Source organism: Sporolituus thermophilus DSM 23256, assembly GCF_900102435.1.
Lineage (GTDB): Bacteria > Bacillota > Negativicutes > Sporomusales > Thermosinaceae > Thermosinus > Thermosinus thermophilus.
Genome location: NZ_FNBU01000006.1, coordinates 1 through 115,343 on the forward strand (window position 1 = coordinate 1; position 115,343 = coordinate 115,343).

105 protein-coding genes, 1 tRNA gene, 2 pseudogenes, 3 riboswitches and 1 other annotated feature (1 of these 112 running past the window's edge) are annotated in these 115,343 nt (G+C 53.7%); of the genes and pseudogenes, 90 read left to right on the plus strand and 18 right to left on the minus strand.

Going from position 1 to position 115,343, the window contains the following annotated elements; genetic code table 11:
• A partial coding sequence (locus BLQ99_RS04960; protein ID WP_171904597.1) for a helix-turn-helix domain-containing protein occupies positions 1 to 275 on the minus strand: 275 nt, incomplete at its 3' end.
• Between the two features lie 185 nt (positions 276 to 460).
• Here BLQ99_RS04960 and BLQ99_RS04965 point away from each other — a divergent pair.
• The 9 genes and pseudogenes from BLQ99_RS04965 to BLQ99_RS05005 all read left to right on the plus strand — a co-directional run bounded on the left by BLQ99_RS04965 (position 461) and on the right by BLQ99_RS05005 (position 12,250).
• Positions 461 to 1,918, plus strand: a complete 1,458-nt coding sequence (locus BLQ99_RS04965) for a recombinase family protein (RefSeq protein ID WP_093688740.1) — start codon at positions 461 to 463, stop codon at positions 1,916 to 1,918.
• 36 nt (positions 1,919 to 1,954) lie between these two features.
• A pseudogene (locus tag BLQ99_RS04970) lies at positions 1,955 to 2,371 on the plus strand (manganese catalase family protein); the annotation flags it as partial.
• Positions 2,372 to 2,651: 280 nt separating this feature from the next.
• Positions 2,652 to 2,924, plus strand: a complete 273-nt coding sequence (locus BLQ99_RS04975) for a phospholipase D-like domain-containing protein (protein ID WP_093688742.1) — start codon at positions 2,652 to 2,654, stop codon at positions 2,922 to 2,924.
• Between the two features lie 62 nt (positions 2,925 to 2,986).
• Positions 2,987 to 4,687 (plus strand): C-terminal helicase domain-containing protein, encoded by a 1,701-nt coding sequence (locus tag BLQ99_RS04980; RefSeq protein ID WP_093688744.1) that lies wholly within the window; start codon positions 2,987 to 2,989, stop codon positions 4,685 to 4,687.
• Positions 4,680 to 5,333, plus strand: coding sequence for a DUF4391 domain-containing protein (locus BLQ99_RS04985; RefSeq protein ID WP_093688746.1), 654 nt, complete (start codon positions 4,680 to 4,682; stop codon positions 5,331 to 5,333). The genes BLQ99_RS04980 and BLQ99_RS04985 overlap by 8 nt, the downstream gene beginning before the upstream one ends.
• An 18-nt stretch (positions 5,334 to 5,351) precedes the next feature.
• On the plus strand, positions 5,352 to 7,283 hold the full coding sequence (locus BLQ99_RS04990; protein WP_093688748.1) for a site-specific DNA-methyltransferase: 1,932 nt from the start codon (positions 5,352 to 5,354) through the stop codon (positions 7,281 to 7,283).
• A gap of 15 nt (positions 7,284 to 7,298) precedes the next feature.
• Positions 7,299 to 10,379, plus strand: a complete 3,081-nt coding sequence (locus BLQ99_RS04995) for a type III restriction-modification system endonuclease (protein ID WP_093688750.1) — start codon at positions 7,299 to 7,301, stop codon at positions 10,377 to 10,379.
• A gap of 88 nt (positions 10,380 to 10,467) precedes the next feature.
• Entirely contained in the window at positions 10,468 to 11,604 is a 1,137-nt protein-coding gene (locus tag BLQ99_RS05000; RefSeq protein WP_093688752.1) for an AAA family ATPase, read from the plus strand.
• Positions 11,605 to 11,626: 22 nt separating this feature from the next.
• Complete coding sequence (locus BLQ99_RS05005; protein ID WP_093688754.1) at positions 11,627 to 12,250, plus strand: DUF4276 family protein; 624 nt, start codon at positions 11,627 to 11,629, stop codon at positions 12,248 to 12,250.
• A 289-nt stretch (positions 12,251 to 12,539) separates the two neighbouring features.
• Here BLQ99_RS05005 and BLQ99_RS05010 read toward each other — a convergent pair whose 3' ends face one another.
• Positions 12,540 to 13,715, minus strand: coding sequence for an ABC transporter substrate-binding protein (locus BLQ99_RS05010; protein WP_093688756.1), 1,176 nt, complete (start codon positions 13,713 to 13,715; stop codon positions 12,540 to 12,542).
• Positions 13,716 to 14,015: 300 nt separating this feature from the next.
• On the opposite strand from BLQ99_RS05010, the gene BLQ99_RS05015 reads away from it, so the two are divergent.
• From BLQ99_RS05015 to hpdA, 4 genes are all read left to right on the plus strand, one after another.
• Positions 14,016 to 14,771, plus strand: coding sequence for a macro domain-containing protein (locus BLQ99_RS05015; RefSeq protein ID WP_245690274.1), 756 nt, complete (start codon positions 14,016 to 14,018; stop codon positions 14,769 to 14,771).
• A 189-nt stretch (positions 14,772 to 14,960) separates the two neighbouring features.
• Entirely contained in the window at positions 14,961 to 17,675 is a 2,715-nt protein-coding gene (gene hpdB / locus BLQ99_RS05020; RefSeq protein ID WP_093688758.1) for a 4-hydroxyphenylacetate decarboxylase large subunit, read from the plus strand.
• A 4-nt stretch (positions 17,676 to 17,679) separates the two neighbouring features.
• The gene (hpdC, locus tag BLQ99_RS05025; RefSeq protein ID WP_093688760.1) at positions 17,680 to 17,946 is read left to right on the plus strand and encodes a 4-hydroxyphenylacetate decarboxylase small subunit; all 267 of its coding nucleotides are present in this window, start codon (positions 17,680 to 17,682) and stop codon (positions 17,944 to 17,946) included.
• A gap of 48 nt (positions 17,947 to 17,994) precedes the next feature.
• Positions 17,995 to 18,942 carry a 4-hydroxyphenylacetate decarboxylase activase gene (gene hpdA, locus BLQ99_RS05030; RefSeq protein WP_093688762.1) on the plus strand — a complete coding sequence of 316 codons (948 nt, stop codon included), beginning with the start codon at positions 17,995 to 17,997 and terminating at the stop codon, positions 18,940 to 18,942.
• A gap of 148 nt (positions 18,943 to 19,090) precedes the next feature.
• On the opposite strand, the gene BLQ99_RS05035 is transcribed toward hpdA, so the two are convergent.
• The gene (locus BLQ99_RS05035) at positions 19,091 to 21,139 is read right to left on the minus strand and encodes a methyl-accepting chemotaxis protein (protein WP_245690275.1); all 2,049 of its coding nucleotides are present in this window, start codon (positions 21,137 to 21,139) and stop codon (positions 19,091 to 19,093) included.
• Between the two features lie 203 nt (positions 21,140 to 21,342).
• Positions 21,343 to 21,431: riboswitch (cyclic di-GMP riboswitch) on the minus strand.
• A 152-nt stretch (positions 21,432 to 21,583) separates the two neighbouring features.
• A complete protein-coding gene (locus BLQ99_RS05040) occupies positions 21,584 to 21,805 on the minus strand; it encodes a helix-turn-helix domain-containing protein (protein WP_093688764.1) in 222 nt (73 codons plus the stop codon).
• 263 nt (positions 21,806 to 22,068) lie between these two features.
• Positions 22,069 to 22,156: riboswitch (cyclic di-GMP riboswitch) on the plus strand.
• A 136-nt stretch (positions 22,157 to 22,292) separates the two neighbouring features.
• Between BLQ99_RS05040 and BLQ99_RS05045 the strand changes: the two genes are divergently transcribed.
• The 13 genes from BLQ99_RS05045 (at position 22,293) to BLQ99_RS05105 (ending at position 36,401) form a co-directional block, all read left to right on the plus strand.
• Entirely contained in the window at positions 22,293 to 23,000 is a 708-nt protein-coding gene (locus tag BLQ99_RS05045; protein ID WP_093688766.1) for an HD-GYP domain-containing protein, read from the plus strand.
• A gap of 7 nt (positions 23,001 to 23,007) precedes the next feature.
• Positions 23,008 to 23,373, plus strand: a complete 366-nt coding sequence (locus BLQ99_RS05050) for a response regulator (RefSeq protein WP_093688768.1) — start codon at positions 23,008 to 23,010, stop codon at positions 23,371 to 23,373.
• Between the two features lie 29 nt (positions 23,374 to 23,402).
• Positions 23,403 to 23,891 carry a chemotaxis protein CheX gene (locus BLQ99_RS05055; protein ID WP_093688770.1) on the plus strand — a complete coding sequence of 163 codons (489 nt, stop codon included), beginning with the start codon at positions 23,403 to 23,405 and terminating at the stop codon, positions 23,889 to 23,891.
• Positions 23,882 to 24,343, plus strand: coding sequence for a chemotaxis protein CheX (locus BLQ99_RS05060; protein WP_093688772.1), 462 nt, complete (start codon positions 23,882 to 23,884; stop codon positions 24,341 to 24,343). Before BLQ99_RS05055 ends, BLQ99_RS05060 begins: the two co-directional genes overlap by 10 nt.
• 30 nt (positions 24,344 to 24,373) lie before the next feature.
• Positions 24,374 to 25,720, plus strand: a complete 1,347-nt coding sequence (locus BLQ99_RS05065) for a tetratricopeptide repeat protein (RefSeq protein WP_093688774.1) — start codon at positions 24,374 to 24,376, stop codon at positions 25,718 to 25,720.
• Between the two features lie 9 nt (positions 25,721 to 25,729).
• Positions 25,730 to 26,515, plus strand: a complete 786-nt coding sequence (locus BLQ99_RS05070; RefSeq protein WP_093688776.1) for a ParA family protein — start codon at positions 25,730 to 25,732, stop codon at positions 26,513 to 26,515.
• Positions 26,512 to 27,309, plus strand: a complete 798-nt coding sequence (locus tag BLQ99_RS05075) for a chemotaxis protein CheW (RefSeq protein WP_093688778.1) — start codon at positions 26,512 to 26,514, stop codon at positions 27,307 to 27,309. Before BLQ99_RS05070 ends, BLQ99_RS05075 begins: the two co-directional genes overlap by 4 nt.
• A gap of 22 nt (positions 27,310 to 27,331) precedes the next feature.
• Entirely contained in the window at positions 27,332 to 29,275 is a 1,944-nt protein-coding gene (locus BLQ99_RS05080; RefSeq protein ID WP_093688780.1) for a methyl-accepting chemotaxis protein, read from the plus strand.
• Between the two features lie 21 nt (positions 29,276 to 29,296).
• On the plus strand, positions 29,297 to 30,844 hold the full coding sequence (locus BLQ99_RS05085) for a chemotaxis protein CheW (RefSeq protein ID WP_093688782.1): 1,548 nt from the start codon (positions 29,297 to 29,299) through the stop codon (positions 30,842 to 30,844).
• Positions 30,845 to 30,867: 23 nt separating this feature from the next.
• Complete coding sequence (locus BLQ99_RS05090; RefSeq protein WP_093688784.1) at positions 30,868 to 31,965, plus strand: protein-glutamate methylesterase/protein-glutamine glutaminase; 1,098 nt, start codon at positions 30,868 to 30,870, stop codon at positions 31,963 to 31,965.
• A 33-nt stretch (positions 31,966 to 31,998) separates the two neighbouring features.
• The gene (locus tag BLQ99_RS05095) at positions 31,999 to 32,823 is read left to right on the plus strand and encodes a CheR family methyltransferase (RefSeq protein WP_093688786.1); all 825 of its coding nucleotides are present in this window, start codon (positions 31,999 to 32,001) and stop codon (positions 32,821 to 32,823) included.
• Positions 32,824 to 32,844: 21 nt separating this feature from the next.
• On the plus strand, positions 32,845 to 35,082 hold the full coding sequence (locus tag BLQ99_RS05100; RefSeq protein ID WP_093688788.1) for a chemotaxis protein CheA: 2,238 nt from the start codon (positions 32,845 to 32,847) through the stop codon (positions 35,080 to 35,082).
• Between the two features lie 374 nt (positions 35,083 to 35,456).
• The gene (locus BLQ99_RS05105) at positions 35,457 to 36,401 is read left to right on the plus strand and encodes a DinB/UmuC family translesion DNA polymerase (RefSeq protein ID WP_342721893.1); all 945 of its coding nucleotides are present in this window, start codon (positions 35,457 to 35,459) and stop codon (positions 36,399 to 36,401) included.
• Positions 36,402 to 36,600: 199 nt separating this feature from the next.
• Here the strand turns inward: BLQ99_RS05105 and BLQ99_RS05110 are convergent, their stop codons facing one another.
• Positions 36,601 to 37,386: a response regulator transcription factor gene (locus BLQ99_RS05110; RefSeq protein ID WP_171904598.1), complete on the minus strand. Its 786-nt coding sequence runs from the start codon at positions 37,384 to 37,386 to the stop codon at positions 36,601 to 36,603.
• Between the two features lie 64 nt (positions 37,387 to 37,450).
• On the opposite strand from BLQ99_RS05110, the gene BLQ99_RS14740 reads away from it, so the two are divergent.
• The 3 genes from BLQ99_RS14740 (at position 37,451) to BLQ99_RS05120 (ending at position 39,848) form a co-directional block, all read left to right on the plus strand.
• Positions 37,451 to 37,639: a hypothetical protein gene (locus BLQ99_RS14740; RefSeq protein WP_143005871.1), complete on the plus strand. Its 189-nt coding sequence runs from the start codon at positions 37,451 to 37,453 to the stop codon at positions 37,637 to 37,639.
• Positions 37,640 to 38,012: 373 nt separating this feature from the next.
• Positions 38,013 to 39,551 (plus strand): putative bifunctional diguanylate cyclase/phosphodiesterase, encoded by a 1,539-nt coding sequence (locus tag BLQ99_RS05115; RefSeq protein WP_143005872.1) that lies wholly within the window; start codon positions 38,013 to 38,015, stop codon positions 39,549 to 39,551.
• Between the two features lie 93 nt (positions 39,552 to 39,644).
• Entirely contained in the window at positions 39,645 to 39,848 is a 204-nt protein-coding gene (locus BLQ99_RS05120; protein WP_143005873.1) for a hypothetical protein, read from the plus strand.
• A gap of 214 nt (positions 39,849 to 40,062) precedes the next feature.
• On the opposite strand, the gene BLQ99_RS15255 is transcribed toward BLQ99_RS05120, so the two are convergent.
• Positions 40,063 to 40,911, minus strand: a complete 849-nt coding sequence (locus BLQ99_RS15255; protein WP_093688796.1) for a methyl-accepting chemotaxis protein — start codon at positions 40,909 to 40,911, stop codon at positions 40,063 to 40,065.
• Positions 40,912 to 41,277: 366 nt separating this feature from the next.
• Between BLQ99_RS15255 and BLQ99_RS05130 the strand changes: the two genes are divergently transcribed.
• Positions 41,278 to 44,658 carry a Swt1 family HEPN domain-containing protein gene (locus BLQ99_RS05130; RefSeq protein ID WP_093688798.1) on the plus strand — a complete coding sequence of 1,127 codons (3,381 nt, stop codon included), beginning with the start codon at positions 41,278 to 41,280 and terminating at the stop codon, positions 44,656 to 44,658.
• A gap of 7 nt (positions 44,659 to 44,665) precedes the next feature.
• Positions 44,666 to 45,586, plus strand: a complete 921-nt coding sequence (locus BLQ99_RS05135) for a gamma-glutamylcyclotransferase family protein (RefSeq protein ID WP_093688800.1) — start codon at positions 44,666 to 44,668, stop codon at positions 45,584 to 45,586.
• 57 nt (positions 45,587 to 45,643) lie between these two features.
• Here the strand turns inward: BLQ99_RS05135 and BLQ99_RS05140 are convergent, their stop codons facing one another.
• Entirely contained in the window at positions 45,644 to 46,045 is a 402-nt protein-coding gene (locus tag BLQ99_RS05140) for a helix-turn-helix domain-containing protein (RefSeq protein WP_093688802.1), read from the minus strand.
• 364 nt (positions 46,046 to 46,409) lie between these two features.
• Here BLQ99_RS05140 and BLQ99_RS05145 point away from each other — a divergent pair, with 364 nt between their 5' ends.
• The 14 genes and pseudogenes from BLQ99_RS05145 to BLQ99_RS15145 form a co-directional block, all read left to right on the plus strand.
• The gene (locus BLQ99_RS05145) at positions 46,410 to 46,580 is read left to right on the plus strand and encodes an aspartyl-phosphate phosphatase Spo0E family protein (RefSeq protein ID WP_093688804.1); all 171 of its coding nucleotides are present in this window, start codon (positions 46,410 to 46,412) and stop codon (positions 46,578 to 46,580) included.
• Between the two features lie 187 nt (positions 46,581 to 46,767).
• Positions 46,768 to 48,171 carry an SLC13 family permease gene (locus tag BLQ99_RS05150; protein ID WP_093688806.1) on the plus strand — a complete coding sequence of 468 codons (1,404 nt, stop codon included), beginning with the start codon at positions 46,768 to 46,770 and terminating at the stop codon, positions 48,169 to 48,171.
• Between the two features lie 539 nt (positions 48,172 to 48,710).
• A complete protein-coding gene (gene recJ / locus BLQ99_RS05155) occupies positions 48,711 to 50,423 on the plus strand; it encodes a single-stranded-DNA-specific exonuclease RecJ (protein WP_093688808.1) in 1,713 nt (570 codons plus the stop codon).
• Positions 50,424 to 50,465: 42 nt separating this feature from the next.
• Entirely contained in the window at positions 50,466 to 51,926 is a 1,461-nt protein-coding gene (locus tag BLQ99_RS05160) for a CCA tRNA nucleotidyltransferase (protein WP_093688810.1), read from the plus strand.
• 46 nt (positions 51,927 to 51,972) lie between these two features.
• Positions 51,973 to 52,203: a hypothetical protein gene (locus BLQ99_RS05165; protein ID WP_093688812.1), complete on the plus strand. Its 231-nt coding sequence runs from the start codon at positions 51,973 to 51,975 to the stop codon at positions 52,201 to 52,203.
• Between the two features lie 292 nt (positions 52,204 to 52,495).
• A complete protein-coding gene (locus BLQ99_RS05170) occupies positions 52,496 to 53,224 on the plus strand; it encodes a ferredoxin family protein (protein WP_093688814.1) in 729 nt (242 codons plus the stop codon).
• Positions 53,225 to 53,247: 23 nt separating this feature from the next.
• Positions 53,248 to 53,895 (plus strand): hypothetical protein, encoded by a 648-nt coding sequence (locus tag BLQ99_RS05175; RefSeq protein WP_093688816.1) that lies wholly within the window; start codon positions 53,248 to 53,250, stop codon positions 53,893 to 53,895.
• The gene (locus tag BLQ99_RS05180) at positions 53,892 to 54,965 is read left to right on the plus strand and encodes an Ldh family oxidoreductase (RefSeq protein WP_093688818.1); all 1,074 of its coding nucleotides are present in this window, start codon (positions 53,892 to 53,894) and stop codon (positions 54,963 to 54,965) included. The genes BLQ99_RS05175 and BLQ99_RS05180 overlap by 4 nt, the downstream gene beginning before the upstream one ends.
• A gap of 13 nt (positions 54,966 to 54,978) precedes the next feature.
• Entirely contained in the window at positions 54,979 to 55,734 is a 756-nt protein-coding gene (locus BLQ99_RS05185; protein WP_093688820.1) for a 4Fe-4S binding protein, read from the plus strand.
• Positions 55,731 to 56,384, plus strand: coding sequence for a hypothetical protein (locus BLQ99_RS05190; protein WP_093688822.1), 654 nt, complete (start codon positions 55,731 to 55,733; stop codon positions 56,382 to 56,384). The genes BLQ99_RS05185 and BLQ99_RS05190 overlap by 4 nt, the downstream gene beginning before the upstream one ends.
• A gap of 118 nt (positions 56,385 to 56,502) precedes the next feature.
• The gene (locus BLQ99_RS05195) at positions 56,503 to 57,495 is read left to right on the plus strand and encodes a tripartite tricarboxylate transporter substrate binding protein (protein WP_093688824.1); all 993 of its coding nucleotides are present in this window, start codon (positions 56,503 to 56,505) and stop codon (positions 57,493 to 57,495) included.
• Between the two features lie 60 nt (positions 57,496 to 57,555).
• Positions 57,556 to 58,017, plus strand: a complete 462-nt coding sequence (locus BLQ99_RS05200) for a tripartite tricarboxylate transporter TctB family protein (RefSeq protein WP_216093631.1) — start codon at positions 57,556 to 57,558, stop codon at positions 58,015 to 58,017.
• A 12-nt stretch (positions 58,018 to 58,029) separates the two neighbouring features.
• Complete coding sequence (locus BLQ99_RS05205) at positions 58,030 to 59,553, plus strand: tripartite tricarboxylate transporter permease (RefSeq protein WP_093688828.1); 1,524 nt, start codon at positions 58,030 to 58,032, stop codon at positions 59,551 to 59,553.
• Between the two features lie 33 nt (positions 59,554 to 59,586).
• Positions 59,587 to 60,243, plus strand: a pseudogene (locus BLQ99_RS15145) (FadR/GntR family transcriptional regulator); the annotation flags it as partial.
• A gap of 36 nt (positions 60,244 to 60,279) precedes the next feature.
• Here BLQ99_RS15145 and BLQ99_RS15150 read toward each other — a convergent pair.
• Entirely contained in the window at positions 60,280 to 61,491 is a 1,212-nt protein-coding gene (locus tag BLQ99_RS15150; protein WP_093688832.1) for an MFS transporter, read from the minus strand.
• Positions 61,492 to 61,748: 257 nt separating this feature from the next.
• Here BLQ99_RS15150 and BLQ99_RS05220 point away from each other — a divergent pair, with 257 nt between their 5' ends.
• The 4 genes from BLQ99_RS05220 to polX all read left to right on the plus strand — a co-directional run bounded on the left by BLQ99_RS05220 (position 61,749) and on the right by polX (position 67,075).
• A complete protein-coding gene (locus BLQ99_RS05220) occupies positions 61,749 to 62,426 on the plus strand; it encodes a TerC family protein (protein ID WP_093688834.1) in 678 nt (225 codons plus the stop codon).
• 325 nt (positions 62,427 to 62,751) lie between these two features.
• The gene (locus tag BLQ99_RS05225; protein ID WP_093688836.1) at positions 62,752 to 63,267 is read left to right on the plus strand and encodes a DcrB-related protein; all 516 of its coding nucleotides are present in this window, start codon (positions 62,752 to 62,754) and stop codon (positions 63,265 to 63,267) included.
• A 73-nt stretch (positions 63,268 to 63,340) separates the two neighbouring features.
• The gene (locus BLQ99_RS05230; RefSeq protein ID WP_093688956.1) at positions 63,341 to 65,326 is read left to right on the plus strand and encodes a penicillin-binding protein; all 1,986 of its coding nucleotides are present in this window, start codon (positions 63,341 to 63,343) and stop codon (positions 65,324 to 65,326) included.
• 12 nt (positions 65,327 to 65,338) lie between these two features.
• Positions 65,339 to 67,075, plus strand: a complete 1,737-nt coding sequence (gene polX / locus BLQ99_RS05235) for a DNA polymerase/3'-5' exonuclease PolX (protein ID WP_093688838.1) — start codon at positions 65,339 to 65,341, stop codon at positions 67,073 to 67,075.
• 45 nt (positions 67,076 to 67,120) lie between these two features.
• Here polX and BLQ99_RS05240 read toward each other — a convergent pair whose 3' ends face one another.
• On the minus strand, positions 67,121 to 67,402 hold the full coding sequence (locus tag BLQ99_RS05240; RefSeq protein ID WP_093688840.1) for an alpha/beta-type small acid-soluble spore protein: 282 nt from the start codon (positions 67,400 to 67,402) through the stop codon (positions 67,121 to 67,123).
• Positions 67,403 to 67,601: 199 nt separating this feature from the next.
• On the opposite strand from BLQ99_RS05240, the gene BLQ99_RS05245 reads away from it, so the two are divergent.
• The 9 genes from BLQ99_RS05245 (at position 67,602) to BLQ99_RS05285 (ending at position 74,710) form a co-directional block, all read left to right on the plus strand.
• On the plus strand, positions 67,602 to 69,272 hold the full coding sequence (locus tag BLQ99_RS05245) for a formate--tetrahydrofolate ligase (RefSeq protein WP_093688842.1): 1,671 nt from the start codon (positions 67,602 to 67,604) through the stop codon (positions 69,270 to 69,272).
• 22 nt (positions 69,273 to 69,294) lie between these two features.
• Positions 69,295 to 70,134 carry a bifunctional 5,10-methylenetetrahydrofolate dehydrogenase/5,10-methenyltetrahydrofolate cyclohydrolase gene (locus BLQ99_RS05250; protein WP_093688844.1) on the plus strand — a complete coding sequence of 280 codons (840 nt, stop codon included), beginning with the start codon at positions 69,295 to 69,297 and terminating at the stop codon, positions 70,132 to 70,134.
• Positions 70,131 to 70,595: a hydrogenase maturation protease gene (locus tag BLQ99_RS05255; RefSeq protein WP_093688846.1), complete on the plus strand. Its 465-nt coding sequence runs from the start codon at positions 70,131 to 70,133 to the stop codon at positions 70,593 to 70,595. The genes BLQ99_RS05250 and BLQ99_RS05255 overlap by 4 nt, the downstream gene beginning before the upstream one ends.
• Positions 70,588 to 70,929, plus strand: coding sequence for a hydrogenase maturation nickel metallochaperone HypA (hypA, locus tag BLQ99_RS05260; protein WP_093688848.1), 342 nt, complete (start codon positions 70,588 to 70,590; stop codon positions 70,927 to 70,929). The genes BLQ99_RS05255 and hypA overlap by 8 nt, the downstream gene beginning before the upstream one ends.
• Positions 70,930 to 71,592, plus strand: a complete 663-nt coding sequence (gene hypB, locus BLQ99_RS05265) for a hydrogenase nickel incorporation protein HypB (protein WP_093688850.1) — start codon at positions 70,930 to 70,932, stop codon at positions 71,590 to 71,592.
• 8 nt (positions 71,593 to 71,600) lie between these two features.
• Positions 71,601 to 71,780: an aspartyl-phosphate phosphatase Spo0E family protein gene (locus BLQ99_RS05270; RefSeq protein ID WP_093688852.1), complete on the plus strand. Its 180-nt coding sequence runs from the start codon at positions 71,601 to 71,603 to the stop codon at positions 71,778 to 71,780.
• Positions 71,781 to 71,793: 13 nt separating this feature from the next.
• Positions 71,794 to 72,981 carry an amidohydrolase gene (locus BLQ99_RS05275; RefSeq protein WP_093688854.1) on the plus strand — a complete coding sequence of 396 codons (1,188 nt, stop codon included), beginning with the start codon at positions 71,794 to 71,796 and terminating at the stop codon, positions 72,979 to 72,981.
• A gap of 143 nt (positions 72,982 to 73,124) precedes the next feature.
• Positions 73,125 to 73,898, plus strand: a complete 774-nt coding sequence (locus BLQ99_RS05280) for an OmpA/MotB family protein (RefSeq protein WP_216093632.1) — start codon at positions 73,125 to 73,127, stop codon at positions 73,896 to 73,898.
• Between the two features lie 26 nt (positions 73,899 to 73,924).
• A complete protein-coding gene (locus BLQ99_RS05285) occupies positions 73,925 to 74,710 on the plus strand; it encodes a CheR family methyltransferase (RefSeq protein WP_093688856.1) in 786 nt (261 codons plus the stop codon).
• On the opposite strand, the gene BLQ99_RS05290 is transcribed toward BLQ99_RS05285, so the two are convergent.
• On the minus strand, positions 74,705 to 75,859 hold the full coding sequence (locus BLQ99_RS05290) for a D-alanyl-D-alanine carboxypeptidase family protein (RefSeq protein ID WP_093688858.1): 1,155 nt from the start codon (positions 75,857 to 75,859) through the stop codon (positions 74,705 to 74,707). The genes BLQ99_RS05285 and BLQ99_RS05290 overlap by 6 nt on opposite strands.
• A 248-nt stretch (positions 75,860 to 76,107) precedes the next feature.
• Between BLQ99_RS05290 and BLQ99_RS05295 the strand changes: the two genes are divergently transcribed.
• A complete protein-coding gene (locus tag BLQ99_RS05295) occupies positions 76,108 to 77,286 on the plus strand; it encodes a pyridoxal-phosphate-dependent aminotransferase family protein (protein WP_093688860.1) in 1,179 nt (392 codons plus the stop codon).
• A 48-nt stretch (positions 77,287 to 77,334) separates the two neighbouring features.
• On the opposite strand, the gene BLQ99_RS05300 is transcribed toward BLQ99_RS05295, so the two are convergent.
• Positions 77,335 to 77,748 (minus strand): hypothetical protein, encoded by a 414-nt coding sequence (locus BLQ99_RS05300; protein WP_093688862.1) that lies wholly within the window; start codon positions 77,746 to 77,748, stop codon positions 77,335 to 77,337.
• Between the two features lie 134 nt (positions 77,749 to 77,882).
• Positions 77,883 to 78,139 (plus strand) — a binding site (T-box leader).
• Between the two features lie 57 nt (positions 78,140 to 78,196).
• Between BLQ99_RS05300 and BLQ99_RS05305 the strand changes: the two genes are divergently transcribed.
• The 8 genes from BLQ99_RS05305 to BLQ99_RS05340 all read left to right on the plus strand — a co-directional run bounded on the left by BLQ99_RS05305 (position 78,197) and on the right by BLQ99_RS05340 (position 83,040).
• On the plus strand, positions 78,197 to 78,760 hold the full coding sequence (locus tag BLQ99_RS05305; RefSeq protein ID WP_093688864.1) for a tryptophan transporter: 564 nt from the start codon (positions 78,197 to 78,199) through the stop codon (positions 78,758 to 78,760).
• Complete coding sequence (locus tag BLQ99_RS05310) at positions 78,761 to 79,633, plus strand: energy-coupling factor ABC transporter ATP-binding protein (protein WP_093688866.1); 873 nt, start codon at positions 78,761 to 78,763, stop codon at positions 79,631 to 79,633.
• The gene (locus tag BLQ99_RS05315) at positions 79,626 to 80,468 is read left to right on the plus strand and encodes an energy-coupling factor ABC transporter ATP-binding protein (RefSeq protein WP_093688868.1); all 843 of its coding nucleotides are present in this window, start codon (positions 79,626 to 79,628) and stop codon (positions 80,466 to 80,468) included. Before BLQ99_RS05310 ends, BLQ99_RS05315 begins: the two co-directional genes overlap by 8 nt.
• Positions 80,443 to 81,120, plus strand: a complete 678-nt coding sequence (locus tag BLQ99_RS05320; protein WP_093688870.1) for an energy-coupling factor transporter transmembrane component T family protein — start codon at positions 80,443 to 80,445, stop codon at positions 81,118 to 81,120. The genes BLQ99_RS05315 and BLQ99_RS05320 overlap by 26 nt, the downstream gene beginning before the upstream one ends.
• A 156-nt stretch (positions 81,121 to 81,276) precedes the next feature.
• Positions 81,277 to 81,351: transfer RNA gene (locus tag BLQ99_RS05325), tRNA-Val, on the plus strand.
• Between the two features lie 183 nt (positions 81,352 to 81,534).
• Entirely contained in the window at positions 81,535 to 81,735 is a 201-nt protein-coding gene (locus BLQ99_RS05330) for a hypothetical protein (RefSeq protein WP_093688872.1), read from the plus strand.
• Complete coding sequence (locus BLQ99_RS05335; protein WP_171904599.1) at positions 81,722 to 81,991, plus strand: type II toxin-antitoxin system RelE family toxin; 270 nt, start codon at positions 81,722 to 81,724, stop codon at positions 81,989 to 81,991. Before BLQ99_RS05330 ends, BLQ99_RS05335 begins: the two co-directional genes overlap by 14 nt.
• 296 nt (positions 81,992 to 82,287) lie before the next feature.
• Positions 82,288 to 83,040, plus strand: coding sequence for a DUF6904 family protein (locus BLQ99_RS05340; RefSeq protein WP_093688876.1), 753 nt, complete (start codon positions 82,288 to 82,290; stop codon positions 83,038 to 83,040).
• Between the two features lie 19 nt (positions 83,041 to 83,059).
• Here the strand turns inward: BLQ99_RS05340 and dinB are convergent, their stop codons facing one another.
• Positions 83,060 to 84,301, minus strand: coding sequence for a DNA polymerase IV (dinB, locus tag BLQ99_RS05345; protein WP_093688878.1), 1,242 nt, complete (start codon positions 84,299 to 84,301; stop codon positions 83,060 to 83,062).
• A gap of 19 nt (positions 84,302 to 84,320) precedes the next feature.
• Positions 84,321 to 84,551, minus strand: a complete 231-nt coding sequence (locus BLQ99_RS05350; protein ID WP_093688880.1) for a hypothetical protein — start codon at positions 84,549 to 84,551, stop codon at positions 84,321 to 84,323.
• A gap of 418 nt (positions 84,552 to 84,969) precedes the next feature.
• On the opposite strand from BLQ99_RS05350, the gene relB reads away from it, so the two are divergent.
• From relB to BLQ99_RS05420, 15 genes are all read left to right on the plus strand, one after another.
• Complete coding sequence (relB, locus tag BLQ99_RS05355; protein ID WP_093688882.1) at positions 84,970 to 85,215, plus strand: type II toxin-antitoxin system RelB family antitoxin; 246 nt, start codon at positions 84,970 to 84,972, stop codon at positions 85,213 to 85,215.
• Positions 85,187 to 85,510 (plus strand): type II toxin-antitoxin system RelE family toxin, encoded by a 324-nt coding sequence (locus BLQ99_RS05360; RefSeq protein ID WP_245690280.1) that lies wholly within the window; start codon positions 85,187 to 85,189, stop codon positions 85,508 to 85,510. Before relB ends, BLQ99_RS05360 begins: the two co-directional genes overlap by 29 nt.
• Positions 85,511 to 85,674: 164 nt before the next feature.
• Positions 85,675 to 85,911 (plus strand): hypothetical protein, encoded by a 237-nt coding sequence (locus BLQ99_RS14750; protein ID WP_143005874.1) that lies wholly within the window; start codon positions 85,675 to 85,677, stop codon positions 85,909 to 85,911.
• The gene (locus tag BLQ99_RS05365; protein ID WP_093688886.1) at positions 85,890 to 86,474 is read left to right on the plus strand and encodes a DUF6036 family nucleotidyltransferase; all 585 of its coding nucleotides are present in this window, start codon (positions 85,890 to 85,892) and stop codon (positions 86,472 to 86,474) included. The genes BLQ99_RS14750 and BLQ99_RS05365 overlap by 22 nt, the downstream gene beginning before the upstream one ends.
• A gap of 186 nt (positions 86,475 to 86,660) precedes the next feature.
• The gene (locus BLQ99_RS05370; RefSeq protein ID WP_093688888.1) at positions 86,661 to 87,893 is read left to right on the plus strand and encodes an exonuclease SbcCD subunit D; all 1,233 of its coding nucleotides are present in this window, start codon (positions 86,661 to 86,663) and stop codon (positions 87,891 to 87,893) included.
• Entirely contained in the window at positions 87,890 to 91,516 is a 3,627-nt protein-coding gene (locus BLQ99_RS05375) for an AAA family ATPase (RefSeq protein WP_093688890.1), read from the plus strand. Before BLQ99_RS05370 ends, BLQ99_RS05375 begins: the two co-directional genes overlap by 4 nt.
• A 213-nt stretch (positions 91,517 to 91,729) precedes the next feature.
• Entirely contained in the window at positions 91,730 to 92,986 is a 1,257-nt protein-coding gene (locus BLQ99_RS05380) for a glycosyltransferase family 39 protein (RefSeq protein ID WP_093688892.1), read from the plus strand.
• Positions 92,965 to 93,675, plus strand: a complete 711-nt coding sequence (locus BLQ99_RS05385) for a glycosyltransferase family 2 protein (protein ID WP_093688894.1) — start codon at positions 92,965 to 92,967, stop codon at positions 93,673 to 93,675. The genes BLQ99_RS05380 and BLQ99_RS05385 overlap by 22 nt, the downstream gene beginning before the upstream one ends.
• Before the next feature lie 3 nt (positions 93,676 to 93,678).
• Positions 93,679 to 94,059 carry a DUF2304 domain-containing protein gene (locus tag BLQ99_RS05390; protein WP_093688896.1) on the plus strand — a complete coding sequence of 127 codons (381 nt, stop codon included), beginning with the start codon at positions 93,679 to 93,681 and terminating at the stop codon, positions 94,057 to 94,059.
• Entirely contained in the window at positions 94,056 to 94,409 is a 354-nt protein-coding gene (locus BLQ99_RS05395; protein WP_093688898.1) for a DMT family transporter, read from the plus strand. The genes BLQ99_RS05390 and BLQ99_RS05395 overlap by 4 nt, the downstream gene beginning before the upstream one ends.
• A 6-nt stretch (positions 94,410 to 94,415) precedes the next feature.
• Positions 94,416 to 95,459: a GNAT family N-acetyltransferase gene (locus BLQ99_RS05400; RefSeq protein ID WP_093688900.1), complete on the plus strand. Its 1,044-nt coding sequence runs from the start codon at positions 94,416 to 94,418 to the stop codon at positions 95,457 to 95,459.
• A 33-nt stretch (positions 95,460 to 95,492) separates the two neighbouring features.
• Positions 95,493 to 96,152 carry a class I SAM-dependent methyltransferase gene (locus tag BLQ99_RS05405; protein ID WP_171904600.1) on the plus strand — a complete coding sequence of 220 codons (660 nt, stop codon included), beginning with the start codon at positions 95,493 to 95,495 and terminating at the stop codon, positions 96,150 to 96,152.
• A complete protein-coding gene (locus BLQ99_RS05410; RefSeq protein WP_093688904.1) occupies positions 96,145 to 97,062 on the plus strand; it encodes a DUF3473 domain-containing protein in 918 nt (305 codons plus the stop codon). The genes BLQ99_RS05405 and BLQ99_RS05410 overlap by 8 nt, the downstream gene beginning before the upstream one ends.
• 103 nt (positions 97,063 to 97,165) lie before the next feature.
• Positions 97,166 to 98,173, plus strand: a complete 1,008-nt coding sequence (locus BLQ99_RS05415) for an aldo/keto reductase (protein WP_093688906.1) — start codon at positions 97,166 to 97,168, stop codon at positions 98,171 to 98,173.
• A gap of 196 nt (positions 98,174 to 98,369) precedes the next feature.
• On the plus strand, positions 98,370 to 99,146 hold the full coding sequence (locus BLQ99_RS05420) for a histidinol phosphate phosphatase (RefSeq protein WP_093688908.1): 777 nt from the start codon (positions 98,370 to 98,372) through the stop codon (positions 99,144 to 99,146).
• 75 nt (positions 99,147 to 99,221) lie between these two features.
• On the opposite strand, the gene metF is transcribed toward BLQ99_RS05420, so the two are convergent.
• The 4 genes from metF to BLQ99_RS05440 all read right to left on the minus strand — a co-directional run bounded on the left by metF (position 99,222) and on the right by BLQ99_RS05440 (position 103,034).
• Positions 99,222 to 100,079, minus strand: coding sequence for a methylenetetrahydrofolate reductase [NAD(P)H] (gene metF / locus BLQ99_RS05425; protein WP_093688910.1), 858 nt, complete (start codon positions 100,077 to 100,079; stop codon positions 99,222 to 99,224).
• Between the two features lie 162 nt (positions 100,080 to 100,241).
• A riboswitch (SAM riboswitch) is annotated at positions 100,242 to 100,348 on the minus strand.
• A 122-nt stretch (positions 100,349 to 100,470) separates the two neighbouring features.
• The gene (locus tag BLQ99_RS05430) at positions 100,471 to 100,821 is read right to left on the minus strand and encodes a cupin domain-containing protein (RefSeq protein WP_093688912.1); all 351 of its coding nucleotides are present in this window, start codon (positions 100,819 to 100,821) and stop codon (positions 100,471 to 100,473) included.
• Positions 100,822 to 100,984: 163 nt separating this feature from the next.
• A complete protein-coding gene (locus BLQ99_RS05435; RefSeq protein ID WP_093688914.1) occupies positions 100,985 to 102,010 on the minus strand; it encodes a patatin-like phospholipase family protein in 1,026 nt (341 codons plus the stop codon).
• 184 nt (positions 102,011 to 102,194) lie between these two features.
• A complete protein-coding gene (locus tag BLQ99_RS05440; protein WP_093688916.1) occupies positions 102,195 to 103,034 on the minus strand; it encodes a DUF2935 domain-containing protein in 840 nt (279 codons plus the stop codon).
• Positions 103,035 to 103,385: 351 nt separating this feature from the next.
• Here BLQ99_RS05440 and BLQ99_RS05445 point away from each other — a divergent pair, with 351 nt between their 5' ends.
• The 5 genes from BLQ99_RS05445 (at position 103,386) to BLQ99_RS05460 (ending at position 109,040) form a co-directional block, all read left to right on the plus strand.
• Positions 103,386 to 105,263 carry a spore germination protein gene (locus BLQ99_RS05445; RefSeq protein WP_093688918.1) on the plus strand — a complete coding sequence of 626 codons (1,878 nt, stop codon included), beginning with the start codon at positions 103,386 to 103,388 and terminating at the stop codon, positions 105,261 to 105,263.
• Positions 105,260 to 106,369 carry a GerAB/ArcD/ProY family transporter gene (locus BLQ99_RS05450; RefSeq protein WP_093688920.1) on the plus strand — a complete coding sequence of 370 codons (1,110 nt, stop codon included), beginning with the start codon at positions 105,260 to 105,262 and terminating at the stop codon, positions 106,367 to 106,369. Before BLQ99_RS05445 ends, BLQ99_RS05450 begins: the two co-directional genes overlap by 4 nt.
• Entirely contained in the window at positions 106,357 to 107,610 is a 1,254-nt protein-coding gene (locus BLQ99_RS05455; RefSeq protein ID WP_093688922.1) for a Ger(x)C family spore germination protein, read from the plus strand. Before BLQ99_RS05450 ends, BLQ99_RS05455 begins: the two co-directional genes overlap by 13 nt.
• A gap of 19 nt (positions 107,611 to 107,629) precedes the next feature.
• Positions 107,630 to 107,788, plus strand: coding sequence for a hypothetical protein (locus BLQ99_RS14900; RefSeq protein ID WP_171904601.1), 159 nt, complete (start codon positions 107,630 to 107,632; stop codon positions 107,786 to 107,788).
• A gap of 70 nt (positions 107,789 to 107,858) precedes the next feature.
• Positions 107,859 to 109,040 (plus strand): DNA adenine methylase, encoded by a 1,182-nt coding sequence (locus BLQ99_RS05460; protein ID WP_171904602.1) that lies wholly within the window; start codon positions 107,859 to 107,861, stop codon positions 109,038 to 109,040.
• A gap of 78 nt (positions 109,041 to 109,118) precedes the next feature.
• On the opposite strand, the gene putP is transcribed toward BLQ99_RS05460, so the two are convergent.
• Entirely contained in the window at positions 109,119 to 110,600 is a 1,482-nt protein-coding gene (gene putP / locus BLQ99_RS05465; RefSeq protein ID WP_093688926.1) for a sodium/proline symporter PutP, read from the minus strand.
• Positions 110,601 to 110,727: 127 nt separating this feature from the next.
• On the opposite strand from putP, the gene BLQ99_RS05470 reads away from it, so the two are divergent.
• From BLQ99_RS05470 to addA, 3 genes are all read left to right on the plus strand, one after another.
• Positions 110,728 to 111,555, plus strand: a complete 828-nt coding sequence (locus tag BLQ99_RS05470) for an RMD1 family protein (protein ID WP_093688928.1) — start codon at positions 110,728 to 110,730, stop codon at positions 111,553 to 111,555.
• A gap of 301 nt (positions 111,556 to 111,856) precedes the next feature.
• Positions 111,857 to 115,339 (plus strand): helicase-exonuclease AddAB subunit AddB, encoded by a 3,483-nt coding sequence (gene addB / locus BLQ99_RS05475; RefSeq protein WP_093688930.1) that lies wholly within the window; start codon positions 111,857 to 111,859, stop codon positions 115,337 to 115,339.
• Positions 115,336 to 115,343, plus strand: partial view of a helicase-exonuclease AddAB subunit AddA gene (gene addA, locus BLQ99_RS05480; RefSeq protein WP_093688932.1) — the 5' portion only. It continues 3,709 nt past the right edge of the window; the window shows 8 of its 3,717 coding nt (coding positions 1–8); the start codon lies at positions 115,336 to 115,338; the stop codon falls past the right edge of the window. Before addB ends, addA begins: the two co-directional genes overlap by 4 nt.

The window sequence follows — 115,343 nt, forward strand, 5'->3', positions numbered from 1 at the left end:
AATTCTGTTAGATGGGAGTCATTAGCCTCACAAAACACTGGCTGACGAATAATAGCAAGAACTTGTTCCCTAAGTTCGTCTGAAATTGCATGAGCTGGTTTGCGGCCACGGTTACCGTGAGCCAGAAACCCAAAACCTTCTTTGATAACACCTGCCTTCAATCGTTTGACTTGACGTTCACTTAGGGAAAGAGCTTCAGCCGCTTCTGCAATAGTACAAACCCCTTGAATTACTTTGTCGATTACGATTGCTCTGCGAACCTCTTTGTCACTCAAGAAAATTTTCTCCTTCTCCATGAGTGACATTTTCTCAGATCACTTTTAAGGTGACAATATCATAGAACGATCACACAGGTGAATTGGTGAATATTGCAAATTTTGCGGCGACATGATATACTGTTTTCGGGGTACAGAGGGTCGCCGCAGTCGCGGCGGCCTTTCTTTTTTCCGGGGGGAATGAGATGAAAAAAATTCACATATACGCGCGCGTCAGCACCGATGCCCAGGCGGAAAAAGGCTACTCGATTCAAACACAACTCGACGCCTGCCGGGCGAAAGCGGCCGAGCTGGGGGTGACCACCATCGTCGAGCATGTGGACGACGGCTACAGCGGCGCGACACTGGACCGTCCCGGCCTGGCCGACCTGCGGGCGGCCGTGGCAGAAAAGCAGGTGGACGTCATAGTCTGCTATGATCCTGACCGGCTTAGTCGAAACCACCTCCACCAGCTGCTGCTCATCGACGAATTCGAGCAGGCGGGTGTAGAGATGGTATTCGTGACCGTCACATACGAAAGAAACGCCGAGGGGAAACTCCTGTACAGCATTCGTAGCGCGGTGGCCGAATTTGAGCGGGCAAAAATCAGAGAACGGTCCATCCGCGGGAAGCGCGGGAAAGCCCTGGCGGGGAAAGTGGTCATGAACACGCACCCTTACGGCTACGCGTACGACCGCGGGACGTATGTCCCTGACGAAAAAGCCGATACAGTCCGACGCATTTTTAAAGAGGTAATTTCTGGAAAATCAATATATGAAGTAATGAAACAGCTAAACATGGAAAAAATACCCAGCCCAAAAGGTGGTAGGTGGTATGTGGCCACTATTTCTCGCATTCTTCGAAACCCCCTCTACACCGGCGAAGTCCGGCAGTTTCGCGAAACGAAAAAAAAAATAAACGGCAAATGGAAAACGGAACGGAAAAACGAATATATCACCGTTCCCTGCGAGCCAATCGTGACTCGCGAGGAATTTACAGCCGCGGCCCAAGCCGTGGCGCGGCAAAAGCAGTGGAATCGTCGAAATACCCGCCACGAATATCTGCTCCAAAATATCGCTTTTTGCGGTTTCTGCGGCCGGCGGCTGGACATCGTCCAGCGTGGCAGAGGGAAATACTATTATTTGTGCGCCAGCCACCGGCGGAAAGCACAGACCGGCCAACCGCACTGTGGCGCAAGAGGAATCGCCGTGGATATTCTCGAAGATGCTGTCGCAGATCGTTTCCAACGCCTGTTGGACCATCCCCAACTGGTCCGGGAATATTTGGCCGACGCAGACGACGACACGCCGGAACGCCTGGCCGAGCTGCGGAAAGCGGAAACAGAGCTTCTAGCCCGCCAGCAGACCGTCATGCGGTTTTTCGCAGAGGGGAAGGTGGATGAAAAACTGGCCGACGAAACACTGGCGAAAATACAGGCCCAACTGGGCCAAACCAGGCAGGAAATTGCTGCCCTGACAACCCAAGCGGGGCAGCGCAAAACAATCGAAAAACGGGTGGCCGACTTCATGGCGGCCGTGCAGCAGGCCAGCACGCTGCGGGAAATCCTACTTACTACAGTGAAAAAAATCACAGTAAAGCGGACCGACAAAAATCAGGGCCGCTGGGCCGAAACTGAACTTGAAATTTGCATAGAATTGTGGTAATTTTAAATATAGTTTTATAAAACTTCTTTCGGTACCGAAGAACTCGCTCATATGGAAATGATCGCCGCTTTGGTCTATAAACTGACCGACGGCGCTTCGCCCGAAGAATTCAAGGAGGCCGGCTGGGAAGGGCAATGGGTGCAGCACGACCACGCCCTCTTCTGGACGGACGTCAACGGTGTACCCTGGTCGGCAAAATACATCGCCGCCCTCGGCGACCCCATCACCGACCTGGTGGAAGACATGGCCGCCGAGCAAAAGGCCCGTACCACCTATGAGCATTTAATCGCCGCTACCGACGACGAGCTGGCCAAAGACACCTTACGCTTTTTGTGGCAGCGCGAGGTCGTCCACTTCCAGCGGTTCGGCGAAATGCTCAATACCGTGCAGGAGTGGATGGCTAATAGTAAACACGTCTGGACGGGTCACGATTTTAAGAAGCGGGAGGAATAGAATTATAGACGCCAGACCAAGCCCCCGGCCATTCAGGCCGGGGGCTGTGGTGTGTCAGGGGGACAGCACTGAGTCATAAGAACAGCCCTTTGAAATGTTCCTTGACACTCCCCATTATGCTTTTTTGTAAAAAATATACATGTTGTGTTGTCATCGATAACTTATAATGATACCCTTAATATAGGTAAAAAATTCTAGAAATTTGCTCTATTTATTACTATTTACCGTATAACTTGCCAATTTAGGCAATGCATTTTCACGCACGACGGAGAGTGGTCATGTGAAAGTTATTAATAATATTGATCAGGCGTTGGGTGATGACCTAAAAGCGACTCTCAAACGTGGCGCTAAGGTTTCAATTGCTGCCTCGTATTTCTCTATTTACGCTTATCAGGCGTTAAAACAAGAATTGGAAAATATTAAAGAGCTGCGCTTCATTTTTACTTCGCCGACCTTTATCGCTGACATTTTAAAAAAGAAAAGCGTGAGTTCTATATCCCGAAACGCAATCGCGAAAGAAGTCTTTATGGGACGGAGTTTGAGATTAAATTAAAAAACGAAAAGCGCCTCAAGCCGAAATCCAAGTTTTGCGCTTTGACCGAACGACAGGATGTTATGAGCTATAGTGACATCTTTAAAGAATTATGTCGGATTAACCTGGGAATTTACGCTCCTTTTAAGTACATACTTCCAAGCCGTTTGCGCGTATATGAGCAGCGCTATGATACGGTAGTTAAAAGCGGCAGCCTTAAGCAGTCCGACCGTGAGCGCAACTTGCAGGTGCTTATGCGCATAAATTTGCTAAAACGGCTGGAAAGCTCGGTTGAAGCTTTCCGCATAACCTTGCAGAAAATCATTGACAAACTAGACGAGGCGCTAAAGCAAATCGAGGAATATGAACAGCATGGGAAGCAAAAGACGGTTGACTATATTGAAATAGAAAACGTCAATTTAGATGATGATAACTGGCTTGACGATGAATTTGCCTTAGGCGGCAGTATAAAAATTAATTTGGCGGACATGGACATTATCAGCTGGCGGGAAGATTTAAGCAGCGACCGGGAAATCCTAAGCAAATTGTTGCAGGATATGCTTAAGGTGACGCCGGAATACGACTTAAAACTTCAAACGTTACAAGAATTAATTGTCAATAAACTATGCAACCCGATTAACCCCGGCAATAAAAAAATTATTATTTTTTCGGCCTTTACCGATACCGCCGATTATCTGTACCGACACATAGCTGATTTTGCTAAAAAATATCAACTGCATACCGCCAAAATAGTCGGCAGTGATGAAAACAAAAATACTGCCGGGCTAAAAAATGATTTGGCTACGCTTTTAACTTGCTTTTCGCCGCGCTCTAAAGAAAAGCAGCTTATAATGCCGGACATTGCGGAAGAAATTGATATCCTTATTGCCACAGACTGTATTTCCGAAGGGCAAAACCTGCAGGATTGCGATTATCTCATCAACTATGACATTCATTGGAATCCTGTGCGCATTATTCAGCGTTTTGGCCGCATTGACCGCATCGGCTCGCCCAATGCCGTTATTCAGCTCGTAAACTTTTGGCCCAATATGTCGTTGGATGAGTATATCAATTTAAAAGAACGAGTGGAGAACCGCATGGTTATCATGGATATGACGGCGACCGGCGAGGATAATGTATTATCCAATGAGTCAAGCGATTTAGAGTACCGCAAAGAACAGCTCAAGCGGCTGCAGGAAGAAGTAATTGATTTGGACGACATGAACAGTGGTATTTCCATTACTGACCTAGGCCTTAACGATTTTCGGATGGATCTGGTCAACTATGTTAATGAGCACGGCAGTTTGGACGCCGTGCCTAACGGTATGCACGCCGTTACGTTTGCAAGCAGCGACATCGGCGCTGAGCCAGGCGTGATTTTTATCTTGCGCAACATAAACAATGGTGTCAATATTAATAATCAGAACCGTCTGCATCCTTTTTACCTGCTGTATATAAGACAAGATGGCGAGGTATTGGTAAATCATCTGGAAGTCAAAAAAACCCTGGATATTTTGCGGTCTTTATGCCGCGGCCAGGCCGAACCGATAAAAGAAGCTTGCCGGGCCTTTAATCAAGAGACCAAAGACGGCCGCCGCATGGAAAAATATTCACGGCTGCTTGAAACTGCAATTCGCGCTATTGTTGAGGTAAAAGAAGAAAGCGATATTGACAGTTTGTTCAGCGCTGGAGGAACTACCGCTTTGCTCGACAATATCCGTGGCCTGGAGGACTTCGAGCTTATCGCCTTTGTTGTAGTCAAGGACGGTGGGCAGCGTGTTTGACGTGCCTGATCGGACGCTTGTCAATCGCAAAATACCGAAAAACAAATTTTATGAAAAACTGGACGCAAATACCAAGCTAAAAGAATTATTTGCCGAGCAAATTGAAACAATCGTATGGAAACATAAGCTGGCGCAGTCAACAATGAATTTGGATCCTGTGGACGAGGTACAGGAAATACAGATTTTTGAACTTTTTTTGCGCCAGCGCGGAATATCGAGAGAAATACTGGAAAGTATTGATAAATCTATTCCGTATCCCATATTGCATGTGTTACGCTATCAAAACGAAGTTAAATTGGTCATTGCCTATAAACAGCCGAACCAGAATAATGAGAACCGGGCGGTTGTGCACAGTTACTTTGAATCCGACTGGCAGCCTCAAGACAGTTTCCGGTTTCCTATTACGGGCTGCCTTACGCTGGGGGCGGTATATGAAAGCATCATCCGTCGGTTACTGCCGGTGCCGGCAAAGCCGGAAGAAAAACTGGCAGAGGTTGTTACCAGGCAGTGTGAAATCGAGCGATTAAGGCGGGAATATGCGCGGCTGGAAGCAAAACTGCGCAGTGAAAAGCAGTTTAATAAAAAAGTCGAGATTAATATTGAGCTGCAAAAGCTAAGACAAAAACTGCAGCAATTGGCAGAATAGCGATAGGGGGAAACTCTGTTGGAAAAATTAACGATGCGGACAAAGGACTTCAGCCAAGAAAATATCGCCAAATTGGCAAAGCTGTTTCCTAATGTAGTGACCGAAATATCGATAGGCAAAGACAGAGACGGCAAGGATATACTGAAAAGAGCCATTGATTTTGATCTGCTAAAACAGGAACTATCCGATGTGCTGGTCGAAGGCGACAAAGAACGCTATCAGCTTACCTGGCCGGGCAAAAAACAGGCTATCCTTCATGCTAATGCGCCTACCAATAAGACGCTGCGCCCAGTAAAGGAAGACAGCGTGGACTGGGAAACAACGCAAAACCTGTATATCGAAGGCGACAACCTGGAAGTTTTAAAGCTTTTACAGGAAGCGTATTTGAATAAAGTAAAGCTTATTTATATTGATCCTCCTTATAATACGGGCAAAGACTTTATTTACAAAGACGATTTCAAACAATCAAGTGAGCAGTATTTGCGCGAGTCCGGGCAAATGGACGAGCAGGGCAACCGACTGGTGCAGAACACCGAGGCTAACGGGCGTTTCCACAGCGACTGGCTGAGCATGATGTATCCGCGGCTTAAATTGGCGAGAAATTTGCTGCGGGATGATGGGGTAATATTCATTAGCATTGATGATAATGAAGTAGCTAATTTAAAAAAGATTTGTGATGAAATATTTGGATCTGAAGCCTTTGTTGCTATTTTCCCCTGGAGAAAAAGAACAGCAAAAACAGATGTTCCTTTCGGGGTATCGCAGGACTTTGAATGGATTATATGTTATGCTAAGCCTAATTTTCTTGCAGGTGTTCCTACTGAACGGAAATATTATACTTCTCCTGATTTTAAAGAACGGTGGCGATTATCGGATTTGACGACGCAGAGGAGTGCGGAGGAAAGACCAAATTCATTTTTTACTTTAGTTAACCCTAGAACTCTTGAGGAGTACCCTGCAAATCCTAATCGTGTATGGGGAGTGACTAAAGAAACTTTTCAAGAGTACTATGCTAAAGGGAAAATAGTATTTCCTGGTGATTACGAATTTTTAAATATATCTACTCCATATTGGCGAGTTTTTGAAAGTGAAGATAAAGAAAAAAACCTTAAAAAATTTGGAACGGTTGAACATAGAAAAGCAATTTCTACAATGCTACCGACGACAATTGGGAGAACTGAAGATGGTACAGAGGAAATAAACGAGTTGTTTGGAGCTAAAGTATTTTCTTTTCCTAAACCAACTTCTTTGATTGAGTTTTTTATTTCTGTAATTTCGAGTGACGATTGTATAATTGTGGACTTTTTTGCTGGATCTTCAAGTTGTGCTGAGGCGGTATTAAGGTTAAATGCTAAGGATGGCGGGAAGCGGAGATTTATGTGTGTACAGTACCCCGAATTGTTAGATCCTAATAATAAAGACCAAAAAACAGGGTATGATTTTTGTATTGCTAACGGACTGAATCCTAATATCTGTGAAATCGGCAAAGAGCGCATTCGCCGCGCCGCCAAGAAGATCAAGGAAGAAACAGGCGCCGATATTGACTACGGATTTCGCGTGTTTCGTCTGGACTCAAGCAATATGAAAGATGTTTATTATGCGCCGCAAGATCTAACCCAAGAAATGGTTTTGGCGCTTGAGTCCAATATCAAAGAGGACCGCACGGGCGAAGACCTGCTCATCCAGGTCATGCTGGAGTGGGGGCTTGAACTGTCGCTGCCGATGGAAAAGCGAGTTATTGCCGGCAAGGATGTGCACTTTGTCGCCGGCAATTCCTTGATAGCTTGTTTTGACGATAAGGTATCCGATGAGGTGGTACGGGCTATTGCCCAGGAGAAACCGCTCAGGGTTGTTTTTCGCGACAGCTCGTTTGCGTCTGATGCCGACCGGATTAACGTGGAAGAGATTTTTAAGATGCTGTCCCCGGATACGGAGATCAAGGTCATATAGGATGAGGGCGAGACTATGAAATTTAAATTTAAACGGCAAGCTTTTCAGGATGAAGCTGTACGGGCGGTCGTGGACTGTTTTACCGGGCAGACTTACGACGTGTCGCGCTTTATGCTTGAACAAGCGGTGCGGGCGGAAGATAAGCAGACGGTTTTAGCATTAGAGGAAGAAGATTTCCGCGCTGATATCGGCTTTAAAAATAAAGAAATTAAACTGGTCGAAAGCGAAGTTTTGGCCAATATCCAAGCGGTACAGCGGCGCAACGGCTTGACGGTTTCGGATAAATTGGAAGGCAAGTATAACTTGACCGTTGAAATGGAAACAGGCACAGGCAAGACCTATACCTATATTAAAACCATGTTTGAACTGAATAAGCAGTATGGTTGGAGCAAATTTATCGTTGTCGTTCCCTCCGTGGCTATTCGCGAAGGGGTTTATAAAGCTTTTCAGATAACCGAAGAGCATTTCATGGAAGAATACGGCAGAAAGGCCAGGTACTTTATCTATAATTCTAAGCAGCTACATGAATTAAACAGCTTCGCCGCGGACGCAGGAATTAATGTTATGATTATTAATTCTCAAGCCTTCAATGCTCGCGGCAAGGATGCCCGGCGTATTTATATGGAGCTGGACGAGTTTCAATCCCGCATGCCAATTGAAGTCATTGCGCGCACTAATCCCATCGTTATCATTGATGAACCGCAGTCGGTCGAAGGCGCGAAAACCAAAGAAGCGCTTAAACTGTTTAATCCTCTCTTTACGCTAAGGTACTCGGCCACTCATCGCCCCGGGCAGGAGTTCAACAAAGTGTACCGACTTGATGCGCTGGATGCTTATAACCGAAAACTGGTAAAAAAAATCAGCGTTAAAGGCATTACAGTTAAGGGAACGACAAGCACGGAAGGCTATTTATACTTGGAAGGCATTGAAATTAATGAAAAGCAGGCGCCAGTCGCAAAACTGGAGTACGAAGTGAAAACGCCAAGCGGCATTAAGCGGGTAACGTGCAAACGGCGTGTCAATGACGACCTTTATCAGCTTTCCGGCAATTTGGAGCAGTACCATGGCTATAAAATAGCGGAAATTAATGCATATAAAAATATTGTGGAGTTTACTAACGGAGTTGTAATCGCCGCCGGCGAACTGCAGGGCGACGTAACGGAGCAAAATTACCGGCGTATACAGATTAGGGAAACAATATTATCGCACCTGGAAAAAGAACGGACGTTATTCAGTCAGGGTATTAAGGTATTGTCGCTGTTCTTTATTGACAAAGTAGCCAAGTACCGTCAATATGATAAGGACGGTAACGCGCTTAATGGTGAATATGCCACGATGTTCGAGGAAGAATACCTGGCGGCCTGTAACAAATATATTACGTTATTCCAAGATGATCCTTACGTCAAATATTTGCAGGGCATTGCTGTCCGCGATACGCATAAAGGCTATTTTTCGATTGATAAGAAAAGCAAACAGTTTATCGACCCCAAAGATGGGGGGGTTAAGGAGTCGGATGATGTAGACGCCTATAATTTGATTATGCGGGATAAAGAAACGCTTCTGAGCTTTGCCGAACCAACACGGTTTATATTTTCCCATTCGGCGCTTCGTGAAGGATGGGACAACCCTAATGTATTCCAGATTTGCACGCTCAAACACAGCGATTCGGCCATTAAAAAGCGGCAAGAAGTCGGCAGGGGGCTCAGGCTGTGCGTTGACCAGCATGGCAACCGCATGGATGAACAGGCTTTGGGAGATGCGGTTCATGAGATAAACATTCTTACTGTTGTGGCAAGTGAGTCTTACGAGGATTTTGTTCGCGCTCTGCAAAGCGAGATTGCGGATGCCTTGTCTGAGCGTCCGAAACAGGCCGACGTTGCTTTCTTCCTAAATAAGGCGCTGGTAAGTGTGCAGGGAGAGCGGCGGCTCATTGATGAGTCGTTGGCTAAGAAACTGAATAAAGCCCTATATAAAGCTGGTTATATCGATGAGGTGGATAACCTGACTCCGGCCTATTTTGAGGCGGTTGCCAGCGGCAATTTTTCTTTACCGGGAGAGCTTACGGATTATACGATATCTGTGGTCAAGCTGCTTGAAACTATGTATTCGCCGCATAAACCGATGGCAGACAATGAACGGAAGCGAAACATCCCGGCATTAGTGCCCAACCATAATTTTTACCGGCAGGAATTTCAGGAACTGTGGAAAGAGATTAATAAGAAAACCGCCTATACGGTGCAGTTTTCGTCGGATGAGCTTATTGCCAAATGTATTAAAGCTCTGGATGCAGAACTTACTCTACCGGATATTCAGTATACGGTAACAGCCGGTACGCTTGAGGCCTTTCAATCTAAGGAGCAGCTTGCCCAAGGCGAAGCTTTTCAAACGGAAAAAAGCGCGACTAAGTCGCTGGTTGCTGTAGCAAGCTCGCGGGTTCGCTATGATTTAATCGGCAAGCTCATGGAAGAAACTAAATTGACGAGAAGAACGATAGCGGCTATTTTAAGCGGCATAAGCCCGATAACATTTGCCCTGTTCAGGAAAAACCCTGAGGCTTTTATCCAGCGGGCCGGCAAAATTATCAATGAGCAGAAAGCAGCGACCGTAATTCAGGGGATTTCTTACGATATTATTGATGGCTCGTTTGATACCAGCATATTTACAATTAACAGCTTGCAGGCCGTACTGGGCGAAAACGCTCATCCGCTGAAAAAACATATTTATGACTACTTATTGACCGATTCCAAAGGCGAGCGTAATTTTGCCAATAAACTTGACATTAGCGAAGAAGTATGTGTGTTCGCCAAACTGCCGCGTGGCTTTTATATCCCGACGCCAATCGGCAAGTATAATCCAGACTGGGCAATTGTCTTTAAAGATTCTGATGTTAAATATGTCTATTTCATTGCCGAAACGAAGGGCAGTTTGGCCTCGCTTGAACTGCGCGATATTGAAAAGGCTAAAATTCATTGCGCACGACAGCATTTTGCGCGAATTAGCAGCAGCAAGCTCAAATATGACGTTGTTGATAGCTATGAAAAACTGCTGGAGATCGTAAAGGGCAACCATGTTGGACAGCATTTGGCGGCTAATTAATATGGACCATTATTAGGATACTAATAGATATTAAACGGTATTTCGAGGTCAGAAAGCTATAACTTTTCAATAGGGGGCGGCTGTTTTTATGATTATTACGCGCGTGGTTTTGCAAAACTGGCGCAATTTCCGTTCGGTCGATGTATGTTTGGGCGATCGGGTTTTTCTTATTGGGCCAAATGCATCAGGTAAGTCTAATTTTTTAGATGTTTTTCGCTTTTTACGCGATATTGTTAAAGGAGGGGGACTACAGCAGGCCATAGCTATGCGTGGCGGGATGTCCAAAATCCGCTGTCTGGCTGCTCGTACTCCTTCCACAGTAGTGATAGACATAACGTGGGCCGAAGAAGCTGGGGAAAAAGAGCTTTGGCGTTATAAATTAGGGATCAAACAGGAACAGCGCGGAAGACATCAGCCGATCGTTGACTCAGAAGAAGTATGGTGCAATGGGGAGAAAATTTTGGACCGGCCTGATAAAGATGATAAAATTGATAATTTGCGATTGACCCAGACCCACCTTGAACAGATTAATGCCAACAAGGAGTTCCGGACAATAGCTGAGTTTTTTAAGAACGTACAATATCTGCATTTAGTACCGCAAATAATACGCGCTCCTATCATTTTGGGCGGTTCGGGCATGACAGAAGACCCATTCGGCCAGGATTTTCTGCAAAAGCTCGCTTCTGCTACGGAAGCAACAAGAACGAAAAGATTGCGAAAAATTGAAGAGATATTGCGTATTGCTGTCCCCCAACTGAAGAATTTGGCGTTTGTACAAGACAGCGAAACAGGGAAGCCGCATTTAGAGGCTGTATATGAACACTGGCGCTCCCATGGCGCAAAACAGCGCGAAGACCAATTTTCCGATGGTACTATTAGACTAATTGGTTTATTATGGTCATTACTTGAAAAAGACTCGCTTTTATTATTAGAAGAGCCGGAGTTATCATTGCATTCTGCCATTATCCGCAAACTGCCAGGGATGATGGCAAGATTGCAGCGGCAAAATCGGCGACAGATCTTTATTAGTACGCATAGTTTTGAATTGCTGTCCGACCAGGGAATAGGAGCAGAAGAAATCCTTATATTGTCGCCTGATGTTGAAGGTACTACCGTAAGCGTTGCCTCAAGCCGGATAGATATATTAGCTTTGCTGGAAGAGGGTGTGCCGGCTGCTGAAGCTGTTTTACCGCTTACGGCGCCGCGTGATATTGACAAGATGTGATGAGGAGAAAAGCAATATTGATATGGAAAGAGTGCAAGTTCTCGCTCAACCAATCTATTTGCGAGTTTTTGTCGAAGATGAACTGGGTAGAGCATTGATTGACCGGATTCTTAGGGAATATGGCAATAAATTTGCGTGGGATATAAGTGTTGTAAATGGATTTGGCAATATAAAAAAACGAATAAAGCAGTATAATGCAGCTGCCCGAAGATGTCCAATGCTTATTTTGATTGATTTGGACAAAACGTCATGTGCTTGTTTGATAATCCAGGAATGGTTGCCGGAAGGTGCTCACCACAATTTGTTGTTTCGCATTGCTGTCAGGGAAGTAGAAAGTTGGGTAATGGCCGATCGGGAAACATTAGCCATTTATTTGTCTGTTGCCGAAACAATCATTCCTGCTGCCCCGGAAATGGTAGATGATCCTAAAAAGTGCATTATAGAAATAGCTCGTCGGTCAAAAAAGCGTAATATACGAGAAGCCCTACTTCCTAAACCTAATAGCATGGCGAGTGTAGGACGGGAGTATAACAGCGTATTAACACAATATGTTTATAATAATTGGCGGCCAGAGGTTGCCAGAATAAATTGTGAAAGTCTTGACAGAACGATGCGGCGATTGGAACAGTTTCAACCACAATACTAAATAAGCAGAAGTTAGCATTTTACAACTAGATCAGCTAATGGCATTAAACCATTTATTTTTCAGCCGTCGTACCGATACTGCCACTTTGGCTAAATTGATTTATCGGGACGAATTTTACGCTCGTTCCATTTTGGAGCGGCTTGTAGAACGCGGCTTGGTCGTAGCTAGCGGTCAGAAGAAGGTGGTAGTAAACACGTCTGGATGGGTCACGAATTTAAGAAGGAAGAATAATATTTAATACCAAGCCCCCGGCTTTGCGGCCGGGGGCTTTGGTGGTGTAAAACTGATCTTAAGGATTGACTTTTTCCCGGAAGGTCTGCTTGCCGTCTTTTAATTCGATGATGACCGCGCTCTTTACGGGGTCATGGGTGGCGTTGAGGGTAATGCTGCCGGATACGGCCGGGAAATCTTTGGTTTTGGCCAGTTCGTCCTTTATCTTAACCGGGTCGGCGCTGCCGGCCCGTTCGATAGCTTTGATGACCATCATGGTAGCGTCATACGACAAGGCGGCAAAGGCATCAGGAACCTGGCCGTATTCTTTTTTGTAATTTTCAACAAAGGTTTTAACCGCCGAGCTGGTATCGTCCGGCGAATAGTGGTTGCTGAAGAAGGTATTGTTCAGCGCCGCAGCACCGGCTATTTCCGGCAGTTTGGCCGAGTCCCAGCCGTCTCCGCCCAAAAATGGCACATTAATGCCCAGTTCGCGGGCCTGCTTAATGATCATACCGACTTCCTGATAATACCCGGGAACAAAGACCACATCCGGGTTTTTCGCTTTTATTTTGGTCAGTGTGGCTTTAAAGTCAGTGTCTTTTTGGAGGTAAGCCTCTTCGGCGACAATAGTGCCGCCGTTTTTAACAAAAGTTTCCTTGAAGTACTGGCCGAGTCCTTTGGCGTAGTCGCTAGAGTTATCGATGTACAGGGCAGCGGTTTTGGCTTTAAGGGACTTGGTGGCAAAGTTAGCCATTACCGCGCCCTGGAAGGGGTCGATAAACGCGGCACGGAACAAGAATTCCCGCACTTTGCCGGTAGCCGGGTCAACGGTGACTTTAGGGTTGGAGGCAGTCGGGCTGATGGCGAGGACCTTGTTGTCCTGATTGACCTGGGCAGCAGCGATTACGCTGGAAGAAGCAATTGGCGCCAGCACGGCCACTACCTTGTCCTGGGTGACCAGTTTCTGCATGGCGTTGGCAGCTTCAGCGGCTTCGCTTTTGTTGTCGGCGACAACTAATGTGAGCTGTTTGCCGAGGACACCGCCCTTGGCATTGACTTCTTTGATGGCTAATTTGGCGCCGTTGGCGGCCGACTGCCCGAAAGTGGCGTTGGAGCCGGTCATCTCAAAGTTGGCGCCAATTTTGATAACGTTGGCTGGCTGTGCCGTCTGCTGGGAACTGCCGCAGCCGGCGGCAACCAGTGCTAGTGATAGGAGAAAAACTAAGAAAATAGACCAGTGGCGCTTGGACATAGGGAAGCCCTCCTTTGTCTTTGCATTGCGTACACCAGGACGTGTTTATCCGTGGTGTACACATGTTTGTTACATACGTATAAATTATATTCTTCGTTGGCAAAGCCTGTCAATATTAGTCATAATAAGAATTTTCAAATCGGCGCTAGTCTGTTTTGGGTTCGCTCTTTCGCGGCGAGCTGTTTTGGGAGGCAAGGCGGGGATATTTTTGCGAGGCGGAAGGCATGGCCCACTATTACCCCAAAATAGTGTGCATGGGGGTATGTTCGGGATTATAATGAACTATAGGAGGGAGCAAAAGTGAACCGGGAAACGGCTTTAATAAATGCTATCAAACAAGTATATTCTTTGCTCGGGATGGCAACACCCGAAAGAGTTACGTCTGAATTATCATTAATAAGGTTAGAACAAGCTTTAGCGGTGCTGCACGATGTTGCCACAAAATATGATATCGACCTGCCAGGCAGAAGCGAGGCTGGGGTGACTAACGCCATAGCAGCGGCTAAGAAGGCCGCGCGGCGCATCATCATTAAGCAGGGTGACATTACCGAAGAAACGACAGACGCGATCGTTAATCCTGCCAACAGCCGCTTGGTCCACGGCGGCGGCGCCGCCCGCGCGATAGCGATGAAAGGCGGCGAGGAAATAGTAAGACAAAGCAACGAAATTATCCGCAAAATCGGCCACCTGCCGACCACTAAGGCGGTGATTACCGGGGCTGGCAATTTGCCATGCAAGTTTGTCATCCATGTCGTTGGCCCGCAAATGGGGGAAGGTGATGAGGACAGCAAGCTTAAGCGGGCTGTTTGGAACGTTTTGACGTTAGCGGAAAACTATAATTTGCGAACGATCGCCATGCCGGCGATAAGCTCCGGCATTTTTGGTTTTCCCAAGCCGCGCTGCGCCGAAGTGCTGCTTAGTACGGCCGCCCGCTTCCTTGACGGTTGCGCGGTTTCGCTGCAACAGATTGTGATGTGCAATCATGATGAAGAGACCTACCGGATCTTTTTGCATACGGCCGTGAGGCTGAAGCTGCTGGAGGCGAGTGAAAGTTAAGCGAAAGTTAGCCAAGCTTACCGGGAAAACGAATAAAGGGGCTTGACGAACGAGCGATCGAAAAGAGTTAGGGAAGGGACTGGTAAAAAGGATTAGACGGAGGAATCGCGAATATCAATTCGCCCGTGCTTTTTGCCCGGGGCTGTCGTGGGGCTTGCTTCAAATAGAGTAGTAAGCGGAGGAGTGTACATGGCGAAAAAATTGGTCGATATTCTTGAAGAAAAAGGGATGTCGCTGAATTTGCAGTATGGCGGCAACACACCGGCCGGGCTGGCGGAGCGTGAAATAAAAAAAGAACCGCATCCACGAGCGAAAAAACTGCGTGAGCTTTATTTTAACGCGCTGTCGTCGGTATCGGTGGAATTTCCTTATTGGTATACCCGCAAATACCAGGAACTCGAACATGAAATTCCCGTAGTGCGGCGAGCCGCGGCGCTGAAGCATGCGTTTTCCCATATTACCCCCGTAATCTGGCCCGGTGAAAAGCTGGTAGGGGGCAAGGCGGCGTATTACCGCGGCTCGTTCCCCATGCCGTGGCTGTCGGAAGGCTTTTTTATGGCCAAGGAAGATGAATTGTACCAGGCGGCATTGTCCAAAGGCGGCGCCAGCGCCGATGAAGTCAGCAAGTTTGGCGCCGGCGGCGGCAACGTGACCCAAAGTTTCGGCAATGTTGTCTCGATCGCCGGCAAGTTCGGCATTCGCGCCGAGGAAGTTCCGGCCCTGCTAAAATTGGCGCGCACCTGGGCGGGCAAATCGGTCGACGACCTTGGCCACAAGTACGAGCAAATGGTTCCGGAATATAGCGTTAAGGAACAGGTCATGCGCAGCGTCATCTGCATGTTTGACTCCGGGTACACGTTGCCGCAGGGCCGGGAAGTAATCAATTACTATTATCCGTTGCAGTACGGCTATGACGGGCTCATTGCTATGGCCAAAGAACGCAAGGCAAGAGTTGCCGGGCGCGCCGACGGCGACGGCCTTATCGGCATGGACCGGCTGTATTTTTATGAAAGCGTAATCCTGGTGCTCGAAGGCATTCAGGCCTGGCATCTTAATTACGCCCAAGAAGCCCGGCGGCTGGCCTCAGCATGCTCTGACCCGGTACAAAAGGCAGAATATGAGGAAATTGCCGAATGTATGGAATGGATTGCCCATAAGCAGCCGCGCACTTTCCGGGAAGCCCTGCAAATGGTTTACATGATCCATATTGCCGTACTCAACGAAGACGCTATTTCCGGCCTGTCGCCCGGCCGCATCGGCCAAGTCTTGTATCCATGGTTTGAACAAGACATCGCCGCCGGACGGACGACGGAGGAGGAAGTGCTCGAGCTGTTAGAGTGCTATCGCGTTAAAATGACGTGTATTGACTGCTTTGCCTCCATGGGCGTAGTCGGCGGGGTGTTATCAGGCAATACCTTTAACAACGTCAGCCTCGGCGGTCTGACGCGTGACGGCCGGTCGGCCGCCAACCGCCTGGAAATGCTTATTTTGGAAGCGGGCATGAAATGTGAAACAACGCAGCCGACCTTGTCCGTGCTGTATGACGAAAAACTCCCCGAAGATTTTCTGCTGAAAGCCATTGAATGCAATAAGACCGGTACGGGTTATCCTGCCTGGATAAATAACCGCGGGGCCATGGAGTTTCTTATGAAGCAATACGGGCCGGAAGGCATGACGCTGGAGGACGCCCGCGCCGTCGCGATCGGCGGCTGCCTGGAAACTTCACCCTGCATATGGCTGGAATTAACCTTAAACGGCAAAAAGTATTGGGTGCCCGGCGGCGCCGGCCAGCCTACCAGCGTCGGCGTTCACTTTATCGCTAACCCCAAAGTCCTCGAGTTGGTTTTGTTTAACGGTTTTGACCACCGGACTGGTGAACAAGTGTTGCCGCCGCACAACAAGAAGCTTGAGACTTATGAAGAACTTTGGGAAACATTCAAGGAATACTATGAGCTTGTTGTCGACTGTCTGGTGAAAACAAACAATATCCAGCACGATATCTGGCGCAAGCAGAATATGGCCGTATTTAACTCCCTGCTCAAGCCTGACTGCCTCGACAAGGGGCAGCATATCGGCAATCTCGGCTACCGGTATAACGCCACCTTCAACATTGAATCGTGCGGCCAGATTAATATGGTTAACTCGCTGGCGGCGCTCAAAAAATTGGTTTATGACGAAAAAAAGTATACGCTTGAGGACATGCGGGAGGCCGTTCTTAACAACTTCGGCTTTAAGACGGCAGCCGAAGCGGGCAGCTTCTCCCTCGCGGCGCAGGAAAAACGGGATGATGCCGACACGCGCTTTGACGAGATCCACAGCGACTGCCTGAAAGCGCCTAAATACGGCAATGATGACCCCTATGCCGACAGTATCCTGCAAGAATACGAAGAATGGTTCTGCGCAATGTGCCGTAAATTTGAATCGCTCTACGGCCGACCGATGTATTCTTGTCAGATTTCGGTTTCCACCCACGGCGCCCAGGGAGCAGTCACGCTGGCGTCGCCTGACGGCCGCCTGGCCGGAACGACTTATGCCGATGCGTCCATGTCAGCTTATCCGGGTACTGACCGGAACGGGCCGTATGCGCTGTTTGAGTCGGCGTGCTGCTGGGACCATTCCCAGTCGCAGAACTCGCAAATGAACCTGAAAATCCATCCCAATGCGGTGCGCGGCATCAGCGGCTCACGCAAGCTGCTCGAGCTGACCCGGGCATATCTGCGCCGCGGGGGCTTTCATATCCAGTACAATATTGTCGATTCGAACGTCCTTAAAGATGCCCAGCAAAACCCGGATAAATACCGCGACCTGATGGTCCGCGTCGCCGGCTTTACCCAATACTGGGTGGAAATTGGCAAACCGATCCAGGACGAGGTCATTGCCAGAACCGAATATGAAGGGGTGTAAAGTGATGGACAAAGCAGCACTCAACCATAACGACTGCCGCAATTTTATCCCCATTGACGTAGCAAAGGGAATATGCAATGTCCACCAAAAGGAAATATTAACCGACGGGCAAATATGCCCCAAGTTTGATGCGATGCCCAAGTGCAAGCACTGCGCTAACTTTACCGAGCCTGATGAAAAACTTATCGGCCGTTGCCTTGGTTTTGGCGATAACTACTGGACGTTCGGCGAGCTTAAGGCTGCTGTCTGTGAACATTTTCGGGGCAAGTGAGCCGACGGCCGGCGGGGCGCAAAGCCCTATAAGCGAGGGTGATTGGTTTTGCCAAACAGCAAAGGCCTGATTTTCGATATTCAAAGCTATTCGGTTCATGATGGGCCCGGATGTCGGACGCTGGTCTTCATGATGGGCTGTCCCCTGCGGTGCGGTTGGTGCGCCAATCCGGAAGGGTGGGAAGCTCGTCGGCGACTAATGTTCCGGGCGACTAAGTGCGTCCGTCCGCAGCGCAAGTGCCGCCGGTGCGCGCCTGTCTGTCCAGAGCAGGCGGTTGACGGCGGTGAAAAGCACGAACGGATAAAAATTAACTGGGATAAGTGCCGCCATTGTGCGAGCTTTGCCTGTGCGGCGGCCTGTCTTAACGAGGCGCTCACCGTCTGCGGCCGGGAAATAACCGTTGAAGAACTGACGCGGATCTTAAACCGCGACCGGCATTATTGGGGTTCGGACGGCGGGGTCACTTTCAGCGGCGGTGAGCCGCTCGTGCAGCAGGATTTTTTGCTGGCAGCTTTAAAAAGGTGCCGGGAAAGTTATATCCACACTGCCATCGAGACCAGCGCTTATGCGCCGTGGCCGGTTTTCAGCGATGTCATGGCCAATATTGATTTTGCATTTATCGATATAAAACATATGGATCCGGATCAACACAAAAATAAAACCGGGGTATCGAACGAATTAATATTGAACAATATCCGCGCGCTCAAGGCGAATGGCTGGCCGGGGCGGCTGATAATCCGCATGCCGGTGATTGCCGATTTTAATGATAGTGAAGATAACATTAACGCTATGATTGCCTTTTTCAGAGAGATCGGCCAGAACGAAATCAATATTTTGCCGTTTCACCGCCTGGGCGACTCAAAATGGACGCAGTGCGGCATGGTTTATCCCTACCGCGACTATGAAGCGACGCCGGAGCATGTGCTCGACCATATTCAGGAGCTGTTTCTGGCCAATGACATATTGTGTTATGTAGGGCACGAGACGCCCTTTTAGCGGCGCAGCAGTGGGAACTGCGCTGTGTATACCAACGGGACGGCAATTATACGGCCATAATATATGACGCCAATTGGCGGGTTGACTGCCAGTAAGTTAAAAAGGCCCTGGTCTTGTGCCAGGGCCTTAATATTTATATATCCAGGCGTTACACTTTGAAGTGCTCGACTTGCTCGTCCAGCCGTTTGGCCACGTTCAGCACCTGCTGGGCGCCGGCGGCGATTTCTTCGGTCGAGGCAGTAAGCTCTTCGGCCGAAGCGGCAATCTCTTCGGAAGCGGCCGACGTCTCTTCCGACACGGCGCTGACGCTCTGGACGCGGTCCAGTACCGCGTCTTTGGATTTAACCGTTTTGTCCATTTCCTGGTACGCGGCCGCGATCATGGGAGCAATAGCCGCTACCGAAGCGAGGATGTGGTCAAACGACCTGACGGTATTCTTGACATTTTCGATTTGATTTGTCACTTGGTCTTGCGTTATTCGGGCAGTCTCCACTACTTCGCCGGTTTCAGCGCCGACGGTGTCCAGCAGGGCTTTGATTTTGTCGGCTGAAGCGCGCGACTGCTCGGCCAGCTTGCGCACTTCTTCGGCTACCACGGCAAAGCCGCGGCCGGCTTCGCCCGCCCGCGCCGCTTCGATGGCGGCATTGAGAGCCAATAGGTTGGTTTGGTCGGCTATGCCGGTAATTACGCCCATGATTTCCCCAATTTGGCCGACCGATTTGTCCAGGTTAGCAAGTTTTTCCGTAACCAGCTGAAAAGCCTGTCTGACATTGTCGATCGATGCGGTGAGCAAATCCAGTTCCTGTCTGCCTTTGCCGGCCAGTTCGGTTGTTTCTTCACTATTGGCTTTAACGTTATTAAGTGCGGTATAGACTTTTTCGAGCTGGGCGGAAATAGCGCCAATAAGGGCGACGATGTCCTGCAGGCTGGAGGCCTGGTTTGACGCGCCGGCAGCCACTTCCTGAATGGCTTTGGCCACTTCGTTAGAGGATGACGCTACTTCCTGGGAGGCGGCGCTCAAGCTTTCCGAGCTTGTCGACAATATCTTGGCGTCGCTACGAATGCTGCCAATAAGGGGGCGCAGGTCATGCTGCAGTTTGTCAAGCGCCCTGGTTAATTGGCCGATCTCGTCCTCACGGCGGAGGAACTTTTCCGGTACTGCCCTGGTGAAGTCGCCGTCGGCAATGACGCTTAAGTGGTCGACCGCCAGCTTCAGCGGGACAGCAATGCTCCGGGCGATGAAGACCGTCAGGGCCAGGGCGATGGCGAGCACCAGCGCGGAAACCACCAGCAGCACCCGGTTTAGACCGGCTACCTTATCCAGCACTTCATCTTCCGGGGCGTTAATGGCGACTGACCAGCCGGTGCTCTTGACCGGGGCAAAGGCAACATATTTCTTTTGTCCTTGATAGGTGTAGACACCTACGCCTTCCTCGCCTTTGGCCATCCGGGAGATGATAGCCGCCAGTCCGGCCAGCTCTTGATTAGTCTTGGCCTCTTCGATGAAATTTACCTGTTTAAGAACAAGTTCTTGATCTTTATGGCCGATCGTTTTACCGGTACTATCGACCGCGAAGGCATAGCCAGTTTGGGCATAGGAAAGGCTGCCCACGGTCTTGGCAAAATGGGCGCCGTCAACGATGCCGAAGACCACACCGGTTATCTCGCCGCTAGCATAGTGGCGGACCGGGGCGGCCACGCCAAACATGACCGAGTTGTCTACTTTGCTGACCAATGTACTGGATATATATGTTTTGCCGGCCAGCGCCTGCTTGAAGTAGTCCCGGTCGGCAAGGTCGGCGGTCCTGCCGTCCGGATAAAAGGCCTTGCCGGACTTGTCGATGAGACCCATGCGTTTAAAGCCCAGTTTTTCTGCCTGTTGCAGTTCCGCAGCCAAAACAGCGAGTTTTTCTTCTAAAGTAGCTTCCCGGTCGCCGGCTTTGCCGCGGACGACATTGCGCGCCGCCACGTTTTCCACTATATATTTGAGGGTATCAATGCGATTGTCCTGCATGGCCGTATATTGTTTGACCACTTTCAGCATGCCATCTTCGGCTTCGGCTTTTACCGCCTCGCCGGCGCGGTTGGTACTGACCAACCAGAGCGCCAGACACCCTGCCAGCACGACCAGGCCAAAAAACAGGGTCATCTTTGTCAGTAGGCTTTTCATGTTTATGCGCAAGAATTTCATAAACATATCCTTTCCCCTAACCGCGGCCGCTCCCCGGGCGGCGGCCAGGATAACGCCTCCTTCGCTGAATTTGTTGGCTTTGAATAGTTTACCATCCGTTTGCTAGCTAGGTCCCCAAAAGACATAGTATGTTTTACTTTTATCACCGCCCCTTTTTCAAAATAAAAAATCCTTCTATACGGCTAAAGGTATAGAAGGACCCGCCGCAATCATGCAACCGGCTGCCATAGAATAACTGCTATTCCTTAGGCCCGTGGCTTTGCGTCCCTGCCTTTCGACAGGTTTGCCTTTGGATAATTGCTTTAAGATAATCGCTATTAAAGTAATTGCCATAAATTAACTTAGACTATTATTAAATATGTTGTCAAGCCTTTTTAATACTTTTTTTAGATGGCTGGGTCGGCGGCACGAGCCCGTCTGTTTATTTCTGGAGGCTTGGTGCTAAAGTTATTATGGCATATTGTCGGTTCGCCCGGTGAGCCAGTCCAGAGAGACATCAAAATAGTCAGCAATAGCAACAACAACATCGAGCGGCGGAATACGGTCGCCTAGCTCCCACCGGCTTACGGTTTGTTTAGATACATTGAAGATTCTGCCGAACTGCTCAGCCGTCAGGTTGTGTTTTTGGCGCAGTTGCCGTAACCTGACACAAAAAATTTCGTGTAGAAACATAAAAACCCCCTTGCGAGTCACCGAAAAGGTGACTATAATTTAAGAAGGTAAAAAAATTGTAAAATGGTGCTGATTGGTGCGATTTGTAGGGCGGCGGTTTTGAAAAGACGGGCGACGTAGCCGCTGCTTGAATAATCAGATCAACTAAAATAAGTTCAATAACGTGGTTGGTAAAGTCCTTTTCGGAATTTGCCAGCCAAGTGCTTACCTGCACGAATTTAAAAGTTGGAAAATTATAAATTTTAAATCGAAATATCAATTGTCGTTGATAAAGGCAAACCCGGTGAAAGCCGGGGACGCAAAGCTACGGGCCTAAATTCGTGGTTAGAATATGGCAGCCGGGTTGCCAAGTCGACAGGTATTAGTATGACTATTTTGCGTGGTAATGGCTGCTTTGAGGCAGCCGTTTTTTTGTGTGCGCCCGGCATGGGCTTGTCTATAGGGTGAAAGGCAGGCAATATAGCGCCAGGCGAAGGGAGAGGGTAAATTGCTGGTAGGTAATGATGACAATAAGTTATGGTTGGGTTTAGACGATGCTGGCGCCTGGCTGGAGGACCTACTTGCTGACAAGACCCGGATAGGTCACGGTATTGACAGCCCGCGAGAAGTCTTTTTGTCTGCGGTTATAAAAGCATTGGTCAATGCCCTGGAAGCCCGAGATCGTTACATTTACCGTCATTCCGCCGGGGTGGCGGTTCTGGCCGGGAAAATTGCCAGCAAGCTTGTCTGGTCGGAGAAAGAAGCGTATTATATTGAGCTTGCCTCGCTTCTTCATGATATTGGCAAGATTGGCATGCCTGACGCGGTTTTGGGCAAGCCTGGCTCCCTGACGCCGGAAGAGTGGGAATTAATGAGGCGGCATCCGGATATTGGAGCAGATATTATCGCCGACATCCCGGGCATGGTGTCGGTAGCCGATATTGTCCGTCATCACCATGAGCGATGGGATGGCCGCGGCTATCCTGCCGGCCTGGCTGGAGCAGCCATTCCGCTGGGGGCGCGCATTGTGGCGGTGGCGGATAGTTTCCAGGCTATGGTTTCGGATCGGCCTTACCGGGCCAGGCGCTCAGCGATACAGGCGATGCAGGAAATCAAGGCTGCTGCCGGCAGCCAGTTCGATCCGGCAGTAGTAGAAGCATTTATCGATGTTTTTAATGAATATTGCGATCATAAAAAACAGGCAACAGGAGGTTAATCTGGATATGGACAAGGTTCGCGTTTTGGTGGTTGATGATTCGCCGTTTATTCACCGGGCTGTCGCCAGGGCCTTTAAGAACGAGGAAAAATTTGAACTTGTCGGGTCGGCTTACAATGGCAAGGAAGGCAGTGCAATGTATTTTGACCTTAAACCGGATGTGGTCATTATGGATATAACCATGCCGGTTATGGATGGGCTGGCGGCTGCCCAAGAAATTTTGGGCAAAGATAACCAGGCCAGGATTATCTTTCAGAGCGCCATGGGTGATGATGAACTGGTTAAAAAGGCCAGAGAAATGGGTGTCAAAGAGTTTATCCAAAAACCGTTCAAAGACGATGAGTTGAAAAATATTATCAGCGCGCTTGTGTAAAGTTGTTAGCCGGAAGGGAGTGGGGCTTTTTGGACCAGTTGGGAAAAAATATAGTGACGGGCTGGTTGCCGGCGGTACGGCGGGTGTTGTGCGAGATGGCAGGCCTGGACATAACGGCAGCCAATTGTTTGCCGCAAAATGATATATTTAGTTCGGCGGGGTTGGCGGTAATTATTGGGGTTACCGGGAAGGCCCCGGGGCGGATTATCCTGGATATGTCTGAGGCGACAGCACGCAAACTGAGTGCTGCTATTAACGGCGAAGATGACCTTGACGATGAGCTTATTATGGATACAGTTGCCGAACTGGGCAATATTTTGTCCGGGCATATCATTACTTGGTTAAACAATAGGCGGGCCGGGTTAGGCCTTATGCTGACTCCTCCGGGAGTGTTTGTCGGCAAGGACCTTAAGATTGTCACGCCTAAGCTGGAGGCGCAAATCATTGTTGTTGACACTCCGGCTGGGCACATTGTCTTGAGCATTGGTTTTGAAAGGGGGATTGAACAGTGGACGTGAAACTAGTCGCCCCCTTTGTCGAAGGCGTAGCGAATATTTTGCCGCAATTCGGGTTTACCCAGGTTCGCCGCGGAAAGTTGGCCTTGAAGGACAAGCTTATCGTTACCATGGACGTTAATGTGCTTATTGGCCTGAATATGGACTTGCATGGGAATGTCGCCTATGCGATGGATGAAGCGACCGCCAAAAAGGTAGCATCGCGCATGATGATGGGTATGCCGGTGGACGAATTAAATGAGTTGGCCCAGAGTGCCGTGGCTGAGCTGGCTAATATGGTTGCTGCCCAAGCTGTGACCATATTGGAAGGGATCGGTAAGCGGGTTAATATTTCGCCGCCGACGCTGGTTATGGGGAAGAATGTTACCGTTAGAATGAGCCGGGTAAAAACACTGGTTGTGGAAATGATTACCGAGGATGGAACAATCGAAATCAATATCGGGCTGGAGGTCTAAAAAGGCTCGCGGGGAAAGGAGGCTGTGGACTTGTCGGTACTTGACATACTGAGCAAAAAAGCGAGGCGGCGCCAGGTGGTGTCTCATCCCGTAAAATCCGAAAGTCCCGAAGTTCGTGCAGCTTATATTGAAGCCGTTACCTGGGCGTTTACGTTGACTTCCATATATGGGGATCGTATGATGGAACGTCTGGACGAACTGAGCGCTTACCTGCGCGAAACTGTCCCAGACAAGGTCAAAATCGGCAATTTTATCGTGCGGGAAGAAGACGTGGATAGTGTTATTAGCCGGCTGGGCGGCAGCGGCAACAGCAGGAAAGTAGCAGCCTTGCTCTTATTCGATTTGTATTTGCTCGCGTTTTCTTCTGGCAAAGCAGTACCGGCAATGCAGGAATTGGCAGACCTTTTGAGTGATGCACTGAATATGCCTGAAGACGGACGACGGTTGTTGGCTTATGCCGCAGCGCGAGCGGCAGACGGGGCGGATCCCAGGCCGGCCATCCTGCAAATAGCCTGCAGTGGTGCGGACTATTGGGATGGTAGCGGCGAAATATTGAACTATATCATCAACTATTATTCGCCGCGCACCGTTTTGCGCGAATATGCGGCAGCCATTTATGGAAGCCGGGCGTGGCATTGCCTGAAGAACGGCCTTTGGGAAAAAGCGCTGGCTGATTTTAATTCTGCTCTGGCGTTAGAACCACGCAACCGCCTGTGGCTGATGGGGCGGGGGTGCAGTTACGCCGAAGCCGGTCAATATCCCCAGGCAATCCTGGATTATTCGCAAGTTTTGCAGCATAATGCAACCGACGCGCTGGCCTATTATTACCGGGCTGGCGCTTATGAGCGGATGGGGGCTTTGGAAGAAGCGCTGTCCGATATTGATAAGGCTATACAATTAAGCGGCAAGGACTACAAGTTTTATCAGCTGGCCGGGGACATCCAGGCTCGGCGGGAGCACTATGCCGATGCTGCCCGTTTTTATGAGTTGGCGCTTGCTAGCGGGGGAGTTACCGGCGAAATTTATAATTCTCTGGCTTATGCTTACTTTCATCAGGGACAAGTCATTGAGGCGATAAGCAAGGTTAATAAAGCGATCGAGACTGAGCCGGATAATCCGGAATGGCTGGACAGCCGGGCCGAGTTTTATCTGAGCATGGAAGACTATGACCAGGTATTGGCCGACTGTGCAAGCGCGCTGCGGTTAGACCCGGAAATATGCCGGCCGTACTATTTGCAGGGTATTGCCTATGAAAAGCTGGGGAATGCGGATGAAGCAGTCCGGTGCTACCAAAAGTTTATTGAGCTGGCGGAGGAAGGACATCCCGACCTGGCTGCCGTGCAGGACAAACTGGCGGGATTGACTCAGAGTTTTTAAAGGGAGGGGTTGGCTACGGAAAAAGCTCTTGCCGCCAAGACGGTCGCCGTTATTAACCAAAAAGGAGGGGTAGGCAAGACTACCAGCACCGTGAATATTGGCGCTGGCTTAAGCAGGTTGGGGGCAAGGGTGTTGTTGATCGACCTGGACCCCCAGGCGAATTTGACTGCCGCTGTGGGGCAAAATGCCGGCGGCCGGTGCATCGCCGATTTGTTTCAGGGCGGACTGACCTGGGAAGAACTGCTGGCCAGGATAAACGATAATTCCTTGGCAGTAGTACCGTCAAGCGTACGCTTAGCCAGCGCCGAGGTGGACTTTGCGACGGTTCCGTCGCGGGAGGGGTTGTTGCGGAAACATTTGGCCGCGGTCTCAGACCGGTTTGACTTTATCCTGATTGATTGTCCGCCAGCGCTGGGGTTTTTGACAATAAACGCGCTGGTGGCCGCCAGCGGGGTGCTATTGCCTGTCCTTCCCGAGTTTTTATCATTGCAGGGAGTGAGCGGGATAGCTGAAGTAATCCGGGTCATCGGCAAGCGTTTTAACCCCGGTCTGGATATAACCGGGATATTAATCAACCGCTTTGACCGGCGTAAATCGCTCCACCGGGAAGTGCAGCAGCGGTTGAAAGAGCGTTTTGACAGCCGCGTTTTTGAGCAGACGGTCAGGGACAACGTTGCCGTGGCGGAAGCGCCCGGTTATGGTCTTGATATTTTTACCTATAGACCGGACAGTGTCGGCGCTAAAGACTATCAGGCGGTCTGTCAGGAGTTTATTAGGCGGTGTTCCCGGCAATGACCAAGAAAAAACGTCGTCCATGCCTGCCAAGCGTGCCAGACTGGCCAGGCAATGTTGTCGGGGCGGGCTGCGATAACAGTAACATAGGTCTTACCGAGGAAACAACTGACCGGTTATTGGCCGTGGCTGGACCGCAGCTAGCTGCGCAGCCGGACTGGGAGAAACTTAAACGGCTTGCCGGTGACCTGGGCAATGCGCTGGACATTCTGACCAGGATGGCATGGCGGGATGGGAGCGGTAGCAGGATGGCGCCGGTCGGCGACGGAGTCCAGCAAGCAGTTAAGATGGCAGCGGAAGTTATCGGCCGGGCGCAGCAGGAAATTGCCCAGTTCCTGCTGCAGGCCGGCGTAATTGATAGCGGCCTGGCTTTAGGTTCGGCGTGCCATAATGCGGACGGTCTAATTGTAAAAGCCGGCGGTCTGCCAATATTTATCGAAAACAGATATATCCTGGAAATTGCTAAAAAATCGGACCGGGATGTTATTAATTTCCGGGGCCGGAGTTTTATCCACCACCGCGGAAAAATGACCGAGACCTTCAGGCTGGCGGAAATACTAGCGGCAAGTTGTCAGGGAAGTCCAGACGAGGCGACAACTCTGACCGTTCTCTTTGTTCTGCTTGAAAATACGCCGGTAGCCTTGATCGTTGACGAAGTAATTGGCCGGGAACGGGTAATGTATACTGTTTTGCCGGAATACCTGCGATCGGCGCCGGGAATAACCGGCGCGGCGGTAAGCAGTAAGGGCGAAGTCTTGCTGATAATTGATGTAGATGGCTGTTTTGTCAATACATAAAATTAATTAGGAGGATTGGACAATGGAAAAAAAGTTGGCACGACCCGTATCTATGGTGCAATCCCGGGAGGTAAGCGGAGAAACTGTTGGCGACAGCGAGGTGCAGCAAAAGCGGGCAGCGGCTAAAAGACGCGCGCAGGAGAAGGCGCGGGCGCGGACGCTTGCCAAACAGCAGCAGCTGGCGGAACGTATTGCTACGGCTACCGAACAGCTGGCCGCAGGGCTTGAAGAGGCCGGCAACGCTGCGGCCGAGTTAGGCGCTACGGTGGCGCAGATTACCCAGGGGGCAGAACAAGCTTCGGCTGCGGCCGACGAGTCCAGGGCGGCAATAACCCAGATCGAAAGGGCGGCCATCGCCGGTGAAGACCGGGCCAAGCGCTGTCTGGACATGGCAAATAACCTGCAGGATTTGCTCCGCAGTACCGGCATGGATATCAACCGGCTTATTGACGGGGTTAAGGCTGCCGCCAACAGTAATATGGAATCAACCCGGCTGGTCAGCGAGCTGGAGAACCAGTCGCGGGAGATAGGCAATATTGTGGAAGCGGTTGTGCGTATCGCCGACCAGACCAACCTGCTGGCGCTTAATGCCGCCATCGAAGCGGCGCGGGCCGGCGAACACGGCCGGGGGTTTGCCGTAGTCGCCGATGAGGTGCGGAACCTTGCGGAAATATCGGAAAAATCGGCGAGGGACATTCAGCAGCTGGTCCAGGAGATTCGGGATAATGTTCAGATCGTGGTCCGCGACGTGGAAGAAGCGGCGAAAGCCAGTAATGATCAGGTGGAAAAAGCGAAAAAGATCACTTCTGACCTTGCGGTGATTGACCGCGATACGAGTGAAGTCCAAAAAGGGATCGAGGAAGTAGCGCAAAATGCCCAAAATGCTGTTGCCGGCACCAAGAAGTTTTTGGAATTTGCCGAACAGGTAGCCGCGGCTGCCGCCGAGCAGTCAGCGGCGGCGGAAGAGATCGCCAAGTCGACTGCCGAACAGAGCCGGGCTTTTGACGAGATGAACGTGGGCGCCAATGATTTGGCGGAAATGGCCGAACAGCTAAAAACTTCGACCGATACTCAAAAGTCCTCGGAAGAGGTGGCCGCCGCCGCTGAGCAGCTGTCAGCAAACGTGGAAGAAGCCAGCAATGCGGCGCAGCAGATTATGGCAGCCATCGAACAGCTGGCCAAAGGGGCCAGGGTTCAGGCCGAAATGGCGGCGAAAAGCGCTGAACTGGGCCAGCAGCTGTCGGCGGCGGCTCTGCAGATGAAAACGCGTGCCGGCGAATCGACCAAACGGGTTGGGGAACTGAAAAAATTGCTGGCGGCCAACAAGATTGGCGTTGATGAACTGATCGCCGGGATTTCCGGCGCGTTCGAGGCCAGCATGGTATCGGCCCGCAATATAAAACAACTGGAAGATACCACCCGGAGAATCGACAAGATTGTCGACGCTATCGTTAATGTCACTATTCAGACCAATATGCTTGCCGTCAACGGCTCGATCGAAGCGGCCAGAGCGGGCGAGTACGGCCGGGGCTTTTCGGTGGTGGCCGGTGATATCCGGACGCTGGCCAACGAATCAGCCGATAACGCCGATAAAATCAAAGACCTGGTCCGCAATATCCAGGCGCAGATCCAGAAGGTTACCGAAGACATTGAGACATCGGCAAGAGTGGCTGCCGAAGAAGTGGAAAAGGCCAAGAAATGCACGGAAAACCTGGTCTTGATTGAAAGCGACATGGAAAAAGTGATGACTATTGTCAGCGAAGTCGAAACAGGGGCGCAAGAATCGTTGACCGCACTGGAGCAGGCGGCCAAAGGGGTCGATCAGATTGCGGCAGCGGCCGAACAGGCGGAAAAAGCGGTACAGGAAGCTGAGGCTGCGGCTAAAGAACAAGCGAAAGGCATGCGGGAGCTGGCGGAAGCCATCGAAGAAATTGCCGGTCTGGCCGATGAGCTACAGACAATGTAGCATATAAAGAGGTGAAACAAAATGGCGGACAGTTTGCAAAAGGAAAGATCGGCGTTTGATGAGCGTCAGCTAGTCACATTTTTTCTCGGGCGGGAAGAGTTCGGCACCGATATTATGAAAGTCCGGGAAATTGTGCGCCTGCCCAGTGTTACGCAAATTCCCCAGGCTCCATATTATGTAAAGGGCATTGCCAACCTGCGTGGGACGATACTCCCGGTGATTGACGGGCGCTCGCTGCTGGGAGTGGACTGTCAGACGCAAGACGAGAGTACGCGGGTGCTTGTTGTTGATGTCAATGGTTCGATTACTGGTATTATTGTTGACCGAGTATCGGAAGTCGCCAGGGTGTCCGGCAGTGTGATCGAGGCGCCGCCGCCGGTCTTGCGCGGCAGTGTTGATGCCGGCGGTATTAGTGGTGTTGTAAAGCTTAATGATGGCCGGCGCATTATCATGGTCTTGGACATGGACAGCTTGTTAGACCTTCGGTTCATGCAAACAGGAGGAGCAGCTTCCGCCGCTGCGGGAGTTGCCGGTTCGGAGGTCAGAATGGCGGCTGAGGCCAGAGAAATGGACGAGGACCAGCTGGTGACCTTTACGCTGGCGGGCGAAGAATATGCATTTAACATTATGCATGTAAAAGAGATTATCCGTGCGCCGGAGATAACAAAAGTGCCCAATACCGTTCACTACATTGAAGGCGTTGTCTCCATCCGCAACCAGTTGTTGCCGATTGTCAACTTGCGCTCGTACTTTAGCCTTCCGGATGCCGATATTACAGACTCTTCGCGGGTGATTATTGTGGACATGGGGGCCCTGTCGGTGGGCTTCCGGGTTGACCGTGTCCAGGAAGTCACCAGGGTTGAGCGTAAAATCATCGATCCGCCGCCAGTAATGGATGATGAAGGTAAAGCCGGCTATATCAAAGGGATTGCCAAACTTAATAATGGCGACCGGCTTGTCATGTATCTGGACGCCCCCAAGCTATTGTCAAGCGAGCTTGTGCGGAGCTTGTCAGAAAAAAGTGAGGCGGCAGCGGATAATGTTCAGGCAGAAACCGGGTCAGCCAAAATACTGGTCGAGGAAGAGCAGTTGGTGACTTTTAAGCTCGGCAAGGAAGAGTTTGCTGTCCGGATTAATGATGTCCAGGAAGTCAACCGCATGAGCAGCGTTACGCATATGCCGGGTATGCCTACGTACGTTGAAGGGTTGGTCAACCTGCGGGGCAATATTATCCCAGCGCTCAATCTCCGGCGCCGCTTTGGGATGGCTGACCGGGAGAGGGACGATGCTACCCGCATTGTCATTGTCGATATTAATAACCGTAAGATCGGTCTGGTTGTTGATGCCGTTTCCGAAGTCCTCCGTATTGAACGGAATTTTATTGACAAAACGCCGGATGTCATTTCCGGCGGCATTGACCCCCAGTATGTAAGCGGAGTTGCCAAATTGAACGGAGGACAGCGCATGGTCTTAATCCTTGACCTGGAAAAAGTAGTTGCTTTTGTCAGTTGCCGTTCGGCCGAAAGCGATGAGCCGGTGGCGAAGAGAAAACGGTCGACGGCAAATTAAATATTGGCTAAACAGGTGGATATATGGCAACAAAAATCCGGGTGTTAATTGTCGACGATTCGGCGATGATGCGCCGCATGATAAAAAATATTTTGGAGACCGATGCTGAAATAGAGGTCGTTGGCACGGCCCGCGACGGCGAAGACGCGTTGGTAAAGGCCCGGGAGTCCCGACCCGACGTAGTGACCTTGGACGTAAATATGCCGGTCATGGACGGCTTGACCTGTCTGGTGCACTTATTGGAAGAACAGCCGGATATAGAAGTCGTCATGCTTAGCTCTTTGACCCAGGAAGGCGCGCTGACGACCTTTGAAGCGCTGGAACTCGGGGCGTTTGATTTTGTCGGCAAACCGTCCGGAACAGTATCAGCCAACCTGTACATTGTTGGCAAAGAAATCATTGCTAAGGTAAAGGCCGCGGCTAAACACCGGCGGCGCAACAAAAGAAAGGCGGAGAGGCCTGTGCGGCCGTCTCCGTCGCTCTTGTCTGGCGCGGTCAAGCGCACTGCAGCCGGCGAAACGTCGGGAGTGGCGCCTGTTGTTGTAGTCATTGGCGTGTCTACCGGCGGGCCGGGCACGCTTATGGAAATTCTCCCCAAACTGCCGGCCGATTTAAAGGCAGGCGTAATTGTTGTCCAACATATGCCGCCGATGTTCACTGCTTCGTTTGCCCAACGGCTGGATGCGTATTGTCGGCTGCCGTTCAGCGAGGCCCGTTCGGGTGATAGGCTGTTTGCCGGACGGGGTTTTGTAGCTCCGGGCGGAATGCACCTTGTTTTGCGGAAAAGCAGTGCGACCGGTGAAGTATTGTTGCGACTGACGCAGAGCCCGGCTGATGCGCTATTTATTCCCTCAGTAGATGTGACGATGCGGTCGGCGCTTGAAGTATATGGCCGGAAGATGGTCGGCGTTTTGCTGACCGGTATGGGGAGCGATGGCGCGGAAGCAATGGTGGCTGTCCGCAAAGCCGGAGGTATTACTATTGCGGAAGATGAGTCAACCGCGGTTGTTTTCGGCATGCCGCGCGAGGCTATCGAGCGGGGCGGCGCGTCGGTTATCGCTCCTGCCCATAAAATTGCCGAAGAGATTGTAAAAGCCGTAAAAAGGGTTGCTATGGAATAAATTTGGGGCCGCCTGGCCGGGAAAAGGTGAAAGATGCTTTCGGACAGAGAATTTAAGCAGTTTGCCAAATTAATTTACGAACGCACCGGGATATGGTTCGAGGATAATAAGAGGGCATTTTTGCTCCGGCGCATTCGTGAGCGAATGAACAGCCTGGGGATGGCCGATATTGACGAATATTATCAACAGCTGTATTTCATAAACAATGAAAAAGAATGGCAGGAACTTGTTAACCGGCTGACAATCAATGAGACATACTTTTTTCGCGATTTTCCCCAACTGGCGGTTTTTGCGGAAGAAGTCCTGCCCCAGGTAGTGAAAGTCAGGGAAGCATCAGGGCAATTAAACTTGCGGCTCTGGAGCGCCGCTTGTTCTACCGGCGAAGAGCCATATACGCTGGCGATTATTTTAAAGGAAATGCTGCCCAAACCGGCCCTTTGGGATATAGATATATTGGCCAGCGACATTAACACCAGAGTCCTGGACCATGCCCTCCGGGGAAACTATGACGACCGGTCGGTGCGGGACGTCCCACCGGAGTATTTGAACCGCTATTTTATCCGCTCGCTGCAGGGTTATACGGTAAAGCCGGAGATAAAGACGATGGTTAATTTTCGTTCCTTGAACCTGCTTGATAGCACGGCTATTCGGGAGCAGGGAGAGTTTGACTTTATTTTTTGCCGGAATGTGTTAATTTATTTTGACGATCATTCACGGCAGAAAGTGGTGGAAGACCTTTACCGGGCACTACGGCGCGGTGGTTATATTTTTTTGGGATATTCCGAATCGGTCAGCCGGATAAATGCCAAATTCAGGGCCGCTCGGGTGGCTGACCACGTTGTATATTACAAGCCTTGACGGCAGGGAGGGGGTTAGGCTTTGTACCGCATTGCAGCCGATGACATTGAGATGCTCCAGAGCTTTGTGGAAGAAAGCACGGAATATCTGGCGGCTATCGAAGCGGCCTTGCTGGAACTGGAGACCGGAGCAGACAAGGTGGGGCTGTTGAATGAAGTTTTCCGTCATGTGCATACAATCAAAGGTCTGTCAAAATTTGTCGAGATACATGAGGTATCTGATTTTACCCACAAGATAGAATCGCTTCTGGATGCCCTGCGCAAGGGAAAAGCTGCCCTGACTCCCGCAATTGTCACTTTCTTGCTGGAAAGTTGTGATGTACTGGGCATGATGCTGACAAGCCTAAGGCAGGCTTATGAACAGCACGGCGGTGGCGATCTCAATATCGGGTCGGTCAGCCCGGCTCAGGTCCAGGAGTTGATAGAGAGTGTAGAAAGGATCTTAACCGCCGGTGTCAGTCCGGAGCCCGAACCGGCGGCGACTGCTCAAGCCGGCATTACTGCCAGCGAGCTCCAATCACTGGCGATTGCCTGGGAGAAGCTGAGCGGTGATACCGTCCTTGAAGAATTTTTGCCAGAAGCGGAAGAGCATCTTGAGTATATTGTCCAGACAGTTTTGCCGGCCCTGGACGGCGGTCAGGAGGCGGACGGGGCGCAGGTCGCCGAGCTGTTTCGCCGCATTCACACGGTTAAGGGGTTGCTGGGCCTAGTGGGGAGCGCGCAAGATGCGGATAATAGCCTGTTTGCCGCGGTCAAGGAGCTAATCGGCATCTTTCAGGAACTGGAAGAAATAGTCGGGCGGGTGCAGGCAAAAGCCATTGACATGAGCGGCCGGGTAATTGACCTGTGTTATGCCGCGATGGACTGCTTGCAAATTTTTATCCAAAAAGCCCACAACCGGGAGGCGGTTGACCTGGCGGCGCTTGTCGCGCCATGGCGGCAGATCGACCGGCGGAGGGCTGATGCCGAGTCTGACGGCGGAACAGCCGTGGAAACGGCGCCTTTGGACAGTCAGGCCGGGAAAAAGCGCCAGGAAGGCGCGAGTAGCGGCAGTACTACCATCCGGGTCAGTGAGGAAAAGGTCAATAAATTGATGAGCGTGACGGGCGAATTGGCTGCCAGCAAAAATTTCCTGGCCGGGTTGGCTAAAAAACTGGCGCTGAAGTATAATTTGCCTAATTTAGCGCGCGAAGTGCGGGAACAGGCTCAATGGTTGGGGCGCCTTACCGACGAGTTGGAAGATGCTGTTATGTCCATGCGGATGGTAGAGATTAAAAGTTTGTTCCAGAAGTTCCCCCGGGTTATTAGGGACATTGCCCTGCGCAGCGGCAAACAGATTGCTTTGCGCATGGAAGGCGAAGACACTGAGCTTGATAAAAAAATCATTGAGCAAATTGCTGATCCGCTCATGCATATTATCCGGAACGCGGCTGACCACGGAATAGAAAGCATAGCGGAAAGAGAGGCTGCCGGCAAGCCACGGGAAGGTATTATTATTTTGCGGGCCTATAACAAGGGGAAGTATATTGTTATCGAAGTAGAGGACGATGGCAGAGGGATGGACCCGGAGAAAATCAAGGCCAAGGCGGTTGAAAAAGGGATTGTTTCCGCTGAACAGGCGGCGGCTATGTCTGAAAAACAAGCCTTGCAATTTGTATTTTTACCCGGGTTTAGTACGGCTAAGAGTGTTACGGAGATTTCCGGCCGAGGTGTCGGCATGGATGTTGTCAAGTCCCAGGTGACCGCTTTAAAAGGGGCGGTGTTTATTGACAGCGTTGTTGGCAAGGGCTCGAAAATTTCCCTGCAGCTCCCGCTAACGCTTGTTGTATCCCGTGGACTGTTGGTCGAGGCCGGAGGAGAAGCGCTTATTTTTCCCTTGGAAAATGTACTTGAAACTATTAAGTTGGAAAAGGCCAAAACAATACAGTGTAAGGGCTATTGGTTGTGCCATCACCGGGGGCGTATACTGGCAATTATGGGGCTGGACAGCCTAATAGGACTGGCGGCTGATAACGTGACGCCGAACGGCCGAGATGGCGAGCGGATACCCGTAGTAGTTGTCACAAACGGACAGAACGACCTAGGGATTATTGTGGACAAATTCATAAGTGAACAAGATGTGCTCGTAAAATCGTTGCCGGAGTGTATGGCGCACACCATCGGGATAAGCGGCGCCGCTATTTTAGGTGACGGCAGGGTCGCCTTGGTAGTGAACGTGCCCGATATAATGGCTCAAGCTGGGATTGGGGTGGAAGAGTGAAGTCTTGAAGTGTCGCTACAGAGGCGATCTTAGCGACGGTTGCAACCTGTCGTCATACCTAAAGGTTGTCAGGGATGGCTAAGAGTAAGATAGGAGAAAATTTATAATCAAAGCTTCCAGCTTTACGGCTGGGGCTTTATTATTTGCGCTAATTAGCATTGAACGTGTCTTGTTTTTCCGCTCAGGTTGGTTTATAATTTTACCGAACAAGTGTTCTAAAACGGAGGTAACAATGGGTAAGGTTTTTGTCCAAATTACGGCTGAGCATAATTTGAACGGTGAAATACGCCCCCTGACCCTTCGCTGGATAAACGGGCGTGTCTACCCTATCGACCGGATACTGGACATCGATATATGCCGATTACACCGATTAGATCGAAAGTTTTGGCATTGACGAGGCATGGCTGGATGTTACAGGCTCAGCCGGCTTGTTCGGGGATGGCGTAACAATCGCCGATGCCATTCGCCGCCGGATGCGCAAGGAACTTGGCATAACGGCGTCTGTCGGCGTTTCGTGGAACAAAATCTTTGCTAAACTTGGCAGTGATATAAAGAAGCCCGATGCTACAACCGTTATTACCAAAGAGAATTTTCGCGATATAGTGTGGCCGTTGCCAGTGGAGGAACTATTGTATGTTGGCCGGTCAACCCGGCGAAAACTAGAGAACCGGGCGATATTCACCATCGGCGATCTTGCCCGGCGCAACGTCGATGATCTGAGGCTTCTGCTGGGCGTCTGTGGGGAAACTCTTTGGAACTTTGCCAACGGCCTCGATACATCTCCGGTGCGCCGCAGCGGCGAGGAAAGCATAGTTAAATCTGTCGGCAACAGCACCACGGCCGTGCGGGACCTGGTTAACATTGAAGATGTTAAGATGATTGTCTATGTCCTTGCCGAAAGTGTCGCCGCCCGGCTCCGTAAACACGGTCTAAAATGTACGATTGTTGCAATTAGCGTCCGGGATACGGAGCTTTGCTCCTTTGAAAGACAAGGCAAGCTCAGCGGCCCGACTTTCGTTTCCGGCGATATTGCCCAAAAGGCCCTGGAACTTTTTATCGCTAACTACCGCTGGCATAAACCGATCCGTAGCCTGGGCGTCCGGGGAACCGGTCTGGTGACTGCGGGCGGTGATATTCAGCTTGGCCTGTTTAATCCAGATAAAACAAAGGTTGAGGACCTGGAACGCACCGGCGATTCCATCAGGCGGCGGTTTGGGCATTATAGCATCCAGCGGGGGGTGATGCTGCTCGATAGGCGGCTAACCGGTTTTAATCCTAAAGACGACCACGTGCTACATCCATTTTCATTTTTTAGGTGATAACAGGGATAAACAGGCGACAACTGTAAGAAAGTTAATGATTGCTGAAAAGCCTCCCGCTTAACCGGGAGGCTTTCGAACTAAAACAAGGCGGCCTGCGGCGCGGTGTCCGGGTGTGCCGGCGGGCGACCGGCAGAAGGGCCGGAGCTTAGCTAATTAGGTACCCACCGCGCCGTTGGCGGCGGAGAGCGAAAGAATACTAGCGCCGGTTATCGTCGGGGAAACAGTCAGGCCCGTGCCGGCGACCGCAAGCTATAAGCAGGTTGCCTGAGCTTCTGCGAAAATCAAGATTGTTTTTGCGATATTCGCGCGGGGTAAGGCCGGTATTGCGATGGAATAAAGCGCTCAAATACTGTTGGCTGGCAAATCCGGCCTTCTCGGCTATTTGGGCGATGCTTAGATCAGGGCGGCTGACCAATAGGTCTTTGACGATTTTTAGACGGAAACTTATAAGGTATTTTGAAAAGGAGTAGCCGACCTCGGCTTTGAAGCGACGACTAAGGTACGATGGGTTAACGTGCACCGCGGCGGCTATATTGGCAAGGGAAAGACGATCGGCGTAATGGTGCTCCAGGATTGTCAGCACTTTAGTTATGAGTGGGGAATAAACAGGCCTGGGGACTTCTTTTTGCAAATATCTGCGGAGAATGGCATTTAGCTCATCAACGGATATTGGTTTGATGAGAAAATCGACGGCGCCGATCTTGATAGCCGCACGGGCGATGGAAAAGTCCTGGTGAGCAGTAACGATGACAATGTCAGTCACCCGGCCGGACTGCCGGAGCTTTCCGGCTACAAGCAGGTCGGACTGGGCCGGGAGATTGATGTTCAGAAATGCTATGTCAAAATAAGTGGTTGCCGTCAGGTCCATGGCTGCCGAGCCGTCGCAGACAGCAAATAAGTGCCAGTGGGGGCAGACAGACTGGATAAGGAGTTTCAGCTGTTCAAGTTCCAGCGGGTCATCGTTCACCAACAGTACATTCATGTTATCACCGCCTTGTAACATGATTGCTGTCAGCGAGCAGTAATAACCAGCAGACTTATGCGGTGTGCCGTTAGCGGAACTCCAGGTGCAGGAATGTCTGGTTGCCAACCAACTGGTTAATGTCGGTACATGGTTGCCTGCCGGCGGTCGTCAGATCATGGCTGGGTATTTGGGATGGAGCGTTGTCATGCGAAGCTTAGTGGGGCCGGTAGTACCAAGTTATAATAAGCGCGCACCTATGGCCGGCTGGTAACTAAGTATGCCCAGACAGACGGCAATTGTTAGCACTCGACAGCGGTGAGTGCTAACAGCATCGTATTAACAATATTATTTAATGCTTCACTTAAAATAGTCAATAGTAAGTCCTTGGCATTATAACATTATGTTTACTTTTTATGCTAGCAGAATTTTGGCGTGAGAGTAAAGATTCCTTAGGGAAATAGTAACCAAAGCTTAAAAATAAGTAAAAAAAATAAAAGAAATAACATTTAAACTTTTATACAATTATTTTAGCAATTTCCAAATTTTTCAGTGGTAGGCACCAACAACCGGCAGGAGACGGTGAACATTATTGCGTCAGGGTGAAAGTTGATCTGGCCGGTAATAGCGGTAGGAGGGACCTCTTTTTGTCAGTTGGTTCCTATATTACGCTAAAAATCGACACTCGTAACGGCAACGTCTGTTCTGCTGAGGGGCCGGGGCTGAGTATCCTGGGCTGCCAAGCAGGGGAACTAGTAGGACGGGATTGGCGCGAACTGCTCTCAGACTTTGCGGCTAAGTTGGGGAATGGTATAAAAGTTTACCATGGCGCGCCGCGGCTGGTGGGCAAGAAAGGGGATGATTTTGCGCAACGGTTGCTGCATATTCAGCTCCCGGGCGCGGTGCCAGGCAGGGAGCAATCAACTGGCGCCCGTATTCCGGGTAAGCGGCAATTGAAAAGAGAGTGGGAGCTATTGACCCGGCAGGCGCCATTGACGATGATGTTATGGGATATAGACTGTCTGGAGCAGATTGCCCGTATATTTGGGCCGGAGGCCAGAAAAAAAGTCCTGAAACATGTAAGCCGACAGGCCGTTAGTCTGGTAGACGACGCGCACCGCTTGTTTAAATTGGGTAACAATGATTTTCTTTTTGTAATAACCGCGAAGGCTGATAGCCAGGCGGCGACTAGGCAATTATTTGCGCGACTTATTGAAAATGCCAGTCAGCCCCTGAAAATCGACAACTACAAGCTGAGTATGACGATTAATGCCGGGTTAGTCCGGTATCCTGATGACGGTACTGATCTGGACGAACTGTTGAAAAAAGGTGGACAGGCTATTTTCAAAGCCCAGCGCAGCGGGCGCAATACTTGGACGACCTATGATCAGGCGATGGAACTTGGCCTGATGCAAGAGATTGCCCTGGGAGCTGACCTTCAAGAGGCAATTTTAACGAATAAGCTTGAGTTGTATTATCAGCCGCAGGCGCAAATTACGACCGGCCAAGTGACCGGGGTCGAAGCGCTACTACGCTGGAAACACCCAGTATATGGAGAGATACCGCCGGCCTGCTTTGTCCCGCTGGCTGAACGGTCCGGCTTTGCCAACCGGCTAACCGAATGGGTGCTGCAACACGCTTGCCGGCAAGGTAAAAAATGGCTGGACGACGGGCTGAGATTTGGCCGGATAGCCGTAAATATTTCGGCTAACTGCTTTGTCGGGGGATGGTTAAATCAGGCGGTAACGAGGGTGCTTGCCGATGTAGGGCTTGACCCGCAATTTTTAGAACTGGAAATTACTGAAAATATTGAGGTTGCCGGCGTAGCCGGGGTGCGCGAGATGCTTGCGGCGTTACGCCGCAGCGGGATAACGATTGCTTTTGATGATTTTGGCATTGGTTATTCCTCGTTCAAGTATATCAAACTGTTTCCCTTGGACACGGTCAAAATTGACAGGTTATTTGTTGCTGATGTGACCCATAATGTCAGCAGCCGCGCTATAGTCCAGGCGGTTATAAGGCTGGCGGCAGACTTGGGATTGCGCACAGTAGCAGAGGGGGTGGAAACGGGAGAACAGCTCAGGTTTTTGCAGGCAGCCGGGTGCGATAGCTATCAGGGCTATTTGTTAAGTCCGCCGGCGCCTGTTCATGATGTTGCCGTTTTACTTTGCCGTCATAGCGGGTAATGAATTCTATTATCGCAGAAAGACCATAGCAAGCAGGGTAAAAGGAGTAACGTCAAACAATGAGCAAATTATCCGGAGTTTTTGTGGCCTATTTTGCAAGCAGACCTAAAGACCGCCAGCGACAAAACCAACGCTTTGTCGGCAACGGCCCAGCAGATTGCTGCCGGGGCTGAAGAGGGCGGGGCGGCCGTTGAAGAGCAGACTGCCACGACGCAGCAGATTAGTAATGCAGCTGGAGTCACTTTGGGGATTGTTGAAGAGCTGCAGTCGCTGGTAAAACAGTTCCGGATAAAATAGCGCTAGCGCCGCGGGCATGAGAATGCGCACCGTCGATGCTTTCGGGAGGCGGTTTGGGCATTACAGCATCCAGCTTTTAGGTGATAACAGGGATAAACGGACGACAACGACAAAAGGCAAAATAACAGCACGGCAAACCTGCCGTGCTGTTTGCTTAGATAGCGTTTGTTCAAACGCCGTGCGTCCCCAGGTTCTTCAGGCGAACGGCGCCGCTCTATTCGGTAAACTCATACAAGGTTTTGGCCGATTCGGACAGGCGGCTGGCCATAACCGCCAGCTCCTGACTGGCCTTGGCCATTTCTTGGATGGCTGTTTCCTGGGAGACAACGCTATGTTCGATGTTTTCAATTTTTTTCGTCAACGTTTCAATTGCCCGGTACATATTGGTCAAGGATTCGGAAATGTTCTTGACCGATTCGGCGCTGGCCGCCGCCAGTTTTCGCACTTCTTCGGCCACAACGCCGAAGCCCCGGCCCATTGCTCCGACCCGGGCCGCTTCGATCGCGGCGTTCAGGCCGAGGAGATTGGTCTGGTTGGCCACCGTCTTGATAAAGGCAATGATTTCATCCGTCTGCCGGGCGGTATTGAGCAGATCCTTGCTCAACCCCCTCAGCTCACTGCCGACCGAGGCCACTTCGGTCGCCCGGCTGGCAAGCTCCTGCATGCCGGCGGTCAGTTCTTCGGAAGAAGCGGCCAGTTCGCTGGTAACATTGTTAATGGTTTCGAAGGACGTTACACTCTGGGTGGTAGTTACGCAGCCTATCACCCGGTCCCCGTCTTTTACGGGCATGGCGTTGGCGATATAGGGAATGCCGTAAGCCGACTTTTCGCGGGGAATGTATTTAACCACTTGTTTTCCTGTTTCCAGCGCTTCCTTAGTGGCGCCTGAACGCACCGGCTCACCGACTCTGGTCCCCAAATCCAAGTCGCTTGCCGGAATATACAGGATGTACTTTCCGTCCCGGGCGATGGTCACGCCGATATCCCCGGCAATTGCATCATTTAGATAAGGCGCCAATTTGCAGAATAAGTCAAGAATTTCGCTGCCCGTTAATTGACTCATCATGACCCCTCCTTAGGAAATAGCTATTTTTTCGACATTTTTGGATAATTCCCCTTTTTATTAAAATTATTTTTCTAATAAAGGGGCGGTCAGGCTTGACTTATTTTGAAAATTGACTTATTTAGCGCAGACGAACAGATTTATATTTTTGCAATAACCGTCCTGTGATAACTATGGGGTGGATTTTTGGTAATCGTAGCCAATATTTCAGGCAACTAAAATCTCCGTCCAAATTAAAGGAAATGGGGCTGGATGCGAGAAATTTCACAAATGAATATTTGGTCGCTTATAGCTCAACCATCATTCTGGCTTGCCGCCCGGCCGGCCGTCCAGGTTGAACTGTCTTTATAGCGGAGGGGAGGAAAAATGGCCGATAATTATACGTTAATCACCAAAGGGTTTCACCTGCTTACCGAAATCCTGGCGCCGTATGTGGCCCAGCAGCTGCGGGCCTTTTTCGGCAATAACTGGTGGCAGGCCGGGGTGCTCGCCGTGCTCTACGATGAGCAAAAACGCGACCTGCCCGACGACGGCGACTGGGGCGTGCTGGTCGATTCGCTCGATGCCGCCCGCTCACTCATTCTCATCGATATCCATTGGAACCAGATATTCAAACTGAAACTCAGCAAGGAACACCGCCACTGGGTGAAAGAGCTTATTACTACCCGCAATAAATGGGCGCACAAGGGGAGCGGCGATTTTTCCGCCGACGACGCCTGGCGAGCGCTGGACACCATGGCCCGGCTTACCGAACAGCTTGACGCCGAGACGACGGAAGCGCTGCGGACACTGGTGCGCCAGGTGCGGTACGGGACGACGGGCGCGTCGACGGCGGCTGCCGGGCCGATGCCTCCACCGGCAGCGTCCCGTCCTAGCCTTGAAGTGCTGCGGACAGTGCCCCGCGGCGGATTGAGGCCCTGGCGCAACGTCATCCGGCCCCACCCCGACGTGGCCGAGGGGCGGTACCGGCAGGCGGAGTTTGCCGCCGACCTTTCCCAGGTCGTGCGGGGGACGGCGCAAATCGAGTACCAGGACCCGGTGGAATTTTTCGCCCGCACCTATATTACCGAAGGGATGAAGGACCTCTTGGTGCAGGCCATCCGCCGTACCAGCGGCGCCGGTGGCGAGCCGGTCATTCAGCTTAAGACGGCCTTTGGCGGTGGCAAGACCCACAGCATGCTGGCCTTGTATCATCTGCTGCGCTCGGCGGCGACCGTGGCGCGGCTGCCTAATCTTCAGCCGGTGCTGGCGGCGGCCGGGGCAAATGAAGTGCCGCGGGCGCGCATCGCCGTGCTGGTCGGCACGGCCCTCAATCCGTCAAAATCGCGGCGCCCGGCCAATTTACCGGGTATTACCATTAATACCCTGTGGGGGGAAATGGCGGCCCAGCTGGCCGAGCAGGTGGCCGAGGGCGATGCTGCCACCGCCAATAAGATTTACGACATTGTCCGCGACGCCGATAAAAAAGCGGTGCCGCCCGGGTCGGCGGCGCTGGTCGAGCTCCTCGACACCTGCGGCCCCTGCCTGATCCTGATTGACGAATTAGTGGCCTATGCCCGGAAAATTTACAAGGTCGACGGCCTGCCGGCCGGCAGTTTTGAAGCCGTCCTGACCTTTGTCCAGGAACTGACCGAAGCGGCCCGGGCCAGCCAAAACAGCCTCGTCGTAGCCTCTATTCCCGAATCGGAGATCGAAATCGGCGGCGAAGCGGGGAAAATAACCCAGGAACAAATCGAGTACACCTTTGGCCGGATGGAATATATCTGGAAGCCGGTCGGCGCGGACGAGGGGTTTGAAATTGTCCGCCGCCGCCTGTTCCTGGACGTGGAAGACGAGGTGGCCCGGGACGAGGTCTGCCGCGCTTTTAGCGAAATGTACTCAGGCGGCGGCCGCGACTTTCCGCTGGAGACAAAGGAACTGGCCTATTTGGCCCGCTTAAAGGCGTGCTATCCCATTCACCCCGAAGTTTTTGACCGGCTGTATAATGACTGGGCGGCCCTGGACCGGTTTCAGCGCACCCGGGGTGTGCTGCGCTTGATGGCGGCGGTCATTCATGAACTGTGGCTCAACCAGGATGCCGGCCTAATGATTATGCCCGGGTCGATCCCGCTAAATAGCGCCATTATCCGGGAAGAACTGACCCGCTACCTGGATAACGGCTGGAACAATGTGGTGGAGACCGATGTGGACGGTCCGCGGTCACTGCCGCAAAAGTTGGAAAAAGAAAACCCCCGCTTCGGCCAGTGTATGGCGGCGCGGCGCGTAGCTCGGTCCATTTTCCTGGGTAGCGCCCCGTCGGTGCGGGAGCAGCGCAACCGGGGCATTGAAGACGTGCGCGTGCGCTTAGGGGTGGTCCAGCCCGGGGAAGCGGTGGCGGTGTTCAACGATGCGGCCGGCCACCTGCTGAACCGCTCGACCCACCTCTATGTTAGCGGCCAGCGCTTTTGGTACGACCTGCCGCCGAACCTCCGGCGCACCGTCGAAGACCGGGCCCAGCAATATAAAAGCGACGATGTGGAGCTCGAGCTGGAAAAGCGCCTGAAAGCAATACGCGACCGCGGCGAGTTTGCCGGCGTCCATGTCTGTCCTGCCTCTTCCGCCGATGTGCCGGACGAGCAGGCCGTGCGGCTGGTGGTGCTATCCCCGAAACAGCATCACCGCATGGGGAGCGCGGACAGCCCGGCGCTGGCGGCAGCGGGCGACATTCTGGCCAGCCGCGGCGCTGGCCCGCGGCTATACCGTAACATGCTGGCCTTTGTCGCGCCTGACCGGGAGCTTATTGCCAGTCTTGACATGGAAGTGAGGCGGTACCTGGCCTGGCAATCGGTGCTGGACGAAGCGGAAGCATTAAATCTGGACGCCCACCAGCGGCGGGAAGCGGCGGAAAGCAAAAAGCGGGCCGACGAAACGGTCGACATCAGGCTGAAAGAGGCGTACTCGTGGCTGCTCACGCCGTATCAGGAAGGCGCCGGGCCGGTTATGTGGGAAACGGTGCGCATCCCCGGCAGCGCCGACAGCCCAGTAGTGAAAGCATCGCAGCAGATGCGGACAAGCGAATATCTCATTACCCGCTGGTCGCCGGCCCTTCTGTTTATGGAGCTGGAGCGCTGGCTCTGGCGGGACCAGGAATATATTCAGATCAAGAAAGTATGGGAGTATTTGGCCAGCTACTGCTATTTGCCCCGGCTAAAGGACGTGAATGTGCTCATCCACGCGATCGCGGAAGGCCTGCGGTCGGGCGAATATTTCGGCTATGCCGCGGCGGTTACTGAGGCCGGCCGGTTTCTCGGGCTGTCTTTAGGCCCGCAGGGCAGCGCCGGTTTTCCTGAGACAAGCGGCTTTTTGGTCAAGCCTGCGGCAGCCAAGCGGCAGTTCGCGCAGGATGAAGCAGAAGCCAGCCGCATAGCGCCGCCTGTTGATTATCCGCCGCAGCAAGACGGGGCAACCGGGACGGTGGGCGTGCGCGACGGCGGCGACGTACCGCCCGTTACCCCGCCGCCGGCGCCGGCGAAAAAAGTGCGCCGGTTCTTCGCCACCGTGGATTTAGATACGGCGCGTATCGGCCGGGACGCCGGCAAGATTGCCGAGGAAGTTATTCAGCACCTTTCCTTGCTAAGCGGGGCTAGGGTTAAGGTCAGTCTGGAGATCGAGGCCGATCTCCCCGAAGGGGTGCCTGATAATGTGATGCGCACCGTCACCGAAAACTGCCGGACGCTACGGTTTAAGCACCATGAGTTTGAGGAGTAGCTCGCCAATGATTAAGCATGTTTTTGTGTACGGCACGCTGATGTCCGGCCTGGCCAACCACCATGTGCTTAAGCCGTATATTAAAGCGATTGGGCCGGCGAAAACGGCAGGGCGAGTATATCATCTCCCTTATGGCTACCCGGCCTACTGCGCGGATGGCGGCCAAGGTGAGGTCACGGGCGAGCTGGTGGAGCTAAAGGACATTAGCAAGGCCTTAGCCAGTCTTGACCAGCTGGAAGGGTACTATGGCCCTGGTTGCGCCGATAATCTCTATGACCGGATCGTTCGGCCGGTTACTGCCGCCGATGGCCGCATTGTCGATGCATACATCTATGCGTGGCATGACCGGGAAAGCCTTGCCGCGCTCGGTGTGCCTGTACCGGGCGGCGACTGGCGGGAATATGTAAGGCATGGACGTGCGGATGTGCTGCAGCCCAGGTATTATTTTGCTTACGGCTCGTGCATGGATTATGACGGCCGGATTACCGCCGATGGCTATCGCGATCACTTTGCATATCTGGGGGTGGCCTGCCTGAAGGGATGGCAGTTCCGGCTGAACAAACTGGCGGCAACGGGGCAGCATGTTTACGCGAACATTGAACCCGCGCCAGGTAGCGGGGTATATGGCGTATTGTACCGGATTACCGACAGCGCCGAAGACTACCTTGACGGCCGCGAGGGCTACCCGCGCCATTACCGCAAGGAGTATGTCCAGGTGGAAATGGGTGGTAAGACCTACTACCCGGTACTGGTTTATGTGGCATCTCCGGAATTCCGGGTGGAAGGGGCTTATCCGGTCAGCGAAAGGTATGAAAAAGAGCTGAAAAAGGTGGCCCCGCGGTTGCCGGAACCATATCGCGGCGAGTTTATAGGAAAAATAGAGAAATGTGCCAAACTGCGCGGCGCCAATAGCTTTGGGCCGCATTAAGAACGACCTCCGGATGTTTCCGGAGGTCGTTTTTTAGGTGCGCCGGCATAGGCGTTATCAGCCATGGCCGCTCAGTTTTTTCAGCTTTTTGAGGGCTTCTACCGCTTCATTGAGTTCGGCAGGGGTAATATTGGCCGTCTTAGCATTGGCAATGGCTTCCGCATAATCGACAAGAGTATCGAGGTTCAATGTCTCGCGCAGGCAGCATGCGGCGCCATCGGCCCCGGGACATTCACCGGCGCATTTTGCTGGCGGGCGGTCGGTGTTTTCGCCTGTTTCCAGGTACTCTACCGGGACACCGAGGGCGCGGGCAATGGCCACCAAGGTGTTATAGCTGGGATGCCGGTAGTTATTTTCGATTTGGGAGATATAGGGCTGGCTAACATTAGCTAACTTAGCCAATTGTTCGGTTGTCATGCCGGCCTGCAGGCGGACGGCTTTGATGCGGTCGCCAACCACTCGCTCACCTCCGAATAGAACCACCTAGATATGTAGATATAACAGAATTTAGATTACTTTCGAATATTTCCTGCTGGCAAAGCAATGAAGTACAATTAAAATTATATTTCCATATATTGCCATTATAACAAAAATATGTTATAACTATTACTGAAAAACGGGAAACGGAAAGTGGAAAAAAAGCGAAGAGAGGTTGACTCAGCAGAAGCGACGCACGGGTTTAACGGCCGGGATTATAAAATATGGCCGCCAAGGACGGGCAATTAAATATAACTAAGTTATTAATGCAGTTATGTTATTAATTATTACAATATAGGCAATAGGGCTGGCAATTTATATAACTAGAGTGGGAGGAGGGCGTGCGGTGCAGAAAGGTCTTGGGCAAATGGCCCAAAGTATTGAAACGATGCGACGGCAGCTGTATTATGTGGCTGATTTGAAAGGAAGGACGTCGGCCGAGGTGCTGGCGCTCAGCCAACAACTGGATAAACTGTTGGCCAAATATGAACGGCTGAAATTAGCGCTCAGAGCGTAATGGGCGAAGATACGGCCCATTCATTGGCAGATAGCGGTGGCCACGGCTGCGGCTTGGTTGAGTTTTTGGCCGCTTTGTCGCTTGTTTTGCGCCTTTTGTCGGAAAAAAATACCTAATCAACGGAATGTTAGCTATAATGACTATAATGACAATGTTTAGACAAATCGCAAAATGAGGAGGATTGTTAATGTCCCGACAAAAGTGGCTTGCACTTGTGCTCGCTTTTGCCGCCCTGGCCGCCATCGTCTGGTTCACGCCTGCGATTGCGGGACTGAAGGCGTCCGGCAAAGCGGCGCTAGGGGTGGCGGTGTTTGCCATCATTATCTGGGCGACGCAGGCCGTAGATGATGCCCTCAGCGGCCTGATGATTGTCTTTTTGCTTGCCTCTCTCAACGCAACCAGTCTGGGCAATGCCTTCAGCGGCTATGCCAATACCGCTCTTTGGCTCATCGTTATCGGGTTTATTATGGCCGCCTGTATGGAAAAATCGGGGCTTTCCAAGCGGATTGCCTTGATTTTGGTCAACGCCGCCGGTGGTTCGGCCGGCAAAGTCTACTGGGCGGTGGCGGCCGTCATGGCGGTCATGAGCTTCCTTGTCCCCTCGATCACGGCCCGCACGCTGCTTATGCTGCCCATCATCCTCGGGATCGGTCAAGCCTTTGATGCCAAGCAGGGGCAGAGCAATATCGTGAAAGCCCTGCTGTTCATTGTCGCGATGAGCGGTACCATGATGAGCATCGGTATTTTGACGGCCCATGTGGGCAACCCGATTACGGTTGGGTTGATCGAAAGCGCGACGAAAAAAGTCATTTCCTGGTCAGAATGGTTCCGGGTAGGTGGGCCGCCGGCCTTTACGCTCGCTTTTATCTCGGTCTATGTCCTCCGCCTGATGTGGAAGCCGGAAATCGAGAGCCTGGGCCAGGGTCAGGACTATGTGCGCCGGGAACTGGCCGCCCTGGGGCCGCTTAGCAAACAAGAGCTGTATACGCTGGTCGTTTTTTTGGTAACGCTCGTCTTGTGGGCAACCGACTCACTCCATAAAGTCAATGTTGTCCTTGTTGGCCTGTTGGCCGTGCTGCTACTCCTCTGGCCGGGCCGCGGCGTCATGAACTGGAAAGAGGCCCAACAGAAGGTGCCCTGGAACGTCTTCATCGTGTACGGCGCCGGCCTGTCGATGGGAACGGCGCTGGTCAGCTCCGGCGCGGCCAAGTGGCTGGCCGGCACGATGCTGTCGCCGATCGCGAACATGCCCCACGCCATGCAAATCATTGTTCTTATCTGGATCGTCACCGCGCTGCAGGTCTTCTTTACTGGCGGCGGTCCGAAAACGACGGCGCTTACGCCGGTCGTCATCGCCCATGCCGTGGCCATCGGCGCCGACCCGCTGGTGTTTGCCCTGATTTTGGGCATGAACATGCAGCACCAGTATCTCTTGCCGGTTAGCAACATGCCGAACGCCGTTGCCATGGGCACCGGCCATATCACCGCCGGTGAATTGTTTAGAACCGGCCTGGTCATGAGCATTCTGGGCGCGGCCTTCATGAGCGCCATGGTTTTAACGTACTGGAAATGGATTGGCATCGTGCAGTAAGGTATTCGTCGAAGTAAATACAATAAGCTGCTCTGCGGTGCGACTTGCAGAGTGTAGACAAACCCGCTTACAAGTCTGACGACAAGTAAGCGGGTTTTGTCTGAGGAACGGTTATTGCGAAAAATATCGGTTTCATCCGTTCTGCTGTGTTAAAAATAGGTCAATTTTCTAATAAGTCAAGCCTGACCCCCCAGGTGACCAGCCGGCCGAGGCGCTCTGGATAGCCTCGTAGAGAATAATTGCTTTAGGCAATAAATGGGCTAACTTTTTGCCGCCGCGGCCAGGGAGAGAGTAGGATTAAACGCCAGGGGCGGCGAATACCTGGTGGGTATGAGGTATAAGGTATGAGGTAAAAGGTATGAAGTATGAGGTATGAGGTATGAAGTAAGAACAGGTAAGCGGAGAGTAAAAAGTGGCAAGTGATGGAGGGCGTCAAGTTTGGCATGAGGTTTTTTGCCGATGTGACGTCGGTAAAGTATAAGGCCCTAACCGGTTGCGCCGGGGCAGGGCTGATATTTGCGGTGTAGGAGTTGTTATTTGTGACCCAAGTAAGTTCGATCTGGCGGGTTGCCGCTGCCGACCAGGCGCTGCAGGCCGAGATTGCCGCGCGACTAGGCATTACCCCGCTGGTGGCGCAGATCCTCATTAACCGGGGAATTACCTCGGTAGAAGCGGCCGACGCATTTTTAAACGCCGGCGTTGACCGTCTGCGCGACCCGTTCGGCCTTAAAGGCATGGCGGCGGCGGTCGAGCGAATTCGTCAGGCATTACATACCAGGGAAAAAATCGTTATTTACGGCGATTACGACGTGGACGGCATCACCGCGTCCGCGCTGCTTTACCGTGTGCTCAGCGAACTGGGGGCGACGGTCGCCTATTATGTGCCTGACCGGTTCAGCGAGGGTTACGGCCTGAACACGACGGCCCTGCAGAATCTTTGCCGGGCGGGGGCTGACCTCATTATTACCGTGGACTGTGGCATTACGGCGGTGAACGAGGTGGCGGCGATCCGGGAAGGAGTCGACATCATTATCACCGACCACCATGAGCCGGGGGCGGCGGTGCCTGCGGCCTGGGCGGTGATCAATCCGAAACAGCCTGATTGCCCGTATCCGGAAAAGGCGCTGGCCGGGGTAGGCGTGGCCTTTAAGCTCTGCCAGGCTTTGTGGCAGGACGCGGGCCGGCCGGCGGACGCGCTCTATAAATATCTTGATCTGGTAGCGGTGGGGACAGTGGCTGACCTAGTGCCCCTGACCGGCGAAAACCGCATTATTGTCCGCGAGGGCTTAAAACGGCTGCCGACGACCGAGAACGCCGGCCTGCGGGCGCTGCTTGCCGTATGCGGGTTTACCGACGGACGGCTGGACACTAGCCGCATTGCCTTCGGACTGGCGCCGCGCCTTAACGCCGCCGGTCGGGTAAGCCACGCCTTATCGGCCGTGGAGATGCTGATTACGGACGACGCGCTGTTTGCGGGCGAAGTGGCCAAAGAACTGGACGCCGCCAATGCCGAACGCCGCCGCATCGAAGATGCTATCCGCGTCCAAGTGGAAGAGATGCTGGCTGGGGCCGATCTGGAAGCAAACAAGGTACTGGTCGTAGCCGCCGAGAACTGGCACCATGGCGTCATCGGCATCGTTGCCTCGCGCATTGTCGAGAAATATTACCGCCCAACCCTGATTATCAGTATCGAAAACGGCGTTGGCCGCGGGTCCGCCCGCAGCATTCGCGGCTTTAACATTTTCGAGGCCCTGAGCCGCTGTTCCGACCTGCTGCTCAGGTTTGGCGGGCACAGCGCCGCGGCGGGGTTTAGCCTTTTACCGGAAAATGTTGACGAACTGCGCCGGCGGCTTAACGCCCTGGCGGCCAAGGTGCTAACACCTGACGATTTTCGGCCGGTAATTCAAATTGATGTACCGGTCACGCTGCGGGACATAACCCTGCCGCTGCTGGCGGAACTCAACCGCCTTGCCCCCTACGGCTTTGGCAACCCCGCCCCCGTCCTGGCCTGCAAAAACATTCAGGTGCTGGAAGCGCGCCGCATCGGCGCTGACGGCAATCACCTCAAGCTCCGGGTGTGTCACGAAGGCTGTCCGGGCGAGGTCGTAATGTGGAACCGCGGGGACCTGGCCGACAAAATCCCCGTCAACAGCCTTATTGCCGTTACTTTTTTCCCGGAAGTCAATACATGGCAAGGCCGTTTGTCCATTCAGCTGCGGGCCAGTGATATTAAACGGCAAAGCGCGGGTTAAACGCCGGCAAGGCGTTAGCGTTTTAAGTAAAGGACGGTTGGCATGATTGAAACGGTTCCGAGTGCGGTGCGGACAATTTTAACCGCCCTGGTAGAAAGCGGCCATGCCGCCTATATCGCCGGTGGCGCGGTGCGCGATTTTCTAGCCGGCCGGCCGGTTAACGACTATGATATTGCCACCAGTGCCCGCCCGGATGCGGTCAAGGCCATTGCCGCCGGCCGGGGCTGGCAAGTGGTGGACAGACTGGGGACAAACTACGGCGTTGTCATGGTGGTGGTTGACGGTACGGGAGTGGAAGTGGCCACCTTTCGCGGCGAGCGCTACGGTGAAGACAGCCATCGCCCCGCCCAGGTTTGGTACGCCGATACCATCGAAGAAGACCTCGGTCGGCGGGATTTTACGGTCAACGCCATGGCCATGGACGTTGCCGGCAACATCATCGACCCGTTTGGCGGCCGCCGCGACTTGGCGGCCCGCCTTATTCGGACGGTAGGCGACCCTGGCCGGCGGTTTGGCGAAGACGCGCTTAGGATGCTGCGCGCCTGCCGGTTTGCCGCCCAGCTTGGTTTTGCCATTGACGATGCTGTCCTTGCCGCCATTGGCGCTAATCTAGGGCGGATGGCCGGTCTGTCTTTGGAGCGGGTGCGGCTTGAACTGGACAAGCTGCTTCTCGGCGACTATCCGCACTTGGGGCTGGCCGCGCTGGTGGCTACCGGTCTGGCCGGCGCTTCCTGCCGGGTAAAAGAGCATGGGGAGTACCAGGTAGTAGCCATTTTGCCCGAGCTCAATCATCTCGTCGGCCTGCCGCAAAATCCTGCTTACCATGCCTGGGATGGGTGGCGGCACACTTTGGAGACGGTGCGCCGGACGCCGTCCGATTTGACGCTGCGCTGGGCGGCGCTGCTGCACGACATTGGCAAAGGCTTGCCGGGGGTGCGCGCATTTTGCCCGGACGGGCAGCCCACCGACCATGGCCATGATCGGGCAGGGGCGAAACTAGCGGCGGCCATCGCCGCCCGGCTGCGCTTTCCCGCCCAGCGGCGGGAGCGGCTGGTCTGGCTGGTGGCCAACCACATGCGGTTTCATTTTTATGCGGCCCAGCCGCCGGCGGTTGTCTTGCGCTGGGTGCGGCGCGAGGCGCGTTCCGGTCGCTTTGCCAGTTCGGCCGAGCTGGCGGACGCCTTTGCCCAGCTGGCCGAGCTCGGTGCGGCTGATGCCGCGGCAACCGGTCAGGGCAGACGGCCAGGCGAAGCGGCAAAGCAGTTCGGCGGTTATGTACGGCAGCTGGCGGCAGCGATGCCGGTCCATACCCGTGATCTGGCTTACGACGCCGGAAAGCTCAAAACGGTGCTGGGCGATGGCCAAGCGATGGGCGAGTTTCTGCGCGCCGCACTGCGGCGCGTGCAGGACGGCCAGCTGGAGAACGAACCGGCGGCCCTGTGCGCCGCGGCGAGCAAGTGGCGACAGCGGCGGCAAAATAATCGCGCCGGTGAAACAGGATAATTGGCACTGAAAATGCAAATATTAAGCCTGTAAGGAGGCGATTACGATGAAAGTTTGCATTATGGTGCTGATCGTCCTGATGGTGATTACCGTCCAGCCGTTGGGTTTTGCCAATCACGGCGGCAACGGCCCGGCGCCGAGCGCCGACGAGGACGGTCAAGCCGTTGTTGCTTTTAAGCTATCTTCCCGCCGTGAGCTTATCGCCTTCGCGCAAGGTGAGCGGCCTGATTGGCAAATTGTGTTGGCAACAATGAAGCGCTACGCTTTTGGATATTAGGTGTTATAAAACGATAAACCCTCGCGCCCAGCGAGGGTTTATCGTTTTGTGCGCCAAGAATGGCGAAGAAAACAAGGAAAATTAAAATTATTAATAAAATTCAAACTTTTAAGCAGGAAAATTTTATGAAACGGCGAAGGACGGAATAATGAAATTTGATTTTCAGGCATTACTGGGTCTATAGTTCTAGACAGTTACTATGGCGGAATATACTGCAACAGAAAGGAGGCATATTTGGTATTTTTACTTGTATGATGTGTGATATGTTATCACATTGAAAGGGAGATGGGTTATGACAGTCATTAACCGTGATAAATGTGTCGGCTGCAGAATCTGCCAAACTTACTGCACCGTTGATGCGATTTATTTTCAGGACGGCAAGTGCCATGTCGATGAAGACCGTTGCACGGAGTGCTATGTCTGTCTGCGCCAGCAAGTCTGTCCCCGTGGCGCTATTGAACCAGTGGAACTGGCAAACTTCTACAAACAGTTTCAGCATGTCATGAGCGATCCGGTGGAAAACCACGGCGTTACCGGCGTTACCGGCCGGGGCACGGAAGAAGTGAAGACCAACGATGTGTCCGGCCGGGTGAAAAAAGGCGAAGTCGGCATCTGTATCGATATGGGGCGGCCCGGTTTGGGCGTCTACTTGCGCGATGCCGAAAAAGTCGCTATGGCTATTGCCAAAGCCGGGGCGGAACTGGCGCCGGCTCACCATACGCCGCTAGCGGCGCTGATGAGCGACCTTTCTACCGGTAAACTGGTCGACGAGTGCCTTAACTACCACCTGCTATCCGTCATCATTGAAGCAAAATGTCGGGAGGACCGGCTTAAAGACGTGCTGCAGGCCCTGCAGGCAGTGGAAAAGGAGATTGACACCGTCTTTTCGCTGGGCTTAATTTTGCGGGTGGACGAAAAAGGCTATAACCCGGCGCTGGCTTGTCTGGACGAACTGGGTATTCCCCAGCCGTACCGGGGGAAAGTGAATGTCGGTCTGGGCCGGCCGCTCGCCCAGGACTAATGCAAGAAAAGGAGGCAAACGCCATGACCCATTCGCTGCACCGCTCCGGCGACCTGGAGTCGCAAAAGCGGGATTTCTGCTGGTTTATGTATCAAACCAAAGGGGTCAACGATGTCAATATAAAACCCAAGGCACTTGAATTTATCGCTGCGGCCGAGGCTGTCGGCTCGGAAAACTGGGGCGATGTCAAAACTGGCCCAATTACGCGCTTTACCCCGGATGAGATTAAGGCCAATATCACCGACAAATCGCGCATTCGCGGCGTGTTCACCAAACGGGAGCAAGTGGTAGAATTCCTCAGGCGCATTAAAGAAAAAGACCTTGGGATGTCAGTGGTCATTACCGGCGTGCTGTCTGAGGTGCTGCCGGCCTGTGCAGAGGCCGGGGTAACGCCCCATTCCATCAATTATTCATTGGGCGTCTGGGGCCGTAAGGACAAACTGCCTGACGATGTTACCCTGTCAATTACCACTATGTGCGGTCACCATATGATTCCGCCCAAGTTTGTTAAACACATCATGCAGCAAGTTGCTCAGGGCAAGCTGACGCCGGAAGAAGGGGCGGTCAAACTGGCTAATTTCTGTTATTGCGGCATTTTTAATCAGGTAAGGTGCGCCGAAATAATTGCGGATAGCACCAATAGCGAGTGTAAGGCGGGCGGCGAAGGATGACGGCCCGGCGAATTTCGCCTGAGACGCTGCGCTCGTTCATGACCGCGGCCTTGAACAAAATCGGGGTGCCGGAAGAAGATGGCCTGGTGGTAGCCGATAACCTGCTTGCGGCTGAGCTACAGGGGATTACCAGTCATGGATTAGGCCGCTTTCCGGTCTATTACCGGCGGGTTCGCAGCGGCCTGGTCAACCCCAAACCGTCCATCAAGGTGAAGCGGAGTTTCCCGGCCGTAGTTATGGTTGACGGCGATAACGGGCTTGGCGCGGTAGTGGCCATGCGGGCTTTGGAAGAAGGTATGGCTGCCGCCGATCAATATGGGGTAGGCGCCGTCGGCGTGAACCGGAGCAATCATTTTGGCATTGCCGGTTATTTCTGCCAGCAAGCGGCGAATAAAGGCTATATAACCATGGTGCTCACCAATGGGCCGCCGGCGCTACCGCCGTGGGGCGGTAAAGAGCCTTATTTTGGTACTAACCCTATTGCGTTTGGTCTGCCACGGCGCCATAAACCCCATATTATCGTCGATATGGCGACCGCAATTGCCGCCCGCGGCAAAATTATCGAAGCGGCGCGGGAGGGGCGGCCTATTCCGCCTGGATGGGCCCTGGACCGGGATGGTAATCCAACTACTGATGCTAAAGCGGCTTTGGACGGGGTGATTATGCCCATTGCCGGACCGAAAGGGTATGCACTTAGCCTGGCCATTGAACATTTGGCTGGGGTGTTGACCGTTGCCGGGTTTGGCCGACAGGTAGCCTGGCAGTATAGTGATAGCACGGAAGAGGCCAATGTCGGACATCTCCTGCTGGTTCTCCGGCCGGATGCTTTTGGCAGTCTTGAGGTTTATTTCGAGCGGACCGAGCAATTTTGTCGTGAGATAAAAGCGATTGCTGTTGCCCCGGGCTATGGCGATATAAAATTGCCCGGGGAACGGGAGTGGGAGCGCCAGCAGGCGCTACTAAATGGCGGCATTGAGATCAGCGGAGCTTTGCTAGCCGAGTTAGCTGGCATCGCGGCGGAACATAGCTTGTCGCTGACGCCCTTGCCCACCGACAATACTAAGATTTAAGGGGGAGATGAGCATGGTTATCGACCAGGAGAAATGCATCGGCTGCGGCATCTGTATTCCTTACTGCCCAGTCCAAGCCATTGCGCTTGTTGGCAAAAAGGCGGTTATTGACCACGATACCTGTCTGGAATGCGGCAACTGTATCCGCAGCAAGGTAGTGCGCTGCCCCCGCGGCGCTATTTACGAAGAACCGGGCATTTATGAAACGCCGCGGGCGGTGCGGCGCTTCTTTAGCGACCCCATGACAACTCATAAAGTGACTAAAGTTCCGGGCCGAGGTACGGAAGAAGTTAAGACCAATGACGTAACCGGCCGGGTTTGCCGTGGCGAGGTCGGTATTGCCCTGGAAATTGGGCGTCCTTGTCTTGGGGCGACGATGGCCGATATTGAGAGAATAACGATGGGCCTGGCCGAATTAGGCATCAAGTTCGAAGAGTGTAACCCGCTGACCCACCTGATGGCCGACCGGGAGAAAGGGATCATTGCCGCCGAGTATAAAGGCGAAAAAGTTGTTTCTGCCATCGTTGAGTTTACGGCGCCGTTTGACCAGCTTAAACCCATCTTAACTAAAGTAAAAGAATTGGCGGCTCAATTAGATACCGTTTTCTCACTGGATTTGATTTGCTGTTATGAAGACGATGGAACATTGCCGGCCCTGCCGGTGCTGGCCGAACTGGGCATCCAGCCGCGGGTCAATGCCAAAGTCAACTTGGGCCTGGGGCGCCCTTATAAAATTTATCGCGAGCAAAAAGGAGGGTGCGCGTCATGACCCATTCGCTGCATCGGCGAGGAACACCCGAATCATTAAAAGAGGACTACGTACTGTTGGTAACAGCGGCGGCCGATGTCAATCATCACGGTTCTAAAGATAAGCTGCGCCAAATTTTGGAAGTTGTGTATGACGTGGGACCGTGCAATATTGGATCTTACGACACCGGTACCGTATTGGCCGGCGTAAACATTGAAGAAATCAAGGCTGCGCTTAATGAGGTGCCGCGGGTACGCTGCTGCTTTTCTAGCAAGGAAAAAATCAAAGAAGCGATCCGGCGCATCAAAGAGCTCGACCTGGGCATGTCGGTTACCGTCCAGGGGCCAACGGAAGATATTATGGCCATGAGCCAAGAGTTAGGTATTAAGCCGCACTCGGTAAATCTGTCCCTTGATATTTGGGGGAAGAAAGAGGCATTACCCCCTGAAGAAGTGCTGGAATTCGTGACTATGTGCGGCCACGGCCTCATTTCCCGCTACCTGGTAGAAAAAGCCATCAATGAGGTCAAGACCGGTAAGAAGACGCCGCGCGAGGCGGCGGTAATGATTGGTCAGCCGTGTGTATGCGGGATCTATAACCCTGACCGGGCAGTAAAACTGTTTGAAAAATATGCGCCCGCGGCCGGCGAGGCGGCTGCTGCCAAGGAATAGCCTCCAAGAAGACGGGCGGAAGGGGGTAAAAGCCATGATTTGATAAAAAATTAGTTGCCGCCTGGGATAGCAAAAAGTTTGTATCAATTCGGTTCAATTAAAAAGAGGGGTGTGGTATATGAGTAAAAAAATTCGGTGGCTAGCGCTTCTGACTCTCCTGGTGTTTGTTGGTGGCGCGCTACTTACCGGTTGCGGTTCGAGTGGCACGGGCGGTAAGAAGGAGACTTATCCCGCCAAAAGCATCGAGTTTGTTGTTCCTTTCGCCGCCGGCGGCGGCAGTGACATCATGGCGCGCATGCTGGTCAAAGTCATAACCGATAACAAACTATGCAGTCAGCCTATCGCCGTAAACAACAAGCCGGGCGGCAGCGGTTCTATCGGTTATGCCTATGTGGCCGAGAAAAAAGGCGATCCTTATTATATCGCCAGCGTAAGCTCCAGCTTTTATACCGCTCCCATTATGGGTAAATCGCCGGTGTCCTATAAGGATTTCACGCCTATCTGTGGCCTGGCCATGGATACCTTGCTGCTCGTCGTGCGGGAAGATTCGAAGTATAAAAGCGTGAAAGACGTCATCGACGATGCCAAAGCCCGGCCCAAGGGCGTCAGCGTGGGCGGGACGAGCGGTACTTCGGATGATGCCGTTATGTTCTACGCCATGCAGGATCGCACCGGTACCGAAATGAAATACGTGCCCTATAACTCAGGCGGTGAAGTTATGACCGCTCTGCTTGGCGGCCATGTAGACATCGTCTGGACGAACCCCGGCGAGGCTTTGGGGCATCTGCAGGCCAAGAAAGTGCGCGCGCTGGCGGTGGCCAGTAAAGAACGGCTGAGCGCCCTACCTGATGTGCCGACTTTGAAAGAGCAGGGTATTGACCTTGTTTTAGCGCAATTCCGCGGCATTATTGCCCCGAAAGATATTCCGCAGGAAGCGGTGGCCTATCTCGAGACTATGTTCAAAAAAGTCGCCGAGACCCCCGGGTGGAAAGAGGACTATCTAAAGAAGAACATGGTAGAAGGGCGTTTCATGAACTCTAAGGAGTTTGCCCAGGCTCTCGTCGATACGACTAAGATGTACGAAGAATTTTTGGCTAAAATGAAAAAATAACCAGGCAAGGGGGATGCGGCCGCCGCTTCCCCCTACCGGCTGATTTAAGGGGGTGTTATGGTGCGCAAAGCCAATATTATCACCAGCCTAGTTTTAATTGGGATAGCATTGGCGATCATGCGTCACTCGCTGCAGCTTGGTTATCACGATGGGGAAGGATTGCCTGGGCCAGGGTTTGTGCCATTGTGGGCGGGAGCGTTAATCGGGGTTTTAGCGCTTATGCTGCTCTATGCCAATACTTTGGGCAGCCGTCCTGATTCAGTCAAGCAAACTGTCTTCAATAAAAAGTTTGCCCGCAATGTGGTCGTACTTATTGGGTCGTCAGCTTTGGCTTTGGCGTTGTCCAAATTAGTGGGGATGTTAGTTGCCATTGGTTTGCTGGCAGGATATTTATCGCGGGCGCTTGGCGTTAAAAAACTGACAACCAATATTGCCATGACCGTCCTTACCCCCCTCGTTTTTTGGCTGGTTTTCGGCATGCTGCTGGAAGTGCGGTTTCCTGCCGGTATATTCGGATTTTAGGGGGACTTAGCCATGGATATACTGCAGCACCTCATTACGGGCCTTTCAATTGCTGTCAATCCGATGAACTTACTCTTTTGTTTTATCGGGGTCGTGGCCGGCGTGTTGATCGGTGCACTGCCCGGGCTTGGGCCTTCCGCCGGACTGGCGATCTTGCTTCCTATCACTTTCGGTTTTCCAGACCCGGTAGCCGGGATTATTCTTTTGGCCGGAATTTATTACGGCGCCATGTATGGCGGTTCGATCACTTCTGTCCTCCTTGGCGTACCTGGCGATCCAGCATCGGTGATGACAGTAGCCGACGGTTATCCACTGGCTCAACAGGGAAGAGGAGGTCCGGCTTTGGGGATTTGTGCAATTGGTTCCTTTATCGGCGGGACGATCTGCGTACTGGCTTTCACCATCCTTGGCCCCATGCTGGCCAAAGTGGCGCTCAGTTTTGGGCCGCCTGAATATTTTGCCCTAATGGTACTGGGCCTGACGCTGGTAGCCGGTTTCACGGAAAAGTCGGCGATTAAAGCCTATCTTTCCGCACTCGTCGGTCTGTTCATTTCGGTCATCGGCCTGGACCTGGTAACCGGTCTGCCCCGCTTCACTTTTGGCCAGCTCAAACTCTACGAAGGAATCGACTTTATCGTCGTTGCTCTCGGCCTTTACGGCATTACGGAAATTCTCATCGCCATGGAAGACGACCAGCTCAGCTTCAAATTTGACAAAAAGCAGCTGCACTGGCGTAATCTCCTGCCGAGCGCCATGGACTGGGCCCTTTCCAAATGGCATATTCTGCGTAGCACTTTCCTTGGTTTTACGCTGGGCATGCTCCCCGGTTCGGGCGCGACCATCTGTACTTTTATATCCTACGCCGTGGCCAAGAACGCCGCTCCGCCCGAGCGCAAAGCCTTATTCGGCAAAGGGGCCATCGAAGGGGTGGCCGCCCCGGAAACAGCCAATAATGCCGCATCGGTCGCGGCGTTCGTACCCTTATTAACACTCGGGGTTCCCGGCTCGGCCAGTACGGCGGTACTCATGGGGGCGCTGCTTATGTTTGGCCTGCAGCCCGGACCGCTGCTCTGGGAGAAAAATCCCGATTTCATTTGGGGATTAATTGGGAGTATGTATATTGGTAATGCCATGTTGCTAGTGCTGTCTACGATTTGCATTCCCTTTTTTGTCCGGATGTTGGAAGTACCTTTCCCGATTCTTAATGCCGCAGTTATGGTTTTCATCCTTGTTGGTGCTTACAGCCTGGGCAACAGTATGTTTGACGTGGGATTAACCCTCTTTTTTGGTCTTTTGGGCTATGCCATGAAAAAAATGGATTATCCGGCGCCGCCTATGATTTTGGCCCTCGTCCTCGGCAATACCCTTGAAAACTCGCTGCGACAAACGTTGATTCTGTCGCAGGGCAGCATGGGTATCATCTTTACCCGCCCGGTATCGGCCGTCCTTATGACGGCGGCGCTGGCCTCGATTGCCTGGATTGTTTTCAAGTCCATCCGCGGTTATAATAAAGGACAGCAAAACATCGCATCATAGGTCACCGGCGGTAGCCGGAACAGGAGGGGTTAAGTGGCTAGATTCACGCCTGTCAGTCAGCAGGCCAGCCTTACGGAAAAGGTAGTCGCACAGATTCGGGATGCCATCGTCCGGGGCGAGTTTCGTCCCGGTGATAAGTTACCGTCGGAAAATAAATTGGTGGATATTTTTCAGGTTAGCCGCACCTCGGTGCGCGAGGCGGTGAAAATGCTGGCCGGGCAGGGTTTTCTGGAAGTACGGCGGGGGCTTGGGGTCTTCGTTCGTGCACGCGGTGCGCCGCTTAGCCTCGAACACCTGCTTGACCAGGAAAAGCAAGACTTGTTGGAACTTTTTCAAATCCGCAAAATTCTCGAAACGGAAGCCGCCGCCTGGGCCGCACGGCGGGCCGGCGGGCAGGATATTGCCGCCATGCGCCGGCTTATCGCGGCCGCCGAGGCGATGACTAACGCCGCTAGCGTTGATACTGCCGCTCTCAACCGCATCAATTCCCAGTTCCATGATGCCCTGCTCACAGCAGCCGGTAACCGTACCCTGCAACATATTATGCAGGGGTTGATCGATCGCCTGGTCGAGGCGCGGGAAATTACCCTAAAACTTCCCGGCCGCCACCGTGCCTCTGTCGAAGGTCATAAGCGCATCCTGGCGGCGATTGAAGCAGGTGATGCTGACCGGGCGCGAAAAGAGATGAAGAAGCATCTGGAAACGGTGGAACGCACGATTGAGCGCTCAATGGCCGAGCGGCGCACGGCGGGGGTCGCGGACGCGCAAGGCGACCCAGACGGCTACAACGGCAAACAGACCGGCCGTCAGCCAGAACACGGCGGGGATGGTCAAGGAAAGGGCGATGGCGCCGCCGGTGACGGGACCGAGGACATTGCCCATTTGCGATGCGGCGGTGGTGACGCCAAAGGCGACGCCCCGCTTGGCCGGCGGGATGAGGAGCGATATGAGGGCGTTGACACTGGGAAGCATTGAGCCGATGAACAGACCGCTCACGCCGCGGAGCACGCCCAGCGTGAGGACGCTGGGCGCCAGGGCCTGGCCGGCAAAGGACAGGGCGGCCAGGCTGGCGCCAACAAAGAGGATGGTGTGATGGGCAATGCGTTTGGACAGTGTGCCGGCGACAGTCGACGCCAAGGCGCTGGTAAGCCCGGCCGCGGAGATAATGGCGCCGCACACGCTGGCCACATACGTGATATTAGGGGCCAGGGTTTGGACATAGAGCGGCAGGACTGGCGCAATGACCTGGACCGCAAATTGAACCAAAAACTGCACGAAGAGCATGCCTTTCAGGCCTGGTATGGCCAAAACCTGCAGGACCTGACCGCGTACCGAGGGCTTGGCCTCATGCCGCACCGGCACGAAACGTTCGCTGACGAAAAAGTGGATCGTGATAAGCGACGCCAGGCAGAGCAGACTAAAGGCGACAAAGGCGCTCCGGTAGCCAAAGTGGTCGGCGACAAAGCCGCCGAACATGGGGCCGAAGGCGCTGCCGGCAATCATCGCCGTCTGGAAAACCCCCATGGTAAAGCCCAGTTCTTCCTCGGGCGTGATGCTGGTGACAAGGGCCAGCGCCGCTGCCGTAAAGCCGCCGAAGATGCCCTGGATGATGCGAAGCACCAGCAGTTGGTAGACGTTGGTCACCAGCGCCATGAGGCCCATAACGATGGCGAAGGCGAGCATCACCCGTTCGACCATGGGTTTGCGGCCTTTCCGGTCGGCCAGGGCACCCCAGTGGGGGCCGGCCAGCGCCGCAAACAGCGATGATACACCCATCAGAATGCCCGACCAGAATTCCACTTCTTCCAGTTTCGTGATGCCAAGCTGGGGCACATAAAGGGGTAAAAAAGACATAACGCCGGTGATGGCGCCCATACCGGCAAGTTGGGCGAACCACATAACGGCGAGGTTTTTCTTCCATTCAGGCAGTTGGACCATCTAAATACCTTCTTTTTTGCGATTTACAAAATATTATAGCAAAAATTGCCTTATTGTTCCAAAATGAAAATTATGTTTCCCGGACAGGTATACAATATACGCTGCATCTAATACTTGCACGGCGGGCGAGATAGTGCTAAAATGACTTTAGGACAAGGTGCTAAATTGTATAACATTTTCGGAGGGAGTGAGGCTTTAATTTTTTTGATTGACTAGCATTATTTGTTCCTAAAGTCAAAAATCGAGAGGTGCAGAAAATGGAGTTCATAGTCGCACTATTTGGAATCATGATGGTGAACATCGTGCTTAGCGGCGACAACGCGGTGGTTATCGCTATGGCGAGCCGGTCGCTCCCCGCTAAGCAGCAAAAGATGGCCATCCTGTGGGGTAGTGCTGGGGCAATAGGGCTGCGGGTGATTTTAACCGTCGTGGCGGTTGCACTGCTAAAAATACCGTATTTACAATTTGCCGGCGGCATTTTGCTGGTATGGATTGCCGCCAAACTGCTGCTGGAAGAACAGCATGACGAAAACATTGAAGCCTCCAAGTCCTTCTGGGGCGCCATCAAGACCATTATCGTCGCCGACCTGGTGATGAGCCTGGATAATACGCTGGCGATCGCCGCCGTGGCCAACGGCAACTATGTACTGCTGGCGATTGGCCTGGCCCTGAGTATTCCGCTTATTATTTTTGGCAGTCGCATTCTTATGGCGCTCATGGAAAAGTTCCCGATTATTGTTTATGCCGGCGCGGGCCTTATTGCCTGGACGGCCGGGGAGATGATGGTAGATGACCACCGTCTCGGCGTGTTCATTACCCAGCTTATGCCCGAATGGCTGTTACCGGCCCTTATTACCGCCGGAGTATTGGGTGTGGGCGTATATGTCAAGCGCCAGCGCGCCAAAGCCACTACACGGCAGACGGTTGTGATGTAATAAAAACGGGATACATGCTGCTGCATGTATCCCGTTTTTTGTACAAGTGCAACTCCTTAAGGCGCGGCGCAGGGCTCCGGGTTGACCGGCACCGCCTGGGCGGTATATACGTCGGCGGGTAGGTCGGCGCAGCGCGGGGACGCTACGGGCACAGCGGCGCCGGGACGGTTAACAACCCTGTCCGGGGCAAGTTCATTAAATAACTTAAAAAAGTTATGTGAATAACGTACTTTACCACCACGGCGGCTGGACCGTTCCAAGGTTTTTACGCAGGCAGCAGGGAAAAACGGATTTACGTATAAAAGAGCTAGCAAGAGGTGAGAGAATGGGCAGGGTAATTATGGTGCTGACGCTGGTGCTATTGACCGGCGCGGCCTGTCCGGCAGCCGAAGCCAAGGTGTTCCGCCAATACGACCACCGGCTGCAATTTACGGTGCCGGACGACTGGGAGTGCACCAGTCAGTCGCCGCACCAGTTTTTGGCCATGTTCGCGGCGCCGGAAATGCGTTATGAAATTAACACGCTTACGTTAGTGCATCAAACACTGCCGGCCCATTATACGCTTACCGATTATGTAGTGAGCACGGTGGCCAGCCAGGAGAAAATGCTCTGGCAGTATCGGCTGCTGGACAAGCAGCTGCTCGACAACGCTTACGCGCCTTATTACCGGTTGGCTTTTACCTGGCGCCTGTCGTGGGAACAGCAGTACTTCGTGCTGCAAATGATTATCTGCCGGTATCCCGACGTCTACGTGCTGACCGGCACCTGTCCCGCTTCGCTGCGTGAGGTATACGAACCGCTGTTTCAGCGCGTGTTTGATAGCTTTGCCTTCGTCGGCTAGGCGGTAAAGGGAATTGGTGCCGCGCCGCCGAATAGATGAGGATAATTTGTTTCTTGACAAAGGACGGAGAACTATGGCAAAACTGGCGGATACGCCGCGCAAACGCATCTTTTGGTTTATTTTCGGTATCATTGCCGCCCTGGTGGCGCTCGGCGGGCGCATCGCCTGGATCCAGTTTGTGCAGGGCGACCGGCTGGCGGAAAAAGTACGCTATCAGCTGCAGGACAGCCTGGTGCTGCAATCGCCGCGGGGTGCGATTTTCGACCGCGGCGGCCGGCCGCTTGCGATTAGCAGCATGGCTAAGTCGCTGTATGTTAATCCTGACCATTTTAAACAGGCCGGGCAGGACGCCAATGCCGTGGCCGCGCTGCTGGCGCCGCATCTGGGCCTGCCGGCCGCGGAAATCAAGGAGCGCCTGACAGTAAACGGCAGCTTCATCTGGCTTAAGCGGGCGCTCGAGCCGGAAGCGGCTAACGCTGTGGCGGCCCTGATCAAGGAGCATGGCCTCAAGGGGTTCGATTTTGTCGAAGAAAGCAAGCGCTATTACCCTAATGACAGCTTGGCCGCCCATGTCTTGGGTTTTGTCGGGACCGACGACCGCGGCCTGGAGGGTATTGAGCATGCGCTGGACAAGCTTATCAGAGGCGAGCGGCAGCGGCAAATTATCGAAACAGACAGCTATGGCACGCCGATTTTTAAGTCCATCTTTGCGCTCAAGCCCCCTCAGCCGGGCAAGAGTGTCTATCTTACCATTGACAGCACCATTCAGTTTATTGTCGAGCAGAGCCTCGACAAGGCCATGGCGAAGACCAAGGCCAAAGGGGCCACGGTAATTGTCATGAATCCCCGTACTGGCGAGATTTTAGCCATGGCCAGCCGGCCGACCTATAACCCCAACCAGTTTGGGCGGTATAGCGCGAATGAGCGCAAGAACCGCGCTATATCCATCGTTTATGAGCCCGGTTCCACCTTTAAGGCGATCGTGGCCGCCGCTGCCCTGCAGGAAGGGCTGGTGCGCCCGGACGAACGCTTTGTGGATCAAGGCTATATTGAGGTGGCCGGCCGACGCATCAAAAACTGGAGCGGCGATAGCTACGGCCCGGTCACGTTTACCGACATCATTAAAAATTCAATCAATACCGGCTTCGTCCAGGTCGGCATGCGCCTGGGCGCCGTGCGGCTTAATGATTATGCCCGCCACTTCGGGTTTGGCCAGGCGACCGGGATTGAACTGCCGGGGGAGGAAGACGGCATTCTCTTTAACCCGCGGGAAATGCGCGAAACCGACTTAGCCACCATGTCCATCGGCCAGAGCATCGCCGTTACGCCGCTGCAATTACTCACCGCCATGGCGGCGATAGCCAATGACGGCGTACTGTTAAAACCGCATATTGTCAAGGAAATTCACGATGAAAACGGCAAAGTGGTCAGTACTAACCCCACCATGCCGGTACGGCAGGTAGTCAGCCCGGAGACGGCCCGGGCGCTTACCGCCATGCTGGAAAAAGTAGTCGCTGAGGGCGGCGGGCAAAAAGCAGCCGTCCCCGGCTACCGTTTTGCCGGCAAGACAGGGACGGCCGAACGGCTAAAAGAAGGAGGCGGCGGCTACGAGGCCGGCCACTATATTGCCTCGTTTGCCGGCTTTGGTCCGGTCGAGGATCCGCAAGTTGTCGCGTTGGTTGTTATTGACGACCCGGCAGGCGCATACTATGGCGGGGAGATTGCCGCGCCGGTCTTTAGTGAGATTATGATCCAGGTCATGCGTCATCTAAATATTCGTCCCACAACCGACCTTGCTCTGCCGCAGCCTAAGCCGGCCAAACCGGCTATTGTCCCCGGCGGGGAAGCGGCCAAAGGCGAAAAGCGTCCGGCGCCGCCGGGCAAGGTGGTAGTACCTGACCTGCGCGGCAAGTCGATGCGGGAAGTGGCGCGCGAGCTTAGCCAGGCCGGTCTGGCCTTGGCGCCGGTCGGGACAGGCGTGGCCGTCGGGCAGGGTACGCCGGCCAATACCGTCGTTGACCCCGGTACGGAGATTACCGTTTATTTTGAGCCGCAATAAGAGGTGGTTGGGATGGCTGATGCCTATGTTTTGGCCAAAATGTTCGCCGAAATGGCAGTGCTATTAGAACTCAAAGGAGAAAACACGTTTAAAATCCGGGCCTATGAAAACGCGGCCCGCGCACTTAAAGAGCTGAGCGCCGACCTGGCCGAGCTGGCGGCCCAGGGGCGGCTGCAGGGCATCAAGGGCATTGGCAAAACCATGACCCAGCATATCAAAGAGTATATCGAAACCGGACGGGTAACCTATTATGAAGAGCTGCGGGGCCAGGTGCCGCCTGTGCTCTTTGAACTGGTAAAAATCCCCGGCCTCGGGCCGAAAAAGGCGCTACTCCTCCACGAACAGCTGGGTATTAATTCGGTCGGCGAACTGGAATACGCCTGCCGGGAAAACCGCTTGAAAACGCTGAGCGGCTTCGGGGAAAAATCGCAGGAGAAGATACTCGCGGGCATTGACTTTCTCAAAAAGTATCAGGGCCGGTTCCTACTCGGCGATGCCTGGCCGGTGGCGGAAAAAATCGCCGAGTACCTGCGCCAGCATGCGGCCGTCCTGCAGGCGGCGGTAGCGGGCAGCATCCGCCGCCGGGCGGAGACGGTGAAAAATATTGATATTGTTGTCGCCACCGATGATGCTGAGGCGGTAGCCGACATCGTTATCGCCATGCCGGGCGTACAGCGGGTAATCAGCCGGGGGGTAATGGAAATCAGGGTGCTGCTGACGACCGGCATGGAGCTGGCTGTGCGCAGCGTCAAGCCGGCAGCGTATCCCACGGCCCTGCACCATTACACCGGCAGCAAAGAGCACCTCGACCGGCTGCGGGCGGTGGCCGGCGAGCAGGGGTGGCGCATTGATGAACACGGGGTAACCGATGCGACGGGCCGGCGCCAGACAGTTACCGGCGAAGAAGACCTTTATCACCGGCTTGGGCTAGCTTACATTCCACCCGAGCTGCGTGAAGGCCTGGACGAAGTCCGCCTGGCGGCGGCGCGCCGCCTTCCCGACTTGGTAACCACCCAGGATATTCGCGGCGTCTTTCATGTCCATACCGTCTACTCCGATGGTACGGCGACTATTGCCGAAATGGCGCGAAGCGCCCAGGCGCGGGGCTGGCAATACATCGGCATTGCCGACCATAGCCAATCGGCCGTCTACGCCCATGGCCTGCGGGTGGAAACGGTGCGCCAGCAGCGGCGGGAAATCGAACGTCTCAATGCGGCAAACAGCGATTTTACCATTCTCGCCGGGATTGAGAGCGACATTCTGCCCGATGGCTCGCTCGACTATCCGGATGAGGTGCTGGCCGAGTTTGATTTTGTCATTGCCTCGGTCCATTCGGCCTTCCGCCTGAGTGAAGCGGAAATGACGCGCCGGATTGTGCGGGCCATGGAAAACCCTTATGTGACCATACTGGGTCACCCCACCGGCCGCATTTTGCTCGCCCGCGACGGCTATGCCCTCGATTTGGAAGAAGTTATTAGCGCCGCGGCCGGTACCGGCACGGTGATCGAAATTAATGCCAGCCCCTACCGCCTCGACCTTGACTGGCGATGGTGCCGGCGCGCGAAAGAAAAGGGCGTCCTTTTTTCCGTTAACCCCGATGCCCACGCCCAGGACGAACTGGATTATCTTGACTACGGCCTGGCGATGGCGCGTAAGGCCGGCCTGACGGCCGCCGACATCTTGACCAGCCGTGCGCTCCCTGAACTAATGCCGCTGCTTGGCCGCAAGCGGGCCGGACGCGGACCATAGCAGAAAAGGACGGCGCTGGGCCGTCCTTCATGAACACCTAGGAAACTAGGAATTGATATCGTTCTTGGCAGTCATGGTTCCTGTCGAGGCAGTCGTGGTTCCGGTCGAGGCAGTAGTGGCGCTGGTACCGGCAAGGCTGCTTTCATACTGCTCGATCATCCGGCGGACCATGTGACCGCCAACACGTCCGCAGTCGGCAGACGTCATGGTATTCCAGCCGCTTTGGCGCACTCTTTCCGCAATGCCGAGCTCGGAAGCCACCTCGAACTTCATGCGGTCGAGCGCATTTTCCGCTGCCGGATTAACAGGTTTTCTGCTTCTTGCCACATTTAACACCTCCTTATTGCTTGGTACTAATATTATCGGTTGTGCATGCCTCTTTTATGCCAGTATTATTATGTTAAATAGTGGCAGGATAGGAAACGCTTATTTTCCATTTAGCAGGAATTTCTGGACAGCAGGGCGAAAAGGGTATGCCCTAGACAATTTTATCTTCAAAACAGCTAAAAATGCGAGGTGTTATGACGTGCTGAGCGACATCGAAATCGCCCAGGCCGCGAAAATGCGCCCGATCGACCAGATCGCGGGTGAACTGGGTATTGACGCCGATTATGTGGAACACTACGGCCGGTATAAGGCGAAAATTGCCCTCGACTTCTATGACAAGGTAGCCGGCCGACCGGACGGCAAACTTATTCTGGTAACGGCGATTACGCCGACGCCGGCCGGCGAAGGCAAGTCGACCACTACCGTCGGCCTGGCTCAGGCCATTGCCAAACTGGGCCATAAAGTGGCCGTGGCGTTGCGCGAGCCGTCGCTCGGCCCTTGCATGGGCGTTAAGGGAGGCGCCGCCGGCGGCGGTTATTCCCAGGTTGTGCCCATGGAGGACATTAATTTGCATTTTACCGGCGATCTGCATGCCGTTGGCAGCGCTCACAATTTGCTGGCGGCAATTATTGACAACCATATTCACCAGGGTAATGCTCTCGGCATTGACCCGCGGCGCATTACTTGGCGGCGGGTGGTCGACATGAACGACCGGGCGCTGAGAAGCATCGTTATCGGCCTGGGCGGCAAAGCCCACGGCGTGCCTCGGGAAGACGGCTACGACATTACCGTTGCCTCGGAGGTTATGGCCATCCTGTGCCTGGCCACCGATTTAGATGATCTCAAAGAGCGCCTGGCGCGCATCATTGTCGGTTACAGTTATGACAACAAGCCCGTCACCGTGGGGATGCTCAAGGTGCAGGGGGCGATGGCGGCCTTGCTGAAAGATGCCATTAAGCCCAACCTGGTGCAGACGCTGGAGCATGTGCCGGCGTTCATTCATGGCGGGCCCTTTGCCAATATCGCCCATGGCTGCAATAGCGTCATGGCCACCCGCCTGGCGCTGAAGACCGCGGACTATGTTGTTACCGAGGCGGGCTTCGGTGCTGACCTGGGGGCCGAAAAGTTTTTTGACATCAAGTGCCGCTATGCCGGTCTTAACCCCGAAGCGGCCGTGGTGGTTGCTACGGTAAGAGCGCTGAAGATGCACGGCGGGGTCGCGCGGGCGGCGCTGACCGCGCCGGATGCCGACGCAGTCAGACGCGGTGCGGCGAATCTCGAAAAGCACGTCGAGAATGTGCGCAAGTTCGGCGTCTCGGCCGTGGTGGCGGTTAATATCTTTCCTACCGATACCCCGGACGAACTGGCGGCCGTGGTCGAAGTTTGCGACCGCATCGGCGTGCCGGTCGCTCTGTCCAATGTCTGGGCCGAAGGCGGCCAGGGCGGGATCGAACTGGCGGAAAAGGTGCTGGCCGCGGCTAACAGCGGCGAAAGCCGGTTTACGCCACTTTACCCGCTGGATATGCCGCTGGCCGACAAAGTGCGCGTCATTGCCCGCGAAATCTACGGCGCGGACGATGTCGCGTTTACCAAGGAAGCGGCCAAGACCATTGCCGACCTGGAGGCCATGGGTTATGGCCGGCTGCCGGTCTGCATGGCCAAGACGCAATATTCCTTCTCGGACGACCCGACCCTGCTCGGCCGGCCGGAAGGCTTCACCATCACCGTGCGGCAGGCGCGGGTATCGGCCGGCGCCGGTTTCGTCGTCATGCTGACCGGCGAAATTATGACTATGCCAGGACTTCCGAAAGTACCGGCCGCCGAGAAGATTGATATCGACAAGAGCGGCCGCATTACCGGTTTGTTCTAAAGCAGCTAGGAGGTATTCGAAGTTGGCCCTGATTCTTGACGGCAAAGCCGTTGCCGCCGCCTATAAAGCCAAAATAAAAGCCAAAGTCGACGCTCTGGCGGCGAGAAACATAACGTGTGGCCTTGCCATCCTGCTGGTGGGCGATGACGCCGCATCCCGCATCTATGCCGACCGGCTGGTTAAACTGGCCACTGGCTTAGGCGTACGGGCGGTGGTGCGCCACCTGCCAGCGGACGCAGCCGAGGAAGAGGTGCTCACCCTGGTGCGCGAGCTTAATGCGGACGGCAGCATCCACGGCATCTTGCCGATGATGCCGCTGCCCCCGCATCTGGCCGCCGACCGGGTCGCGGCCGCGCTGGCGCCCGACAAGGATGTGGATGCGCTTCATCCTTTAAATGCCGGGTTGGTGGCGACCGGCAAGAGCCGCTGGGCGCCTTGCACGCCGCGGGCCGTAATGGCCATTTTAGCCCATTATCATATTGATGTGAGCGGGAAGCATGCCGTAATTATCGGCCGCAGCAATGTGGTGGGCAAACCGCTCGCCCACCTCCTGCTTGGCCAAAATGCCACTGTCACGGTATGTCATTCTAAGACCGGTGATTTGGCGGCCCTGACCCGGCAGGCCGATGTGCTTATCGCCGCCGCAGGCCGGCCGGCGCTCATCGGGCCGGACATGGTGCGGCCCGGGGCCGTTGTCATCGACGTGGGCATTAACGAAGTAAACGGCGCCGTTGTCGGTGATGTGGCCTATGACGCCGTCCTGCCGGTCGCGGCGGCGATTACGCCCGTACCGGGAGGCGTCGGCGCGGTAACGACGGTAATGGTCGTAGAGGCCGCCCTGCGCAATTTTGGTGACTTATGAGCGATATAGTCGTTGTTGGATTTGGCAATCTCCTGATGGGCGACGACGGGGCGGGCATCAGGGTGGTGGAGCGGCTGAACGACTTAGGCCTGCCGTCCGGGGTGAAGGCCTTGGACGGCGGGGTGGCTTCGTTTGAGGTGCTTGCCGGTCTCCGCCAGGCCCAAGCCATTATCATCGTCGACGCGATGGCCGCCGGCGGTGCACCTGGCGCTGTTTACCGGATGACCCCGGCCGACCTCGGGGCGCCGGCGCCGGACCGCGCCTTTTCGCTCCATGAGTTTACCTTGCTGGAGGCGCTACACCTGGCGGCGAAAGTAGCGCCGCTGCCGCCGGTCGTTATCTACGGTATCGAGCCGGCCAGCGTCGAGCTCGGCCTGGAGCTCACGCCGCCGGTAGCACAGGCGGTCGAGCGAGTAGCTAACCTGATTATGGACGAGCTCAGGAGTGAATTAAATGCATGAAATGGCGATCGCTCAGGGCATTCTGGATATTGTCCTCGCTACTGCTGCAAGTCATGAGGTAACAGTGGTGCGGCGGATAAAGCTGCGGGTCGGGGAAATGACCGAAGTAGAGCCCGATGCCCTGCGGTTTTGTTTTGCGGCGCTGGCAGCCGACACGCCGGCTGCTCCGGCTGAACTCGACATCGAGGTGGTGCCGCTGGCGGGGCGCTGCCAGGACTGTCGGCACGAATTTGCCGTGGAGCGCTACCGCTTTTTTTGTCCGGCCTGCGGCTCTGCCGGGGTGGAGATCATCTCCGGGCGGGAACTGCAAGTGGAGCACTTGGAGGTAGAATAGATGGAAATCAAAGTAATGGCCAATATTTTGGAGAAAAATGATCAAATCGCGGCGGAAGTGAACAAACTTTTCAGCGCGCGGGGGATTTTCGTCTTCAACCTTCTCGGCTCGCCCGGTTCGGGCAAGACGTCCCTCCTGGAACGCACCATCGCCGCCCTTAAGGGAAAGCTGCGGTTGGCGGTAATCGAAGGCGACCTCTTTACCTCCAAAGACGCCGAGCGCATTGCTCGCCATGGGGTGCCGGTAGTACAGATTAACACCGGCGGAGGGTGCCATTTGGACGCCACCATGGTTAAAAACGTGCTGGACAAACTGGCGCTTGACGACCTTGACCTCATTATCATTGAAAATGTGGGCAATCTGGTATGTCCGGCCGAATTCAACATCGGCGAGGACGTTAAGGTCACGGTGCTCAGCATTACCGAAGGCGAAGACAAGCCGCTGAAATATCCCCTCATCTTCAAACAATCCCGCCTGGCCATCCTCAACAAGATTGACCTTTTGCCATACACCGAATTTAATTTGCAGGCAGCGGTAGACGATATTACCAGCATCAATCCCCACATTACGCTGCTAAAGACCTCGTGCCGGACGGGTGAGGGTTTGGACCGCTGGTTCGACTGGCTGCGGTGCCAGGTTGAAAGTAAGAAGCGAAGGAGTTAACGAAAATCATGGCAGAAATTGACCGGTTGGCGGAGAAAATCGAGGAGCTTCGTCAGCGGCTCTGCATTCTGGTGGACAGCAAGCAGGGCAATTTAAATGACCCTGAAGTAATGGCGCTCAGCGCCGAGCTTGACTGCCAGATAGTCAGTTACCAGCGGGTCAGGCGGGCAGCAGCCGACCAAAAGTAAAGGAGGAAGCTTTTTGCTTGCCATTATTGGAGGCACCATTTTGCCGATTTGCGAGCCGCCGTACACCGGCGGCGTTGTTTTTGTCGACAAGGGCAAAATTATTGGCATTGGACGGGAGGGCGACATTCCCGCCGGGGCGAGAATAATCGACGGCCGGGGCAAATATATCACGCCCGGGCTGATTGACGCCCATACCCATCTGGGCGTCTACGCCGAGCAGCAGGCTTGGGCGGGGGAAGACGTCAACGAGACCAGCCAGCCGGTCACGCCGGGGATGCAGGTCATTGACGCTATAAACCCCGCTGACGCGGGCCTGGCGGACGCCTGCGCCGGCGGCGTAACCACCGTTATGGTCGCTCCCGGCAGCGCCAACCCCATTGGCGGCCAGGCGGCGATAATCAAAACGCGCCGACAGGCCACCGTGGAAGATATGCTCGTCAGGCGCCATGCCGGTTTGAAAATTGCCTTTGGCGAAAACCCCCGGCGCGCCTACGGTAACCACAAAAAGATGCCGGTGACGCGCATGGCTACCGCCGCCCTCATTCGGGAGACGCTGCTCAAAGGCCGGGAGTATATGGCCAAAGCCGCTGACAAGGAGCGGAATGTTGATTTAGGGCTGGAAGCGGTGGTGCGCGTACTGCGCCGGGAGATGCCGCTGAGGGCCCACGCCCACCGTGCCGATGACATTGTCACCGCGCTGCGGATCGCCCGGGAATTTAATGTGGACATAATCATCGAGCATGCCACCGAGGGGCACCTTATTCCCGAGGTGCTGGCCGAGCGCCAGGCGCGGGTGGTGCTGGGCCCGCACCTAATTACTCGCAGCAAACACGAGTTGAATGAACGCAGCTTTGCTGCACCGGCGGTGCTCGCGGCGCACGGCGTCCCGTTCGCGCTCATGAGCGACCACCCGGTCGTGCCCAGCGCCTTTTTGACGGTCTATGCCGGACTCGCTGTGCGGTTTGGCTTAGGTGCGGAGCATGCTCTGCGGGCCATTACGCTGGATGCCGCCGAAATCCTCGGTATTGCCGACCGCGTCGGGGCCATTGCTCCCGGCAAGGACGCCGACCTGGTGGTGTGGCGTGGCCATCCGCTGGAGCTCACGGCCATGCCGGAATGGGTCATTGTTGACGGCTGGGTTGGCAAGGTTAATAAGGAGCAGAAGATTGTCAGCTGGGAGCCGTGGGCGCCGGCCATATAAAAACAACACCCACGCCGCTCGGCGTGGGTGTTGTTGCCGGTAGGAAAAACAGCCACTGGTGGCGAATTACCATGATATCAATTTGGCGTTACTTTCCACTTTCAGTTTACCATTTACCATTTTCCAAGGCAAAGGAGATAGTTATGGCCAGAAAACGGGGAACAGGCAGTGGGGGCGGCGGCCATGACGCCACCGGGATGATGCGGTGGCTATTGACCTATGCCGACTTAATCACGCTATTGATGGTCTTTTTTGTCGTTATGTATGCAATGAGTTCGGCCGACCAAAGGAAATTCAACGCCCTTAAGGCTTCGCTGGCTACCGCGCTGCGCACCGAGGGCGCGGGCGCCAATCTTATCTTCGAATATGCCGGCAACCGGCCGTTCAATCAGGCCATCAACCCTGAGGGGGCGGAAAAAGAGCTGGAGGCGTTCCGGGAAATCATTAACCAGGTGCAGCAGCGGGTCAAAGACCCCCAGGGAGTAGGCTTTGCCGTCAGTGAGCGGGGTCTGACCATCCGCTTCCTTGACAGCGTTCTCTTTGATCTGGGGCGGGCCGACCTGCGGCCGGACGCCCTGCCGCTCTTAGACGCCGTGGCGGGCGCGCTCAAGCAGACCGATAACTACATCCGGGTCGAAGGGCATGCCGACAACCTGCCGATAAGCACCGCCCAATTTCCTTCCAACTGGGAGCTTTCGGCGGCGCGGTCGATTGCCGTTACCCGCTACTTTATCGACAAGCACGGCCTTGAGCCGCGGCGGCTGTCTTCCCTCGGCTACGGCGAGTACCGGCCGCTGTATCCCAACACGTCCGAGGCTAACCGGGCGAAAAACCGCCGGGTCGATATTGTCATTCTCCGCAGTGAAAAGGCCGGCGGCGAAATCGACGCGCCGCAGCCGGCGCCGCGCCAGCCGTAAGATAAGTTATCCAGGGGGGTTAGCCTGTGCAGAGTGAACGTGACTGGGAGCAGTTTAAGCAAAAGTTATTTGCCAAGTCCGGCATAAATCTCAACGATTACAAGCCCACGCAGATGCAGCGGCGGATCACTAATTTCATGACCCGCCACGGTGCCGCCGGTTATCTGGACTTTTACGCCCTCATTGACCGCAATCCCGGGCTGTATAAGGAATTTATCGACTTTCTGACCATTAACGTTACTGAGTTTTTCCGCACGCCGGAAAAGTTTGCCGAGCTGGAGACCAAGGTGCTGCCTGATTTGCTGGCCAGATCGGCGCGGCTGTCGGTGTGGAGCGCCGGCTGTTCGACCGGGGCGGAACCCTATTCGCTGGCGATAATTCTTGCCGACCTGACGCCAACCACGCGGCACCGTATTTTGGCCACCGATCTGGATGTGGAAATGCTGGCCAAAGCGAAAAAGGGGCAGTATGCGGCGAATGAACTCAAGAACATTCCGCCGGCCCGGCTGCAGAAATATTTTATGCCCCAAGTGGGCGGCCTTTTCGAGATTAGCAGCGACATCCGCGGCCGGGTGGAGTTTCGGCGCCATAATCTGCTGCGCGACTCCTTTGAGAGCGGCTTTGACCTCATTGTCTGCCGTAATGTCGTTATTTACTTTACCGAAGAAGCGAAGGACGCCTTGTACCGCCGCTTTTTCGCCGCGCTTAAGCCGGGGGGCGTCCTGTTTGTTGGCGGCACCGAAGCAATTCTAAATTTCCGCGACATTGGTTTTGTCAGTTACCTGCCGTTTTTCTACCGCAAACCGCTATAGCACGCCCCAATTGGCCAGCAGCCCAAACAGGCGGAGCAGCTGGTCAAAAAAGACGGTGGCCGGCGTGCGCTCGGCAATATCTTTGCCGGCGATAACGTCTACCGTTTTTACCGCCTTGTCGTGAACATAAAAGATAATTTCCCCGATTTTTTGCCCCTGATACACCGGGGCTTTAATTTTTTCCGGCAGGTCAAGCTCGACGCTCACATACGGGTAGTCGGCGGCCGCAACTACCAGCGCGGCCGGGGTGGCAACGACGGCATCTGCCATATCGGCCTGGCCGCTTTCCACCGGAATGGCGGCCAGCACGTCGCCTTCGTCGGCGTATTCGAAGAGATCGTAGCTGTCAAAGCCGTGCTTTAGGAGCATCATGGAGTTGTACCACCGCGCGTGGTCATGGAGAACCACGGTGATTAGTCGCTGATTGCCACGGGTAGCGCTGGCGACCAGGCAGGGCCCGGCCTCGCTGGTGGTGCCGGTCTTGACGCCGTCAGCCTCTTCCAGCATCCAGAGCAGCTTGTTCGTGTTGCGCAAATTGCGGTCCCGTTCGCGCCCGCTGCGGTCCAGCCATTCAATGGTCGTTTCTTTCGTGTTGACGATTTGGGCAAAAACCGGATTGGACAGGGCGTAGCGGGCCAGCCAGGCCAGGTCAAAGGCGGTGGAAAAATGCCCTGGCGCGGTAAGACCATGGGGATTGACGAAATGACTGTTTACGGCGCCGATTTCCTGGGCCCGTTTGTTCATCATGGCGGCAAAAGCTTCCACCGAGCCGGCCAAATGCTCGGCGATGGCCACGGCGGCATCGTTGCCGGAGCGCAGCATCAGGCCGGTCACCAGTTCGCGCAGGGTCAGCGTCTGGCCGGCATAAAGGTTCATGGACGAGCCGCCGGTGCCGGCGGCGCGGGGGCTGACGCGCACCACCTCATCCAGACGGCCGCTTTCGATGGCGATGATGGCGGTGAGGATTTTCGTCGTGCTGGCCGGCGCGCTACGTTTATGCATATCTTTTTCAAACAGCACCTGACCGGTCTTAGCGTCCATGAGCACGGCGGCCCGGCAGTTAAGCTTCGGGACAGCCGCCTGCACCGCTGCCGTTAACAGAAGGGCAAAGGCGGTCAGGGCTGTAAGCACTTTGAAAAATAAGCGCATAGTACCCCTCCCCTGCAATCATTTAATTATATGACGGGGCCGCCTAATCATACCATTCTTGGCAAAGATGCCTGCGTGATGACAGGCCCGCCGGTAATAGGCCGGTGACAGGCAGGGATACTGGAGAGGTAAGGATGGTTTATGCCACCTGGTTAGAAGTAAAAAAATTGCATACAAAAAAGGAATTTTCCGCCAATTAACGTATTTAAAAATAGAAGTATTAGCCAACTTTACAAAGGAGTGATTATATGACCAAGAAAGCGCCTTTAGTCATGATCCCTGGTCCGACGCCGGTGGCCGAACCGGTCCGCCAGGCTATGGCCGTGCAAACTTACGGACACAACTACAGCGGTTTTGTTGAAATATACCGCGAGTGCCTCAATGGTCTGAAGACGATTTTCCAGGCGGACCATATGGTGGTTATTGGCGGCTCGGGAACCCTGGCGATGGAAATGACCCTTATTAACACCGTTAAGGCCGGTCAGGACCTCCTGGTCGTGTCCCACGGCGCTTTTGGCGACCGGTTTGCCGCCATTGCCAAAGTGCTTGGCATTAACGCCGACGTGCTAAGCTGCCCGCCCGGCAGCCGCGTGCCGCTTGCGGAAATTGAAAAAGCTTTGGCCAGCAAGCGCTACGCTGCCTTGACCCTTACCCATGTGGATACTTCCACGGGCGTGTTGGCCCAGGCCAAAGAAGTTGGCGAACTGGCGAAGAAATATGATGTCCTCTACATTCTTGACGGTGTGTGTGCCAGCGCCGGCGTGCCCGAACCGATGAAAGAGTACGGTATTGACGTTATCGTCACCACCTGCCAGAAAGCCTTCGGTACGCCCCCTGGTTTGACCATGATCGCTTTCAACGAAAAAGCCGCCGCCCGCCGCGACGAACTGGGAACCGTACCCGGCTATTATACCGACTGGAAGAACTGGATGCCGATAATGGAGAACCCGTCACTGTACATTTCCACGCCGCCGGTTAACCATATCGTGGCTCTCAATGAGGCGGTCAAGCTCATTTTGGCCGAAGGTCTCGCGGCCCGGTATGCCCGGCATGAGCGCATCGGCCGCAGCTTCCGCGCCGGTCTGGCCGCGCTTGGCCTGGAAACGGTGACGGAGAAAGAAGCGCTGGCGCCGACGCTCAGCGTTGTCAAGTACCCGCCTAACGTGGATGATGCCGCTTTCCGCGCCAAAGTGGAGGAGAACGGCGTGTTCATTGCCGGCGCCCTTGGGCCCCTGAAAGGAAAAGCCTTCCGTGTCGGTCACATGGGGATTATCGGGATGGATGAAATCGCGATTACCCTTACCGCCATTGAACGCGCACTGGCTGCGCTTGGCGTCAAGGTTACGCCTGGAGCCGCGGTCGGCGCCGCCTGGCAGGAGTGGGACAGCGTCCGCCCTGCACAAGGTTGTGCATGCTGCTGCGGCTAATAGCTATTAATTTTATGGCAAAGCGCCTCCGGATAACCGGGGGCGCTTTTACTTTTCCCTTGGCCCTTTTGCCCCTGCCTGATAGGGTTTAAGGCGCTGCCAGTGGGATTGGATTAGCTGATCGAAGCGCCGGATGGTGGCGGTCCGTTCGTTGCGCAGCGCCTGAATGGCACTATAGACGTTTTGGTCAAAGGCATATACTTTGTGCTTAGGTACGGTGACCGGCTTAGCATATTCCACCAGCCGGGTAGCCACTTTCACGTTACTTTTCCCTTCTTTGAGCAGTACCGCCGGTTCAAGCATGTCCGAGCCGTCATAACGGTGAATAAGACAGTTGGGCTGGATGCGGTCAATGACATTTTTGTGCTCGCCGTCAAGGATGATGGCCGCGCCGCAATCAGGACAAGCAGGAGTACCGAGCGCCATCCAGGTGTGGCAGTTGGCGCAGACAATTCCGTCCACGGTTAAATCCCTCCTGGTCAAGCTTTGTTTTATTTTTGCCGGAAAATAGGCGGCGTATCCGGCAAAAATTTTATCGGTTAGGGGATTGACAACTGACTGCCCGCGTTGTTATACTCTGCTTAAACGATAGGTTGTTAAGATCGATGACCAGGAAGAGTACACATGAGAAGAGGGTTACAGCGAGCCAATGGCAGTGGGAGTTTGGCACTACTCGGCATGTGGAATGGGCCTGGGAGATGCAGTCCGAGCCGCCGTAGGCGGGGTAGGCGCTGCCGGAGACTTCCGCCGTTACCGGGAAGCGGGTATCGGACATTTGTGTCCCGTACCTAGTGAGCCGGGCTGCTTGGCAGCCAATTAGGGTGGCACCGCGGGTTAACCTCTCGTCCCTTATTTTGGGATGAGGGGTTTTTATATTTTAGCTTTAAGAACATTTAAAGGAGGAATAAGCATGGAAACCAAACAGCAGGAAATGGTTCGGTTCGAAAAGGCGCAAGGGGGGCAATTCCGCTGGGTGGCGGTAACGGCCCTGCTTTTGGCTATCGGCGCCATTCTTCACCTGGTTACTCCTAACGTAGGCGGGGTGACGCCCAACTGGACCATCGCCATGTACTGTATCGCCATAAATCTTACGCGGCCTTCGCTGGGGCAGGCCGCCGGCATCGGCCTGGTCGCCGGTGCGGTCAACATTCCTACTTCCAAATCCGCGTTTCCTTATGGCAACTTAGCGAGTGAACTGGTCGGCGCCCTGATTTGCGCCGCTATCGTCAACAGTGCAGTGAATTTTACCGTAGGCCGTTTTAATTTCCGGCCGGCCGTATGCGCCCTCATCAGCACGCTCGGCAGCGGGTTTACCTTTATTACGATTTTGAAACTCGTTTTGTCGCTACCCATGACGGTGTACCTGTACGCTATGGTGCCGGTCGTGCTGGCCGTTGCCGCTGTTAACACCGTTATCACTCAGCTGCTGTATTTCCCGGCGCAAAAACTGTTTGCCGCCAAAGGAGGCCAGTAAATGTCTGCCGTTGTCTTCGAAGCCTTTTCCTACGCCTACCCGGGGACGGACAAGGTGCTCGACCATATTGATCTGACCGTGCCGCGCGGGGCCTTCACCGTTATCACCGGACCAAGCGGCGCCGGCAAAACGACGCTGTGTCTGGCCGTTTGCGGCGCCGTTCCCCACTATTTCGGGGGTGCCCTGGCCGGTACGGTGCGGGTAAACGGTGGCAAAACGACGGACAGTACGATGCATGACCTGGCGCGGCAGGTAGGGACGGTGCTGGAAGACTATGAAAGCCAACTGGTAACGATGACCGTCTTCGAAGAAGTGGCCTTTGGTTTGGAAAACCAGGGAATAAATGAAAAGGAGACGGCCCGCCGAGTGGCTGACGCCCTGGCGCTGGTAGGTTTGAGCGGCTTTGAAGACCGAGAGGTAGCTTCTTTGTCGGGCGGGCAAAAACAGCGGCTGGTTATCGCCAGCGTCCTGGCCGCCGCGCCGGACATTCTGGTTCTTGACGAACCGGCCTCGGCCCTCGACCCGCAGGGGGCCGAGGAACTGTACCGGCTCCTCGGCCGCCTCAATGTCGAACAGGGCATTACGATTATTGTTGTCGAACATGACTTGAGCCGGGTGCTGCCCTATGCCAGCGACTTTGTGCTTATGACGGGCGGCAGGATAATCGCGAGCGGGCCGCCAAGCGATGTGCTTTACTATATGGGGCGGCGTCAGGTCTACCAGGAAGGGGTGCCGCCGCTGTGGCAGCTAAAACTGAAGCTGGAGGCGGAAACCGGCGTGTCCTTTGGCAACTGGCGTAGCGAGGCGGAGGCGGCGCAAGAAATCAAGGCATGGCTGAGCGCCTGCCGGCAGGGGGCGGCGAAAAGTGCTTGAAGTCCGAAATGTTTCTTTTGCTTACCGCCGTGGGCGACCGGTTCTCCATGACGTGTCGCTCACCGTCGGCGCTGGTGAGTTTGTGGCGATCGCCGGCCGCAACGGCAGCGGCAAGACGACGCTTACCCGCTTGATTATGTCGCTTATTAAACCAGATAGCGGCGCCGTCCTGGTCGATGGCCAGGATACCCGCAAAGCGACTCCGGCCGATATGGCTCGTCATATCGGCTATGTGTTTCAAAATCCTGACCGCCAAATTTTCCGGGAAACGGTCACGCAGGAAGTGGCCTTCGGGCCGGAGCAGCTGGGGCTAGCGCCTGCGGAAACTAAGGCCCGGGTGGCAGAAGCACTTGCCCTGACGGGCATTAGCGATTTGGCCGATGCTTATCCGGCTACCCTGACCAAGGGACAAAAGCAGCGGGTGGCCATCGCTTCGGCATTGGCCCTCAAGCCACGCATGCTCATTCTCGATGAGCCGACCAGCGGCCAGGATGCGGTTGAACGGGAAGCGCTGCTTAAGCTGCTGACCGGACTATGTAGACAGGGCCTGGCCGTTTTGTTGATTACGCACGATATGGAAATTTTAGCCCGTTATGTCGAACGGGCAGTAGTAATTGCCGATGGCCGCAAAGTATTTGATGGCGCCGTAACCGAGCTGTTTTCCGGCCGGTACCCTGTCGGAATATGGGGCCTGTGCCAGCCGACGGCTGCTATTATTTCCCGGGAAATAGGAATTTTTGGCGGGAAAACGGTTGTTACTGTCGATGAACTCTGCACCAATCTGCTTAAACTTGCCCGAGGTGACGGATATGGGAAAACTGGCCCCACTCACTAAACTCATTTTAACGATTGCTGTGTCGGTCTGGGCTATGCTGCTGCAGTCGCCGGCCGCCCTGGCGCTTCTTGCCGGAGCGCAATTGGCAGTTATTGGTCTGGCCCGCATCAGTAATAGCGCCCTTAAGGCCGTGGGGAGCATTTGCCTGTTTGGCGCGCTGCTGGCCGGTCTGCAGTACCTACTTGGCAGCGGTACTGTTCTGGCGGCCGTTACCGGCCTGCGCATGGTAGCCATGACGCTGGTTTTCGTCATTCTCCTGGCAACAACCCGCATCCAGGACCTCACTGCCGCGCTGGTCAGCCAGTGCCGTATTCCCTATGAATATGCCTTTATGTTTACGGCGGCGCTGCGCTTTATTCCCGACTTTCTCGCCGAGAGCAAGGCTGTGCAGGAAGCGCAGGCCTGCCGGGGCTACTCGCCTCGGGGCAACCCGCTGCGGCGGTTGGTGGCCTATATTGCCGTGGTTGAGCCGCTCGTGCTGCGGGCGATCCACCGCTCCGAGACCATGGCCATGAGCCTGGAATTGCGCGGTTTTGGCAGCAGGCAGCGCACGTTCTCCGGCAAGATCGCCCTTACCGGCCGGGACTATGCGGCTTTTGCCGGTATGCTGGTGGCGACGACAGGCATTGTGGCAGCGCGGGCGCTGGGATAGTGAATAACAAAAGCCGGCTTAAACGATAAACGTTTGTAAGCCGGCTTTTTAGCCAGATAATTGTGACAGAACGTTGTTAACGGCAGAAAAACGCCCGTTTTGCTTGGCTTAGTCTGTGGTAGAACGGTAAATATTGTGGTATAATATCTTTTGTCTGGGGCATTAGCTCAGTGGGAGAGCGCTTGACTCACATTCAAGAGGCCACTGGTTCGAAACCAGTATGCCCCACCAGGAAAATCAAGGCTTTGCGGTAACTCGCCGCAAGGCCTTTTTGCTTTTTTACAGCAACGATACAGCAACAACTAGCCGTCGGCCTTGATGCAATTCGGGGCGCCGGGGCGTTTTGCCTTTTTAACCAGCCGCGTCTGTGGTATACTGTGAAGTAGTAAGGCGATTTTGGAAAGGGTGGTGCGTATGCTCGCCGAACGCCGGCAGATTATCCGGATTATCCGGCATCTTCCCAAAGATAAACTGACCGGGCTGTTAAAATACGCCGAGGAGATGGAGGAAGAACTCACCCCGGAAGAAATAGCGGCGCTTGAGGCAAGCGAGGCCCAGATAGCGCGCGGCGAGTACGTCGATTTTGAGGAGCTATGCCGACGTGCCGGTTTATAGCATTAAATTTTTGCGGCAAGCTGAAAACTACTTTTTGCGGCTTGACCGCAGGACCCAAGCAAGGATTGTCGCCGCTTTGCGGGTATTGGCTGAAAATCCGTTCAATCCAGCTATGGACGTAAAACCGCTTGCTGGCTATCCAGGCCGGTATCGACTGCGTGTTGGTGATTATCCCCTGATATACCGCATTGACCAGCAAGAGCTGTTGATATTTATTATTACGCTTGCCCCCCGTGGGGACGTGTACAAAAAATAGCCGGCAATGCCGGCTTTTTTGCTGCCTACCCTGCGCCGTCGCTGTTCGCCAACTTCGCCTCTTTGGTGACTCGCTCATATTTTTTGATCTAAACCCGCTTAAAATCACCGGCCAAATAGGAATATCACGATCAACTGTCGAAAATCCGGTTAATTCTGAAAATGGAGGAATGGAAAAGCCTTCGGCCAGGGCCGCTTGAAGTGGCGCTCAACTCCTTTGCCGAAGGCTTTCAAAAAGGCAATTCACTGGCTTTGCGACAGATCGAAAATACATGAAAAGAAAGGATGAAAACCGGCGTGATATATGTGACCAATACCCCCAATAATGCCGGAGTGGCGATTTACGGCGATTACTTGGATTTTGAAGCGCTGTACGATGCCCTGCATACCGTTGTCGGCGACGAAGAGGAGGAGCCGGCCTTGGCGGCCGCCGGTCTTAGAGTGCTAGCGGTATGTTATGACTTGCGACACGCGCTGATGGGGCATCGCGACATCGAATTTGTCGACAATGGCATGGATGCCGACAAAATGCGGCAAATGGCGGTCATTGCCAGCAGTAAAAACGTCTATTTCAAGATTAATGTACTGTGGCCGGAAATGTTATTCGTTATGGTCGCGCTAAACGATTTTGTCAAACTTTATGCCCGCAAACAGGCCAAGACAACCGATGAGATAATGCTGAACAGACGCAACATTTGGGACGATTCGATCGCTCAGGTGCGTATGCTGCAGGCGGCGGTTGCCAAATGCCTTAAAAGCGTGGTTTCCGCCGGTGTTTACAGCCGAATGATGGGCAGCCTGAATAAAAAATACATTATGTATTACAATTATGCCACGCAGTACGTAGATTTGCTCAATTGCCGGTTTTTGAAGATGGATAAGGAAAAACGTCTGCAAAACCTATCGAAAATAGCAAAACTGCTTACCGAGCCGGGAAGTGAATATCTGGATTTGCGGAATGAGATTTTACAGGCGGCGCAAGAATATAACTGTCCAATCGAGGACATAAGGATCAATGACGTGGAATATCCCGACCATATTGATTGGTGAGCATAATATGGCGGAAGGCTCATCGCCCGAAAAAAGAAACCGGATGAATTACATGCTCGTCTTTCGGATTAAAGCCGGTTAGCCGTCGGTCGATGAGCATTTCTGCCCGCTGGATGCTGTAATGGCCAAACCGCCGCCGGATGGCATCGATGGCCCGCTCCAGGTTTTCGACCTTTGTCTTATTCGGGCCAAACAGATCAAGTTGGACGTTGCCGCTTGCCGTCACCAGTCCGGCTGCCCGCACGCCCAGGCTGCGAACCGGCTTTTCCCAGCGATAGTTGGCGGTAAAGAGTTCCACGGCTTTGTGGGCAATATCGCCGGCAACGAACGTCGGACTGCCGAGCTTGCTTTGTCTTTCGAACGAGTAAAGCTCCGTATTCCGGACGCTAATTGCCACAATCGTGCATTTTAGGCCGTGTCTGCGCAAACGGGCGGCGACACTTTCGGCCAAAACATAAACAATCAGCTTGACATCTTCGATGTTAACCAGGTCCCGCACGGTCGTCGTACTGTTGCCGATGGATTTAACAATGCTTTCCTCGCCGCTATGGCGTACCGGCGATGTATCGAGACCATTGGCAAAGCTCCAAAGGGTTTCGCCCCAAACGCCCAATAGCCGCCTTAGATCCATAGCGTCGCGCCGGGCCAGATCGCCGATGGTGAATATCGCCCGGTTGGCCAGTTTGCGCCGGGTTGACCGGCCGACATACAGTAGTTCTTCCACCGGCAATGGCCACACTATCTCGCGAAAATTCTCGCGGGTAATAACGGTGGTAGCGTCCGGCTTCTGGCGGTCACTGCCCAATTTGGCAAAAACTTTGTTCCACGAAACGCCGACCGACGCCGTTATGCCCAGCTCTTCGCGCAGGCGGCGACGAATGGCGGCGGCGATCGCCTCGCCATCCCCGAACAAGCCGACCGAGCCGGTAACGTCCAGCCAGGCCTCGTCGATGCCGAAACTTTCGATCTGATCGGTATAATCGCCATATATTGCCCTGGCCAACCGGGAAAACCGCAGATACTTGCCAAAGTCTGCCGGTACCGTCACCAGGCCGGGGCACTTTTGCTTGGCCTCCCAAATGACGTCGCCGGTTTTGACCCCATAGGCTTTGGCCGGATAATTTTTGGCCAGGACAATGCCATGACGGGCCTCGGCATCGCCGCAGACGGCGACCGGTTTGTCCCGTAGCTCTGGCCGGTAGAGGCATTCGACGCTGGCATAGAAATTATTCAGATCGACGTGCAGAATAACGCGGTCCACGCTTTATCCCCCAAACGTGCTACCTTTCAATAAACCAGCGCCCCTCGTCGCAGAACAAATACACTTCTTTGCCGGCAATCCGGCAGGTATACCGCATGCCTTGCCCGCCGCCTTTGAGGGACGCGGCGGGCCGGACGTCCAGGATCCGGTCGATCGGATAGACGCGCCCATTCTTCCAGCGCAGGGACAGGGGGCGGATTTCCCCGGTTACACGATGCTCAGCCGTTATTTGGACAAAAACCTTACCCATAGCGACCTCCAAACAAAGAACATGTGTTCGATAGTATTATAAAGCAGACTTTGGCAAAAGGCAAGCAGGAAATAAAATCCAGACAGTTTCCCCAAAAAACTTCCGGATTGAGGGTGAAAAAATGCCAACCTTACTTGAGAGATACCTTGGCAGCCTGATCGGGTTAGCCGTCGGGGATGCATTGGGCACGACCCTTGAATTCAAACCGCACGGTATCTTGTGAAATGGCATCGATGCCAAAGGCTTACGTTAGGCTGGACAGACGGTTTTAGCTTTGCTCCTGTTTGATAGCCGCCTCATGATGTTTTAACTGATTTGATAGCGAAAGGTATTCTGCAGTCGTCATACTTGACACCTTTCTTCTTTTTTGATAACATCGTATTACGATGTATTACGATGCCGGGAGGAGGTAATAAATATGACCGATTTGCAAAAAATTATCGTCTCTGTACGTTTCAGTAAGCGTGAAAAAGATATTCTGGACGCATATGCAAAGCTGCACGGCAAAAAGCAATCCGACATACTACGGGAAGCTGTTATGCGAATGATTGAAGACGACCAGGACTTCCGGCTCCTAGAAGAAGCCAGGCAAAAAACCACCAGGTATGTTTCACTCAAGGAAGCGAGGAAAGAGCTTGAAGAAATGGAAGGTGCAAATCTCTGATCGGGCGCTGAAAGAGTTAAAAAAATTAGACGCGGTAAATAGAGAAATGATTTTAATTTATCTCGAAACACGAATTGAAGGAAGTAGCGATCCGCGCCGGTATGGTGAACCGCTGAAGGGGAATTTAAGTGGTTATTGGCGTTATAGAATTGGACAGTACCACATTCTTTGTGAGCTTGCAGATGAAATTGTTACAGTCTATGTAGTCACGGTCGGCCACAAATATATAGCCGGTGATCAAGGATTTTCTCCTTACCTAGTTATTTATTCGCAAAATGCTTTCTTTACTCCGTGATCCTTATCCTAACGATACGGATTATTTATAATGTGCAAGAAAATGGTTGTTTAAATTTTGGCGATAGGTCGCAAATGATGGTGTTGTCTACAAAAGGTTTTGATGACGTTATGGGAATTATTGTAAAATATTAAAGGGGATTATACGGGCAAGGACGTGAAATTATGAGAGATAGCATAGACCTAAATACTGCCCTTAATCGTACAAAAAATTTATACGCCAAACTTCCACGCATGATACGGCCACCGCAGAAATATCGTGCCATCAGCTCCCGCACACCAGAAGAAGCTAGAGCATTGGCCCGCGCAGTATACTATTCTTTGAAAAAAGCTGAAGAATCGGGTTATATTGTGAAAACGCCAGGAGGATATAAAATGTCATGGAAGCCAGAGACAAAATAATTAAAGCCGCCAATAATAAAGACCCGTTAGAACGGCAAATGACAGTAGCGGCTTTAATAGCGACTGAACTTGAGAAAAAAGGGACTAAAGTGGTCTTAGTTGGCGGATCGGCGGTAGAATTTTATACAGCCGCAAACTATTTAACCAGGGATATTGATTTTATCGCTACGAGACTTGATGGTATAAAAGAGGTTATGACTGGTTTGGGTTTTAAAAATGAAGGAGGAACATGGTATTTACCTGAAAACCCTAATATAGTAGTCGAATTTCCCAAAGGCCCGCTTGACGGAGATTGGAATAGAATACAGAATGTGACTTTGCCAGATGGAACCAGTGTTAATGTTATTGGTATTGAAGATATACTAATAGATAGGGCTTGTGCAGTGAAGTATTGGAATGATCCCGAAGAATGGATCAACTATTTAATGGTAGGGAATTTTGAACATATAGATTGGGAATATTTAAATAAACGCTCTCAGGAAATGGATTGCGTCGATATAATAAATAAAAGTAAAGAATGGGCTAAAATACAAAGGGAATCTTTCCTTAATGAAAACTTATAAATAAAACAAAAGCATAAGCGGAACTTGCCCAGCAGGAAATAGTAGCGCGGCTACTATTTCTTTTTATGAGCCGGGTTCGTTGTTAAAGGGGTTAAGCCAACCGAACCCGAATAATATTGTCACGGAATTTTTTTACGGAAATAGCTCCCGCGTTTTCGGACGTCATTGAAAGGAAGTGCATAAACCATGCGCATTTTACATACCGCCGACTGGCATCTCGGCAAAACGCTGGAAGGACGGGATCGCCAGACTGAGCAGGAACAGTTTATTGACGAGATTTGCGCTATCTGCAACGATGAAGCCATACAGCTGGTCCTGATCGCCGGCGACGTTTTTCAAAGCTATACGCCCAGCGCCGCCGCGGAAGAACTGTTTTATGCGGCGGTTGACCGCCTGGCTGATCATGGCCGGCGGGCTGTTGTCGTCATCGCCGGCAACCATGACAGCCCGGAGCGGTTATGCGCCGCCGCGCCGCTGGCCGACCGTTTGGGCATCACCATGGTGGGTCTGCCCAGCGACGAGGTGCGGCCAACGCCCGGTCGCCCCACGCAATTGGTACGCCGCATCGACGCAGGCCCGTCCTGGCTAGAAGTAGCCGTTCCCGGTTGTGACCACACCGCGGTCATTGCGGCGCTGCCTTACCCCTCGGAAAGCCGGCTGCGGGAACTGCTGGCCGCCAGCCTGGACGACAATGCGCTTGTCACCGCCTACAATGACCGCTTAGCCCATATCTTTTCCCAACTGGCCGCTCACTTCCGTAGCGATGCCGTGAACTTGGCAGTCAGCCATCTCTATGTCCGGGGCGGCATTACCACGGAGTCGGAAGAATCAATTCAACTGGGCACCGCGTATGCGGTTGATCCAGCCGTCTTCCCGACAGCCGCCCAGTATATAGCCCTCGGTCACCTCCACCGCCCGCAAAAAGTGGCCGGCTCAGCCGTTCCGGCCCGCTATGCCGGCTCGCCGTTAGCTTACAGCTTTTCCGAAGCCGGCCACAGCAAAGCGGTCTTTGTCGTTGACGCTAGGCCCGGCCAGCCGGCCCAAATCAAGGAAATCCCCCTGGCGGCCGGACGCCCGCTGGTTCGCTGGCAGGCCACCGAGGGCCTCCAGCAAGTGGAGCGCTGGGTGGCCGAAGGCCGGGATAAAAATGCCTGGATTGACCTTGAGATCCACGTTTCTTCGGCGCTATCCATGGACGACATCCAGCGCCTGCGCGGCCTGCATACCGGCTTTATCCACATCCGGCCGATGTTGCCGCAGGAAGTTGGTCAAACGCGCCTGACAGGACTCAGCAGCTTGTCCCCGGAAGAACTGTTTAAGGCTTTCTACCAACGCTGCAACGCCGGAGCGGAGCCGGACGATGCGCTTGTGCGGCTCTTTCTGGAACTGGCTGAAAGTGAGGAGAGTGAGAGCGCGTGAAACCGGTACGACTAACCATCGCGGGATTGCAAAGTTTTCGAGAAGAGCAGGTAATCGACTTTACCCGTCTGTCCGAAATGGGTGTTTTCGGCATTTTCGGCCCTACCGGCAGCGGCAAATCCACCATCCTCGACGCCATTACCCTGGCCTTGTATGGCACGGTCATTCGGGCCGAACGGGACACCCAGGGCATAATCAACCAGGCGGAAAACACTTTGACCGTGTCTTTTGAATTTGAATTGGGAACACCCGCTTGCCGCAAAACCTACCGGGCCGAGCGCCGCTACCGACGCCGAAACGATCTTTCCGTCACCAATACATATAGCCGGTTAATCGAAATTGCCCCGGACGGCACCGAAACCGTGCTGGCCGACAAAGATCGCGAGGTCAAGGCGGCCGTTACCGCGGTCCTTGGCCTTACCGCCGACGATTTTTTGCGGGCGGTGGTACTTCCCCAAGGGCGGTTTGCCGAGTTTTTGCGCTTAAGCGGGGCCGAGCGCCGGGAAATGTTGCAACGCTTGTTTGGCCTGGAAAAATACGGCCGCCAGCTGGCGGAAAAACTGTCGGCCCGTTCGGCACAGGTTGATGGAGAGTACAGCGAGGTAGTCAGTGAGCAGCGTGGACTGGGCGATGCTTCGGCGCAGGCGGTAAAAACGGCCGAACAAGCGGTAGACGCTGCCCGTCAAGCCGAGCAGGCGGCCGGGCGGCGCTTGCAGCAAGCCCAGGCCGCGTATGACGAAGCGGCAGGCATCCGCGACCTATGTCAACAGCTGGCGGAGAAAACCAAGCAACTCGAAGTTCACCGGCTCCAGGCTCAGGAAATTGCCAGTGCAGAAGCGGCGATTGCCCAGGCCGAAGCCGCCGCCCGGCTAATGCCGGTTTTAGAAGAAGCCGATGCGGCAGCCAAACGGGAAATGGACGCCGCGCAGGCGGCCGGCCAAGCCGTCCGGAAGGCCGCCGAGCTTGCCCAAAAAGTCGAAGACTATAAACAAGCCTGGCACCAGGCCGAGATCAGGCGTCAGAAAGAAAGTGAGCGGCTCATTGCCCGCAAAACCCAGCTGGAAACGTTGCTGGTGGTTGAAAAAGAAGCCGAGCGTCTAGCGCAAGAAGTGAGCGACCAGTCCCGGAAGCATAACGATTGCCTTGCCCGGCACAAAATCCTGATGGCCGATCTCGCCAATACCGAAAAAGAAAGTAAAGCGCTGGCCGAGAAGGAACAGCGCCTGAATAGTGATATCACCGCCGCTACCGTATCTGCCGCCCACCGCGCCCTGGTTGCCGACGCCGCCGCCCAGGCGGCCGCCGTGGCTACCGCGGTATCGGCCCTAAACCAGGCGGAGGCCGACCTCAAGCTTCGCGAGAAGGAGCTAACTGACGCTACCTGCGCGGCCCAAACAGCCAGTCAAGCCGTCAAAAAATTCACAGCGACCCTGGCCGCGCTTGAGGATGCCGAAAAGGAGGCCGCGGCAACCAGCCTCCCGGATATAAGCCAATTGGCGGAGCAAGAAGTAAAACTAGTGGCCCTCAAAGGCCAGGCCGAACGGCTGGCCGGCCTTGAGGAGGAACAGGAACGCTGCAAAAACGCTATAACCACATTGGACCAGGAAGCCGCTGAATTGTTAGCACGGCAAAAAACCGCTGAAGCCAGCCTCCGCGCCGCCGAAAACGAGGTTCGTGACGCGGAAAAAGCCCTCACCGAACTTGCCCTGCGCGACAAGCGGGCAATGGCCGCCCGGCTGGCAGGCGAGCTTGCTCCTGGCGCTCCTTGTCCCGTATGCGGCTCGGTCGATCATCCCTGTCCAGCGACAATGCCGGACGAAACAAAGGCCGAAGCTGACCGCCAGGTTCTTGCGGCGGCACTTGAAGCAGCGCAAGAAGCCTTGGCGGCTGCCCGCCGCACCTATGAGCAGGTGGCCGGAAAATTAATCGAAGTTCGGACCAAACGCGATCACACCGCCGAACGCCGGCAGACGCTGATTGACGACATCGCTGCCATCCGTACCCTTTTGCCGAAATGGGCGTCCAGCAAGACCGGCCTTGACTTGAAGCAGGCAATTGACACCGAACTGGCCCGGTTGACCAAACAGCGTGCCGAGCGTCAGGCCTGGGACAAAGCCCGTCAGCTGGCCCAGCAGGAGATACAGACGACCAATAAGCGCCTTGCGGATGCGCGGGCGGAATATACCGCCGCCCAACAACGCCTGGTCAGTGCCGACCAGGAATACAAAACCGCCTTGCAGCGGCGTGACGAATGCCAGACAAACCTTAATGCCGCCGAAGCCGTGTTACGGAAAACGCTGGCCGGGCTGGGCGAAAGCGTCAGCGATCTTCGTAATCAAGGGATAAAGCGCGTTCAGGCCATACAGCAGGAAATCGCCGCGAAAGACAAGGCCGCGGAAAAAGCGCGCCAGGAACTGGGATTGGTAAAAAATAGACTACAAGCTTATCAACAAAAATTAGAAGAGCTGCGTCAGCAGGAAAGCAAGCTGCAAATCGAGATTACTAGCATTAAATCACTCCTGGACGAAAAAAAGCGTCAGCTGACCGTTCGCCGCCAGGAACTTACTCAATCCACCGGTGGCCGTTCAGTTAGCGAACTACTGGCTGACATTGACCGCCAGCTGGCGGAACTGGAGCAGCTCGTCCAAGACGCGCAGCGAAAATATGAAAAAGCCGACCAGGACCATCGCCTGGCGGAAGACGAAGTAGCCCGCCTGACGACGCTAGCCAAGGCTGCCCGGGAAAGCAAGGAGCGGGCCCATAGTAACCTCACCGCCCAGCTTGCCCGTGAAGGCTTTGCGTCCGCGCAGGCTGCCCGCGCTGCCTTTATGCCGCCGGCAGACCTTGCCGCCCGCAAAGAGAAGGTTGCCCGTTATCACGATCAGGTGAGACTCCTAAACGCCGAAATAGATGCGCTCCAAAAACGCCTTGGCGGGAAAACGCTCAGTGACGACCAGTGGGAAAAGGTTGCCACGGAACTGGAAGAAGCCAAACAAGTCCGCGATATGGCCATCCGACAGCAGGCTGAGGCTGATAGAGTACTAAAAGACCTTGTCGCCAAACATGAGCGGTGGCAGGAGCTGGAAAAGCGCCGCGAGGATCTGGAAAAACAGCGCGGGCTGCTCGCAACGCTGCGCGACTTATTCCGGGGCAACCGGTTCGTGGAGTTTATCGCCCAGGAACAAATGGAGATGGTGGCCGCCGCCGCGTCCGAACGGCTCAAGCATCTGACGCGTGGCCGCTATGCCCTGGAAATAAACAGTGAAGGCGGCTTTATTATCCGCGACGACATGAACGGCGGCTGGCGGCGACCGGTGTCGTCTCTTTCCGGCGGCGAAACGTTCCAAACCTCGTTGGCCCTGGCCTTGGCACTTTCAACGCAAATACAGCTGCGCGGCAAATATCCACTGGAATTTTTCTTCCTTGATGAGGGGTTTGGTTCACTTGACCAGGTTGCCTTGGACACGGTAATGGCCTCACTGGAACGGCTGCACGGCGAAAAGCTGACTGTTGGCATCATTAGCCACATCAGCGAACTGAAACAGCGTATGCCACGCCGGTTGATCGTCGAACCGCCCGAGCCAGCTGGGCGTGGCAGCCGGGTGCGTATGGAGATGGCATGAAAAGCTGCGGCAAGATTTTCCCTTGCCGCAGCTCTGCTTTGACTGCAGTGTAATTATCGGAGCGACCGAGTGAAATTATCATCGGGATGGTGTTTTTGTTTTAACGCAACTTTTGCAGGATTTTTGAATGTGTTTTGAGAATATTTTTTATACAAGTGTAGAGACAGGTTGTAAAGGGAAAGGTTGTTTGGTACGTAATGGGAGCTGTGCACAGTGTATCAACTATACCACAAATACAAAGATCGTGACTTGGTTGTTCTTGGTTTACTGGTAACGTTAGCGATTGCCAAGAATTTGAGGATTTTTTTTAGTTTTTTGTTTTCGGGCAAAGGCTTTCCCCAATGTGATGACAGCAAATGGTATCTGACATACGCAGGCGCTATATGGCAAAATCTTACCGATGGCCTGGATATGAACGATATCTTGTATTTCGGGTATAATATCCTGCTTACGACTTTGCTTGCGATATTTAAGGATCCTGTTGTTGTCATTTTTATTCAGGCGGTTATTGCTGGCATCGGCGTTATTCTTGTATACAAAATTTCACATATATTATTCAACAGAACAACTGCGATCATTGCTTCACTCTTTTATATCAGCACCTGGGATATTACCCTGTGGTCAATGTACATCCTTTCCGACAGTTTTTTTATCAGCCTCCTGCTGCTCAGCGTATATTTGCTGATCATGGCGCTGGAAACCGGCCTGAAGAAATACAAGCTGTTGTTTGCCGCGACGGCGCTTTATATGCTGGTGTTTAGACCAACGGGGATTATATCGCTGGTTTTTATCCTCATATATCTTGCAATCAGGGTGGAGAAGAAATCACTTGTCCAACTTATAAAAAATCACCGGTGGGTCATCGGCGGCGTTTTGGCGGTAGCCGGTCTTGTTGGTGTTTATCTGGTTACGGGCAATAAATTCGATCCTTTTATCAATTCCCTGCAATTTAATGCTAAAAAGGTACTGTATAATGTTTATGCCAAGGGCTGGATCTATGATAAGCCGACAGTCCACGACTATTTTTTCCGGTCGGATTATAAAATAAACATCTGTAATAGCCTGGTTTTAAGTTATTTAATAAACAACTGGCAACATGTCTTGATACTGTACGCCAAAAGGGCAGTTGCCTTTCTCGGGCATTGGGTATGGAAAACGGATTTGTCAAGTGTTGCCGGCGTAATGATGTTTGTCAGCAATTTGGTGCCGACGGTGCTGTTTTTTACCGGAACGATTGCGGCTATTCGTAACCGCCTGTTTAAAAAAGCGGCGGTCGTGTGGCTGGTTATCCTCGCAATATTTATTTTTTGTGTTTTGGTGTTTATTGACTGGATGTACAGGTACAGGGCGCCGGCCATTCCTTTTATTGCCATTGTTGCCGCATATGGAGCCGATAGGATCATTCACGGGACTTTAATCATTGTGAAAAGATATGGGGATGCTGCTAAATGGAAAAAGGGAAAATGTTAATTGTAATTCCGGCTTTTAATGAGCAAAACAATATCTTGAGAGTGATCGATGATGTTCAAACCAGTCTTCCCGATGCCGATATCCTCGTCGTTAATGATTGTTCCGTCGATAAAACTTCGGCAATTGCCCGCACGGCGGAAGGGGTCAAAGTGATTGACCTGCCTTACAATCTGGGGATTGGCGGCGCAGTCCAGACCGGTTTCAAATACGCGCTTGCCAAGGATTATCGGTATATGGTCCAGATTGATGGCGACGGGCAGCATATTCCCAAAGAAGTAAATAAACTGGTGCTTGCGATGGAACGGACCGGCTGCGATATGGTGATCGGTTCCCGCTTTTTGGATATAAAGTCTTATCGCACTACCTGGGCGAGAAGGCTTGGCATTAAGTTATTTTATTATTTGTTTAGGATTTTAATCCGGACAAAGATTACCGACAGTACTTCCGGGTTTCGGCTGTACAACAGAAAAAGCATTGAAGTATTGGCGAAATACTATTCGAGCGATTATCCCGAGCCAGATGCCATTGTCCTTCTTAAAAAGCATGGCCTTCGTATCCATGAGGTGGGCGTCGAAATGAGGGCGCGCGAGTATGGCGAGTCCTCGATTACACCGCTGAAGAGCCCCTACTATATGGCAAAAGTTATATTATCAATTCTCTGCTCTTGTACCCGGACAAGGTGGGAATAAACAATGGAAGGGTTAATGCTGCATAAGATTCAACTACTGGGAATAGCGTTCAGCCTGGTCATCATTGTTTCAGTATTTTGGCTGATCAGGGCCCGCATGCTGAAAGAAAAATATTCACTGGTGTGGCTGCTGATCGGATTGTTTTTGCTGGTTGTTTCCGTTTTCAAGGATCTGCTGGATTGGTTCGCACGCCTGATCGGGGTCGACTATTCTCCGTCTGCGTTTTTTGCCCTGCTCATTGCCTGCGCTTTCTTGTTATTATTAAACATTAGCGTCAGTATTTCGGACTTAAAAAATCATAACAAAACTCTTACCCAGGAATTGGGTTTAACCAAACTCCGGCTGGAAGAACTTGAAAAGAAAATAGAAAAGGCGGGATTATGATAAGTTATTTGATGCTTTTTGCCAGTGTAACAATGACCGTGGTCGCCAGTACATTGCTGAAAATCGGCAGCAGGACGGTTAACTTCGACGGGGGCCTGTTTAGTATTGCTATGGGATATATGACTTCGCCGGTCATCGTCTTGGGCTTTGCCAGTTATGCCTTGGCGGCCATACTCTGGGTATACTGCCTGTCGGTATTTGATCTGAGCCATGTTACCTTTGTGTCAAGCTTTCAATATGTTTTGCTAATGGCGGTATCGATTTTCGTGTTTCATGAGCAGATCAGCTTGATGAAGTGGGCTGGCTGCATTTTTATTATCATCGGCGTATTTTTGTGGCTGAAAGGATAAAGACGAATGTTTAGCTGTACTCCGTACACCGCGGCTATGAAGGATGAGTGGGATCGGTTCGCGCTCTCCCGCGGCACGATTTTTCATACTATTGCCTTTCGACAAATCCTGTTAAGTGCTTTTGACTATCAGTGCGGCTATCACGCCGTTGTTGACGGCGCGGGCCGCATCCGCGCGCTGTTGCCGCTGGTTATCGGCCGGGATCTCCGATGGAAAAAGGCCGGGATTTCATTGCCGTTCGTAAACTATCTCGACATCTGCGCCGACAGCGAGGATGCCTGGCAATTTGCCATAAATTGCATCCCGGAAATACAGAAAAAGTACCGCCTGGATTATTTGGGGCTAAGGCTAAAGAACCAGGATTTGGACAGCGCGGGCTGGCAGGTAAACCTTCAGCATCATACTTTTGTGCTGCCGCTTTTTGATGACGAGGAGAAGATATTGGCGCTATCTACCGCCAGCAATCGCAACCATGTACGCAAGGTTTATAAAAACAACTGGTTTGCCGTTTCGTTTGACCCTCATCATTTGGACGACTTTTATAAAGTTTATGTTATCAGGATGAAGCAGCTCGGGTCACCTGCCCCGGACATTCGCTTTTTCAAACTTTTCTTCGAGCAGTTGCCCGAACATGCTTTTCTGCTCACCGTGCTTGACCGCGAAACCGGAAAGGTGATTGGCGGCATGCTGCTGCTATTAAGCACGGGTAATGCAACCGTCTATTATCCATATGGGGCGACGCTTGTAGAGTATAACCGAAAGTACATAAATAATTTTATGTACTGGGAAGCGGTGAGGTTTGGCATCCGCAAGGGAATGAAGCATCTTGATCTTGGCCGGTCGCAGACCGGATCGGGCACGTATAAATACAAGGCGCAATGGGGAGCCGAAGCAAAGCAGCTCAAGTACCTGGTGTATGATGGCGGCCGCGAAGTTTCTGGCCCGCCCGACAAAAGTAGCGTCAGTATGTTCGTTAACCTATGGAAGGTCGCGCCCAAATTTCTTACCGACAGGCTGGGCGGACAGTTGATCAAGTATATTCTGCCCTAATCTATAATAATTTACTGAATGGCGGAGGAGACAATGAGCAATAATTGGCAGCGTTATTTTGACCAAAAGGCGCAAACTTATGGGGCATCGGTCAAAGCATCCGATTATTTTGACGATGCCAGTTTTTTTATGCAAAGGGACAACATCTTACGTTGGCTGGGGGAATTAAGAGGTAAGGAAATCCTTGACGCCGGCTGCGGCGTGGGCGCTTTCAGCGAACCGCTTACCGGGCAAAACACGGTTTACGGGGTGGACTTCTCGGAAAAAAGCCTTGAGTTTGCTGCTGCCCGGGGACTGAAAGTAATACCGGGCGACCTGATGACCTTACCTTTTACCGATAATAAGTTTGACGTGGTCTTGTGTATTGGTGTAATACAATTAATTGAACAATACAAGCCGGTTATCGCCGAACTGGCAAGAGTCACAAGGCCGGGAGGAATACTGCTGGTGCAAACTTTGCATAAGCGTTCGCTGCAGCGCAAGGTTCTCGGGTTATTTGAGCCGAAGAAGTTTGACCGGATGTATGACATGGACGAACTAAAGCAGTCATTCACTGACTGTGGCTTGGAAGCTATGGAATTTCTCAAGATGTATCATCCTTTTAAGTTTGTAAGCCAAAGCGGCGACGTCGGGGCATGGTCCGATATCTTCTGTACTTCATTCGCGATCAAAGGGAGAAAGAAAATTGGCTAAACCGGCAAGCGAAGTCAGCGTTTATAATTTGCTTACTTTTGATATCGAAGAATGGTTTCATGCCAATTATGAGCACATAAATCCTGCTGACTACAGAGGCAAAGGCTCTAATTTCAGGGCCCAGGTGGACATGCTGCTCCAGTTATGCAGCGATGCGGGCTGCAATGCCACTTTTTTTGTCCTGGGTTCTATCGGTGAAGATTATCCCGATGTTGTGAGGAAGATAGTGCAGGCAGGGCATGAGGTTGCCGCACACGGCTATGGCCATCACCTGGCTTACAAGCAGACATTTCAAGCGTTTAAAGCGGATGTGCAAAAAGCGGTGGCTATTCTGGAGGATATCACCGGCACTAAGGTTTTAGGATATCGGGCGCCATCATGGTCGATCGTGGAAAGTAACCTTCATTATCTTGAAGCGCTGGAAGAGTTGGGCCTAATGTATGACGCCAGTATTTTTCCGGTCAAAACCTTTCTTTACGGTATTCCGTCGGCTCCCACCGACATTCATAAGCCAAGGGTAAACGGTAGGGAGCTCGGTATTTGGGAGGTACCCACGTCGGTAGTGAGTCTCTTTGGGCGGAATATCGGCTACTCCGGCGGATTTTACTTTCGGTTTTTCCCGGCATTCTTGATCAAAAAAGCCATTCGCGCGGCCAACCGTAAGGGCAGGAGCGTCGTTGTCTACCTGCACCCGCGCGAGCTCGATTGCACGGAACGAAGGCTAATCCTTCCGTGTAAAGAAGCTTTTATACACTATTACAATATCCGGGGAACAAAAGCCAAGCTGGAAGATATAATGATGAGTTTCAGCTTTACGTCGATTGCCACGCAACTTGAGCGCCTGGCGACCACTGCCCAAACCGCCGATCGACAAGAAAGTTTAGTGGCAACCAAGCCCAGCCAATTTTAGAAAATAGTGAAGGTATTTGCAAATAGGCAAAGAAAAATAAAATTAAGAGAATTAGTCCAAAACAGCTGCCGTTTATAAGCGCAAGCGAATGGAGGGATCTCATATGCTGAAACGGCGTTTGGGCCGAACCGGGCTGGAAGTTACAGAAATTAGTTTCGGGGCGTTGCCTATCCAGCGTTGTACGATGGAAGAGGCCGGGCCAATATTGCATGCTGCCCTGGATGCGGGGATTAATTTCATTGATACGGCGCGCGCTTATACCGATAGCGAGGCCAAAATCGGGCAGCATATTGCCGGACGTCGGCGCGAGTTTTATCTGGCAACCAAGAGTATGGCCCGCGATAAGGAAGCCATGGCCAGGGACATTGACCTTAGTTTGAAAACAATGCGGACCGATTACATTGACCTGTACCAGCTACATAATATAAAGACCCGGGCTGATTTTGAGGCGGTTATGGCGCCTGGCGGCGCCCTTGAAGCGCTCAGGGAGGCCAGGCAAGCGGGAAAAATCGGTCATATTGGCATAACCGGGCATAACGTGGAGCTTTTGGCGGAAGCGATAAAAACCGGTGAGTTCAGTACGGTGCAGTTTCCGTTTAACTTTATCGAGACCAGGGCGCTTGATGTGCTTTTCCCGTTGGCCAGGTCGCTGGATGTTGGCTGTATCGTGATGAAGCCGCTGGGCGGCGGACAGGTTAAAAATGTTGAACTTGCCCTCAGGTTTATTCTCGAACAGGATATTGCCGTCGCCATTCCCGGTATGGACCGCGTTGAGCAGGTCGCACAGAATGTGCAAGTGGCGAAGAGTTTCAGGCCGCTTACGGATGAGGAACGGGCGGTACTCGCAGCCGAAGCGCAAGTTATCGGGCCCAATTTCTGCCGGCGCTGCGGTTACTGTTTGCCATGCACGGCAGGGATAGATATTCCTACGGTGTTTATTTTCCATTTGCAATATGTATCTTATGGGCTAAAAGAGGCCATCCCCATGCGTTATGCGGCACTGAAAGCGAAAGCCTCGGACTGCACCGGGTGCGGCGTATGCGAAAAGCGCTGCCCGTATAACCTGGCGATCCGCGAGCGCATGCGGCAGGTGGCTAAAGATTTGGGTTAAGGACAGCAGCAAAAAGCCCTGGTTTCCGGACTTCAGCCGGAAACCGGGGCTTTGCTTGTTGCCGGTACAAAGCCGGAATTTTATAACAATTCTTTGCCCATGGTTTGTTTTAGAAGTTAAGCATAGCCTGTGTTATAATAGGAACTATGAAAAATTTCACGAAACCGGATACATCAGGCCGAACGGAGCGATGACAATGTTGTTTGATACCCATATGCATACCAAGTTTTCTACCGATTCGCGGATGACTATAAATCAGGCTATGACCAAAGCCGGTGAGTTGGGCTTGGGAATTACGATTACCGAGCACATGGACCTTGATTATCCTGAGCCGCAGGCCTTTATTTTTAATCCCGCGGCATATTTCGCCGAGTATGAAAAATACCGCAGCGAGCAGGTTCTGCTTGGTATCGAGATTGGTATGCGGCCTGGCCTGGAGGCCGACAACCGGCGGATTGTCAGGGACTATCCATTTGACTATGTCATTGGTTCGATCCATGTCATTGACAATATAGACATTTATTGCGCCGAGTTTTATAACTTGCGGACGAAAGCTGAAGTTTACCGCCGGTATTTTGATGCGATGGCCGAGTGCCTGGAGTCTTATGAATTTATTGACAGTCTGGGGCATATCGACTATATTGCCCGGTATGCCCGGTTTGCTGATCCTGAAGTCTATTATCACGAGTTTCCGGAGCTCATTGACCGGGTGTTGGCTGCCGCAGCCCGGCGGCAATTGGCTTTGGAGATCAACACCCGACGGTTAAACCGGGAGGAGACGGTAAAGGCGCTTGTTCCGGTCTACCAACGGTTTTACGAGCTGGGCGGGAGACTGGTAACCATTGGTTCGGACGCGCATACTCCCGGCGATATCGGCAAGGGTATGGACGTGGCCCTGGCCATTGCCGATTATTGTCACCTTCGGCCGGTCTGGTTTAAAGACCGGAAAATACAATATGTGAAAAAAAACTAAAAGACAGCCTGGTAACGGCTGTCTTTTTACGTTAGCCTGGCAGATTCGAGTGGTTGCTTTGCCGGTGTGAGGCGCCTAGCGCAGGCCCGTATTCCGGACCAGGGTGCGTGCCAGATGGGGGCGGTTCATGGTATACAGGTGTACACCGTCAATGCCGTGAGCAAGGAGGTCTTCGATCTGGCGGCTGGCGTACTCAAGGCCCGCCTGTTCCATTGCTTCTTTTTGGTGACCATATTTGTCCATCAGCTTAACCAGCGCCGGCGGCAGCGTAGCGCCGCAGAGCGAGCAGATGCGTTCCACCTGGGGGCGGCTGAAGACGGGCATGATGCCGGCCATGACAGGAACGTCAATGCCCAGCGCCCGGGCGTCTTCCAGGAAGCGATAGAGCATGGCGTTGTCGAAAAAGATCTGGGTGATCAGGAAATCGACACCACTGTCCACTTTTTCTTTAAGAAACCGTAGATCGTCCTCCCGGCTGGGGCTTTCCAGGTGCCCTTCAGGGTAGGCGGCTGCGGCGATGCTGCAGGGACGGCGCTGCTGGCGGATAAAGCGGATGAGGTCTTTGGCACGGTAAGGGGTGGGGGGAATAGGGGCGTCTTTTGGAGGGTCGCCCCGTAAGGCAAGGATGTTTTCAATGCCCTGAGCGGCAAATTCGTGCAAGATTGCCTGAATGGTCGCTGCGGTGGCGCCGACGCAGGTAAGGTGCCCCAGGGCGGGAATGCCGTGGTCATGCTGGATGTGTCGGGCTACTTCCAACGTGCGGCCCCGTGTGGAACCGCCTGCGCCGTAGGTAACGCTGATAAAATCGGGCTTTAGCGCTTGCAGTTCTTCAATGCATTGGAAAATGGACTCCAGGGGGGAAGCTGGTTTGGGCGGGAAGGTTTCAAAGGACACGACAGGGCGTTTTTGAGCGAACAGCTGGTGTATCAACATGGGCGGCATCCTTTCTTGGCGTTATTTTTTGGCGCAGGTTTTGTCCAGGGGGGCCAGCCGGGTGCTTCCGACGGCGCCGAGGTGGTCGCCGATAATAAGGTAAAATAAAAGCGTCTCTTTCCGAGAGGAAAGAGACGCCATATTATGGCAGCCATACCTTTCCTCTCATCTTCCAGAATCCGAAGATTCTGCTGGATTTGGCACCAGACGCATTGTTGCCGGTTGCCGCGGTTTCACAGGGCCAGTCCCTCCACCGCTCTTGATAAGAGTACACGGTATACAACTTTTGGAAGTTGAGATTAATATACGCCAAAAATGTATTTTCTGTCAAGGGGTTTATCACTAAACAAACAGGCTTTACGCCAATAATAGCGTAAAGCCTGTTACCATCTTATTTGGAGTAGAGAATTAAAGCGATGTATTCAAGATCTTCCGTACCGGTATTTTCAATGGAGTGGGACTCGCCGTCGGCCGTAAAGACGACGTCGCCGGCTTGGACCTTAACCAGCGTGCCATTATCGTTGACCAGGCCTTCGCCTTTAAGGATGTAGTAAGTCTCAGCGTCGCCATTGTGTTGGTGGTAACCGATAGAGCAGCCCGGCTTGAGAATGCTGTGGGAGAATAACCTGCCTTTGCCTTGCAATTGTTCCATGTCCAACAGTTTAGTCCCAATTACTTCGCCCTTGCCGCCGAACCGGTTGGCGGCAACCTCGGTGACTAATTCGCCGGCCCGTTTAATCATGCTCTCAACTCCCCCTAGATATGTATTATTTGAATTTTCTCTACGTAACCTCTTAATTCCTTTAATGAGTACCGGATTTACTATTTTTTACTAGGATGCAAGATATTGGTTTAACAGACGTGATTTGCTAAAGCGCTGCCAGTGCGCTTGCGCCTAACATGTCTCACGGGCGATTGTATGCTGGGTTTTCAGTGTTATCATACCAAGCGAAATATTTCTCCGTATATCGGCGGCCCGATTCTACCAATGCTTCTTTTTTAGCAGAATCAATTCCAAAATCCATAGTCTTTACTCCTAGTGTATCAATATAGATAGTCCGGTGCCAATCATCGCTATGTAAATGTTGGTTCTGCTGGCTTTCCAAAATAGTTTCGATTAGGCTCCATGTATAGGCAAAAAAGTCGTTTATATCATGGCGAGGTGGTTCAGCATGATCCCGGAATATGGCGATTTCGCTCCCGGAAACCAAACGAAAGCCAAGGGTTTCCTGGTTATAAACATATGGACTAATTTTCTTACCTTCCTCCTGTAGTTGTTGATTATGTTTTTGATAATAGTCAGGTGTTGTTGAAAAACGTTCGACATATTTTCTCCGATCGAAAAGCTTAATTGGGAAATTATCAAGCACTCCGCCATCAACATAACAATCTCCACGGGGGCTGCGCTGAGCTGTGAAGACAAATGGTATTGACATTGATATGCGGACTGCATCAGCAACACACATTCGCGGCGTATGCTCGTGGGAAAAGACTTCCGCAAATTTCGTTGATAAGTTTGTGCCTATAAAATACAAGTCTTTAAAATTATTCGTTTCTTTTAACTTTTGAATATCATGAAAGGTTGCCTCACTGTTTCCGGTTTTAGCACTAATTAAATTTCCCACCCATTCGCGGAAAAAATTACCTCGGTACCACCCAAATTGGGAGATTAATCTACGCGTGTCTCGAATAATTCCCCACGTATCATCTAAAAATTGGCGAAAGTGCAATTCACTTATAATGTTTTTAATTTCTTTTGCGGTGTAATTTAAGCCGACCAATAAAGCAGCTATTGCACCAGCCGAAGTACCACCGACTCGCTTAATGTTCGGCAAGATCTCTTTTTCTTTTAGCACTTCGAGAGCACCGCTGTACGCTATTCCCTTAACACCGCCGCCTTCAAACACTAAATTGCGAAAATGGTAGGACACGATAACGCTCCTCCCCCTAAATCGGTTTTTATAAAAAAATATTACCAGTTTACCCCAGTGATACCATTGCCTCACTTTTTTTAGCTGATCCGGGGTCAGCTCGGGGATTTTTACAGTTGGCATCGGCCTGGCGGCGCACGCATAAATAAGAATAGCAGCCGTGATTGGCTGCCATGTTGGTTACTTACCGAAAGTCATGATCGCAGAGGATTATATCCGGGTTACTGCCTTGCATCATTTCGCCATGTATCAATTCAAGAACTTCCAGGAAGTGCTCCGCCTCGCGCCGGACATGATCGGCTAATAGCGGCGGGATTAGCGAGAGTACGGCGCACTGTTTGATAAGCTCTTCTGCGGCTGCTTTAAAATCGCGCAGGCGTATTGTAGCATCTGTTACTTCTTTTTCAAAACGTATGAAGTCGGGGGTTGGGCGGAAGTGCCACAGCATGCTGTCGAAGTCACGGGCATGCAATTGCAGCTGGTCGAACTTATTGCTGAGGACATTGGTTTTGTCGATGAATTCGCGCTCAGAAGGGTCGAGCAAACCACGGATGAATTTTAAATGATCAGCCATAATCCTGAGCCAGAATACGTTTTCGCTAACGATAGCATCTACAGGATACCGCATTTCCCCATTGCGGATTTTTTCCAGTATTTTGTAGAAGTACAGCGCTTCACGGGATATGTGGTCAATTAATAAGGGATAGTTAGAACCACCGCGGAGTTTACATTCGATAAGCAGGTGAAGGAGGTGCCGTTTAAAGCTGAAGATGTTTTTAACAGCGGTTAAAACTTGTTTCACGAAGCTGCGAAAATGATCATCGCATTGAACTTGGCAGGCCTGCTTTTCCAGCTCGGCAAAACAGTCATAGAACCGTTGGGCTTCTTCAATTAATGCGGTCTGGTCGCACGGCAGGCCTAATTTAATAAAAAGAGAATGTTCTTTCATTATCCGAAGCCAAAACCTAATTTCATGGATGGTAAGGGGAACAAAGGGTTCCACTTCCCGGCAAAAGATATCCATATAATTTTCCCACCTTTGCAAGAAATTGTTTAGTATATTTTATGTTGTTCTACATAAGCAGGTGTCTAGCCGTATAACGCGAACCAAACAAGTAAAATCCAGCTATTGCCGGGCCGAAGCGGTTGCCCGCTTTTTTAACCAAGCAACTATAAAGTGTTTGCCAAAAGGATATAAGAACAAAGGTTACGACGTTCGAGGAAGGTAATTTACCGCGGAAACTGTCCTGGTAAGCCTCAAGCAGCAGTGAGCAGGCCCACCGGCGCGCCGCTAATGAAGCAGTCGCGCCGGTTATATTTTTGGCAGGGGAGGAAACAATATCCATGACAATGTTTATGGGGGTGACGGCTGCCGATGGAGACCGTTTTTACGAAAGCATATCGCGCGTTTCGCAATTTTATTGTCTACCAGCCGCCCCGCCAGCAGCCTCCGTTCGTGCTTGACGAGAGCGAATCCTATGAACGCGAGCCCGAAGCGGATGCAACCGCCCCGCTGGCCGATGCCGCCGCCCAGCTTGCCACCTTGCTGGACTATGCCCGCGATTTACGCCGCGTCATGGAGAAAGCCCACGCCGCCTTAAGCCGCGCGGATGGAAAACAGCGTCTTGCCAACCTGGCCCAGGAACTGGAATTACTCGAACAGCGCCGGCAGGAACTGACGCCTATCCGTCTCGCCTATGACAGCGGCTCGCCGCCGCTCAAGCGCACCGTAAGCGCCAGTCTGACCGAGAACGAGAAAATCCTGCGCGAGCTGTACAGCCTGCCGGAAAACAAAGACTTTATTCTCCGCCAGTTTGAAATTCCGGCGCCAAAACCAGTCAAGGCCATGCTGGCGTTTCTCGACGGCATGGTGGACAACAAGGCAATCACTCTCTCGATCCTCCAGCCCCTGCAGCTACTATCCGGTACTGATGCCTTTAACGCCGGCGACGCCGAAAATATTGTCCGGACGCTGAACGAGTATTTACCTAACAACGAAATTAAGGTGCTGACTGAATTTGCCCAAATTGCCAAAGGAATCAATGACGGCGATACCGTGTTGTTTCTTGACGGCGCCAACCAGGCCCTGCTCCTGGGCAGTAAAGGCTTTGCCAAGCGCAGCGTGGGCACGCCGCGCATCGAGCAGACGGTGCGGGGGGCGCAGGCGGCGTTTACGGAAAACCTGCGTACCAACACCAGTCTGATCCGGACCATTTTTCCAACCAGCGAGCTGGTGACCGAAATCTTTACCGTTGGTGACCGCGCGCCTGTAAAATGCGCCATCATGTACCTAAAGCCGGTAGCCAACCCCAAGGTAGTAGCCGAGCTCAAGCGCCGCCTGACAAGTATCACGACCGACTATATCAGTGATATTGGCGTCTTGGAACAGTTCATCGAGGACCACCCCAGCATCCCCTTTCCCCAGATGTTGTCGACCGAGCGGCCCGACAGGGCGGCGGTCCATCTGGCCGAAGGCCGGATTGCCTTGCTGCTGAACGGCATACCCTTTGCGCATATCCTCCCGGTCAGTTTCTTCTCTTTTTTTCATTCCAACGAAGATTACGGCCTCAAGTTTCCGGCCGGCAGTTTCATGCGTGTCCTGCGTCTGTTAGCCGCATTTCTGTCGGTAACGCTGCCGTCTTTATACATTGCCATCAACTATTTCCACCAGGAAGCGCTTCCCACCGAGCTGGCCCTGGCCATTGCCGGCGCGCGCGAGGCCGTGCCGTCGCCGGCATTATTTGAAATTGTGCTCATGGAGTTTTCCTTTGAACTCATCCGGGAAGCGGGACTGCGAATTCCCGGCATGCTGGGGCCAACGATAGGTATTGTCGGCGCCATTATCATCGGCCAGGCGGCGGTAGCGGCCAATATCGTCAGCCCCATTATGGTAGTCATCATCGCCATTACCGGTCTGGCCTCCTTCGGCACTCCCGACTACCGGATGGCTTTCGCCTTCCGCTTAATCCGGTTTGTCTACCTGGTCTTCGCTGCAATCTTCGGTCTGGTCGGCCTGGCGGTCAGCCTGCTATTGACGACGGCGATCCTTTGTACCATGAAATCTTTTGGCGTGCCCTACATGGTACCAATCGCGCCCAAGGTGACGCCCAACCTGGACGTGGTTATCCGGGGCAGCGTCTTTAAGCAGGAGCGGCGCCCGGATGCTTTGAGTCCGCAGGACAGCCGTCGTCAGCCAAGCATCAGCCGCCCCTGGACAATGGAAAAACCGGTCGGGAAGGAGGACGAGCCATGACCTACGAACCAGGGCGAATGGGCATTGCCGAAGGAATGGCCTTGGCGTTCATCCTTACTATTCCGCGCCTCTTTATCACTGTTCCGGCCGAAATGCTCGATATTGCCGCCGGCCTGGCCTGGCTGATGCCGCTCGCGAGCGGCATCGGCGCGTTTGCGGGCTGCTGGTTGCTGGTCTTTGTCCTCAGCCGCCTGCCCGGTTATGATCTGGTTGGCGCTGCTTATCATCTGCTCGGGCGGGCGGGGGGCTTCTTGGTCGGTTTGTTTTACGTCGGCTACTTTTTCCTTGACGCCGTGCTGCTCCTCCGCCAGTTCGCCGAAAACACTTTGCTCACGGCTCTGCCGCTCTTGGAGTTTAGCATAGCTGTCGCCGTTTATGCGCTGGTAGCCGGGGTACTGGTCTACATTGGCGTCGAGGGGATTGCCCGCACCACTTACCTTCTAATGCCGCTGGGCAGCGTTCCGCTCCTGGTCGTGCTTGCCCTCCTTTTCCCGTTTTATAATGTTTACCACCTCTTGCCCTGGCAGGGGACAGGACTGGGGGCGGTCATGCCGCCTGCCCTGATTGGGGCAGGTTATAACAGCGGGGTACTGGCACTTTTCATTTTGGCCAAGGCGCTGCAAGACCTGCGGACGGTAAAGGCTGCCACCCTGTACGGCCTGGGCGCTTCGATAGCGCTTAAGGCGCTATGTACTTTTATCTTTACCCTGGTATTCGGGTACACGACCGGGCGGGAAAAGATGTTGCCTTTTTATGAGATGGCCCGGCTGGTATACCTTGGCCGCTATGTGCAGCGCATCGAAGCGCTTTTTATTCTGCTGTGGGTGATGTACGGCATATTGGCCATTGCGGCCAACCTGTTCATGGGGCTGTATCTCGTGGCGCGCCTTTTTGGCCTGCCCGCCATTCGGCCGCTCATTCCGGTAGCGGCGCTGACCGTTGCGTTCTTGGCTATGATCCCGCAAGATATTACCGATACCGTAACCCTTGACACCGTCTTTATCCAGACCTATGCGGCAGCGGCGATTTATGCCGTGCCGGGCCTCTTATTGGCCGCGAGTTGGCGGAAAGACCGCCGGAAGGGGGCGAAAGGATGCGCCGGTTAGCCTTATTCATCATGCTCATGGTCTGTTCGGCCGTTGCTGCTGGCTGCGCTGGCGCGCGCGAAACCGACGAAATTGCCTATGTGCTGGCCATCGGCCTTGACAAGGGCGATGAGCCGGGAAAAATTCGCGTTACCTATCAGATTGCTGTGCCCCGTACCCTGGCCGGCGGTTCGCAGGCAGGGGGCGGCAAGAGCGATCAGAGCAGCGTCCTCATTACCCTGGAGGCGCCGTCGCTGGCCGAAGCGCGCAATCTCCTGAACTCAGCCGTTTCCCGCATTCCCAACCTGTCGCACACCAAAGTGTTTATCTTTGGCGAGGAGATAGCGCGCGCCGGGGTGGCGGACGTGCTGGGCCCGCTCATGCGCTTTCGCGAGTTTCGCGGTTCGATGTTTGTCATGATCGCCAACGAAGACACGGCCCAGCATTTTATGGAAAAAAACAAACCCAAGCTGGAAATCCTTACGTCGCGTTTTTATGAAAACATGCTGCTCGGAGGGGAAGAGACGTCCTATTATCTGCGCACCAATTTGCATGATTTCTATTTACAATATAAGACTGGCAATATGGCCCCTATCGCCGTTTTAGCCGGGGCGCCGAAAGAAGAAGAAAACGAAGAAGCGCCGGTGCGGCAGGCGCGGCCGCCGGCGCGGGCCGATGAGTATGTGGGCCACACGCCACGCGTGAAATCTACGGAAACGGCGGCGGAGGCGCTGGGCACGGCGGTGTTTGTCCGCGACCGGATGGTGGGCAAACTGACAAACCAAGAGACGCGCATGATGGCGATTCTTACTAACCAATTTCGCCGCGGCTTTCTGGTTTTTGACGACCCCCTGGAGCCGGAAAAAATCGTCCACGTCAACGCGCGCTTGGGCGAGCCGACCAAAATTGCCGTCAACTTTGTCGACGGCCGGCCGGTCATCGACATTTCCGTCTTTCTGGAGGGGGAAATCACGAGCATTTCCAGCGGCATCAACTATGAACAGCAAGAGTATCGGAGCCTGCTTGAAGCGCAGGTTTCCCGGCTTATCGAGCGCGAAACGGGGCGGACGCTGCACAAGCTCCAGAGCTTGGGGGCCGACGTTATTGGCTTTGGCTACCGGGCCCGCCGGCATTTCGCCACTTGGCAGGAATGGCAGGCCTTTGACTGGGCGGCGGCTTATCAGCAGGCGACCTTCCGTGTGCAGGTCAAGACGGAAATCCGCCGCCACGGCTTGATGTGGCGGACTTCGCCGGTTAAATGACGGCGCGGAGGTGCTGGATATGGATTATCTGTACGGGCTGGCTGTTGGACTCGCATGCATCCATGCCCTGACTTATGCCCGCTGGCTGAAAGCGGGCGGCAACCGCGCGGGCGCCTGGGGGGTCTTTGCGCTGACAATGGTTTGTCTGGGCCTGTATGTGTACGTTGTGGTGCGCTAAGGGATCTTTTCCGAACTTTGGCAGGAACAAAACGAGCGGCTTGTAGAATAAAAAAATGCGGTGGCAACGTTTGACTAATCATGACAACCTCAGTCTGGATGATGCAAAGGAGTCGAAGATGCAGCCACTCATCAAATGGCCGGGCGGCAAAGCACGGGAGTTTCGTTACATCGAACAGCTAATCCCGCCGTTTGACCGGTATATTGAGCCGTTTTTCGGCGGCGGCGCCGTTTATTTCCGGCTGGAACCGCAGCGGGCGCTTGTCAACGATATCTCGGCTGACTTGATGCAATTTTACCGCTTTGTTCGGGACGGTAGTGAGCGCTTTGCTACCTGTCTACGGACTTTTGCGCTCTATTGGGGCAGGATGGCTGAATTTACGGCTATGCTATGGCCTGATGCGGCAGCGGTGTATCACCAGTGCCGCGCGAGTGCGCTCAAGCCTGATGCTTTAAATCCCTTGATAGAAGCAGTGCTGGCGAAGCGGCGCCAGCTTTTCCGGGAATTGTTTGACAGCGAGCTGTTTGTGGATCACACGCGTTTTGCCGCGGTGCTATGCGTCAGTCTTGTCGATAAGCTGCGGCGGCTGCTTAAGCTGGAGGTGGCGTTAGGGCGGCCGCTCAGCGACGGCGAATTGTACGCCAACCTGGAAACAGGGCTGCGTAGCGGTTTTTACCTGCATTTTCGCGGTCTTTATAACGACGCCGCCCTCGGCCGGCCGCTGCCGCGGAACCTGGCGCCTGAAGAGCGGGCGGCTTATTTCTACTTTATCCGCGAATACTGCTACGGCGCCATGTTTCGCTACAATCACGCCGGCGAGTTCAATATTCCTTATGGCGGGATGGCCTATAACGGCAAAGATTTCGGCAAGAAGATTAACCGGTTGCTAGCGCCGGCGACGGTGCGCTGTCTGGCCGGGGCTGAGCTCTATAACCTCGATTTTGCCGATTTTCTCGATGCAGCGCGCCCGACGGACCGCGACTTTGTCTTTCTCGATCCGCCGTATGACAGCGACTTTGCCGATTACGAGGGCCGGACGTTCACGCGCGCCGACCAGCGCCGACTGGCTGAACGGCTGTATTGTCTGGACGCGCCGTTTATCCTGATTATTAAAAATACCGACTACATCCGTACGCTTTATACCGGCCGATCCAACCTAACCATCGTGTCTTTTGATAAACAGTACGCGTATAATGTCCGGCGCCGTAACAACCGTCAGGCTAAGCATTTGATTATTACCAATATCGTCTAGTAAGCGACAAAAAGAGCCGTCCAGGCAAGGACGGCCTCTTCTGGCGCGGATCAGGCGCGGGCGTAAATTGCAGCGGTTTTATATATCGCTCTTCTTTACTTTTTCAAATTCATCCATAATTTCCTGTGCCGGCGGCTTATCCAGGAGGCTGACAATGTAGATCGCCAGCAGGGAGAAGGCAAAACCGGGGACGATTTCATACAGGCCCAGCCAGGCAAACTGTTTCCAAATCAGCACCGTCAGGCCGCCGGCGATAATGCCGGCCAGGGCGCCGTTACGGGTCATGCGCTTCCAGAAGAGGGACATGAGGATCATCGGGCCAAAGGCGGCGCCGAAGCCAGCCCAGGCGTAGGCTACCAGGTCGAGGATAAAGTTGTTCGGGTCAAGGCCGAGCAGGACGCCGAGGACGGTAACGGCGACTACGGTCAGGCGGCTGACCCATACTAGTTCGTGCTCGCTGGCGGTAGGCCGGATAAGGGCTTTATAAAAGTCCTGCGCAAACGCCGAGGCGGTGACCAAAAGCTGTGACGAGGCGGTGCTCATGATGGCGGCCAGTACGGCGGACAAAACCAGGCCGGCAAAGAAGGAACTAAACAGGTCATTGGTCATAACCAGGAACACCGTTTCGACATCAGTGCCGGTCAGCGGCTGTTTGAGGTATACCCGGCCGACCATGCCGACAAGGACGGCGGCGGCCAGCGAGAAGACCACCCAGGTCATGGCGATGTTGGTGGCGTGTTTGATCTCGGCGGAAGAGCGGATGGCCATGAACCGTACCAGGATGTGCGGCTGGCCGAAATAACCAAGGCCCCAGGCCAGCAGCGAAACAATGGCTACCAGGGACAGGGGCTTGCCGTCCGGGTTGGTGAAGGGGTTGAACAGCTCGCCGTTTATAGCGTGGAGGGCGTTATAGGTGGCGGCCGGACCGCCGATCAGTATCATGGCGGCAATCGGGACAACCAGGATGGCGAAAAACATCATAACGCCCTGGACAAAGTCGGTCCAGCATACGGCCATGAAGCCGCCCAGAAAGGTATAAAAGACGATAACAAAGGCGCCGACCACCATCGCCCAGGCGTAGGGGATGCCGAACACGGTGTGAAACAGCTTGCCGCCGGCCACGAACCCGGACGAAGTATAAATAAGGAAAAAGATAAGGATGAAGATGGCGGAAACAATGCGCAGGGTTTGGGATGTGTCGCGGAACCGGTTTTGGAAATAGTCGGGAAGGGTGAGGGAGTCGTTGGCAATCTGGGTGTACTTGCGCAGCCGCTTGGCCACAAACACCCAGTTGGCCCAGGTGCCCAGGATCAGTCCTAAGGCAATCCAGCCGGCCTGGATGCCGGCCGCGTAGGCAAAACCAGGCAGGCCCATGAGCATCCAGCCGCTCATGTCCGACGCTTCGGCGCTCATGGAAGTGACCCAGGCGCCAAGCTGGCGGCCGCCGAGAATGTATTCCGACATGCTGCGCGTTCGGCGGTAGTAGATCACACCGATCAGCATCATGCCGATAAGATAAAGAATAAAGGCAGCAAGAACTCCTATGCTGTATCCGGTCATAACCAATTCTCCTTTTTATGTAATTATGACCAAATTATACGCTGAAAGGCGCCGGCCGGACAAGCGTTTTCTCATAGGCCCTGCCAAAATCGGGAAAACTGGGAAAAGAGGGAAGCGGAGTTAAACTATGGCCCAAACTGAATTTAAAGCCGTCGTACTGGCAAATGAAATTGATTTGGCGAAAATCGCCAAACACTTCGGCATAAACCGCAAGTTCAAATGGGAAGACTCGCTGGTTCTGCGGGAAAAGGATTTCCAGGGCATTGTCCGGCAGCCGGAGAACAAGGCAGTTTATCTGTTCTCCTTCGGCAGTTTGGTGTTTATTAACTGCCAGCCCCATGAAATTACCGACATTGTTAGCTATCTCCACCGCATTGAGCCGAATTTGCATACCGCCAATATCTTTGAGTTCACCGACGACTATGTGTTGGCAGCCGATGCCGGCCAGCCGCCGGCTCTCAACAACGATTATATGGTTACCGAGCAGGTACAGGGGTTCCAGGAAGAAATTGTGGCCACGGTGCTGGCCAAATCGGTGGCCCTCGACCGGATTGAAGCGCAGATTGGCGTGCTGCTGGACGAGGTGGAAGATATTATTACTTACCTGGAAGAGGGACGGCTAACCGTGTCGGACCGGCAGCTGGCCCAATTATCGGGCCGGATTTTGGGGTTCAAGTATAACACCATCTCTTATATCATGCTGCTGGACAAGCCGGATATTGCCTGGATCAGCGAGGAGGCGGACGCCTTGTATGCCGAGCTTAGCACCATATTTGAACTCGACGGCCGGTATGAAATAATCCGCCACAAAACGCACACCCTGATGGACATCACCGAAGTTTTTTCCGGGCTGTCCCATGCCCGGCGCGGCACGCTGCTGGAATGGGCGGTGATTATTCTTATTGCCATTGAAATTTGCCTGTCACTGTTTGAGATTTTCTTTTTAAACCGCTGAGATAATCATGCCAATATATTGGCACACAAGCGCTGGAAAATATAAGCGTTCCACCACTTTCAACTTTCCGGTTGCAACTTTCCAGGGTGGAGTTAAGGTTAATACGAACCGCAGAGGACGCGGAGCGGCGCGATGCAGCGCGCTAGGAATAATTTTCTCTCCGTGTTCTCCGCGGTTCTTTTTTGTTGTCGTAATTATCCACCACTTTCCGCTTACTAATTTCCGGTTATCAACGTCAACAGGGAAATGGGGGCTGGATGGCCAATACATATAGGTATGTAAACGAGAGGAGGCGGCTCTTATGGCTCTGAATCTTATCCTCGGCAGGGCGGGCACGGGCAAGACCCGCCGCTGTCTTGACGCCGTCCGCGAGCGGCTAGTTCAAGCGCCTGACGGTCCGCCGCTGCTTTTAATCGTGCCTGAACAGGCCACCTTTCAGGCTGAGCGCGAACTGGCCGCCACCCCTGGCCTGGGCGGCTTTGTCCGGGCCCATGTCATGGGGTTTCGCCGCCTGGCCTACCGGGTACTGGCCGAGACGGGCGGCGGGGCGGCGCCCCACCTGACCGACATGGGCAAACGGCTGGTCCTGCGGCGCCTGCTGGCCGAGCACCGCGGTGAGCTAAAACTCTTAGGACAGGCTGCCGCCCAGCGCACCTTTGCCGATACCCTTGCCAGCCTGATTTGGGAATTTAAGACCTATGGCATTGCTCCGGAGCAAGTTGCTGCTGCCGGAGAAAGTCTCGGCGCCACGCCGCTGGCGGCCAAGCTGCATGACCTGGCGCTGCTGTACGAAGCATTCGAGGATTTTCTGCGGGGCCGGTACACCGACCCCGAGGACTGTCTGCGCCTGCTGGCGGCCAAAATTCCCGCCGCCACGCTGACCCGGGGCGCCGAAGTGTGGGTCGACGGCTTTGAGTGGTTTACGCCCCAGGAATACGCGGTGCTCGAAGCGCTGCTTTTAGCGGCGCAAGACGTTACCGTTACCTTATGTCTGGATGAGCCTGATGCGCCGCACCACGCGGACGAGACGACGCTCTTTCACCGCTCCTGGAAAACGCGGCAGTCGCTGCGCAAGCTGGCGGCCCGCCTGGGCGTGAGCTGCCGGGAAGAGGTGCTGACAATTGCCCGGCGGTTCCAAGCGCCAATTCTCGCCCATGTGGAACGCTATGCCGCCGATGCCAGGCCGCCGGTCTGGACGGGGGATAAGCAGGGCCTGACCATTGCCGAGGCGGCTAACCGCCGCACGGAAGTGGAAGGCATCGCCCGCGACATGATCCGCCTCTGCCGGGACGAAGGCTATCGCTGGCGGGACATGGCGGTGCTGCTGCGCGATACGGACAGTTATGCCGACCTGGTTGAAACCGTGCTGGCCGACTACGATATACCCTTTTTCAGCGACCGCCAGCGCCCGGCTGTCCACCACCCGCTGGCCGAACTTATTCGCTCCGCCCTGGAGGTTGTGACCGAGCGGTGGGCCTATGAGCCGGTTTTTCGCTGCCTGAAAACCGACCTGTTTCCGCTGTCGCGCGACGAAATCGACCTTCTGGAAAACTATGTGCTGGAATTCGGCATCCGCGGCAGCCGCTGGACCAAGGACGAGCCGTGGACGTTCGTGCGGCGCCTGTCGCTGGATGAGGATGCCGAACCGGATGAGCGCCAGCAGGCTTACCTTGACCGCATCAATGCCATCCGCCGGCGGGCGGTGCAGCCGCTTATGAGTTTTGAACAGGCGCTGACGCAGGCGGCCACGGTGCGGGATATGACCGCCGCGCTCTACACCCTATTGGCCGATCTGGATGTGCCGGCAACGCTGGAAAAATGGGCGACGGCCGCGAGCGCCGCCCGCGACCCGGAGCAGGAGCGCGAACACCGCCAAATGTGGCATAGTATCGTTGACTTGTTCGACCAAATCGTCGATACCTGCGGCGAGCAGAAAATGACCCTGGCGGACTATGCCGCCGTTGTGAACGAGGGCCTCGAAGGGCTGGCCTTTAGTCTCATTCCGCCCGGCCTTGACCATGTTACGATTACCCCGCTGACGCGGGCGCGGCTGGCAGCCAAGGTTATCTATCTGCCGGGCGTCAATGACGGCGTGCTGCCTAAGCGTGGCCGCGAGGAGGGCCTGCTCAGCGACCGGGAACGGGCCGAGCTGGCTAGTCTCGGGCTGGAACTGGGGCCAACCAGGGAGGCGGACGTGTTTGCCGAACAATTTGTTGTCTACACTGCCCTAACCCGGGCGAGCGACCGGCTGTGGGTGAGTTTCCCCCTGGCCGATGCCGAAGGCAAGGCGCTGGCGCCGTCGCTTATCGTCCGCCGCCTGAAAGAACTAAGCGGTATCGATGCGCTGAAGCCACTGCCGGTCGAGCCGCCCGCCGGGGCGGAAGACGAATATATCGTCCATCCCCGCCGCAGCCTGGCGGCGCTTGCGGCCGGATTGCGGCCCGCCCTTGCCGGTCAGCCGGTCGGAAAGCTGTGGCGCGACCTCTACAACTGGGCCGTGGCGCGGCCTGATCTTGCCGCCGATTTGCAGCGCGTAGTGGCCGGCCTTTTTCACTCCAACCAGGAACAGGCGCTCCCACCGGAGCTGGCCCGGCGGTTATATGGCAAACAAGGTAAGCTGCGGGGCAGCGTTACCCGCTTTGAGGGCTTCCGGGCCTGTCCGTTCCAGCATTTTGCCCGCTACGGCTTGGCGCTCAAGGAACGGGCGGTGGCCCAGCTTAAAGCGCCCGATTTCGGCCAGTTCTTCCACGCCGCCCTCCGCCAATTCGGCCTGCGGGTTGAAAAGGAGCTGACCGCCGATAACCGGCGCCGCTGGCAGCGGTGGGGCGATGTGAAAGATGAAGAAATCGGGCCGCTCTGTGAGGCCATTGTCCAAGAACTAGCGCCCAAACTGCAAAACGAAATTTTGCTCAGTTCGGCCCAGTACCGGAGTATCACACGGCGCCTGCAACGGACGCTGCAGCGCACCGTCACCCGGCTGGTGCGGCTCGACCGCCGCAGCCGGTTCAAACCGGTAGCGCTGGAGCAGGCGTTCGGGCGGGATGGCGCCGCCCTGCCGGCGCTTACTCTTACTCTGCGCGACGGAACCGAGCTTGAGCTGGTCGGGCAGATTGACCGCCTGGATATGGCCGAGCACAAGGGCCGGCGGTTGCTGGCCGTCATTGACTACAAAGCGGGCGGCGCTTGGCTGCGCCTGCCTGACGTCTATCATGGCCTGCGCTTGCAGCTTTTGACTTATCTGCTCGTCGCCCTGCGGCACGCCAACGCGCTTTGCGGCGAGGGGGAATACGCCCCGGCGGCGGTGCTTTACTGCTATATTAAAAATCCCAAAGTGTCAGCCGGTCAATGGCTGCCGCCGGAGGAAGTGGAAAAGGAAATCAATAAGCAGCTGAAACTGCCCGGCTGGCTGCTGGATGACGTGGAAACGGTGCGGCTGTGGGAGCCGGGCCTGGTTGGTTATGCCGAATTTCTGAAAGTGTGCATCAACAAGGATGAAACCTTCCGCCAAAATACGCGGGTTTATGTCAAAACGGAGGAACAGTTCGCGCTGCTCCTTCGGCATGTGCAGGCACAGTTGACCGCTACGGCCGAGGCTATTCTGGCCGGGGAGGTGGCCATCCGGCCGTACGCGCTTAAAGGGCGGACGCCATGCGGAAATTGCCGCTACCGTCCGGTTTGCCAATTTGACCGGCTGCTGGCCGACAACGACTTTGTGCAGCTGCCGGACCTGGGCGATGAGGAGATTTGGGCCCGGCTGGCGGCGGAGAAAGGAGAAGAGGCATGAGCAA

What these genes read in the sequence shown, in the direction of transcription:
- BLQ99_RS04995 (WP_093688750.1), top strand. Translation starts at nt 7,299, where the DNA reads ATGAAATTTAAATTTAAACGGCAAGCTTTTCAGGATGAAGCTGTACGG.
- BLQ99_RS04965 (WP_093688740.1), top strand. Translation starts at nt 461, where the DNA reads ATGAAAAAAATTCACATATACGCGCGCGTCAGCACCGATGCCCAGGCG.
- addB (WP_093688930.1), top strand. Translation starts at nt 111,857, where the DNA reads ATGGCTCTGAATCTTATCCTCGGCAGGGCGGGCACGGGCAAGACCCGC.
- BLQ99_RS05455 (WP_093688922.1), top strand. Translation starts at nt 106,357, where the DNA reads ATGCGCCGGTTAGCCTTATTCATCATGCTCATGGTCTGTTCGGCCGTT.
- relB (WP_093688882.1), top strand. Translation starts at nt 84,970, where the DNA reads ATGACCGATTTGCAAAAAATTATCGTCTCTGTACGTTTCAGTAAGCGT.
- BLQ99_RS05395 (WP_093688898.1), top strand. Translation starts at nt 94,056, where the DNA reads ATGATAAGTTATTTGATGCTTTTTGCCAGTGTAACAATGACCGTGGTC.
- BLQ99_RS05270 (WP_093688852.1), top strand. Translation starts at nt 71,601, where the DNA reads ATGGCAGAAATTGACCGGTTGGCGGAGAAAATCGAGGAGCTTCGTCAG.
- BLQ99_RS15255 (WP_093688796.1), bottom strand. Translation starts at nt 40,911, where the DNA reads ATGAGTCAATTAACGGGCAGCGAAATTCTTGACTTATTCTGCAAATTG.
- BLQ99_RS05050 (WP_093688768.1), top strand. Translation starts at nt 23,008, where the DNA reads ATGGACAAGGTTCGCGTTTTGGTGGTTGATGATTCGCCGTTTATTCAC.
- BLQ99_RS05090 (WP_093688784.1), top strand. Translation starts at nt 30,868, where the DNA reads ATGGCAACAAAAATCCGGGTGTTAATTGTCGACGATTCGGCGATGATG.
- BLQ99_RS15150 (WP_093688832.1), bottom strand. Translation starts at nt 61,491, where the DNA reads ATGGTCCAACTGCCTGAATGGAAGAAAAACCTCGCCGTTATGTGGTTC.
- BLQ99_RS05180 (WP_093688818.1), top strand. Translation starts at nt 53,892, where the DNA reads ATGACGGCCCGGCGAATTTCGCCTGAGACGCTGCGCTCGTTCATGACC.
- BLQ99_RS05415 (WP_093688906.1), top strand. Translation starts at nt 97,166, where the DNA reads ATGCTGAAACGGCGTTTGGGCCGAACCGGGCTGGAAGTTACAGAAATT.
- BLQ99_RS05095 (WP_093688786.1), top strand. Translation starts at nt 31,999, where the DNA reads ATGCTTTCGGACAGAGAATTTAAGCAGTTTGCCAAATTAATTTACGAA.
- BLQ99_RS05420 (WP_093688908.1), top strand. Translation starts at nt 98,370, where the DNA reads ATGTTGTTTGATACCCATATGCATACCAAGTTTTCTACCGATTCGCGG.
- hpdB (WP_093688758.1), top strand. Translation starts at nt 14,961, where the DNA reads ATGGCGAAAAAATTGGTCGATATTCTTGAAGAAAAAGGGATGTCGCTG.
- BLQ99_RS05085 (WP_093688782.1), top strand. Translation starts at nt 29,297, where the DNA reads ATGGCGGACAGTTTGCAAAAGGAAAGATCGGCGTTTGATGAGCGTCAG.
- BLQ99_RS05170 (WP_093688814.1), top strand. Translation starts at nt 52,496, where the DNA reads ATGACAGTCATTAACCGTGATAAATGTGTCGGCTGCAGAATCTGCCAA.
- BLQ99_RS05230 (WP_093688956.1), top strand. Translation starts at nt 63,341, where the DNA reads ATGGCAAAACTGGCGGATACGCCGCGCAAACGCATCTTTTGGTTTATT.
- BLQ99_RS05220 (WP_093688834.1), top strand. Translation starts at nt 61,749, where the DNA reads ATGGAGTTCATAGTCGCACTATTTGGAATCATGATGGTGAACATCGTG.
- BLQ99_RS14900 (WP_171904601.1), top strand. Translation starts at nt 107,630, where the DNA reads ATGGATTATCTGTACGGGCTGGCTGTTGGACTCGCATGCATCCATGCC.
- BLQ99_RS05080 (WP_093688780.1), top strand. Translation starts at nt 27,332, where the DNA reads ATGGAAAAAAAGTTGGCACGACCCGTATCTATGGTGCAATCCCGGGAG.
- BLQ99_RS05135 (WP_093688800.1), top strand. Translation starts at nt 44,666, where the DNA reads ATGATTAAGCATGTTTTTGTGTACGGCACGCTGATGTCCGGCCTGGCC.
- BLQ99_RS05195 (WP_093688824.1), top strand. Translation starts at nt 56,503, where the DNA reads ATGAGTAAAAAAATTCGGTGGCTAGCGCTTCTGACTCTCCTGGTGTTT.
- BLQ99_RS05075 (WP_093688778.1), top strand. Translation starts at nt 26,512, where the DNA reads ATGACCAAGAAAAAACGTCGTCCATGCCTGCCAAGCGTGCCAGACTGG.
- metF (WP_093688910.1), bottom strand. Translation starts at nt 100,079, where the DNA reads ATGTTGATACACCAGCTGTTCGCTCAAAAACGCCCTGTCGTGTCCTTT.
- BLQ99_RS05190 (WP_093688822.1), top strand. Translation starts at nt 55,731, where the DNA reads ATGACCCATTCGCTGCATCGGCGAGGAACACCCGAATCATTAAAAGAG.
- hypA (WP_093688848.1), top strand. Translation starts at nt 70,588, where the DNA reads ATGCATGAAATGGCGATCGCTCAGGGCATTCTGGATATTGTCCTCGCT.
- BLQ99_RS05390 (WP_093688896.1), top strand. Translation starts at nt 93,679, where the DNA reads ATGGAAGGGTTAATGCTGCATAAGATTCAACTACTGGGAATAGCGTTC.
- BLQ99_RS05385 (WP_093688894.1), top strand. Translation starts at nt 92,965, where the DNA reads ATGGAAAAAGGGAAAATGTTAATTGTAATTCCGGCTTTTAATGAGCAA.
- BLQ99_RS05280 (WP_216093632.1), top strand. Translation starts at nt 73,125, where the DNA reads ATGGCCAGAAAACGGGGAACAGGCAGTGGGGGCGGCGGCCATGACGCC.
- BLQ99_RS05365 (WP_093688886.1), top strand. Translation starts at nt 85,890, where the DNA reads ATGGAAGCCAGAGACAAAATAATTAAAGCCGCCAATAATAAAGACCCG.
- BLQ99_RS05225 (WP_093688836.1), top strand. Translation starts at nt 62,752, where the DNA reads ATGGGCAGGGTAATTATGGTGCTGACGCTGGTGCTATTGACCGGCGCG.
- BLQ99_RS05400 (WP_093688900.1), top strand. Translation starts at nt 94,416, where the DNA reads ATGTTTAGCTGTACTCCGTACACCGCGGCTATGAAGGATGAGTGGGAT.
- BLQ99_RS05430 (WP_093688912.1), bottom strand. Translation starts at nt 100,821, where the DNA reads ATGATTAAACGGGCCGGCGAATTAGTCACCGAGGTTGCCGCCAACCGG.
- BLQ99_RS05350 (WP_093688880.1), bottom strand. Translation starts at nt 84,551, where the DNA reads ATGGGTAAGGTTTTTGTCCAAATAACGGCTGAGCATCGTGTAACCGGG.
- BLQ99_RS05290 (WP_093688858.1), bottom strand. Translation starts at nt 75,859, where the DNA reads ATGCGCTTATTTTTCAAAGTGCTTACAGCCCTGACCGCCTTTGCCCTT.
- polX (WP_093688838.1), top strand. Translation starts at nt 65,339, where the DNA reads ATGGCTGATGCCTATGTTTTGGCCAAAATGTTCGCCGAAATGGCAGTG.
- BLQ99_RS05450 (WP_093688920.1), top strand. Translation starts at nt 105,260, where the DNA reads ATGACCTACGAACCAGGGCGAATGGGCATTGCCGAAGGAATGGCCTTG.
- hpdC (WP_093688760.1), top strand. Translation starts at nt 17,680, where the DNA reads ATGGACAAAGCAGCACTCAACCATAACGACTGCCGCAATTTTATCCCC.
- BLQ99_RS04980 (WP_093688744.1), top strand. Translation starts at nt 2,987, where the DNA reads ATGAGCTATAGTGACATCTTTAAAGAATTATGTCGGATTAACCTGGGA.
- BLQ99_RS05010 (WP_093688756.1), bottom strand. Translation starts at nt 13,715, where the DNA reads ATGTCCAAGCGCCACTGGTCTATTTTCTTAGTTTTTCTCCTATCACTA.
- BLQ99_RS05320 (WP_093688870.1), top strand. Translation starts at nt 80,443, where the DNA reads ATGGGAAAACTGGCCCCACTCACTAAACTCATTTTAACGATTGCTGTG.
- putP (WP_093688926.1), bottom strand. Translation starts at nt 110,600, where the DNA reads ATGACCGGATACAGCATAGGAGTTCTTGCTGCCTTTATTCTTTATCTT.
- BLQ99_RS05305 (WP_093688864.1), top strand. Translation starts at nt 78,197, where the DNA reads ATGGAAACCAAACAGCAGGAAATGGTTCGGTTCGAAAAGGCGCAAGGG.
- BLQ99_RS05185 (WP_093688820.1), top strand. Translation starts at nt 54,979, where the DNA reads ATGGTTATCGACCAGGAGAAATGCATCGGCTGCGGCATCTGTATTCCT.
- BLQ99_RS05160 (WP_093688810.1), top strand. Translation starts at nt 50,466, where the DNA reads ATGATTGAAACGGTTCCGAGTGCGGTGCGGACAATTTTAACCGCCCTG.
- BLQ99_RS05295 (WP_093688860.1), top strand. Translation starts at nt 76,108, where the DNA reads ATGACCAAGAAAGCGCCTTTAGTCATGATCCCTGGTCCGACGCCGGTG.
- BLQ99_RS05165 (WP_093688812.1), top strand. Translation starts at nt 51,973, where the DNA reads ATGAAAGTTTGCATTATGGTGCTGATCGTCCTGATGGTGATTACCGTC.
- BLQ99_RS05000 (WP_093688752.1), top strand. Translation starts at nt 10,468, where the DNA reads ATGATTATTACGCGCGTGGTTTTGCAAAACTGGCGCAATTTCCGTTCG.
- BLQ99_RS05440 (WP_093688916.1), bottom strand. Translation starts at nt 103,034, where the DNA reads ATGGATATCTTTTGCCGGGAAGTGGAACCCTTTGTTCCCCTTACCATC.
- BLQ99_RS05470 (WP_093688928.1), top strand. Translation starts at nt 110,728, where the DNA reads ATGGCCCAAACTGAATTTAAAGCCGTCGTACTGGCAAATGAAATTGAT.
- BLQ99_RS05205 (WP_093688828.1), top strand. Translation starts at nt 58,030, where the DNA reads ATGGATATACTGCAGCACCTCATTACGGGCCTTTCAATTGCTGTCAAT.
- hypB (WP_093688850.1), top strand. Translation starts at nt 70,930, where the DNA reads ATGGAAATCAAAGTAATGGCCAATATTTTGGAGAAAAATGATCAAATC.
- BLQ99_RS05405 (WP_171904600.1), top strand. Translation starts at nt 95,493, where the DNA reads ATGAGCAATAATTGGCAGCGTTATTTTGACCAAAAGGCGCAAACTTAT.
- BLQ99_RS05005 (WP_093688754.1), top strand. Translation starts at nt 11,627, where the DNA reads ATGGAAAGAGTGCAAGTTCTCGCTCAACCAATCTATTTGCGAGTTTTT.
- BLQ99_RS05370 (WP_093688888.1), top strand. Translation starts at nt 86,661, where the DNA reads ATGCGCATTTTACATACCGCCGACTGGCATCTCGGCAAAACGCTGGAA.
- BLQ99_RS14750 (WP_143005874.1), top strand. Translation starts at nt 85,675, where the DNA reads ATGAGAGATAGCATAGACCTAAATACTGCCCTTAATCGTACAAAAAAT.
- BLQ99_RS05150 (WP_093688806.1), top strand. Translation starts at nt 46,768, where the DNA reads ATGTCCCGACAAAAGTGGCTTGCACTTGTGCTCGCTTTTGCCGCCCTG.
- BLQ99_RS05130 (WP_093688798.1), top strand. Translation starts at nt 41,278, where the DNA reads ATGGCCGATAATTATACGTTAATCACCAAAGGGTTTCACCTGCTTACC.
- BLQ99_RS05175 (WP_093688816.1), top strand. Translation starts at nt 53,248, where the DNA reads ATGACCCATTCGCTGCACCGCTCCGGCGACCTGGAGTCGCAAAAGCGG.
- BLQ99_RS05255 (WP_093688846.1), top strand. Translation starts at nt 70,131, where the DNA reads ATGAGCGATATAGTCGTTGTTGGATTTGGCAATCTCCTGATGGGCGAC.
- BLQ99_RS05110 (WP_171904598.1), bottom strand. Translation starts at nt 37,386, where the DNA reads ATGAATGTACTGTTGGTGAACGATGACCCGCTGGAACTTGAACAGCTG.
- BLQ99_RS05445 (WP_093688918.1), top strand. Translation starts at nt 103,386, where the DNA reads ATGGAGACCGTTTTTACGAAAGCATATCGCGCGTTTCGCAATTTTATT.
- BLQ99_RS05035 (WP_245690275.1), bottom strand. Translation starts at nt 21,139, where the DNA reads ATGTTTATGAAATTCTTGCGCATAAACATGAAAAGCCTACTGACAAAG.
- BLQ99_RS05330 (WP_093688872.1), top strand. Translation starts at nt 81,535, where the DNA reads ATGCTCGCCGAACGCCGGCAGATTATCCGGATTATCCGGCATCTTCCC.
- BLQ99_RS05310 (WP_093688866.1), top strand. Translation starts at nt 78,761, where the DNA reads ATGTCTGCCGTTGTCTTCGAAGCCTTTTCCTACGCCTACCCGGGGACG.
- BLQ99_RS05040 (WP_093688764.1), bottom strand. Translation starts at nt 21,805, where the DNA reads ATGTTTCTACACGAAATTTTTTGTGTCAGGTTACGGCAACTGCGCCAA.